The sequence below is a fragment of the Streptomyces sp. NBC_00212 genome (assembly GCF_045206365.1).
In the GTDB taxonomy this organism is placed as follows: Bacteria; Actinomycetota; Actinomycetes; order Streptomycetales; family Streptomycetaceae; genus Streptomyces.
Map to the genome: position 1 here is coordinate 4,878,099 of NZ_CP108115.1, position 110,613 is coordinate 4,988,711.

The window sequence follows — 110,613 nt, forward strand, 5'->3', positions numbered from 1 at the left end:
CTTCGCCTGGCCGAGTGCCAAGTCCGCCGTCATGGGGCCGCAGCAGCTGGCCGGCGTCCTGTCGATCGTGGCCCGGGCCTCCGCCGAGGCCAAGGGGCAGCCGTACGACGACGACGCGGACGCCGCGCTGCGCGCCATGGTGGAGCAGCAGATCGAAGCCGAGTCGCTGCCGATGTTCCTGTCCGGGCGGCTGTACGACGACGGGGTCATCGACCCCCGCGACACCCGCACCGTCCTCGGAATCTGCCTTTCGGCGATCCACACCGCCCCCGTCGAAGGCGCCCGCGGCGGCTTCGGCATCTTCCGGATGTGAGGGCCATGATCGAGTCCGTACTTGTCGCCAACCGGGGCGAGATCGCCTGCCGGGTCTTCCGCACCTGCCGTGACCTGGGCATTTCCACGGTCGCGGTGTTTTCGGACGCCGACGCGGGCGCCCTGCACGTACGAGAGGCGGACAGCTCCGTACGGCTGCCGGGGGCCACACCCGCCGAGACGTACCTGCGCGGCGACCTCATCGTGAAGGCCGCCCTCGCCGCGGGCGCCGACGCCGTGCACCCCGGCTACGGCTTCCTCTCCGAGAACGCCGACTTCGCGCGGGCCGTCACCGGCGCCGGGCTCACCTGGATCGGCCCGCCCCCCGAGGCCATCGAGGCCATGGCCGCCAAGACTCGCGCCAAGGAACTCATGGGTCTGCCACCCCTCGACCTCGCCGATGTCACCGAGGACGACCTCCCTCTCCTCATCAAGGCCTCGGCCGGTGGCGGCGGACGCGGAATGAGGATCGTTCGGCAACTGACAGATATTGACCATCAGTTGATGTCGGCCCAAACCGAGGCCCTCACCGCCTTCGGTGACGGCACCGTCTTCGTCGAGCCCTACATCGAGGGCGGACGCCACGTCGAAGTCCAGGTCCTCGCCGACGCCCACGGCACCGTCTGGGTGCTCGGCACCCGTGACTGCTCCCTCCAGCGCCGTCACCAGAAGGTCATCGAGGAAGCCCCCGCGCCCGGCCTGAGCCCCGAGCTGACCGACGAGCTCCACACCCTCGCCGTACGCGCCGCGAAGGCCACCGACTACCGGGGCGCCGGCACCGTCGAGTTCCTGGTCGCCGACGCCAAGGCCCACTTCCTGGAGATGAACACCCGCCTCCAGGTCGAACACCCCGTCACCGAGGCCGTGTTCGGCGTCGACCTGGTCGCCCTCCAGGTCCGCATCGCCGAAGGCGAAGCCCTCCCGCCGACCCCGCCCGCCCCTCAGGGCCACGCCATCGAAGCCCGCCTCTACGCGGAGGACCCGGCCGCCGGCTGGGCTCCGCAGACCGGAACCATCCATCAACTGGCCCTCGATGGCGTCCGGTTGGACTCTGGCTACGCCGCCGGTGACACCATCGGCGTCCACTACGACCCCATGCTCGCCAAGGCCGTCGCCCACGCCCCCACCCGCGCCGAAGCCGCCCGCAAGCTGGCCCGCGCCCTCGAACGCGCCCGCATCCACGGCCCTGCCACCAACCGTGACCTGCTCGTACGCTCCCTGCGCCACCCCGAGTTCGCGGACGGGCCGACCGGAGCCGGCTTCCGCCTCGACACCGGCTTCTACGACCGCAACCTCCCCGAACTCACCACTCCCACCCCCGGCGCCCACCTCGCCGCCCTCGCCGCCGCCCTGGCGGACGCGGCCTCCCGGGCGGGCCGGTTCGGCGGCGGCTGGCGTAACGTACCGTCGCAACCGCAGGTCAAACGGTACGGCGAGCACGAGGTCCGCTACCGGTTCACCCGCCACGGCCTCGAAGCCGACGGCTGCCCCGAGGTGCGCCTCGACGCCGCCGAGCCCGGTCGTGTCAGGCTCGAAATCGGCGGTGTGGTACGCGAGTTCACCGTCGCGCGATACGGCGGTGACACCGTCTACGTCGACACGGCGTCCGGCTCGCACACCTTCACCGCCCACCCCCGCTTCACCGACCCCAGCGACCTCGTCGCGCCCGGCTCGCTGCTCGCCCCCATGCCGGGTGTCGTCGTGCGGGTCGCCGACGGCGTCGAGGAGGGCTGTCGCGTCGCCGCCGGACAGCCGCTGCTCTGGCTGGAGGCCATGAAGATGGAGCACCGCATCAGCGCTCCCGTCGCCGGCACGCTCACCGCGCTCCACGCCGTCCCCGGCCGCCAGGTCGAGGTCGGCGCCCTGCTCGCCGTAGTCGCCCCGTAGCCCGTCCCCCAGTCGTTCCGTGATCGCTCAGGAGGCTGAACCAGCATGACCGGAGTCATCGAGAGCCAGGAGAACAAGGATCTGCGCGCCGCCGTCGCCGCACTGGGGGCCCGGCACGGACGCGGGTTCGACCGCGCGGCCCTGTGGTCGGAGGCCGCCAAGCTCGGCTACCTCGGCGTGAACCTGCCCGAGCAGTACGGCGGCGGAGGCGGCGGGATGGCCGAACTGTCCATCGTCCTGGAGGAGTTGGGGTCGGCCGGCTGTCCGCTCCTGATGATGGTGGTCTCGCCCGCCATCTGCGGCACCGTCATCGCCCGCTTCGGTACGGACGCCCAGCAGCGGCAGTGGCTGCCGGGCCTCGCCGACGGCTCGCTCACCATGGCCTTCGGCATCACCGAGCCCGACGCCGGATCCAACTCGCACCGCATCACCACCACCGCCCGCCGGGACGGCGACGGCTGGATCCTGACCGGCCGCAAGGTCTTCATCTCCGGCGTCGACATAGCGGACGCGACCCTCATCGTCGGCCGCACCGAAGACGCTCGAACCGGCAGCCTCAAGCCCTGCCTGTTCATCGTCCCGCGCGACACTCCCGGCTTCCAGCGCTCACAGATCGACATGGAACTCCAGGCCGCGGAGAAGCAGTTCGAGCTGGTCCTCGACGACGTACGGCTGCCCGCCGAATCCCTCGTCGGCGACGAGGACGCCGGCCTGCTCCAGCTGTTCGCCGGGCTCAACCCCGAGCGGATCATGACGGCCGCGTTCGCGATCGGCATGGGCCGCTACGCGCTCGCGAAAGCTGTCGACTACGCGGGGACCCGGCAGGTGTGGAAGCTCCCCATCGGCGGCCACCAGGCCATCGCCCACCCCCTCGCCCAGGCCCACATCGAGCTCGAACTGGCCCGCCTGATGATGCAGAAGGCCGCCGCGCTGTACGACGCGGGCGACGACATCGGGGCGGGCGAGGCCGCCAACATGGCCAAGTACGCGGCCGCCGAGGCCTGCGTCAAGGCCGTCGACCAGGCCGTCCACACCCTCGGCGGCAACGGCCTGACCCGCGAGTACGGGCTCGCTTCGCTGATCACGGCGGCGAGGGTGGCCCGGATCGCGCCGGTCAGCCGCGAGATGATCCTCAACTACGTGTCCCACCAGTCGCTGGGGCTGCCCAAGTCGTACTAGGCGCTCCGCCGAGGTGCGGGGGTATCCACCGCGGGCCCGGTGGGGGCCGGTCGCGCCCACGCGGCGGAGCCGCACAATGTCACGGCCCCGCGCCCCTGTCCGCACGTACTTCTGCTCTGACGTACCAGGAGGCCCCGCATGGACTCCCCCCGTATCTTCCGCAGCGAATACGCCGACGTGCCCCTCGTCGACGAGCCCATCCACGAGGCGGTTCTCGCCCGATCCACCACGACCCACCCCGACGCCGTCGCCCTCATCGACGGCGCCGACCCCAGCGGAACCACCAACATCACCTACGGTCAACTCGACGTATGGCACCGCAGGTTGGCGGCATCGCTGGCCGCGTCCGGCTTGCGCAAGGGTGACGTGGTCGCCCTGCACAGCCCCAATTCAATCCTCTACCCCGTCGTGTTCTACGGGGCGAGCCGGGTCGGGGCGGCCGTCACCACGGTGCATCCGCTGAGCACCGCCGAGGAGTTCGCCAAGCAGCTCGCGGACTCCTGCGCGCGCTGGATCGTCACCGTGTCCCCGCTCCTGGAGACCGCCCGCCGGGCCGCCGAACTCGTGGGCAGCATCAAGGAGATCCTCGTCTGCGACCGGGCCGAGGGCCACCGCTCGATCGTCCACGACCTCCTGATGGGCGACGACGCGCCGGAGCCCGCCGTCGCCATCGACCCCGCCGAGGACATCGCCGTACTGCCGTACTCGTCCGGCACCACAGGCGTCCCCAAAGGCGTCATGCTCACCCATCGCAACATCGCCACCAACCTGGCCCAACTGCACCCGCTGGTCCCGCTGGTGCCGGGCGAGCGCATCCTCGCCGTGCTGCCCTTCTTCCACATCTACGGCATGACCGCCCTCATGAACGCGCCCCTGCGGTCCGGCGCGACCGTGGTGGTGCTGCCGCGTTTCGACCTCGACCAGTTCCTCGGCGCGATCGAGAAACACCGCATCACCAGCCTGTACGTGGCCCCGCCGATCGTGCTCGCGCTGGCGAAACACCCCGCGGTCGCCCAGTACGACCTCTCCTCGCTGGAGTACATCGTCAGCGCGGCCGCCCCGCTCGACTCCCGTCTGGCGGCGGCCTGTTCGGCCCGGCTCAAGCTGCCGCCGGTGCGCCAGGCGTACGGCATGACCGAGCTGTCGCCCGGCAGCCACATGGCCCCGCTGGCCACCGCGGCCCCTTCCCCGAGCTCTGCATCGCGTTCGGGCGGGGGCGACCCCGGCCCGGGCGCGGTCGGCAAGCTGCTGCCGTCCACCGAGATGCGCATCCTGCGCCTGGACGACCCGGCCCGCGACGCCGAACCCGGCGAGGAGGGTGAGGTCGCGATCCGCGGCCCGCAGGTCATGAAGGGCTACCTCGGCCGCCCCGAAGCCACCGCCGACATGATCGACGCGGACGGCTGGCTGCACACCGGCGACGTCGGCCGCGTCGACGACAACGGCTGGCTGTACGTCGTCGACCGGGTCAAGGAGCTCATCAAGTACAAGGGCTTCCAGGTCGCCCCCGCCGACCTGGAGGCCCTCCTGCTCACCCACCCCGCGATCGCGGACGCCGCCGTCATCGGCGTGTACGACGCCGACGGCAACGAGGTGCCCAAGGCCTTCGTCGTACGCCAGCCGGGAGCGCCGGACCTCGGCGCGGACGAGCTGATGGCGTACGTCGCCGAACGCGTCGCCCCGTACAAGAAGATCCGCCGCGTGGAGTTCGTCGAGAGCGTGCCCCGCGCCGCGTCCGGCAAGATCCTGCGGCGCGAGCTGCGCCAACGAGAGAAGGACCAGACGTGACGTACCTCCAGGCCGCCCACGACCGGGGCATCACCACCCTCGCCCTCGACTCGCCCGCCAACCGCAACGCGCTGTCGGCGGCCCTCGTGGCCGAGCTCGGCGAGGCGCTCGCGCGGTGCGCCGAGGACGCGGACGTACGGGCCGTGCTGCTCACCCACACCGGCGGCACGTTCTGCGCGGGCGCCGACCTGAAGGCCCCGCCGGACCCGGCGGCCTTCGTGGGCCTGATGCGTACGGTGGTGGAACTCCCCAAACCGGTCGTGGCGCGGGTCACCGGCCACGTCCGCGCGGGCGGCCTCGGCCTGCTCGCGGCCTGCGACATCGCGGTCGCGGGCCCCGGGTCCTCGTACGCGTTCACCGAGGCGCGGCTCGGCCTCGCGCCGGCCGTGATCTCCATGCCGGTGCTTCCCCGCATGGACCCGCGCGCGGCGAGCCGCTACTACCTGACGGGCGAGCGGTTCGACGCGGCGGAGGCGGCCCGCACCGGGCTCGTCACGCTCGCCGCCGACGACGTCGACGCGGCCGTCGCACCGGTCCTCGACGGGCTGCGCCGGTCCTCGCCGCAGGGCCTGGCCGCGTCGAAGGCTCTGGTCACGGCTACCGTGTCGGAGACCTTCGACCGCTGGTCCAAGGAACTGACCGCCCGCTCGGCGTCCCTCTTCGCCTCCGCCGAGGCGCGGGAGGGAGTGACAGCCTTCCTCGAACGACGGGACCCCGCATGGGTGTTGTGACCCCACCGAAGACGACGCCACCGAAGACCCCGAAGCAGGACCGCAGCCGGGCCACCCGGCAGCGCCTCCTGGAGGCCGCCGTGGCGTGCCTGGCCGAGCACGGCTGGGCGGGCTCGACCGTGTCGGTGGTCGCCGAGCGCGCCGGGGTCTCACGGGGCGCCGCCCAGCACCACTTCCCGACCCGCGAGGACCTGTTCACGGCGGCCGTCGAGTACGTCGCCGAACAGCGCTCGTCCGCGTTGCGGGCCCTTGACCGCACGGACCGGCGGGAGGTCGTGGCCGCGCTGGTCGGCCTCTACACGGGCCCGCTGTTCCGGGCCGCGCTGCACCTGTGGGTCGCCGCGGCCAACGAGCCCCAGCTGCACGCCCGGGTCACCGAGCTGGAGGCGAAGGTGGGCCGCGAGTCGCACCGCATCGCGGTGGAACTGCTCGCCGCGGACGAGTCCGCACCGGGCGTACGGGAGACGGTGCAGGGCTTCCTCGACATGGCCCGGGGGCTGGGCCTGGCCAACCTGCTCACCGACGACGCGGCCCGCCGGGAGCGGGTCGTGGCCCAGTGGGCGGTGCTCCTCGACGAGGCGCTGCGCTGAGGCGGCGGGCCCTGGCACACGGAACGGCCGGGCCCGGGTGACCCGGGCCCGGCCGTCGACCAGGCTGCTCAGCCCTTGCCGTTGCCGGACAGGACCGGGATCTCGTCCAGGATGTGCGAGAGCGGCTCGTCGCCCTTGACCTGCGTCGAGTTCTCGGTGCACTGCTGGTTCTGCGGCGCGGAGAGGACCGGCACGTCCTGCAGAGCGGAGACCGGCACGACGCCGACGACGGACGCGGCGTTGGCCTTGACCGGAACACCGGCACAGAGCTTGTTGAGGGAGCCCTGAACCAGGGTCATCTGGGGAGCCATGTCACCGTCGGTCTTCGAGTTGCCGAAGGCCTGCTGAGCACCGTTGCCGCTGAGCGTCTTCGTGCCGTTGTGGTCGCCGACGGCCATGGCCTGCGGCGCGGCCATCATCGCGACACCGGACACGGCTGCGGCGACGGCTGCGGCCGACCACACCTTCTGCATGTCTGCTCCTGTTGGTCTGATTCCACTGACAGGGATCCGTGAAGAGAAACGGTAAGAATCTCTTTCGGTTGTGCTCTGTCCCCCAAACAGAGCATTGTGGAATTCGAATCCGGTCGGCCGTGGTAATACGCAGTCACCACGACCGAGGGTGAGGAATCATGACTGAGACGCAGGATGCCTGGCGCCGGCAGACTTTCATCCCGATCACCCGTCGTCAATTCGAGAGCGAGGCGGCGGCCGAACCCATGTACGCGGCTCTGGTGCGTTCCTGGGTCGCCGAAGGGCGTACGGTTCCAGGTCGTCCCGACTGGGAATGGAATCAGCTCGTCAACGGGTTCTGCTGGCCTTCTTGAGCACGGCCTTCCCGCATTGCTCGCCCGGTGCCGGGCACGGAAAAAGACCGGACCCCCCGAATTCGCGGGTGCTCCGGCCGTGGAAAGCAGGATGCCGGACCACCGAAGGGATTGGCAGTGGTCCGGCTGTCCTGGGGAAACCCGGGCTCAGTGCCGTTCAGCCCTTGCTGTTGCCGGAGAGGACCGGGATCTGGTCCAGGATGTGCGAGAGCGGCTCGTCGCCCTTGGCCTGCGTCGAGTTCTCCGTGCACTGCTGGTTCTGCGGCGCGGAGAGGACGGGCACGTCCTGGAGTGCGGAGACCGGCACGACGCCGACGATCGAGGCGAGGTTGGCCTTGGCCGGCAGGGCGATGCAAGGCTTGTTGAACGAGCCCTGGATCAGGCCGATCTGCGGGCTCATGTTGCCGTACGTGGAGGAGTTCCCGTACGCCTGCACCGCTTCGTTGCCGCCGACCGTGGTGGTGCCGCCGTGGTCTCCTACAGCCATGGCCGGGGCGGCCAGCATGGCGGACGCGCCGACAAGCGAAACGGTGGCAGCGGACGCGGCCACAACCTTCTTGATCACGGTGGTCCCTTTCTGGTGGATGCCCCATACAGAGCCACCTGCCCAACTGGACCCCTACGGTTTGGTTTCTGCCCTTCACCCTTTCAGCCGTACGAAAATGAGATCGACGGGATTGCGCTCCCTTTACGGGTTGGGATTATATGGAGATCCGATTCGACATAAGCAACCGTGCCCTCCTGGCGGTTTTGTTCGGTATCCTTCGGGCTTCTTGAGAATCGTTCGGGTGACGCGCCGGAACCAAACCAGTACGGCGAAGTTGACCCCGAAGTAGTACGGCGCAGTAGATATGAGCGCGGTACTGCACGTGCTCTCCGTCAAGAAAAGGGAAGTCCATGCTCAAGAAGGTTATGGCCGCGTCCGCTGCCACCGTTTCGCTCGTCGGTGCCTCCGCGATGCTGGCCGCCCCCGCCATGGCCGTCGGCGACCATGGCGGCACCACCACGGTCAGCGGGAACGACGCGAAGCAGGCCTTCGGCAACTCGAAGACCGACGGCGACATGAGCCCCCAGCTGTCGCTGGTCCAGGGCTCGCTGAACAAGCCCTGCCTCGGTGTTCCGGTCAAGGCCAACCTCGCCTCGATCGTCGGCGTCGTGCCGGTCTCCGCACTCCAGGACGTGCCCGTCCTCTCCGCGCCGCAGAACCAGCAGTGCACCGAGAACTCGACGCAGGCCAAGGGCGACGAGCCGCTCTCGCACATCCTCGACCAGATCCCGGTTCTCTCCGGCAACGGCAGGGGCAACAACTGAGGCTCGTACGTAGCCGTTCGGGCCGTCGCGGTTCTCTCCGGACCGCGACGGCCCGAGTTCTTTTGTGCGCCAAATACCTTTCCGGTAAAGCGCCGAAGCGCGGAAGGCACTCCGTCCTGCCATTTGGGTGAGGAACTCGGGAGCGCTCTTCCCCTTCGGTTTCCTTTACCGCGATCGATCGTTACCCAGTCGTCAGCGGCTCCTTGGGCGAAAGCTCTGGCAACGCGCCGTGAGCAACGACTGGTTGCGCGACTTCTTGACTGAGGGAAGGAAAACCACGTGAACTACATGAAGGCCGCGACGGCTATCGCCGGTCTGGCCATCGCCGCAGGTGGTGCCGCCGCTCCGGCGTTCGCCGACGCCGCTGCGGACGGTGCCGCCGTCGGCAGCCCGGGTGTTCTGTCGGGCAACCTGGTCCAGGTCCCGGTCCACGTGCCGGTCAACCTGTGCGGCAACACCGTCAACGTCATCGCGCTGCTGAACCCGGCGTTCGGCAACGACTGCATCAACAAGTGATGTAGCGCCAGGACTCTCCACTCTGATTTTGGGGCGTGCCCACCGCACGCCCCAAAGTCGGTTTCCCCCACCTTTTCCCCGCGACACGGAAGACAGCCCATTGCGTCAGGTCATCAGCAAGACCCTGTTCACTGCCGTGGCAGCCACGAGCGTTCTTTCGATGGGCGGAAGCTACGCCCAGGCCGCCGGCACCGATGCCGAGACCATGGGCTCGCCGGGCCTGCTGTCGGGGAACTCGATCTCGGCGCCGGCCGATGTCCCGGTCCAGGCGTGCGGGAACACCGCGAACCCGGCCGGAGCGCTCAACCCGACCTTCGGCAACCACTGCACGACGGCCTCGCCGGGCGCCGAGGAGCGGGCCGACCACGCGGGTGAGAACGCGGGTCGTTACGGCTCCGAGGACGCGGACCGGGCGTCGTACGAGCGCTCGTTCAAGAAGGTGTTCGAGAAGGCGTTCACGAAGGCGCACCTGCCCCAGCCCCACCACGAGGAGCGCACGGAGGCGCCCGGGCCGGAGCGCCATGGGGCCGCCGCAAGTCAGGCGCGGTCCGTGACGAGCGGCTCCCCGGGCGCCCTGGCGGGCAACTCGCTGGCGGCGCCGCTCCACCTGCCGGTGCAGTTGTGCGGGAACACGGTGGACGTCGTGGGCCTGCTCAACCCGGCGATGGGCAACAGCTGCCGGACCGGGTCGGGCGAGGCCCCGCACGAGCCTCAGCCGCATCACGCCCCGCAGGCGCATCACGCACCGCCTCTGCACCATGTGCCGCCCGTTCACCATGCACCTCCGGTCCACCACGCGCCGCCAATCCATCACGCACCGCCTCTGCACCATGTGCCGCCGGTCCACCACGCGCCCCCCGCGCACCACGCGCCGCCGGTCCACGAGGCCCCGCCCGTGCATCACGCGCCTCCGGCCCACCACGCGCCGCCCGCGCACCACGCACCCCCCGTGCACGAAGCGCCGCCGATCCACCAGGCGCCCCCCGTCCACGAGGCCCCGCCCGCCCACCACGCCCCGCCGGGGCGCCACTGCCCGCCCCTGCATCACGCGCCGCCGGTCCACGAGGCCCCGCCCGTGCGCCACGCTCCCCCGGTCCACCATGTGCCGCCCATGCGCCATGTGCCGCCGGTCCACGAGGCTCCGCCCGCGCGGCACACACCCCCCGCCCACCACACCCCGCCCGCGCGACACGCCCACACCGTGGTGTCCACCGCACCCCGGGTCTTCGCTCCCCCGGCCGCGGCCCATCTCGCCGACACCGGGGCCGGGCCGGGGCTGCTCGCGGCAGCCGGCGGGGCCGCCGCGCTCATGCTCGGCGGAGGCGTGCTCTACCGGCGCGGCAGGGCGATGGCCGGCGTCTGACGGGTCCGCCGGGACCCCCACCCGCGGCAAGTGACGGCCGAGGGCTCGGGGTGGGGGTCAGGTTCGGCACCCGCCGCAACTCCCTTATAAACCAGGCCAGTTGGACATACGTGTTCGTGCAGCGAAGGGCTCGGCTCCTCCTCGGGGGCCGGGCCCTTCGACGTGCCGTCCGCCGCCCGGCAGTGTTCTGAGGGGGCCTCAGAACGCCCAATTCCCCCGTACCCCCGTTCGGGGGGCTTACGGCGTGGGCTGCTTATCTTCCCTATCGGCGCAATAAGAATATTTTCCAACCGGGAATCCGGGGAGGTCCTCAGTACCAAGGGAGCGCACATGCGTCAGCGACGTCATCGAGCGGCCACCTTCACCACAAGCGTTCTGGCGGCGGGCGCCCTCTTCAGTCTGGCACTGGCGCCCGGTGCCCATGGCAGCCAACCCGGAGTCCATCGACCCGGAGCGGGCAACGACCCTCCCCCCGCCCACCCCTCCGTCGCGAATTTCGGCGCCTTTCTGGATTCCGGCGCCCTCGGCGTGAAGCGCATCGCGGAGCTGGAGAAATGGCTCGGCGGCGCCGACATCCGGGTCGGTCATACCTATCTGCCCGGGGAAAGCTGGTTCGACATCGAGGGCAGGGCGGGGTTCCTCGACGACTGGGCCGCTTGGCGCCGCGAGCGCGCGGACCGCACCCTTGTCCTCAACGTCCCGATGCAGGCCCTCAACGAGATGGAAATCCCCGACGGCCGCGTGCGCAAGCTGCTCGCCCACGGAGCCGACGGGGACTACGACGACCACTTCAAGAAGCTGGCCGAGCGGCTGGTCGAGCTCAAGATCCCGGACACGGTCATCGTGCTCGGCTGGGAGATGAACGGCACCACGTACACCCATCGTTGCGGGCCCGACCCGGCCGCCTGGAAGAAATACTGGAAGAACGCGGTCACCGCCATGCGTTCCGTGCCGGGCCAGAAATTCCGGTTCGATTTCGCGCCGAGCCGAGGGCGCGACGCGGTGCCGTGGACCGACTGCTATCCGGGCGACGACGTCGTCGACATCATCGGAATGGATTCCTACGACCAGCCCCCGGGCCAGGATTTCGACAAGCAGGTCAAAGAGCCGTACGGGCTGCAGCAGCACGTGGATTTCGCCGCCGCGCACAAGAAGCCCATTTCCTATCCGGAATGGGGGCTCTTCCGCAACGGCGACAATCCCGAATACATGCGCCGCATGCTGGCCTGGATGGACGCGCACCAGCCGGTCTACAACACCATCACCGACTACTGCCCGCACGGCGTGTGGGAGTGCACCGACAACCCCCTCGCCTCGGAGGTCTACCGCTCGCTCCTGTTCGGCCGCAAGGAACCCACCCCGCAGCCGACGGCGCCGGCGACCCCGGCCGTCCCGGTGAGCCCCAAGCCGTCGACGGCGCCCAGTCCCCAGCCGGCCGCGCCGCCCGCCACGCCGACGCCGCCCGCCAACTGCTCGCCGCTCGACCTCAACCCGTGGGTCGAGTACTGGATCGGAGGCAAGCTCTGCCTCCGCCTCGACTGGTACTCACGCCGGTCCTGAGGGCTCCGTGGCGGGGCGGCGCCGGCCGTCCCGCCACTGCCGCAGGGCCCGCAGCGCGGCGCCCGCCCGGCGTCGCAGCCGCGCGTGCAGCGTGCTGGCCCACAGCAGTGGCAGGGTGCGCCGCCGGGCCAGCAGGAAGCGCTGATTGACCCGGACCTCCGGCCGCCAGTGCTGTTTGTACGGCTCGTTGCCGCGCAGCATGCTCAGCGCGGCCCGGCCGCTGCCGTCGATGCGCTGCGCGCAGGCCCGCAGCAGCATCGTGGCCACGTCCACCTTGCGGCCGCGCAGGCCGGGGTGCGCCCCGTACAGGTAGCCGCCCGCGAGGGCCGGGGAGAGCAGGGTCAGATCGGCCGCGACCACCTCGCCGTCCAGGCGGAACTCGGTGACCACCGCGTCGCCCTGCCGGGTCATCTCGCCCACCGCGCGCGCCAGATGCTCCTCGAACCGGGGCCGCAGGTGCTCGCGCGTCACCCCGCGGCCCTGCCACTGGAGCCCGTGCAGTTCGAGCAGCGTACGCAGCGCTCCGGGCACTTCCTCGGGAGGTACGTCGCGCTGCTCGATGCCCAGCGCGTCGATCTTGCGGAGCTTGGCGCGGGCCCGCTGGGCCCGGTTCGACGGGAGCCGCGAGAGGAGCGCGTCCATGCCCTCCGCGGGCAGCTCCAGACAGCGGGAGTCGCTCAGCTGGCGCCGCGCGGAAGGCCAGTTGGCGTGCAGCCGCTCGGCGCCGCCGCCCGGACGCACCTCGCCGAGGTCGATCAGGGCGCCGCGCGCCGAAGCCATCAGCGCCCCGGTGAGGGCGCCCGCCGCCTCCTCGGCGCAGGCGTCGTCCAGGAGTACGTCCGTGAAGTCGGAGATGGTGCCGCCCAGCGGAACGAGGGCCGGCAGCGGGCGCAGCACCCGCATCAGAGGAGCCGCGCCGACCAACTCGCCGTCCCGGTAGGCGAGATGGACCCGCAGCCGCCCCGGCGCCCCGTACGAGAGCCACCACGAATGCAGCCACGCGTGGCTCTGGAACGGGGTCGCGGTGCTGCAACTCCGGTGCAGGCGATGCCAGTTGGGGGCGAGGTCCGCGAAGCGGAGGTTGTCCGTGCACACCTCCACGCGGAGCCCGGCCACTAGCCGACCTCCTGCGGTACGGACGCCGCCCCGGCCGGGGCCGGCACCGCGGCGGCGAGCTCGGGCCCGGATTCGGGGCGGCGGCGCGGCCGGGCCAGCAGGGTGAGGCCGCCGAGGAGGCCGCCCGCGCAGCCGCCCACCAGCGTCGTAAGGGAGGCCGACGGGGACGAGGGGGCCAGGGGCTCGGCCGCGCGCGAGAACTGCACCACCTTCACCCCGGTGGCGGCCTGGGTGTGGGTGCCGTTCACGGTGAGGGCCCGGGCCACCGCGTTGGCCATGCCCGCGGCGTCCCCGGCCCGGGCCGAGGTGGCGGTGATCGCGATCATCGGCGCGTCGGGCGAGGTCGCCGTCTGCACGCCGGCGCGCAGGGTGTTCGCGCTCACCCCGGCCCACACCTGGGCGTCGCCGATGACCGCGACCTGGGTCGCGACCCGGCCGTACGCCTGCGCGAAGCCGAGTGCGACCGACGGGTCGGCCTTCTCGGCGGGGGTGACCACGACATAGCTGGTCGCGGTGTACTCCGGGGTCTTCACCACGCCGTACGCGCCGCCCGCCGTCGCGCCGAGCAGCGCGCACACGGGCAGCGGCCACCAGCGCGGCAGGTGCCGGGAGCGCAGCGGGCGGCCGGTGCTGTGACGCTGCCGCAGGCCGGAGAATTTGCTCATCTGGACTCTTCTTTCTCCGAGTTGTTCGTCGAGAGGTGCGTCGAGAGGTGCGTCGAGACGTGGGTCGAGACGTTCGTCGGGATGTGCACGCGGATGCCGGCCCTTTCGTACGCCGGGTGCGGCAGTGGCGCGCGGGCCGCGGCCGCCTCGTACACCTGGACCAGTTGGACCGAGGTCGTGGTCACGCAGTAGCGGCGCACCGCGTCGGGGACGGGCAGCCGGGTGCGGCCCGAGCGCTGGAACTCGTCCAGTACGTCGGTGAACGCGGCGGCCGTGCGGCCGGTGCGCAGCGCGCCGGGTGCGGATCCGGCGGGCAGGTCGTCGATCGCCGGGCAGGTCACGTACGCCACCGGGAGCCCGGCCGCCAGGCCCTCCACGACGGCCAGGCCGAAGGCCTCCTCGGCGGAGGGGGAGGCCAGGCAGTCCACCGCGGAGAGGAGGCCCGCGAGGCTGGGGCGGTGGCCCGCCGGGGACGTGCCGTCCTGGACGCACTCGCCCGCGAAGACGACCCGGGCGGCCACGCCGAGCCGTTCGGCGCGGGCCCGCAGCGGCTGTTCCTGTGCGCCGCCGCCCGCGAGCACCAGCCAGGCGTCCGGGAGGGCGGCGAGCGCGTCGACGAGGACGTGGAATCGCTTGCCCGCGGCCAGCCTGCCGACCGCCCCGATCACGAACGCCCTTGCGGGCAGGCCGAGTTGGCGGCGTACGGAGATGCGGGCGCGGGTGCTGAAGGCGAACTGGGCGGCGTCGATGCCGTTCGGGACCACCTGGATGCGGCGCTCGGGCACGCCCCAGCGGGTCAGGCGGTGCGCGATGGTGGGGGAGACCGCGACGGTCGTGGTGCCGAGCCGTTCGCTCGCCAGGTAGAGGCCGCGTACGGCGGGGCCGAGCCGGCGGCCCTCGATGCGGGCCTCGCCCAGGGAGTGCTCGGTGGCGACGACGGTGCGCACCCCGGCGAGCCTCGCCGCGAGGCGGCCGTACAGGCAGGCCCGGTACAGGTGGGTGTGGACGACGTCGTAGTGGCCGCGCCGGATGAGCTTGGTGAGCCGGGGGACCGCCGAGAGGTCGCGGTTGCCCGTCATGTCCAGGTTCCGCACCCGGCCGCCCTCGCGGACGATCGCGCGGGCCACGGCGCCGGGGTTGGTGAGCGTGACCACGTCGGCCTGGTAGGGCAACTGCCGCAGCAGCAGCCTGAGTTGCTGCTCGGCGCCGCCGATGCCGAGGCCGGTGATGACGTGCAGGACCTTCACGAGCCCTCCGGGAGGTCGGCGGGCTCGTGCCGGCGCCAGCGGTGCAGGCTGCGTTTGAGGTGCAGCCGCCAGCTGGTGTCGCGCTCGCCGACGTGGACGCGCGGCAGGGCGTAGCGGCCGGTCAGCGGGCCCGGGTCGATGGCGCAGGCGTACTGGTAGCCGGCCGAGCGGACCGCGTCGACGGCGCGCAGGTCGACGGCGCCGTACGGGTAGCAGAAGCCCGCCACGTCGTGCCCGGTCAGGTCGAGGAGGAGCTGCCTGCTCTCGTGCACCTCGCGGCGCAGGGTGTCCTCGTCGGCGTGGGTCAGGTCGACGTGGCGCAGGCCGTGGGATGCGACCTCCATGCCCCAGGTGGCGGCCTGCTGGATGCCGCGCTCGTCGAGGAGCGGCTTGCGCGGGCCCAGCGGGTCCCACTCGTTGGTGCAGCCGAGCAGGCCCGGCAGCACGAACACCGTCGCCGTGCAGTCGTAGCGGCGCAGGAGCGCGATGGCCTCGGCCGTGAAGTCGGCGTACCCGTCGTCGAAGGTGAGGCCGACCAGGCCCTGGACGGTGCCGGCCGCGCGGGCCCGGATGAGTTCGGCCACGCTCACCCCCTTGAGGCCGCGTCTTCGCAGCCAGCGCAGTTGGCGTTCGAAGCGGCGTGGGGAGACGGTGATGCGGTACGGGTCGTCCGTGGTGTGGGTCACCGAGTGGTACATGGCCACCCACAGCGGTGCGGCGGGGCGGGGTCGCGAACCAGTCAGTGGACCCCACGGGTCGCCGACTGCCGTGTCAACGGGCATGCCAGAGCTTTCGTGTGACGGGACGGAACAGCAGACAGAACTCCCGGACCCGCAGCAGCCGGGCCACGACGGCGAACACGACGACGGCCGAAGTGGCCCCGACGGTCAGCGCCAGTACGGGATTTGGTGTTTCGTACGCCCCCCACCAGCAGACGGCGGTCGCGCCGCCCGCGGCCACGACGAGCCGGGCGAGCTGCCCGCCCACCCAGCGCACGGACAGCGCCGTGCGGCGCCGCCCGCTGCCCCACAGGAGCATGAGCGCGGTCAGTGTGATGCCGAGCGCGTTGGCGCCGGCGATGCCGGGCGCGCCCCACACCGGTACGGCGAGGGCCCCCGCCACGGCGGTCGCGGCGAGCCCGGAGAGCATGGCGCAGGCCGGGAACCACAGGGGCCGGGCCTCGGAGAAGTAGGAGCGGGCGAGCACCCCGACGAGGGTCTGGCCGAGCAGTCCGAGCGCGTACATGCGCATCACGTCGGCGGTCGCCTCGGTGTCGTGGACGGTGAACGCGCCGCGCTGGAACAGGACTTGGATGATCTGCGGGGCACACGCCACCACCACCGAGGCGCCGAGCAGCACGATGGTGCCCGCCACGATCAGGTCGCTCTCCACGCGGCGCCGGGCCCGCTCGGTGTCGCCCGCGGCGAGGGCCCGGGCGATGACAGGGAAGGTGACCGTGCACAGCATCAGGGAGAGCACCATCGGCATCTGCGCCACCTTCTGGGCGTAGTTCAGATGCGAGATGGCTCCGGCGGGCAGCGGCGCGGCCAGGAACCGCTCGATGAGGACCTGTGTCTGGCGGCTGAGCGCGAACACCACGATGGGGGCGACCAGGGCGAGCCGCAGTGCCTGCGCCGTGCCCCGGGTGGGCCGGCGCGCGGCGGGCAGGGCGACGACGGGCTCCCGGTCCCGCCAGCTGTGCCACAGCGCGGGCAGCTGGACGAGGATCATGAGGACGCCGCCGAGCGCGACCCCGGCCGCCGCGGCCCGCACGCCCCACGCCCTGCCGAGCAGCAGGAGCAGGGCGATGATGCCCACGTTGTACGCCACGTAGATCGACGCGGGTGCCAGGAAGCGGCCGTGCCCGCGCAGGGCGGCGCTGCAGTATCCGGTGAGTCCGAAGGTGAGCACGCAGGTCGCGGTCAGCCGGGTGCAGTCGACGGCCAGGTCCGCGCGGGGCAGGCCGGGTGCGAGCACCGCGACCACGGCGGGGGCCGCGGCGATCAGTACCGCGCCGCCCGCGGCCAGTACGAGCATCAGCCGGGGCAGGGTGGCCGCCACCAGGGCGCGGACCGGGTCGGGGCCGGTGTGCCGGGCTCGTTTGACCAGCGCGAGGCTGAACGCGGGTACGAGGACGAAGGCCAGGCCGTCCTCGATCAGCAGCGTCGCGGCGACCTCCGGGACCGTCCAGGCGACCAGGAAGGCGTCGGTGTCGGTGTCGGCGCCGAAGAAGTGCGCGAAGGCCTGGTCGCGCAGCAGGCCGAGGAGGGCTCCGGCGACCGTGAGGCCGGCGGTGAGGAACGCGGCCCGCGCCAACAGCCGCCCGGACGAGCCGAGTTCGGGTGCGGCCGCGGGCGCGAGCGGAGGAACGATCTTCGTCACGGGCGGGCCGCCCGCTGTGCGGCGAGTGCCCACCAGGCGGCGAGGCCGAGCACGAGCGCGGTCACCGCGGTGGAGGGCCCGCCGATGTCACCGTAGAAGAAGTCGACGAGCAGCCAGATCAGGAGGCCGTTGGCGATCAGGGCGCAGTCCATCGGGGCGCCCTGCCCGCGCGCGAGGCGCAGTCTGCGGACGCCGGCGACCAGGAGGGCGGCCCAGCCGCCGACGACGGTGACCGCGCCGAGCAGGCCCTGCTCGCTCAGGACGAGGAGGTACATGTTGTGAGGGGAGAGCAGGGGCTGGCGCTTGAAGGCGGCGCCCGCGCCCGCGGTGTCGCTGCCGGAGGACAGGGCGAGCGAGGAGTTCCCGTCGCGATGGGCCGGGAAGCCCTTCAACCCGACGCCGGTGATGGGTGTTTGACGCCACATCAGTTCCGCTGCCGCCCACATGGTGTACCGGTCGGTCACGGACTGGTCGGGGGCGCTCTCGACCTGGGTGATGCTGGCGAGCCGCTCCTGGAGCAGTTGGGTGCCGGACCCGCTGGCACCGACCAGGACGACGGTGGCCGCCGCGATCACCGCGAGGACGGCCAGCGCCCGGCGCACCCCGGAGAGCAGCAGCAGCGCGCAGGCCGCGACGGCCGTCGCGATCCAGGCGCCCCGGCTGAACGACACGGCGAGCGGAAGCAGCAGGAGCGCCGCGCAGGCGAGGGCGGCCCGGCGCCGGCCACGGCTCGCGCCGGGGTTGGGGTCTCCCCTGCTCGAACGCAGTTGAGAGCTTGGGGAAGGGTCGAGGGCGAGACCGACCGAGCAGAGCAGCCCGCAGGACACCACGGTGGCCATGCCCATGATGTCCGAGGCGCCGAAGGTGCCGACCGCCCGGATGTCCTCGCCCATGTAGGAGGCGCCGGTGGAGGTCGCGTACTGCACGACGCCGACGCCGCCCTCGAACAGGGCGAGCGCCACCACGGCCGCCGCGGCGAGCCGGAAGTCGTCGCCGTCGCGCAGCAGGAGCAGCACGGCGAGCGGCACGAGTACGAAGATCTGGAGGTAGCGGCCGAGCCCGGCGACCGCGGTGCCGGGATCCGCGGCGCCCATCGCGGCCACGCAGATCCCGGCCACGGGAAGCCCCATGACGAGAGCGGCCGTACGGGTCAGCGGCCGGACGCCCTCGCGCAGGACCCGGACGAGCGCCCACACCACGAGCACCCCGCAGGCCGCGTCGGCGGCGGTCGCCGAGCCCTCGCCGCCCAGCGGGGGAGTGGCGAGCAGCGCGATCACGGCGAGCAGCGGCAGCAGGTGCAGGGCCCGGCGCAGCGGGGCCGGGACAGGCATCGGCGGCGCGGCCGCGAAGGCGTGCACGCTCAGCTCCCCGTGGGGCGGACGAGGCAGACCGCGGTGCGCAGCAGGATGCACAGGTCCTGCCACAGCGACCAGTGGTCGATGTAGTAGTTGTCGTAGCGGGCCCGGTCCTCGATCGAGGTGTCGCCGCGCAGCCCCTGCACCTGGGCGAGCCCGGTCAGGCCGACGGGCATCCGGTGCCGGGCCGCGTAGCCGGGGTGCGCCTGGCTGAACTGGGCCACGAAATAGGGGCGTTCGGGCCGGGGGCCGACGAGGCTTATGTCGCCCCGGATCACGTTCCACAGCTGGGGCAGCTCGTCCAGGGACGTGCGCCGCATGAAGTTCCCGGCCCGGCTCATCCGCTGGTCGTCGGCGATGGTCCAGCGGGTGGCGGCCTCGTGCGCGGTGTCGGGGCGCAGCGTACGGAACTTGAGGAGGGTGAACGCCCGCCCGCGCATCCCGATCCGCTCCTGCCGGAACAGCACCCCGGGCCCGTCGCTGCGGCGAAGGACCAGCGCGCACACCGCGAGGACGGGGGCCGCGACGATGAGTGCGGGCACGGTGACGGCCAGGTCGAGGAGCCGCTTGAAGAACAGGCCCGGCGCGGTGGCGGGGGCGGTGGTCAGCGGGCGGCAGGGGAAGGCGGCCAGCTCGTCCGACTGCTGGCGGGGTACGAGGTGGCCGGGCGCGCGCGTGTCCAGCTGCCACAGCGTGCAGCCCATGGCCTCAAGCAGCGCCGGTGGGACGGAAGTTGAGGATTCGTGGGTGAACAGGCAGTCCTGCACCCCGTTCTGGATGACGGCCCGCTGGACGTCCTCCAGGCTGCGAAGGACCGGCACGGGCCCGGCCTCCACGGCACTCTCGGACGGCGGCACGACCACCCCGACCGGCCGGATGCCGCCGCTCGACTGGCGCACCAGCGCGGCCGTGACGCGCACGGCGGTGGCCGCCGGGCCCACCACCAGGGTGGGCCGGGGCCTGCGCATGGCCCGCCGGCGCCGCAGCCACAGCGCGGCGCCGCGCCCCGCGCAGCTCACCAGCGTCTGGACGGCGCAGCCCGCCGCGACCGCGGACACCGTGAGCGGCGCGGCGGACGGCTCGTGGACCAGCGCGCTCTGATGGGCGAGCACGGTCGAAAGGGCGCACCAGCCGATCAGGGCGCGGAAGAACAGCGCGGGCACGTCGGCGAGCACGCCCCGTGCCATCGTCGGCCGGTAGAGCCCGGCCCGGGCGTTGAGTGCGAGCGCCGTGGCCACGAGCAGCCCGGCGGGCCCGGGCGGCAGCCCGGAGTACGGCAGCACGAGCATGCCGAGCAGCCCGGCCGCGCAGTCCACCGTGAACAGGGCGGACACGAACGCCCGTCCCGCGCGCGGCCGCCCGGTGGGCAGGGCGAAGTGGTCCGGCGCCCCGCGGGGCGTGACCACCGAAACGGTTCCCGATGACATCCCGGCGCCGTGGGGCGGCTTTCCGGCGGACGGGACGATGCTTTCCGCGGTCACTGGCTGATGCGTTCCCTGTGCTCGGAGCGCTGCAGGGCGGCCACATCGCGGTACACCTCCGCGATGCATCGGGCCGTCTGCCGCACGTCATGGGTGGTGGATACGTGCTCGTGCCCCTGGCGGGCGAGGACGGTGCGCAGCGCCGGGTTGGTCAGCAGATGCGTGATCGCGCGCGCCAACTCGGCCGGTTCGTCCGGGGTTACGAGACAGAGCGGGGCATGGCCGGGCGCGAGGCTCTCGGCCGAGCCCCCGACGTCGGTGACCACCACCGCCCGGCCGCACGCCATCGCCTCCAGCGGGGCGAGCGCCATCCCTTCCCAGCGCGAGGGCAGCACGACCAGATCGGCCGCCCGGTACCAGGCGGCGGTGTCGGACACCGACCCGACGAAGGACACCGAGCGGGGCGCGGCCGCGCGCAGCGCCGCGAGGCCCGGCCCGTCGCCGACCAGCACCAGATGCGCGCCGGGCACCGAGGCGCGGACGTCCGGCCAGGCACGGAGCAGTACGTCCTGGCCCTTCTGCCGGCACAGCCGCCCGACACAGACGACCAGGGGCGCGTCGTGGGTGGACGGCACGTCGTCGGGCGCGCGGTAGTGGTCGAGGTCGACGCCGTTGGGGATCACCGAGCAGGGTGCGAGGACGCCGGCCCGCAGCCCCGTGGCCCGCTCGCCCTCGCTGACGCACACGACGCGCGAGGTCCAGCGCACGGCGGCGCGCTCCCAACCCCGGGAAAGGCGAGCGACGATCCCGCCGACCGCCTCGAACGACCAGGCGTGCGGCTGGAAGACGGTGGGCACCCTGCCGCGCACCGCGAGCCGCGCGGCCACCCCGGCCTTCGCGCTGTGCGCGTGGATGACGTCGGGGCGTACGCGCCGGATCAGGCGGGCCGCCCGCACCGTCTCGCCGAGCAGCGCGGGGCCCGGCGAGCGGGTGGCCCGCCAGGGGTGCACCCGGGCACCCAGGCGGGTCAGTTCGGCGCTCAGCGGGCCCTCCTCCGGGCATGCCACGGTGACCCGGAATCCGTCGCGCAGCTGGTCCCGCACCAAGTCCGTGACGACTCGGGCCACGCCCCCCTCGACGGGCTGGACCAGGTGCAGGACGCTCAGGCCCCCCGCGGACCCCGGCCCTCCGGGTCCGCCGGGGGTGTTCGCTCTCGTCGGCATGCGCGGTCACTCCGGTCTGGCGCTCGAAATGAAAGCTGAACAAAAAGATGCTGCGGGGCTCGCCTCGCAGCGGCCCGCCATGTGAATTCCGCATAACCGGTGCTCCGGCTGCCGAAGTTCCCCGCGCTTTGACAGGCCGGGGGCGGCGGGGAGCACTGTAACCGTATTTACAACCTGGTTCCGTCATGAATGCGTGCGCCGGAGTGTCTCCTTCGGGCGATCGTGCGTATCCAGTTGACGACCCCGTCGTTGTATCGGTGGCCTCATCTCCACCCGAAAGGAAAAAGCGATGAATCGAATTGCCAAGTCCGCCGTGTCGGCGGGCGCCGGCGCCGCGATCGTGCTGCTCGGAGCCGGTATGGCGGCGGCCACGGGACAGGGCGGCGGGGCGCACGCCGAAGGCGTGGCCGAGCGTTCGCCGGGCGTCCTGTCGGGCAACCTGGTCCAGGTCCCGGTCCACGTGCCGGTCAATCTCTGTGGCAACACGGTGAGCGTGATCGGTCTGCTGAACCCGGCGTTCGGCAACCCCTGCGTCAACAAGTAAGCCGCAGGGGTGACGCCCTCGGACCGTGGAGGCGGCCCGTGTTCACGGTCCGGACCCGCCCTTTGGCCGATTTTGCGGCCCCGGAAACCCGGGTTCACCCGTTAGGGGCAAAACTGGGCGCCCGGGGCCGCGTTGGGGTCTAGGTCGAGTGACAACACCCGGTCAATATCATTCTCAATGAGGAGTGCTTCTCCATGTCGCGTACCGCGAAGGCTCTGGTCCTGTCCACCGCCGCCGCTGCTGCTGCCATCGCCGGTGGGGCCGGCGTCGCTTCCGCCGAGGCCGACGCGCACGGCGCGGCCACCCACTCCCCCGGCGTGGTGTCCGGCAACGCGGCGCAGGTCCCGGTCCACGTGCCGGTGAACGTCTGCGGCAACACCGTGAACGTGATCGGCCTGCTGAACCCGGCGTTCGGCAACACCTGCGTCAACAAGTAGTCCCGCGCCGAAGCCCCGGCCGCTCCCCCCCTTCCAAGGAGCCGCCGGGGCTTCGTGCTGCCCCGGATGGCGGTAAATCACCAAGAGGCTCCGAGAACGGAGTTGTACCAGCTAGGCGCGGTGCGGCGGAGATCTGACGATCAGACAGGACGACCACGCGGTTGCGGGGGCTGTGGGCCCCACGGACGGTGAGAAAAGTTCACACGCCTCACCGAAGGAGAACCGTTTCATGCGCGTACGAACACCGCGGAGACTGGTCGCTGTGGCCCTTTCGACCGCGATCGTCATCGGATCCGCCGAAACGGCGATGGCCGCCGACTTCCAGCCGCCGCGATCGGTCCGCGCCGACGTACCGGTACCGGGTGCCGACGCCCTGCTCGCTCAGATCAAGCAGCTGGGCCCCATCGGGCCGCTGCTCTCGACCGTGACCGACCTGCTGAACGGTGTGCTCGGCGGCGCGTCCCCGGCCGACGCCACCGCGCTGGCGAACAAGGCGACGGCCGCCCTCGACGCGGTCAAGGCGGCGGCCCCGGCGGCGCCCACCACCCCGGGGATTCCGTTGGGCGGACCGCAGAAGGCCGCGGCCCCGGTGGACATCAAGGACGACGCCATCGCCGCGGCCAAGAAGGCCATCGCCGACCTCATCGCCGCCGTCACCAAGGGCGACGTCGTGGCCATCCTGGCCGCGGCGACCGCGGTGCTCACCGGCCTCATCGGCGTCATCCTGGCCATCCTGCTCGGCGGCGGCCTGCCGCTGCCCGCCCTGCCGGGCCTGCCCCTGCCCCAGCTGCCGGTACCCCTGCCCGGCGCCTGAGCCGCACCCCCGCCGAGAGCGCCGGCCCGACATCGGGACCGGCGCTCTCGGCTGTCCGGAAGTCGGCAGAGTTGTGCTGCCCAACTGCCCTTATCTGCACCGCAATTCATGAAATCTCATTCGAGTATCTGCCGTTTTCCGCAATTGGCCGGCCGCCCATGAATCGATGCCCGAAGGGTTTCCCAATCGTCCGGGAGTCGTTACCCAAGACGAAGCAGGGCAATGCATTCAGGGACACACGCGGTGCCAGTGGTGGGCGGTGTGTGCGGCCAGTACGGCGATCCAACTCGCCGCGGAAGGATTGATGATGAAGTCGATGAAGGTTGTTGCGGCACTCGCCGGCTCCCTCGCGGTCGTGGGCGCGGCGGCGCCGGCCTTCGCGGCCGGTAACGTCACGCCACCGGCGGCGCCGGCCTTCAAGGCCGGTGACCTCACGCCCATGAGCCTGAACGGCGGCCTCGACGCGATCGCCCAGAACGTCGCCAACGCGAACCTGGCCGACGCGCAGCCCCTCCAGACCAACCTGATCGACCCCAAGTCGGCCGAGTCGCTGAGCCCCGCGGTGGTCGGCACCGCCAAGAGCATCAGGAAGACCAACGGGTCGACCAGCCCGGACCAGCTCATCGGCGGTCTTCCGGTCGGCTGATCGCCACATCCTGAACAGGTCTTTCCTGACAGTGAATTGATCGGATAAACGGCCCGTTCATGCGCTGTACGAGGGAAAGACAATAAACCCGGCGTGTTCGCTTCCGGTGACTTCTGGACGTCTGCCTACGCTGAGGCAACCGTCGAACGGAAGGTTTCACCATGAACTCTGTCAAGAAGACCGCTCTGGCTCTTGCTGCCGCGGGTCTCGCCACGGGCGCCGCTTCTGGTGCCGCCTTCGCCGACGCGGGCGCGCAGGGTGCGGCCGCGCACTCGCCCGGCGTCATCTCCGGCAACGTGGTGCAGATTCCCGTGCACGTGCCGATCGGCGTGTGCGGCAACACGGTCAACGTCATCGGCGCCCTGAACCCGGCGTTCGGCAACGCGTGCGCCAACACCGACTGAAACAGGGCTGGTTGGCGCGGCTCTCGTAGCGCATGGCGGGCGGCTCCGCGGAGTTGGGGATTCCGGAGCCGCTCCGCCGCGTCCGGGTGCGGAAGGGCGGTGCGGCCGCCCGGAGGGTCCTGCGACGGGACGGCGAGAACGTTTCATCCGGACGGGTGACGGCCGCGAGGGGTTGAGCCCGGAATGTCCTAGAGTCCCGGCATGACTTCCCCCGCCAGTGCCGTAGAGCCCTCCAGGGCAGTCCTGTTGGGCTCCCTCGTCGTCATCGCGTGGAGCGGCGCACACCCCGACGAGACCGGTGCTGTGCCGTTCCTCATGGCGTACTCGCTCGGTGACGGGACCGGGGGGCCCGAGGGTGCGGAGGCCGCGGCGCGGGCGCTGCTCGACGAACTGGGCATGGCGGCCGGCAGCGTGCTCGACAAGGACCGCGGGGCCGCGCTCCCGGTGACGCTCATCGTCCAAGGCGGCCAGGCCGTCCTGACCATGCCGTCGCTGACCGTCCAGTGCCCGGTGCCGCCCGAATGGCTCGTCGCGGCCGAGAAGCGGGGCACGGTCCAGTTCATGTTCGCCACCCGCTCGTGGCCGTGGGCGCGGCCCGGAATCGCCGTCAGCGACGAGCAGTTGAGGGCCTTCGCGGGCGACGAGGACACCATTTCCAGCGCCGGCCACTGCGTGCTCCCCGTCCGCCGCCTGCGCGGCTGACCCCCACCGCGGACGAGATACGGAGACGACAGCCATGCCCACCCCCGGGACGATCCCCCAACAGGCACCGGCCACCGACCCCTTGGGCCCCCCACCGTCGGGCGGCGCCCCCTTCGGAGCCGGCCGCGGCACGGCCTGGCTGATCGTGCTGACCGGCGCGGCCGGCCTGCTCGCCTCGTGGGTCATCACCCTCGACGAGTTCGAACTCCTCAGGAACCCGAACTTCGTTCCCGGGTGCAGCCTCAACCCGGTGATCTCCTGCGGCAACATCATGAAGAGCGCGCAGGCCTCCGTCTTCGGCTTCCCGAACCCCATGCTGGGCCTGGTCGCGTACGGGATCGTCGGCTGTGCCGGCATGAGCCTGCTCGGGGGCGGCCGCTTCGGGCGCTGGTACTGGCTGACGCTGAACGCGGGGGCGCTGGCCGGGGGCGGCTTCGTCAGCTGGCTCCAGTTCGAGTCGCTGTACCGGATCGACGCGCTGTGCCTGTGGTGCTGCCTGGCATGGGTCGCCACCATCGCCCTCTTCTGGCGGGTCACCGCCCTCAATGTGGTCAACCGGGCGCTGCCCGCGCCGGGTTGGGCCAGGCCCCTTTTCGCCGAGTTCGGCTGGGTCGTGCCCGTCCTGCACATCGGGGTCATCGGGATGCTGATCCTGACCCGCTGGTGGGACTTCTGGACCGGCTGAGAGCAGGAACGTTGGGCCGACCGCGTGAATCGCCCGCGCCCGCCGACACGCCACGCGTGCACGGGCGTTGACCCCACTGACCAGTCGCATGGTTGAAGCCTCCCCGGGCCGTGCACCCAGTACCGGCCCGGGGAGAGCCCGCCCGTCGCCGCGCCATGGGGCGGCGGCCGTTTCCTGTGACTCCGGGCCTCGTTGAACCCGGCATCGGACAAGGAGAGCGGACGCTTGGACGGGCCCCGGAACCACGAAGGTTTCCGGGGCCCACGCATGTGCCGGACGAGTCCGCGCGAGCGAGCACGAGGGAGACGCCCATGAACGACGCGACATACTTCTGGCACGCACACCGGACGGGCCGCACCCGCCCCAGGGGCCGAGCCCCCGAGCCCACCAGGCCCGGCACGCCCCCACCCCGCACCACCTGGCGCGTCGCCCGACGCGGCCTGCTGCGCGCCCTGTTCGCCTCGGCGACGGTCGCCTTCACCGCGGCCGCGCTCTCCCGTATCCCGGCCACCCCGGCCTACGGCGAGCCCGCCGGGGCGGCCGCGCCGCAGCCGGACGACGGGTTCACCTTCGACGAGATGTACGCGGGGCACCGCATCCAGGGCTGGCCCATCGAGGCCGACGGCACCGAGGTCACCGCGTTCGTGGACGGCCGGCAGCTCGACCTGATGCGCCGAGCCGACGGCAGCTACCTGAGCTCCGTGGACCACTACGAGTCGTACGCCACCGCGCGCGAAGCCGCCCGCGCCGCCGCGGCCGAGCTCGGCGCCGCCCGGCTCGCCTTCGTACCCGTGCACGGCCACGAGGAGGGAGACGACGGTGGTGTACACGCGTAAGAACCAGCGGAACCTGACGAGCGCCGAACGCAGGGCCTTCGTCAACGCCGTACTCGAACTCAAACGAACCGGCGTGTACGACCAGTTCGTGCGCACCCACATCGCGTTCTATGTCTCGGACGGGAGCGCCGGGCTGCGGGTCGCGCACATGGCGCCGTCGTTCCTGCCGTGGCACCGCCGGTTCCTGCTCGTCTTCGAGCAGGCCCTGCAGAGGGTCAACTCCCGTGTCACGCTGCCCTATTGGGACTGGACGCGGGACAATTCCCCCGCCTCGTCGCTCTGGTCCGACGACTTCATGGGCGGCAACGGGCGGCGCGGCGACTTCCAGGTCATGACCGGCCCCTTCGCGTACGTCCGCGGGCAGTGGGAGATCTCGGTCAACGTCACCGAAGGCCGTTTCCTGACCCGGGACATGGGCCGCCCCATGAATCCCATCCGGCTGCCGACCCCCGCCGACGTGGCCCGTGCCCTCGCCGATCCCGTCTACGACGTCGCGCCGTGGAACTCCACCAGCAGGACCGGGTTCCGCAACAAGATCGAGGGCTGGACGACGGGCTCGGGCGAGGCCCGGTTCCGCAACCACAACCAGGTGCACCGCTGGGTCAGCGGCATCATGGTCGGCGCGGCCGCCGTGAACGACCCCGTGTTCTGGCTCCACCACGCGTACATCGACAGCCTTTGGTCGCGCTGGCAGGCCGCCCACCCCAGGTCCGAGCGCTATCTCCCGGAGGCGCCGCCCCCCGAGGGGGACCCGCAGCACGGCCGGGTGGCTGCGCTCAGGGAGCTGATGCCGCCGTTCGACGTCGCGCCCTCGACGCTCCTGGACCACAGCGGGATCTACCGCTACGCCTGACACGGCGACGGCCTCCCGGGGGGAGAAATCCGGGAGGCCGCAGGTACCGCTGGAATTCGGGACCGGCCGGCCGTCGCGAGGACACCCGGCCGGAGGTGGGGGACTAGTCCCCGTAGCCGCCCTCGTGGTGGCTGTCCTCGTTGACGCAGGTGTTGCCGAACGCCGGGTTCAGCGCCCCGATGACGCTGACCGAGTTGCCGCAGAGGTTGACCGGGACGTGCACCGGGACCTGGAGCAGGTTGCCGGAGACGACTCCGGGGGAGTGGGCTGCGACCGCCTCGGCGCCGGCGTCGGCAGCGGCAATACCCGCACCGGCCAGCGCCACGGCGCCCGCTCCGGCGACGACAGCGGCCGTCTTCGCGATACGAGACATCAAAGTTCTCCTTGAATGGACACGCGACCGCAGACTCGCAGTCGTCATTTCACTTCAACGTGTCGATCGGTCATAGGTAACGGACACCCGCGTCCAAAACGGTTCTGCGCCGGTCACCGGCGGGGCGGGGCTACTTCTCGCACTTGCCGCGCGACGCCCGCCGGGTGAGCGCGACCGCCGCGGCCCCCGTGACGATCGCGCCCGCGCTCAGCGCACCGAGCAGGGAGGCCTTGGAGTCGGCGCCGGTGTGCGCGAGGTGCGGCGGGGCCGACGCGGACGGGCTCGGCGCCGGCGCCGTGGGCGTCTCCTCGGGCGGGGTGCTGCTCGGGTACGTCGGCGTGGGAGTCGACGTCCACGTGTCCGGGGGAGAGCTCGGCGGTCCGGTCGGCGGTGTACTGCCCGACGGGCTCGGCGTGGGCCAGGCCGTCGGGGACTGCGTGCCCCAGGTCGGCATGGCCGTCGGGGTCGGGGTGGGCGTGTGCTTCGGCGGGGTGCCGGTGGGGGCCGGCGACCACGGCATTTCCTGGCCGGAGCCGGACTCCTCGGTCCCGTCGGAGGCAGGGGGCTCCTCGCCCCACCTCCCGGCGAGGGCGGAGTGCGCGTAGTGCTGTCGGGGAGCGGCCTCGGGCCCGTTGCCCGGGCCGTGTCCCTTTCCCTTTCCCGCGCCGGAGTGCGGGTCGCACGCGTCGTGCGGCGGAACCGGGGCGGGGTGGTCCGCGGCGTACGCCGCATACCCAGTGCCCAGCGCGGAGACCAGCCCCGCGACGAGAGCGGCCCGCACTGCGGGACCCGTGAACTTGTACATGCCTGTGACCCTTCAACAGGAAATCCGGAGGGAGATCAGATGCTGATACGCATAATTGGGATCAGCGCCGATGCGGCCCCTGGACCACGCGAGCCGCGCAGGACAGACAACCCGTCCGGCGCAGCCAGCGCCCCCACACGGCGCAACCCGCCTCGTACGGGGATGCCGCCCGGTCACCTCGCGCGGTAGGCGCGCGCGGCCTTCGGATTGCTGCCGCACTCCCACACGCCGTGTGGGCAGTAGTCGGTCAGGGTCTGGTAGACGGGCCGGTAGGTGCGGAACCAGAAGGCCATCTTGCGGATGTAGTCCGCGTCGTCCCCGTTGCGGAAGAGCCCCCACTCGGGGTACGAGACCGGCTTGTGGTGCCGGGCGGCGAACTCCACCTGCGCCCGCAGCCCGTACGGCTCCTCGACCTGGCCGCGGAACGACATGCCCTCGGGCTGGTCGTAGGAGTCCATGCCGATGATGTCCACGTAGGCGTCGCCCGGATAGCAGTCGGGCCACGGCACGGCGTCCCGCCCCCGGCTCGGCGCGAAGTCGAACCGGAACCGCTGGCCCGGCGCCGTACGCATCGCCGTGACGATCCGGCGCCAGTACGCCTGCCACGCGGCGGGGTCGGGGCCGCACCGGTGGGTGTAGGTGACGCCGTTCATCTCCCAGCCCAACACCACGACGGTGTCGGGTAGTTGGAGGGAGACGAGCCGGTCGGCCAGCTGCTTGAAGTGGCCGTCGAAGGTGCCGCCGGCGCCCTGCCGGAGCAGCTCGCGCACCTGCTCGTCGGGCAGGCCGTACTCGCTGCGGTCCAGCATCGGCACGTTGAGGACGAAGACCCGGTCCGCGCGCAGGTGGCGCCAGCGGGCCCAGGGTGCGAGCAGCCCCGGCGGGCCCTCGATGTCGCGCCACGTACGGCCCGGCAGATAGGTGTGGCCCGCGAGCAGCAGACCCCGGCCGCGCCACTTCTCGACGGCCGCGAGCCGGCCGATGCCGGTCGCGTCCGACCCCGTGAAGACGCCCGCCGCGGTGCTGGACCCGGGAGGCAGCGGGCCCTGCCGGTGGCTCTCGGACGCCAGCGGAACCAGCGCCGAGAACAGCAGGACCAGCGCGCACAGCGCGGCCTTCCACGAGGGCGGGGCGCTCCGGGGCGACAGGGCCATCGGGGCGGCCTTCCGGCGGGTCCGGGTCTCAGTTGGCTCCGGCCGTGCCGCCTCCGCGCTGGAGGGCCCCGCTCATCATGGACATGCCGTTGGTGAGGGCCTCGGCGACCCTGCCCTGCCCGCCGAGCACCTTGGGCTGGCCGAACTCGGAGGCGCTGCCGTGTCCCGCGCTCGCGTCGGCGGCGTGTCCCGTGCTCGCGTCGGCGGCGGCGATGCCGGGCGCGGCCAGGAGCAGGAGCGATGCCGCGGCGGTGGCGGCCTTCAGACGGTGGTGAGTGTTCATGCCCGGTACAACGCCGCTTGCACGAAGAGGGCACGCGTACCGGGGCAGGCCCGGGTATTCAGGGCTTGGTCACATCAAATGCGAAATGCTGCTTGCGTACGCGATGGTCGAAATTGGACGTGCCGAGCTCGGGTTCGCCGAGCGTGCGCAGGACCAGCGGCCGGGTCAGCAGTTCGCGCAGCACGGCCTTGATCTCAAGGCGGGCCAGATGCGCGCCGAGGCAGTAGTGCGGGCCGCCGCCCCCGTACCCCAGATGCGGATTGGGGTCGCGCGTGATGTCGAAGACGTCCGGATCGGTGAAGACGGACGCGTCGCGATTGGCGGACGCGTACAGCAGCATCACCTTGTCGCCGGGCAGGAAGGTGTGGCCCGACATCGCATAGCGGGTGGTGACGGTCCGGCGGAACTGGATGATGGGCGTCGAATGGCGCACGATCTCGTCGACGGCGCCGTCCGCGTACTTCTCGAAGTCGGAAAGCAGCAGGGCGAGTTGATCGGGATTGTTGGTCAGCAGGGCCAGCGCGTGGGCGATGGCGTTTCGGGTCGTCTCGACCCCGGCGACCAGCAACAGCGAGAAGAACGAACCGAGTTGACGGTACGTCAGACGTTGTCCGTCCATGTCGGCGCGCACCAGCGCCGAGATGAGGTCGCCGGTCGGGCGCCGCCGCCGCTCGCGGCCGAGCCGGGCCACCGTGAGCTCCATCCGGGCCAGCGCCCGCAGCCCCTTGCCGGGACTCAGCAGGCGGGCGCCGAGGCTGCGCCGTACGCCGGCGTGCTCGGAGGCCCGGTCGATCTGGCGGGCGATGCGCTGTCGGCAGACGTCGGGCACGCCGAGCATCGCGCAGATGACCTCGAACGACATCCGGGAGGCCACCGCCGAGACGAACTCGTCCGGCCGCTCGGCGACCATGTCGTCGACGATGCGTACGGCGAGATCGCGGATGCTGACCTCGGTCTCGGCGAGCAGGCGCGGGGTGAACGCCTGCTGGACGATGCGCCGCAGCCGGGTGTGGTCGGCCCCGTCGAGGTTGACCATCGAATCGCCGAACACCGCCCGCACCCAGCGGGCCGGCTCGGGCGAGGTGACCCCCGGCGCGCTCGCGAAGACCCGCGGCAGGCGGCTCGCCTTGAGCACGTCGGCGTGCCGGACCAGCGCGTAGAAGCCCTGTTCGGGGCGGTGCCGGGTGGCCCGGCGCTCGGTGAAGAACGCCGGGCGCGGCTCGGCGCGCAACTCCGCGAAGCGCGCCAGGCGTTGCGCGGGCGGCAGCTTCCAGAACGCCGGGTCGGCGAGATCGTCGGTGGGGGCCGGGAGGGTCCGGGGGTGGGTCACGCTCGCACCGTCCTGGCCGCCACACGGCCGTCGCGCAACGGGAGTCGGGGGTCGATCGGAGTTCAGCTCACCAGCGCGTGACCGGCGCGCACCGCGTCGTTGGCGGCCGTCACCGCTTCGGTGCCGGCCCTCACACCGGTCTTCAGGGCGGCCACCTTCCGCCCCAGCCTGTCCCCGACGGCGCTTTCGGCGGCGGGCTTGACCTGCGCGCCCGCGGCGGTCGTGGTCCTGGCCGCGCCGCTCAGGGTGCCGCCCAGGTCGAGGGCGTGGGCGGCGGGGGACATGGCGGCGGCGAGCGCGGTTCCGGCTGCGGCGGCGGCAAGGCATCGACGTACGTTCATGTCGGCTACAACGCCCGAGCCGGGCCAAGGGCACGCCCCGTCAATACGAGCACCCCGTATTGACTTCGCGTTGCTGCAAGCAGGGGAACTTTGCAGTGATCAAGGCGTCGGGATCGTTCTTGCAGGGCGAACACGGCAGCGTAGGCCAGGGAAGGAAAAAGAACATCCATGGGAACCTCCTCACGTGCGGGACTGGCGAGCGTCATGGCATGCATGGCGACCGCGGCGGCGGTGACGCCGGCCGCGGCGATCGCATCGGCCCCGACCGTTCCGATCGGCCCTCCCCTTTACGTTCTGAACAACGTCCTTCCGTTCGAAGCCCCCACTCTGAGCACGGGCATGCCGCTCCCCATCCCCGGGGCGCCGAACGGCCCGCGCTACGTGAAGGGCAAGCTCCTGCCGACGAACATGGTCCCGGCCATCCCGGTCGACAGCGCGCTGCCCAGCACGCACGTCAGCACGCCGCTGCCCAACCCGCTGACCTCCGGCAACATCGGCACCCCCGAGCTGGTCAGCCCCGGCTCCGAGCTGCGCGCCGCCACCCCCGGCGCGGACCTCGGCGCCCCCATCAACCGGCCTGAGCCCGGGCATCTGCCCGTCCTCCTCATGCCCTCGGCCGGCGTGAGCGCGCCCGACATCCAGGGCGACCCCGACGCCACCGCGCTCTTCTAGCGCACCGCCAAGTCTGCCTCTACGCCCAGGAGTTGGCCCATGTCCCGTCCGTCCAGGAACGTCCTCGCCGCGGCGCCGCTCGGCAGGGCGGTCGCGGCCCTGCTCGCCGTCGCCGCCGCGGCTCTCCTGTCCGGGGGCGCTTCGGCCGCGCCCGGCCGGCCCGACCCGCACGGTGTGAGCGCGGGCCAGGGCGCGCTGCCGCCGTGGCCCGCGCCCGCGGACGCCTCGGCCGCGGTCGCCGCGGCGGGCCTGGAGATGCTGTCCGCCGAGGGCACGGTGCAGCACACCCACACCCACCTGGACGTCCTCGTGGAGGGTGAGCACGTCACCGTCCCCGCCTCGATCGGCATCGACGAGCCGCGCGGCCGCATCAGCCCCGTGCACACCCACGACACCAGCGGCGTGATCCACGTCGAGTCGCCGCGACGGGCGGTCTTCACGCTCGGCCAGTTCATGGCCGAATGGCGGGTGCCGCTCTCCGCGGACCGCATCGGAGGCCTCCACGCCGGCGGGGGACGCCACTTGACGGCGTACGTCAACGGCCGCAAGGCCGCCGGGAATCCCGCGGCGATCGTGCTGCGCGCCCACGACGAGATCGCCCTCGTCTTCGCCCGGGGCAACGACACCAGGCCCGTACCCAAGACCTACGACTGGCCGCAGGGCCTTTAGGGCATCAGCCCGGGTGTCACCGCGAGGTGGCCCGTCGGTCCGGCAGAACGTTTCTCCGCGTGGGTCGTTGGACCGCGCGGAACAGGATCCGTGTCGCGGCGCGGACAGTGCGCCAGCAGCTCCTGCCCGGGGTTCTACTCCCCCCGGACAGGAGCTGCTGCCTTGCGTGGCCCGGTTGTTCGGGCAGGTAGGCGTTTCGGGTGAGTGCCGGGGGCGGCCGTGTCCGGTGCCGGTGCTCCCCGTTGTGCAGGCGTGATCTCAACACGACGAATCGCCACAGTCCTTGCCGTCGCCGCCGGTGCCGCGGGCCTTGCCGCGTCCACGGCGAGCGCCGCGGGCCCCCTCGACCACCTCGTCAAGCCGGTCAGCCCGGCCGGTGTGCTCGACGCCGTCGCCACCAGCGACATCCCCGCCGAGTACCGGGCCCAGTTCCCCACCACCAAGCAGCAGCTGGCCGGGCTCAGCCGCCTCAACGACCTGAGCAAGGCGAAGCAGCTGACCGACCAGGCGGCCCCGGTGACCAACCTCGTGCCCGCGGTGGAATGACGTACGCCCGCGGACGGGACGAGACACGGGCGCGCGCCCGGAACACAGGGTTCCGGGCGCGCGCCCGTGCCGTTCCGACCGAGGCCCCGGTCAGAGGATGTCGATCAGGTTGTGCTCGCCCCCGTGGTGGTGCCACCAGAAACCGTCGTCATCGTCGTGGTCGTGGGCGGCTGCGCGAGGAGCGGCCTGTGGGGCCGCCTGCGCGGAGGCGGCGGCGGGGACGATGACGGCGGCGGAAAGCGCGACCACAACGGCGGCGCGTCGTATGAGGCTCACGATGAACTCCACATGTCGGCGGACAAACCTGACATTTTCGACGCTAGCTCGAACGTGGCGCACTGTCGCGCTGTGTGGCCTAACGACTACTCCACGCGTGGGGGCCGCTCCCTGCCCCGCGCCTCAGTGCGAGATGTCCGTGATGTCTGCGTATCCCTCGATCGTGCGCGGATCCCGTGAACCCGGGCCCATATAGCGGGCCGACGGCCGCACCAGACGGCCCGTCCGCTTCTGCTCCAGGATGTGCGCCGACCAGCCCGCCGTCCGGGCGCAGGTGAACATCGACGTGAACATGTGCGCCGGGACCTCCGCGAAGTCCAGGACGATCGCCGCCCAGAACTCCACGTTCGTCGCCAGGACGCGGTCGGGCCGCCGCGCGTGCAGCTCGTCCAGAGCCGCCTTCTCCAGGGCCTCCGCCACCTCGAAGCGCGGGGCGCCCAGCTCCTTCGCGGTGCGGCGCAGCACCCGGGCGCGCGGGTCCTCGGCGCGGTAGACGCGGTGGCCGAAGCCCATCAGGCGCTCCCCGTTGTCGAGCGCCTGCTTCACGTACGCCGTCGCGTCCCCGGTCCGCTCGATCTCCTCGATCATGCCGAGCACCCGCGAGGGGGCGCCGCCGTGCAGCGGTCCCGACATCGCGCCGACCGCGCCGGACAGCGCGGCCGCGACGTCCGCTCCGGTCGAGGCGATGACGCGGGCGGTGAACGTCGAGGCGTTCATGCCGTGCTCGGCGGCGCTCGTCCAGTACGCGTCCACCGCCTTGACGTGCTTGGGGTCCGGCTCGCCGCGCCAGCGGATCATGAACCGCTCGACGACGGACTCCGCCTTGTCGATCTCCCGCTGCGGCACCATCGGCCTGCCCTGCCCGCGCGCCGACTGGGCGACGTACGACAGCGCCATGACGGCGGCCCGGGCCAGATTGTCGCGGGCGGTGCGCTCGTCGATGTCGAGCAGCGGTTTGAGGCCCCACACGGGCGCCAGCATGGCCAGCGCCGACTGGACGTCCACCCGGATGTCCCCGGAGTGGACGGGGATCGGGAACGGCTCGGCGGGCGGCAGGCCGGGGTTGAACGCCCCGTCGACCAGGAGTCCCCACACGTTCCCGAACGAGACGTGCCCGACCAGGTCCTCGATGTCGACGCCCCGGTAGCGAAGGGCGCCGCCCTCCTTGTCCGGCTCGGCGATCTCCGTCTCGAACGCGACGACTCCCTCAAGTCCGGGTACGAAGTCGGACATCAGGCGGCTCCTCATGATGTGTGCGTCGGGCTGCGGGCGGGCCGTGCCGCCCCGGGTCCCTCGGTCATGCCCCGTACGGCGGTCAGGAATCCCGCCGGAGGCTTCACGCGTGTATGGAGGCCACAGTGGCCCAGCCGAGAGTTTGGCGGGTCCCGCCGATGCGGGGAAGCGTGACATCCGGCACACTGCCCCAATTCGGCGGCAGGGGGTTAACGCCCCGCCGCCGCGGGCACACTGGACCCCCGCCGGGCCCAGGGCGGCGGTGCGGCAGGATGGGGCACGTGACCGACCTGGACCCCGCAGCGATGCGCGAGCAGTACCGCACCACCCTCCTCGCCGAGGGCGATCTGGCCGCCACGCCCATGGGGCAGTTCGCACGCTGGTTCAAGGAGGCCGTGGCCGGCGGGCTGCACGAGCCCAACGCGATGGTCGTCGCCACCGCCACCCCCGACGGCCGCCCCTCCACCCGCACGGTGCTCCTGAAGTCCTACGACGAGCACGGCTTCGTCTTCTTCACCAACTACGCCTCGCGCAAGGCCGGCGAACTCACCGCGAACCCGTACGCCTCGCTGCTCTTCCCCTGGCACCAGCTGGCCCGTCAGGTCATCGTCAACGGCACCGCGTCCCGCGTCCCGCGCGCCGAGACCGAGCGCTACTTCCGCAGCCGTCCGCACGGCTCGCAGCTCGGCGCCTGGGCCAGCGCCCAGTCCACGGTGATCGCCTCCCGGTCCGAACTCACCGCTTGCTACGGGGAGTTGGCGACCCGCTACCCCGAGGGCAGCGAGGTCCCGGTCCCCGAACACTGGGGCGGCTTCCGGGTCGCCCCGCAGACGGTGGAGTTCTGGCAGGGCCACGAGAACCGCCTGCACGACCGGCTCCGGTACGTCGCGGACGGCGCCGCCTGGCGCGTGGAGCGCCTCGCGCCCTGAGGCCGGGCGGGCGGTTCCGCCCCCGGGCATGCAGAAACCCGCGGGCTCGGGTTCCTCCGGAGAGGAGCCGGCCGGACGTACCGGCGAGCCCGCGGGTCGGTGACTGCTTGGGAATTCGGCCGACGGCATGTCGGCACCGCACTAAGAGTGCGACTGGCGGGCCGTCAGCCCGCAGTCACCTCACGCGTCCGGTTTGCATACATCTGTCAAACCACCTCCCTTCTCGTGTGCACCACACATTAGGAGGCCCCCCGGCGGCCCTCAACCGAATTAATTCCGGGCCCCGCCCGCCCCTGGGCGCTGCGCTCCACGCGGAACCCGTCGCCCTCGGTGCCGGCCGTCGCGGCCCGGTCCGGCGGCCGGTAACTGCCGTAGCGGGCAGGGGATTTCGGCGAACCAGGTGTGGGCTGCGTCACGTTCGAGTTGAATGATCCGACGTGCGTACGTCTGCGCGTCAGCCGTGTGATGCGGCGACCACGTCCTGCAGGGGGTGCCAGGGTGAGTGCTTCCCGGAGTGAGACCGCCAGTGCTCCGGTTCCGGACGGATCCGGTGCCGGGCCCGCGAGCACGGCCGTGCCGGAACCCGGCGGGGACCTCCTCGCCGCGCTGCTCGACGGGATGGACGCGGCGCTGTGCGCGTTCGACGCGGACGGCGTGGTCACCCACTGGAACCGCGAGGCCGAGCGGATCCTCGGCTGGCCGGCCGATGAGGCCGTCGGACGGCGGGGGTTCGCGGGCTGGGCGGTGCGGCCCGCCGACGCCGACGAGGTGCAGGGGCGGCTGATGGCGGTCATGGACGCGCCGGGCCGCCAGGTCCATGAGTTCGCCCTCCTCAAGAAGGACGGCGGCCGCGTCCTGGTCCGTACGCAGTCGGCGGGTGTGCGGGGCGCCGACGGGACCCCGGCCGGGGTGTACTGCGCGTTCAGCGAGGTGCACGCGCAGATCGACCTGGAGCGGTCCATCGCGCTCAGCGAGGCCCTCTTCGAGGACGGGTCCTGGGGCGTCGTCCTGGTCGACGTCGACCTGCGCCCCACCGTCGTCAACACCTACGCCGCCCGCGCCCTCGGCACCGCACGCGCGACCCTGCTCGGCCGCCCCCTGGGCGAGCTGATCGTCCAGGGCGTCGAGGACCTGGAGGGCGCGCTCCAGCACGTGCTGTCCGAGGGCGCGCCGGCCAGCCCCGCCGAGGTGTGGGTGACGCTGCGCACCGCGGAGGGCGAGCGGCGGCGCTGCTGGCGCAGCGGGTTCCTCAGGCTGTCCTCGCCGCTCGCGGAGGAACCGGTTCCGCTCGGGGTCGGCTGGCTCTTCCAGGACGTCACCGACGCCAGGCTCGCCGAACAGGACGCGGACCGGCTCCGCTTCCGCTCCAACCAGCTCCACCGCGCCTCGCGGACCGCCGCCGAGTGCGAGGACCCGATGGAGGCGGCGACCACCCACCTGGACTACGCGCTGGCCGGTTTCGCCGACCACGCCCTGGTGGACCTGGCTGTGGGCGAGCGGCTCGTGCGGGCCGCGGCGACCCCGGCCGGCGCGCCGGGCCCGGCCGCGCCGGTGGCGGGCGGCGGCATCCCGGTCCGCTATCCGGCGGGCCACCCCGCGTTGCAGGCGGTGGACCGGATCGGCTCCGTACGGGCCAGCGCGGGCGGGGCGGGCGAGGCCTGGGCGGCGGAGCGCCAGTGGCCGCCGGACGCGGCACACGCCCTGTGCGCGGTGCTGCGCAGCCGCGGCCGCACCCTGGGCGTGCTGACCTTCCTGCGCGGCCCGTCCCGCCCGGCCTTCGAGCGCCCGGACGCGGCCTACGCGGAGAGCGTGGCGGTCCGGGTCGCGGCGGCGGTGGACCTGGCGCGGGTGCTGGGCGGCTGACCTGGCCCGGGGTCGCCCCGAACGGGTCAGTGCCGGAAGAAGATCCGGTCCCCGTACTCCGACATGACCCGCCCGTTCCACTCGTGGCCGCCGTCGACGTTCCCCGAACGCAGCAGCGGCGGCTCGATGCCGCGGGCGACCAGGGACTCGGCGGCCGCGGCCATCGTGGCCTGCATCAGGGCGCTGGTCACCACGGTGGACGCGGGCGCGAAGGGCGCCTCGATGCCCTCGTGGGTCAGCTCGGCGTCGCCCACCGCGATCTTGCTGTCGAGCACGATGTCGCAGTGGTCGCGCAGGAACGTCCCCGAGACGTGCCGTGACCTGGTGCCTTCCGCGTACGCCACCGACGTGACCCCGATGACCTTGAGCCCGAGCGCCCGCGCGTTCATCGCCATCTCCACGGGCAGCGCGTTGCGCCCGGACAGCGAGATGATCACGAGGACGTCGCCGGATTTGGCGGGGCTGGAGTCGAGCACCGCGCCCGCGAGGCCGTCGACGCGCTCCAGGGCGGAGCCGAGGGTGGCGGGCATGACGTCGACGCCGACCACGCCGGGCACCGCGAGCAGGTTCATCAGGGCGAACCCGCCGGCCCGGTAGACCACGTCCTGGGCGGCGAGGGAGGAGTGCCCGGCGCCGAAGGCGAAGAGCCGGCCGCCCGCCTCGACGGTGTCGGCGATCAGGGAGCCGGCGGCCGCGATGTTCAGCGACTCCTCGTCCCGCACCCGCCCCAGGAGCCCGATCGCGGCGTCGAAGAACTGACCGGCCAGCTTGCTCTCGCTCATCGCCGAGGACCCTTTCCGGGGTGGGGTAACGACCGTGCGCCGATCACGGTGCGGTCTGGACCTTTCCCCTGTCAATACGGTGTCCACGGGCAGCGGGTCAAGATGGCGGGCGGTCGCTGCGGCACGGTTGTCAGTGCGATGCGTCAGAATTGGTTCAGGGCCAGCGGTACGACGTTTTTATGTCACAGCATCGAGGGGCACGTATGTCCGGACTGATCGACACCACGGAGATGTATCTCCGCACCATCCTCGAGCTCGAGGAGGAGGGTGTGGTCCCCATGCGCGCCCGCATCGCCGAGCGCCTGGACCAGAGCGGCCCGACGGTGAGCCAGACGGTGGCGCGCATGGAGCGCGACGGCCTGGTGCAGGTCGCGGGCGACCGCCACCTGGAGCTGACCGACGAGGGGCGCAAGCTGGCGACGCGCGTCATGCGCAAGCACCGGCTCGCCGAGTGCCTGCTCGTCGACGTGATCGGCCTGGAGTGGGAGCAGGTCCACGCGGAGGCGTGCCGCTGGGAGCACGTGATGAGCGAGGCGGTCGAGCGCCGCGTACTGGAGCTCCTGCGGCACCCGACGGAGTCTCCGTACGGAAACCCGATCCCGGGCCTGGAGGAGCTGGGCGAGAAGGCCGAGGCCGACGCGTTCCTGGAGGACGGCATCATCAGCCTGGGCGAGCTCGACCCGGGCCCCGAGGGCAAGACGGTGATCGTGCGCCGGATCGGCGAGCCGATCCAGACCGACGCCCAGCTGATGTACACGCTGCGACGGGCGGGCGTGCAGCCCGGCGCCGTGGTGAGCGTGACGCAGTCGCCCGGCGGGGTCCTGGTGGGCAGCAGCGGCGAGGCCGCCGAGCTCGGCGCGGACGTCGCCTCGCACGTCTTCGTCGCCAAGCGCTGAGCGAGCGCGCGCGAGCCGGACGCATGGCGCGCGCGAGCCGGCCGTATGCGGAAGCGGCGGTGACGGAACGTCATCGCCCTTTCCCCGGGCGCCCGTTGGGGCCACTTCGTGAAGGCTGCGGGAAGCTTGCGGGGAAGGCCGGTTTCCGGGTGGAATGGCAGCGGCCGGGCGGATCGCGTGCGAGGCTGTGCCTTGAGGCATATGACCGCAGAGGCGTGCGGCAGGGGAGGGGGCGGCATGGTGCCGTTCGAACCACCTTCGGCACCCCGGCCTGCCTGGGCGTCCGTGCCGGTCCACCTGCTTCGGGAAGACCAGGGCCCCGGCGCCTCGCGGCGCCGGGGCCTGTCCTCCCCGGTGTCGACCCGGAGCCCCGAGCTCCCAGGGTCGACCCCCGCAGACCGTCTTCCCCGAGCGGCCCGCCTCCCGGAGAAGATCTCCCCTCGGCACGTTCCGTCAATCCTTGAGTGTGGTCACTCGAACGAGGGGTGTTGCGCGAGAGACGCGAGTTTTCGAATAGAGGTTCGATACTCTGCGGGGAACTGACCACTCGGGGGCTGAAGGGGGTGCCAGGGCACATGGTGCGGCGCATCGATGTGACGGGGGCCGGCGGGGTTCGCCTCGCCGCCTGGGAGTTCGCGGAGCAGCCCAAGGCCCGCGCGGAGACCGAGCGCGCTCCCGGGGTCTTACTGCTCCACGGGCTGATGGGCCGCGCCTCGCACTGGGCCTCCACGGCCCGCTGGCTCGCCGAGAAACACCGGGCGGTCGCCATCGACCAGCGCGGCCACGGCCGCAGCGACAAGCCCGCCGAAGGCCCCTTCACCCGCGAGGTCTACGTGGCCGACGCCGAGGCGGCCGTCGAACAGCTGGGCCTCGCCCCCGTCACCCTGATCGGCCACTCCATGGGCGCCCTCACCGCCTGGCAGCTCGCCGCCAAGCGCCCCGACCTGGTCCGCGCCCTGGTCATCTGCGACATGCGGGCCTCGGCGCTCGGCGCGGCCTCGCAGCGCGAGTGGGAGGACTGGTTCAAGTCCTGGCCGGTGCCCTTCGCCACGCTCGCCGACGTACGCAAGTGGTTCGGCGAGGACGATCCGTGGGTCGAGCGGCCCAGCCCCGCCCGGGGCGAGTTCTTCGCCGAGGTCATGGCCGAGCGGGCCGACGGCTGGCGCCCGGTGTTCTCCCGCCGCCAGATGCTGACCTCCCGCGAGACCTGGGTGTACGACGCCCACTGGGAGGAGCTCGCCCAGGTCGACTGCCCCGCGCTCGTGGTGCGGGGCCTGGACGGGGAGCTGGGCCGGGCCGAGGCGCAGGAGATGGTCCGGGTCCTGCCGCGCGGCCAGTACGCCGAGGTGGCCGATGCCGGCCACCTCGTCCACTACGACCAGCCCGAGGGCTGGCGCACCGCGATCGAGCCGTTCCTCGACGGGGTGCTCACCCCGTAACCCCGCCCCGCCCCGCGCCCACGCGGCGGAGCCGCACCCATGTCACAGGCCTTAGCCCGTGCTGACCGCCGACAGGATCTCCGGCAGCCGGTCCGCCGTGCGCGGCGCCGCCACCTTCAGGCCCGCCCAGGCGATCAGTGCCCCGTACGCCGCGCCCAACGGCAGCAGCAGCCACAGGGAGCCGTGGTTGCCGGAGACGTGCAGCCAGATCGCGAGGGCGATCATCGGGGCGCAGAGCAGCGCGCCCACCACCATCCCGCCGAGGATCGACAGGGCCGCGATGCCGCCCTGCCCCGGTGCCACGTTCTTGCGGCTGTCCTGCGGGATCGAGTACGCCAGCGTCGCCGACGCCACCGAGCCCGTCGCCAGCATCGCGCCGAGCAGCGAGAGAGCGAGCCCGATGACCTCGGGCAGCTTCGCCCAGCCGCCGAGCAGCCCGGCCGTCACGGCGGCCACGAGCAGCGTGTACGGAAGCGTCACGAGCAGCAGCGCGAACGCCCGTGCGCGCAGCTCCAGATAGGCGTCCCGGGTCGAGGAGATGGTCTGGAGCACCATCCAGAACGCCGAGGTGTCCTGCCCGAACTGGTTGTACATCTGCACACCGAGCATGCCGGTGGCGAAGCAGGCGAAGTAGACGGTCCCGCTGCCCTGGAGGGCGTTGAAGACCGGCACGATCAGGCCGATCGCGAGCGAGGTGATCCACGCCGCCTTGGTCTTGGGGTCCCGCCAGGCGTAGCGCAGCGTACGCAGCATCACGGTGCCGGTGCGGCCCTCGGGGAGCAGCGAGGTGAGGCCCTTGCCGCCGGACTCCTTGCGGGAGGCGTCCGAGGCGGCGAGCGTCGAGCCGTCCGGCGTGGTCATCAGCTTCACCAGCGAGCGCTGCCAGGCGTACAGGAGAACCCCCAACGCGCCCACGGAGATGAGGAGTTGGAGTGCCGCGCGGCCGTACGCGCCCTCGCCCGCCGAGTCGATCGCGCCGATCGCGGAGGCCGGCGGCAGCCAGCGCACCACGTCGGCGACCGGGTCGAGCGCGGAGAGCCCGCCGGTCCTGCCGAGCCGCTGCGCGCCGAAGTTCACGAACTGGACGCCGACCGCGATGACCAGGCCGCTCAGCACCGCGAGGTCGCGGCCCTTGCGCGAGGTGAGCAGCCGCGTGTTGGCGGCGGCGACCGCGCGGGCCAGCGCCACGCACACGAGCAGCGCGAGCGGAACCGCGAGGACCGCGACCACGGCCGCGCCCGCCCCGTGCGCCACGGCGATCGCCGAACCGAGGATCAGGCAGAGCGTGAACAGCGGCCCGATGCCGACCAGGGAAGCGGCGAGCAGCGCGCCGACCAGCGGCTGCGGCCGCAGCGGCAGCATGACCAGCCGGGTCGGGTCCAGGGTCTCGTCGCCGCTCGGGAAGAACAGCGGCATCACGGTCCAGCCGATGGCCAGCAGAGCCACGCCGAGCACGCCCACGGTGGCCGCGTGCGCGTTGCCGCGCAGCGCGATCAGGCCGAGCAGTTGCAGCGCCGCGAAGAGCAGGGCGAGGACCGCGGAGGTGATGTAGGCGGCCCGGCGGCCGCCGGACTGTCGCAGTCCGTTCTTGAGCAGCGACAGCTTGAGGCGTACGAAGACGGGGGTCAGGGCGGCGGCGTTTTGAGAGGACACGGTCATCGGGTACCGCCGCCGAGCCAGTCGAGGGAGTCCCCGGTGTCGCGGCCGTTCGCGCCGACGAGTTCGAGGAAGGCGTTCTGCAGCGAGGAGGCGTCGCCGCGCACCTCGGCCAGGGTGCCCTGGGCGCGGATGCGGCCCGCGGCCATCACGGCGACCCAGTCGCACAGCGACTCGACGAGCTCCATGACGTGGCTGGAGAAGACGACGGTGGCGCCGGAGGCGGTGTAGCGCTCCAGGACGCCGCGGATGGTCTGGGCGGACACCGGGTCGACGCCCTCGAACGGCTCGTCCAGGAACAGGACTTCGGGATTGTGCAGCAGGGCGGCCGCGAGCCCGATCTTCTTGCGCATGCCGGTCGAGTAGTCGACGACGAGCTTGTGCTGGGCGCCCGCGAGGTCCAGCACGTCCAGGAGCTGGGCGGCCCGCTTGTCGACCTCGGCGCCGGGCAGTCCGCGCAGCCGGCCCGAGTAGCCGAGGAGCTCGCGTCCCGAGAGCCGCTCGAACAGGCGCAGGCCCTCCGGCAGTACGCCGATGCGGGACTTCACGGCGACCGGGTCGCGCCACACGTCGTGCCCGCCGACCTCGACCGTGCCCTGGTCGGGCCTGAGCAGCCCGGTCACCATGGACAGGGTGGTGGTCTTGCCCGCGCCGTTCGGGCCGACCAGACCGATGAACTTGCCCGCGGGCAGCTCCAGATCGATCCCCGCGACGGCGATCTGCTCACCGAAGCGCTTCCACAGCCCTTGAACGCGGACGGCGGGCGGCGCCGTACGCGCTCCGCCCGCCGTGTCCGCCGTTTCCTCGAATGCCTGGTCCGGCATGGTGGTGCCTTTCGTCCCCGTGATGGTGCCTACCTGGACACCATAGGAGCCGGATGCACCGGTTGCGCTAGGGCGTATCCGGCGAGCCTGGTCGACCGCTGGGTGGGGTGACTTCAGGTACCGGTGAGCGAGGGCCCGGTGCGTGCAGCTGCAAGGCGGAGGAAGGCGGCGACGCGGAGCGTCGGCAACTGACGACAACGCCGCAGATGTGCGTGCCAGCCCCTCGCGTCCCAGACGAGGCCCGCCGGATACGCCCTAGGGGCGGCGGGCCCTTGCGTCGGCGGCTTCGCGGCCGCAGGCGTAGGCGAGGGGGCTGATCAGTTCCTCGGCGTCCGGCAGCCAGCGGTTGGCGGGGGTGGGGCGGCGTGCCCACTGCACCGCGCCCGAGCCGCCGATGCGGGTCGGCGGCGCCGCCACGTAGTCGCCCTCGCCGCGGGTGACGAGGTCGACCGAGGCGGGCGTCCACCCCAACTTCCGTACGAGATCCGGGACTTTGGCGCCCGCGCCCGGCAGGACGAAGAACAGCATCCGGCGGTCCGGGGTGCAGGTGACCGGGCCGAGCGTGAGCTCCATCCGCTCCATGCGGGCAAGCGCGAGGAACCCGGCCGACTCCGGTACGTCGATGGCGTCGAAGGTGCGCCCGGTGGGAAGCAGGATCGAGGACCGGGGTTGCTTGGACCACAGGCGGCGGGCCGCGACCGCACTGCCGGTGGCCTGCGTCGCCCAGTCCGGCCGGGCCGGGTGCGCGCCCGGTTTCGGGCACGCCGGGTCACCGCACGAGCAGCGCTCGACGCCCTCGTCGGCCTCCAGGGAGGTGCCGGGGAAGACGTCCCAGTGCCGCTCCTCCGCGTACCGTACGGCGCTGTCCAGGAGCTGTTCGCCGCGCTGCTTGGGGATCTGTGCGGATTCCGTATCCGTGCCCGTGCCTGTGATGGTTTCTTCCACGACGGGCTCAACTCCGGCCGCCACCGAGGGTTACGGGCTCGGCGAGCGTGGGATCAGCGGGATCGGTCCTGCATATGGGGCGCATGGGTGCATGGACGGGGGCGCGCGTGGGGCTGCGTGTCGGCGCCAGGGTAGCCATATGCGGGGGAAGCACACGGGAATTCTGCCAATGACGCCATATTCCCGATTCCCCTCGTTTCTCTGCATATTCGCAGGGCAGTGATCACTGTGCTGATCACTGCCGCTCCAGGGGGTTCACATGGCAGCCAGGCCGCTCGTCGCCCGCCAGCCCAATGAACGGCTGCAGGCACTCATCCAGGAAGCCGGATGTTCCAACGCCGGCCTCGCCCGCCGCGTGAACATGGTCGGCGCGGAGCGGGGTCTCGACCTGCGCTACGACAAGACGTCCGTGGCGCGCTGGCTGCGCGGACAGCAGCCGAGGGGGCGGGCGCCGGGGATCATCGCGGAGGCGCTCGGCCGCAAGCTGGGCCGTACGGTCACGATCGACGAGATCGGCATGGCCAACGGCAAGAACCTCGCGTCGGGGGTGGGGCTCCAGTTCTCGCCCACCGTCCTCGGCGCGATCGAGCAGGTCTGCGAGCTGTGGCGCAGCGACGTGGGGCGCCGCGACTTCCTGTCCGGCTCCACCGTCGCGGCCTCGGCGCTGGTCGAGCCGAGCCGGGACTGGCTGATCACCGGGGCCGACGCGCAGGTCGCGCGCAGCGCGGGGCAGCGGGTCGGCGCCGCCGACGTCGAGGCCGTCAAGGCGATGACGGACGCGCTGGTGCAGCTGGACCACCGGTTCGGGGCCGGCCATGTGCGGCCCGTCGTCGTGCACTACCTCAACAGCGTCGTGTCCGGGCTGCTCGCCGGGTCCTACCGGGAGTCCGTGGGGCGGCAGTTGTTCGCGGCGGTGGCCCGGCTCACCGAACTCGCCGGGTACATGGCCGTCGACACCGGCCAGCCGGGCCTCGCCCAGCGCTACTACATCCAGGCGCTGCGCCTCGCCCAGGCGGCCGACGACCGGGGTTACGGCGGATATGTCCTGGCCGCGTCCATGAGCCACCTCGCCGCCCAGCTCGGCAATCCGCGCGAGATCGCCCAACTGGCGCGGGCCGCGCAGGAGGGTGCGAGGGGCCGGGTCACGCCGCGCGCCGAGGCCATGTTCTACGCCGCCGAGGCGCGCGGGCACGCGCTGCTCGGCGACGCCCGGACCTGCCAGGCGGTGGCGGGCCGGGCGCTCACCGCGCTGGACGCGGCGGACCCCGAATCCGGCGACGACCCGAGCTGGATCGCGCACTTCGACCAGGCCTACCTGGCGGACGAACTCGCCCACTGCCACCGGGACTTGGGCCAGTCGGAGGCCGCCGCGCGGCGGGCCGAGGAGTCGCTGGCCGGGCACCCCGAGTCGCGGGCCAGGCGGCGCGCCATCGGGCTCATCCTGCTGGCCAGCGCGCAGGTCCAGCAGCGCGAGGTCGAGGAGGCGTGCGCGACGGGGACGCGGGCGGTGGAGCTCCTGTCCACGCTGCGTTCCAACCGGGGCGCGGACTACCTGGAGGACCTCCAGCTGCGCCTGGAGCCGTTCGGGGACGAGCCCGCGGTGCGGGAGTTCGGGGAGCGCCTGGAGGTCCAGGCGGCCTGAGCGGGGTGCGGGTCCGGAGATCCGGCGGGCCTGAGTGGGCGGGGTTGAGGGAGGGCTTGGCAAGGGCGTGGGGGGACCCGGTAGCGTGAACCGACGATTCCGTAGGTCCACGTACAGGAGTTCCGGTGACGCAGAGCCGACAGGGTGACGAGCCGCAGCTTCCGGCTGTGCGGCCCGCGCACGAGGGTGTCGTGCTGCCCGCCGACGGAAGCGGCCCCCGCGCCGGGGAGCCGCTGCCGGCGCCTCCTGGAGCCCAGCCCTGGGGTCAGCCCTGGGGCCCGCAGGGCCAGGCCTCCCAGCCGCCTCCCGTCGCGCCCCCGCAGGGACCGGCGACCTTCGGGCAGCCCCTGCCGCCCGAGAACGGCGGCGGGGACGCGGAGGCGACCCAGTACATAGCGCACATGCCGGGCAACCCGGGCAGCTCCGGCGGTGAGGCCACGCAGTTCCTCGCGCCGGTGCCGGCCGGGAACGGCGATGCGGAAGCCACGCAGTACATAGCCCCCGTGCCGGGGAACTCCGGCAGTGAGGCGACGCAGTACCTCGCCCCCGTGCCGGGGAACTCCGGCAGTGAGGCGACGCAGTACCTCGCCCCCGTGCCGGGCAATCCGGGCAACTCCGGCAGTGAGGCGACGCAGTACATCGCGCCCGTGCCGGGCAATCCGGGCGGCTCCGGTGGTGAGGCGACGCAGTACCTCGCCCCGGTGGCGGGCGGGCCCGGCGCGCTGCCGCCCGAGCACGCCGGTGAGCCGAACCACTTCCTCGGGGCCCAGGCTCCGGGCGCCGACCCGACCCAGGTCCTGCCGCCGGTGCCGCCGGCCCCGCAGGACGCCCCGTACGGGATACGTCCTGGGGCGCCGGGCGACCGGCAGCCCCCCGCCGAGTTCGACAGCCTCTTCCGGGCCGACGGCCCGCCCCAACAGGGCGACGGGTCCGCGCAGTTGCCCCGCTTCCAGCCCTCCGTACCGCTGAACCGGCCGCAGCAGCAGGCGCCCTACCAGCCGCCGCAGGCCCCGGCCCCGCAGTTCCAGCAGCAGCCGCAGTTCGCCGCCCAGCCCCCGTACCAGGAGCCCGCGGGCCAGCAGTCCGGGTACGAGCCGGAGGCGCCCCGGCGCAAGGCGCCCGTCGGCGTCATCGCCGCCGTCGTCGTCGGCTGCGCGGCCATCGGGCTCGGCGCGGGCGCGCTCCTGAGCGGCGGGGACGACAAGAAGGACGACAAGCAGCCCGCGGCCGTCAGTTCGCCCGCCACCGGCGACGGCGGCGGCGCCAAGCCCGGTGACGACCCCGCCAAGGCGCAGGCCGAGGCGCTCGACAAGCTGCTCGCCGACAGTGGCAGCAGCCGGGACGCGGTGATCGGCGCGGTCGCCGACATCCGCAAGTGCGACAAGCTCGACCAGGCGTCAGCCTCGCTGCGTTCCGCCGCGAAGCAGCGCGGCGACCTGGTGACGCGGCTCGGCCAGCTCTCCGTCGACAAGCTGCCCAACCACGACCAGCTCTCCGCCGCGCTCACCAAGGCCTGGCAGTCCTCGGCGGCCGCGGACAACTCCTACGCGGCGTGGTCGGACGCGATCGCCGGGGACAAGGGGAAGAGCTGCAAGGGCGGGCACGCGAAGCGGACGAAGGACGCCGGGCAGGGGGACAAGGCTTCCGGGGAGGCGACCAAGTCCAAGCAGGAGGCTGCTGGGCTGTGGAACGCGATAGCCACCAAGTGGAACCTGACCAAGCGGGGGGCTACCCAGCTCTAGGCAGGTGGATGGTCAGCCGTTCGCCGCCGAGTTCTCCAGGGTTGAACTCACGTCCGTGAAGCCCCCCTTCAGGGAAACCAGGCGGCCGTCCTTCACCACCTGGAACGTCACCTGGCGGTTCACGATGCGCGGGAAGTCCGGGGCCGCCAGCATGTCTTCGAAGCGCCAGCGCAGGTCGGGGGTGAGGCCGCCGGTGTTCACGCTGACGCCCTTGTTGAGCGCGCGCACCACGTCCACCGCGCGGACCGAGTCCTGGCCGAGGGACTCGACGATCTTCTTCAGGACCGTGTACGCGATCCAGGTGGTCTGCACCCCCGCGTCCGCCGCGTCGATCGCGTCGTCCCCGAAGGCCTGTTCGCGGATGACCTTCTTCATCGGGTCCCAGCGCGGATCGTCGGCCTCCGGGTACCAGCCGGTCACGTACGCGCCCTCGAAGGGGCCGTCCTTGCCGCCGGTGCGGTCGACGAGCGGCTGGCCGAGCGAGCCGATGACCGAGGCGACGCGCACCTTCTGGTCGTCGCTCTCCACCCGCCGGAAGGAGTCGAAGAAGGTTTCCGTGCGGTCGCCGAGCACGGCCGTCACGCAGCCCTTCTTCGCCTTCTGCTCGGCCGCCTTCTTGCCGATCCGTCCCACGAGCGCCGGATCGGCCCCGGCCTGCGCGAGCGCGCGCTGGGCCTCGGCGGTGTAGTCGCTGGCGTCCTCGGTCGTACGGATGTCGGTGACGGGCTTGCGGTGCGCGGCGAGCAGTCCGGCGTTCAGCAGGGTCGGCAGGACGTCGCCGGAGATGGTGTCGGGGCGTACCAGGGAGACCTGTTCGCAGTCCGGGGCGAGCTGTTGGCCGCTGCCCGCGATGAGGGCGGCCTGGCCGCCGTTGACGGGGTAGGACAGCGCGCTGGTGAACTCCTGGTCGGATATGCCGTATCCGCCGAGATAGGGGATGCCGGCCACCTCAAGGGAGGGCATGAAGGCGCTGCCGTACTGGCTGTAGGAGCCGACGACCGCGACCGCGTTCTCCTTCACCGCGCGGCGTGCGCAGTCCGAGGCGCCGGTCGCCGTGTTGTGCTCGTTGCAGGTGAGGACGTTCAGCTCGTGCCCGTCGATGCCGCCGTTGGCGTTGACCCAGCGGGCGAACGCCTTGGCCATGGCGGGCATGCCGGGGGTGTTGGTGGCGGAGGTGCCGTCGGGCGCCCAGGTCATGACGGTGATGGGCTCCCTGGAGCCCCCCGCGACTCCAGGGAGTACACCGCAGCCGGTCAGCAGACCGGCGCCCACCGCCGAACACGCGGCGAACACGGTGGCCGTCGTGCTGATCGAACTGATCGAGCGGCGGGGCCTGGTCGAGCCCCGAGGACGCTGCCATCCGTAACCGGTCATGTGCCCACACACTTCCGCCCCACGGGTAACGGGAAAGTGAGCATGCTTCAACGCAGGGTGACGTACAGGTGAATTGCGGGGGCCGGTCGGGCGAGGGTTGTGGGGAACGTACGATCGAAAATGTGCAGCAAGGTTCAGCAAGCCCTTCCCGTCGCGGCCGTCGCTCCTCCACCATGGGCGGCATGCCGTTGAATGACATGCCGTGGTGGCGCTGGCGTACGAACGTACGGTCCGCGCTGCACATGCTCTCCGACCCCGTCTTCCACGAGGAGACCTGGCTGGCCGGGCGCGAAGGGTTCGGGGACGTCACCGACGCCGTGTACCGCCTGGTCGAGGACACCTGGCTGGACAACTGGTCCGCCGAGAAGTACGTCGGCACGATCTTCCGGGACTCGGGCGAGGCGGCCCTCGTCGACGTCGCCGTCCTGCGGGTGCTGCGCATCATGCACCAGGTCGGCGCCGACGCACCCGTCTCCGCCTACCTCGCCCACCACGCCTGGCCCGAGGCGGTGCGGGCGGCGCGTGAGGCGCACGTGCGGCTCGCGCAGAGCGACGGCGAGGACCCCGACGCGCCGCCGCGCTCCCTCGAAGTACTGAGGATCCTGACCCGCTCGGCCTGAGGTCCGGATCCTGGTCCGGGAGCCGCCGGGGTGCCCGGTTGTGGCATCCTGCCTGGATGACTGACCAGTACGTCCTCACGCTCTCCTGTCCGGACAAACAGGGCATCGTGCATGCCGTGTCGAGCTATCTGTTCATCACCGGATGCAACATCGAGGACAGTCAGCAGTTCGGGGACCGCGACACGGGTCTCTTCTTCATGCGCGTCCACTTCTCGGCCGAGGCCCCGGTGACCGTCGACAAGCTGCGCGCCAGCTTCGCGGCCGTCGGCGACTCCTTCCAGATGGACTGGCAGATCCACCGCCCCGAGGAGCGGATGCGGATCATCCTCATGGTGTCGAAGTTCGGGCACTGCCTGAACGACCTGCTGTTCCGCTCCCAGTCCGGCGCGCTGCCGGTGGAGATCGCGACGGTCGTCTCCAACCACACCGACTTCGCCGAGCTCGTCGCCTCCTACGACGTGCCCTTCCACCACATCCCGGTCACCAAGGACACCAAGGCCGCGGCCGAGGCGCAGCTGGTGGAGCTGGTGCGTGAGGAGCGGGTCGAGCTGGTCGTGCTCGCCCGGTACATGCAGGTGCTCTCCGACGATCTGTGCAAGCAGCTCAGCGGGCGGATCATCAACATCCACCACTCGTTCCTGCCGAGCTTCAAGGGTGCCAAGCCCTACCACCAGGCGCACGCGCGCGGTGTGAAGCTGATCGGCGCGACCGCCCACTACGTGACGGCCGACCTCGACGAGGGGCCGATCATCGAGCAGGAGGTGGAGCGCGTCGGGCACGAGGTCACTCCGGCCCAGCTCGTCGCGATCGGCCGGGACGTCGAATGCCAGGCGCTTGCGCGGGCGGTCAAGTGGCACGCCGAGCACCGCATCCTGCTCAACGGCCGCCGCACGGTCGTCTTCGCGTAAGCCGCGCCCGAGCAGCCCCTGAGGGCTCAGAGCCGGCTCAGTGACGCGGCCGCGAACAGGACGTCCCTGATGGCCTCGCGGTCGCCGAGCTGGCCCACCGCCGCGTCCTCGGGCGGCACATGGCCCGCGGCCAGCTTGCAGAACTCCACGCCGTCCAGGGCTACATGGGCCACCTCGTGCTCGGGCGAGGCGACGGCCGCCGGCGAGTCGAGCGGGATGTGCCAGTCGCCGCCGCCCACCCCTTCGATCTCCAGGCGCAGCGAACGGCCCGGCGAGCCCGCCGTGACGAGCCCCCGCGCGGGCGCCGCGAGGCCCGCCCGGCGGCGGCCGGCCAGCGTGGTGGGCAGGACCCGGGCCGCCAAGTCGATCATGCGGTGCAGATGGGCCCCGGACGGCGGGTCGTACGGATAGTCCACGGCCTCCGCGATGTCACCGGCGTGGATCCAGCACTCGAAGGCCCGGTCGAGCATCGCGTCCTGCAACGGCAGCGCGAACTCCCCGTAGGGGACGGCCAGTTCGGCCACGCCCCGGCCCGCGAACGACACCGTGCGGATCAGCGTGTGGGACTGCTCGCGCCAGGGCTCGCGGACCGTGCGGGTCAGCGGGTACTGCCCGGCCCGCCACAGGGCCTCGGTGCGCGCGGTCGGCCCGGCCGCGGCGGCCTCGGGGTCCAGCGGCACCGGCTCGTCGAGCCCGAGCGCGGTCGCGACGAGCGCGTCGACGGCCATCAGGTGTCCGATGACCCCCGCGACCGTCGTCCGGCGAGTGGCCCGCCGCTCCTGCTCGAACCACTTCAGCCGCACCGGAGCGTGCCATTCGGCGTCCCCGAAGTCGTTGAGCAGCGCGTCGAGCCGGGCGGTCTCCGCGTCGTACGGGGCCGCCCACGCGGGCACCGGAATGCGGGCCGGGCGCCGGCCGAGGCAGTTCTCCAGGACGCGGGAGCGCAGCATCGGGTCCAGGTCGAGGCTGCGCTCGGTGTGCAGCAGCCCCACCGCGTCGCGCAGCCGCAGCGCCTCGTCGGCGCAGGGCGCGCACTCGGTGAGGTGCGCCTCGACGGCGTCAGTCTCCTCGGCGGAGCACGCGGCAAGGGCCCAGGCACCGAGCAGCGACTTCAGGACGGTGTGCGAGGGCGGGTCGGCGGTGGGGGCTTCGTGCACCGTGGCTTCCGGCTCGGGGACGGCTTGCGGCTCCGGCTCCGGTACGGAGTGCGGTGCCGCGTCCATCGAAGCCTGCGGATCCGGCTCCGGCGGGGTGAAACGGTTACCCTCGCGTGGCCCGGGCACGAACGTGCCGGATCCGCCACGCTCGCCGCCCGTCAGGTCGTCGCCCGCCGCCCGTGGTGACGGTATGCGCGGCGTGTTCTCGTCGTCGGGCGTGGGCTCGCCCTGCTCCATGGGCCCCGTCACAGCGCCCGTCCGTATCCGGGCGGTGCGGCTCCTTCCGGCGGCCGGGTGTTGGCCGAGGAGAGCAGTTGCAGGCCGAGCCGCAGGCGCCGGCGCGCCTCGTCCTCGGTGATGCTGAGGTCGGCGGCGGCCTGCCGGTAGTCGCGGCGCTGGAAGTAGGCCAGCTCCAGGGCGGCGCGCAGCGGGGCGGGCATCGAGGTGACGATGTAGTCGGCGCGGGCCGCGGCCGAGGCCCGCCGCACCTTCTGCTCCAGCTCCTCGGTCGAGCACCCGCCGTTCTCCGCGTACGTGGACGCCTCGGACTGGCGCAGGCGCTGCACGGCCTGGCGCTGGGTGAGCTTGGCGACCCAGGAGCGCATCGAGCCCAGCTTGGGGTCGTAGGCGTCCGGGTTCTCCCACACGTAGCCGAAGACCTCGCGGGTGATCTGGTCGGCCGCGTCCTCGTCGCTGAGCACGCGGTGGGCGAGGCTGTGCACGAGCGAGGCGAAGCGGTCGTACAGCTCGCCGAGCGCCGCCGCCTCGCCGCGCGCGAGGCGCTGCTGCATCCGGCGGTCCCACCGAGGTGGTGCGTCCTTCGGCATAGGCTCCCCAACCCTGTCGTTCCCCGCGTGTGCCCCTGTGCGCCCGTCCCTGTGTCCTTACGAATGTAATGCGACGGGCTGACAATGCACGGAGGTTTGCGTCAATTACGCCCCCGCGAAGGTGCCCGGTGGTAATGGCGTGTTTCGCGGGAGCCGGTCGGGGCAGCCGCGCAAGGAGGGGGCACGGCAGCACAGAGAGGGGCCGGCGGCGTGGCGCTGAGAGTGGACGAGGCCGAGCAGGGCACGTGGACGGTGCTGCGGGTGAGCGGCGAGCTGGACCTGGTCACCGCGCCCAGACTGCGCCGGCAGGTGCACGAGGCGGTCGCCGAGGGCCGCCGCGATGTGGTCCTGGACCTGTCCGGCGTGCAGTTCTGCGATTCGAGCGGCGTGGGCGTGCTGATAGCGGCCCGCCGCCTGATGCGCTCCTGCCAGGGCCGGCTGCGCCTGATCCTGCCCGCGCGCGGCGCCCTGGACGGCAGCCATGTGAACAAGGTGCTCGCCGCGCTCGGGGTGCGCCGCCTGTTCGAGGTGTACGGGGACGTGGGTTCGGCCGCCGACGACTTGGCGGAGCCGCTCTCCGCGTAAAGCCGAGCCGCTCCCCGCGTAAAGAAGTCCCCCTGAAGACACCCCCTGCGGTACTCCTCCGCGTAACCCTCTCGCCCAGCCGCCGTGAGTCGTACGCTCCGGACATGGACAGTATGAACAGTCCCGAGAGTGCGGAGTACGAGCGCAGGGTGGCCGCCCGTTTCGCCTCCTTCGACCAGGACGGCAACGGCTGGATCGATCGCGAGGACTTCTCGACGGCGGCGGCGGCGCTGCTCTCCGAGTTCGACACGACGGCCCGCTGCGACAAGGGGCAGGCGCTGTACGGCGGTGCCGAGGCGCTGTGGCAGGGCCTGGCCGGGATCGCGGACGTGGACGGCGACCAGCGGGTGACCCGGCAGGAGTTCGTGGGCGGCGCCCTCAAACGGCTGCGGGACCGCACGACCGGGTTCACCGAGATCGCCCGGCCGTTCCTGCACGCCGCGTTCGCGGTGGCCGACACGGCCGGCGTCGGCACGGTGGCCGTGCCCGACGCCGAGCGCGCGCTGCGGGCCCTCGGCGTCTCGCCCGGGGTCGCGGCGGACGTGGCCGTGACCCTGGACGAGGACGCCGACGGCCGCATCACCGAACCGGACGCGGTGACCGCGTTCACGGCCTACTTCACGACGATGCCGTAGCGGGACGCCCGTCGGGGCTCAGTGCCAGTTCCAGTCGATCAGTGTGCGCAGGGTGTCCGAGTGGAAGTCGGGGAAGTCCATCGGGACGACGCCCAGGTGGGTCTGCCGGCTCAGGCGAGCGGCGAGATAGCTCTGTACGCCGGGCATGATCGCGTCCGCGTTGACCTTGGGCCAGCCACCGCCCGCGTAGCTCGTGAAGTTGATGTAGAGCTGCGCGGAGTTCTGGTCGTTGTAGGCGTTGTCGAACTGCTGGGTCACCTTGGCGGTCTTCTTCGACGGCCAGGACAGGCCCTGGTAGACGTCCTGGAGCTTGATGTACTGGTTGGACAGGAAGTCGTTGTCGCCGCCCGGCCATTGCAGCACCGGCCAGTCGTTGTCGAACTGGGCGAGCAGCACGATCTTCCCGCGCGCCTCGCCGAGCGTGGGCACCCGGTCGGTGATCAGGAACCGGGACCGCCAGCCCTTCTGGTCGAGGTACACGTTGAGGACGTTCTTGAAGTTGGCGCCGACGTCGTTGTTCGTACCGTCCTCCTTCTTGAGCCGCATGAGGAGGACTTCGCCGGGGTGGCTGTCGAGGAAGGCCGCGCTCTGGGTGAGCACGTCGCCGAACGTCATGCCCTGGTAGAAGGCGGCGTGGTAGATCCCGAAGGCGTCGTTCAGATGGCCTTCGAGCCCGTTGGCCCGGATGTCGAAGAAGCGGATGCCCTCCTGCAACTGCTGGGTGAGACCCCAGTTCTGGGTGTGCGACCACTCGGTGCCGTTGCTCGGGTTCGTGCAGCAGGAGTCGTGCGTTCCCGGGATCGTCATGCGCAGCAGGGACCGGCTGTCGGGCAGCGCCGCCATCCAGTTGGCGGGGTCCGCGCTCGCACGCGGCCGTACGGCGGCGTGGGCGGTGGCCGGGACGAGCGTGGTCGCGGAGACGGCGGCGGCGCCGAGTATGAGGTGTCTGCGGGTGAGTTCCATGCGGTCCGTCCTCGTGGGGGAGTGGCAGGGCGCAGAGCTCATGCCCCGCCGAAGCGCTCCCGCAACTTGTATTTCAGTACCTTCCGCAGTGTCTCGTTCCTCGGCAGAGCCTCCACCACCTCAAGCCGCTCGGGCAGCTTGTGCACCGAGAGCCCCTGTGAGCGCAGGTAGGAGGTGACCTGAGGAAGCGTCAACTCGCCTGCCCCGGGCGGCTGTTCGACGACGGCGCACACCAGCTCGCCCCTCTCGGCATCCGGCAGTCCGACCACGGCGGCATCGCCCACCGCCGGGTGCGTGTGCAGCAGATCCTCGATCTCCTTCGCGGAGATGTTCTCGCCCTTGCGGATGATGATGTCCTTGATGCGGCCGGTCAGGACGAGGTGTCCGGAGGTCCGCACATGACCCACGTCGCCGGTGATGAGGAAGCCGTCGGCGTCGAAGACGGTCTTCGACTGGGCCGGGTCGAGATAGCCCCGGCACACCGCCTCGCCGCGCAGCCGCACTTCGCCGTCGACGCCGGGCGGCACCGGCCTGCCGGCCTCGTCGGTGATGCGGATCTCCATGCCGGGCGGGGGGCAGCCCTCGGTGGTGGCCAGGTTCTCGGCGGTGTCGTCCGGGGCGCCCATCGTGATCATCGGGACTTCGGTCATGCCGTACCCGTGGGTGAGCTGCACGCCCATCTCCCGTACGACCGCGTGATAGACCTCGGGCGGCTTCGGCGCGCCGCCGCCCGCGAGCAGCCGGAGCGTCGGGATGACCTTCTCGCCGGGCTGCTTGCGCTGCTCGGCCAGGAACATCGAGTAGAAGGCGGTCGAGCCGCCGGCCACCGTGACGCCGTGGCGGCGGTACTCCTCCAGCGCGTCCGGCAGCGCGAAGTGCTCGAACATCACGGCGGGGAAGCCGTAGAGCAGCAGCATCACCGTGTAGTCGGGCCCGGCTATGTGGGCGAACGGGAAGGCCATCGAGCCCACGTCGGCCGCCGACAGGCGCAGCGCGTGCGCGAGGCAGGAGCCGCCCGCGATCAGCGAACGGTCGGTGTGCAGCACGCCCTTGGGGTCGGAGGTGGTGCCGGAGGTCCAGTAGATCCAGCGTACGGAGGTGCCGTCGCCCGGCGGGGGCGGCAGCAACTCCGGGTCACCGTCAGGCAGTTCGCCGTACGCCTCGAAGATTCCCCGGGCGTCGAGCCGTCGGGCCATCGCGGTGTGGTCGAATCCGCGCCACACCCCCGGCACCGCGAAGAACTCCGCCTTCGACTCGCGCAGCGCGAAGCCCACCTCGCGGTCCCGGTAGAACGGGATCACCGGGGACTGGACCGCGCCGAGCCGGGCAAGGGCGAACGACAGGACCGCCGTCTCGATCCGGGTCGGGAGCTGCCAGGCGACCACGCTTCCGGGCCGTACGCCCATGCCGTACAGGCCCGCCGCCACCCGTTCGCAGCGTTCGCGCAGGGCGCCGAAGGTGAGGGCGCGCTCCCCCTGGAGGAGGACCGGGCGGTCCGGGGTGAGCTCGGCGCGGCGTTCGATCAGCTCCCACAGCGTGCGTGCGGAACCCAGGGTGTGTGCGGTGTCGGTCATGCGGGGCCTCCGAGCTGACGGTCAATCAAGCTGACGGTCTGTCAGATTTGGCGAGAGCGTAGGCCTCCGCTCCTTGCTGGTCCAGAGGCGGGAGGGCTAGCCTGAAATCTGATGGGCAATCAGATATGCGGAGGGGACCTCATGACCGAACTGCCGCGGATCGTCAGCGTCGACGACCATGTGATCGAACCGGCCCATCTCTTCGACGTCTGGCTGCCCGCCAGGTACCGCGACCGAGGACCCCAGCCGCTGACCGCCGGAATCGGTGAACTGGCGTACGTGGCGGGCAAGTACCAGATCACGATGGACCCGGACGGGCCGCCGACCGACTGGTGGATCTACGAGGACCTGAAGGTCCCGTACAAACGCAACATCGCCGCCGTCGGCTTCGACCGCGACGACATGACCCTCGAAGGCATCACCCGGGCCGAGATGCGGCGCGGCTGCTGGGACCCCAAGGCGCGCCTGGCGGACATGGACCTCAACCACGTCGAGGCCTCGCTCTGCTTCCCGACCTTCCCGCGGTTCTGCGGCCAGACCTTCGCCGAGGCCCAGGACAAGGAAGTGGCCCTCGCCTGTGTCCGCGCCTACAACGACTGGATGGTCGAGGAGTGGTGCGGCGACAGCGGGGGCCGGCTCGTCCCGCTCTGCATCATCCCGCTGTGGGACATCGACCTCGCCGTCGCCGAGATCCGGCGCAACGCCGCGCGCGGGGTGCGCGCGGTGACGTTCTCCGAGATCCCCACGCACCTCGGCCTGCCGTCCATCCACTCCGGCTACTGGGACCCGTTCTTCGCCGTCTGCCAGGAGACCGGCACGGTGGTCAACATGCACATCGGCAGCAGCTCGCAGATGCCCGCCGCCTCCCCCGACGCCCCGCCCGCCGTGCAGGCCTCGCTGAGCTTCAACAACGCGATGGCGTCGATGATGGACTTCCTGTTCAGCGGGGTGCTCGTGAAGTTCCCGAGCCTCAAACTCGCCTACAGCGAAGGGCAGATGGGCTGGATCCCGTACGCCCTGGAACGCGCGGACGACGTGTGGGAGGAGCACCGGGCCTGGGGCGGGGTGCGCGATCTGATCCCCGAGCCGCCGTCCACGTACTACTACCGGCAGATCTTCTGCTGCTTCTTCCGCGACAAGCACGGGGTGGCGTCCCTGGACGTGGTCGGCCGCGACAATGCGACCTTCGAGACGGACTACCCGCACGTCGACTCGACCTTCCCGCACACCAAGGAGGTCGCCCTCGACCACGTGAAGGGCCTCGACGACGAGACCGTCTACAAGCTGATGCGCGGCAACGCGATCCGCATGCTGGGCCTCGATCTCGACCGCGACCGGGCCCGCTGATGGACCTGACGTACACCGACGAGGAGGAGGCCTTCCGGGCCGGGCTGCGCGAATGGCTGACGGTCTCGCTGTCCAAACTCCCACCGAAACCAGACCCGTTGGACTGGCCGGCGCGCCGGGCGTACGACACCACCTGGCAGCGGATGCTGTACGACGCCGGGTACGCGGGCCTGCACTGGTCCGAGGCGGCCGGGGGCCGGGGCGCCACGCCCACGCAGCACCTCATCTACCTGGAGGAGACCGAGAAGGCGGGCGCGCCCTACGTCGGCGCGAACTTCGTCGGGCTGCTGCACGCGGGCCCCACCATCGCCGCCGAGGGCACCCCCGAGCAGCGGGCGCGCTGGCTGCCGCCGGTGCTGCGCGGCGACGAGATCTGGTGCCAGGGCTTCAGCGAACCGGACGCGGGCTCCGACCTCGCGGCGCTGCGCACCCGCGCGGTCCGCGACGGCGACGACTACGTGGTGACCGGCTCGAAGATCTGGACCTCGCACGCCGAAGTGGCGGACTGGTGCGAGCTGCTGGTGCGCACCGAGCCCATCAGCGCGGCGGTGCCCAAGCACCGGGGCATCACCTGGCTGGCTCTGCCGATGGACGCGCCCGGGGTCACGGTCCGCCCGTTGCGCACGCTCGCCGGTTCGGCCGAGTTCGCCGAGGTATTTCTCGACGAGGTGCGGGTGCCGGTCGCCAACCGGGTGGGCGCGGAGAACGACGGCTGGCGGGTCACGATGGTGACCCTGTCCTTCGAGCGCGGCACCGCCTTCGTGGGGGAAGTGGTGGCCTGCCGCAGGACGCTCGCCCGACTCGCGGCGGTGGCGAAGGAGAACGGAAGCTGGGACGACCCGGCGCTCAGGCGCCAACTCGGGCTGCTCAACGCGCAGTTCACGGCCCTGTGGCGGCTGACCCAGTGGAACGTGAGCGAGTCGCAGCGCGTCGGCGGCGTCCCCGGCATCGGCGGCTCGGTCTTCAAACTGCGCTACTCGCACGCCCGCCAGGAGCTGTACGACACCGCCGCCCGGGTCCTTGGCCCGGACTCGCTGGACCTCGACCACGAGTGGACCCTGGACCGCCTGTCGTCGCTCTCGTACACCATCGCCGCCGGTACGTCGCAGATCCAGCGGAACATCGTCGCCGAGCGCATCCTCGGCCTGCCCAAGGGGCGCTGATGGACTTCCAACTCACCGACGAGCAGCGGGCGTTGAAGGCGGGCATGCGCGAGCTGCTCGCGGCGCGGTTCGACCGGGAGGCGCTGCGGGCGGCGGTGGACCGGCCCAGCCTCGACCGGTCGCTGTGGCGCGCGTTGGGAGACGCCGGGTTCTTCGCCCTGCGGCTGCCCGAACGCGAGGGCGGGGTGGGGCTCGGGCTGCCCGAGGCGGTGCTCGTGTTCGAGGAGGCGGGCCGGGCACTGCTGCCGGGCCCGCTGGTGGCGACCCACCTGGCGGCCGGGACCGTGGAAGGCGCGGCGACCGGCGAGGCGGTGGTGACCCGGGTCGACGGCGCTCTGGTCGCCTGGCTGGACGAAGCCGATCACGTACAGGGAGACGCCGGCGAGGCGACCCCCATCCGCTCGCTCGACCCGCTGACGCCGCTGCACCGCACGCACGGGACCCGTACGGCCACCGTGGTCGAGGCCGTCCTCCTGAGCGCGGCCGAGCAACTCGGCAGCGCGGGCCACAGCACCGACCTCGCGGTCCAACACGCGCGAGGGCGCGAACAGTTCGGACAGCCGGTGGGTGCCTTCCAGGCCGTGAAGCACCTGTGCGCGGACATGCTCGTACGGACCGAGGTGGCGCGGGCGGCGGTCTACGCGGCGGCCGTGACCGAGGACCCGTACGAGATCGCCGGGGCCAAGCTGCTCGCGGACGAGGCGGCCGTGCGGGGGGCGCGGGACTGTCTCCAGGTGCACGGCGGGATGGGGTTCACCTGGGAGGCCGATGTGCATCTGCACCTCAAGCGGGCCTGGGTGCGGGCGGGGCAGTGGCAGTCGGCGGAGCAGGCGGCCGAGACGCTCGCCGCGGCGCTGTAGGCCGGGCCGAGCGGATGGCCCGTGCACGGTGAACGGTCACGATGCGTTGACGGTCGGCGGCCCGGCGGGCTCGCCACGAGCCGGAGTCGGGGGCGCTCTCCGGTACTCTCCGTGGGATGCGAGTGGTGGTGTGGCGCGGCTCTCCCGGTGTTGCCAGTGCGGCGGCTCCGGGCCCGGGACCGCACGCCGCCCGCACCGCCCGGAGGCGTCGTACGCGCCTCCGTTCGGTTTCCCTCAAAGTGAGCCGCACAGTATGCACTACGCATACTCCTTCGCGCTGGAATATGCCCGAAGCGCTTGTTGCGGTGACTGTACGTCAACCATGCTGTCTCCCATGGGAATCACGTTCCGTGACCCCGATGGTGGTCCCTGTGAGGCGCGAGGCGATGTGTCCGCCGGTTCGGATGGTGTGAACGGTGCAGGTGCTTCAGGTGCAGTTGGAGGTCGGGCCGGATCCCGCCGAGGTGGGCCGGGCCCGGAAGTGGGCGCGCTCGCGGTTGGCGGGATGCGGCATAGGGCTCGATGAGCCGTGTGCCGAGACCTTGATCCTGTTGATCTCGGAGCTCGTCACCAACGCCGTGGTGCACACGGGCTGTCCGGCGGTGCTGCGGATGCTGCTCGGCCCCCCCGAGGGCGGCACCGTCCGGGTCGAAGTGGCCGACACCAGCTGTTGTCCGCCCAAGCCGCGCCATGCGCAGGGCGACGACACCAACGGGCGCGGCCTCGAACTCGTCGACGGCCTCGCCGACCGCTGGGGCTGGCGGGCCGAGGGCGTGGGCAAGTCGATCTGGTGCGAGGTGGACCGCGACGCGCCCGAGGCGCTGTCGGCACCGGAGCGTTCGGGGCACTCGGGGCTCAAGGAGCGTTCGGGGCGCACGGACGGCGCGTACGGCGGCGGGGCGTACGAACCCCCGTGCGCTGTCACAAATACGGCATAACTCGCGAATCCTTCAGTGGGTGTTGACGCGTGGTGTCGGCCTGATCACTCTGGGATGAGCGATTCGTCGCGAGGGGACGCCGAGGACTCTGCACGGCCTCGGCGAGTGCGGGTCGTGGCACGGCGTCAGCTCCATCAGGGCGAGGCTCCTCTCAGGGCACACGAGGAGCGGAGCCGGTACGCCGATGCCGGGGTGGCGGCGACGGTGCCGCGCTCGGGGCGCGCACGCGGCGCCGCCACCCGTGGATCCACCCGCGGAGCTAGAGGACCGCTATCGGCGCGACGGGGGTTCCGGTCGCCCCGACGAAGGGTTCCGGCATGGCGCTCAGCAGGAACGCGTACCGGGACGTCTCGGCGCAAGCGGTCGACAGGGCCTCCAGATTCCAGTTCTGGCCCTGGAGCATGCCCATCTCGACGAGATCCAGGGCGTGTACGGGCAGCCACAGGTCCTCGATCTCGGGCGGGAAGATCTCGAAGGTGAGGGTGTCGTTGGCGACGGCGGCGACGTCCCGCGCGTGGAACCACTCGGGCGTACGGACGGAGAGCCCCGGCGAGGGGTACCCGTAGCCGTGCTTGTCCCCGGCCAGGTACACCTGCATCTGCCCGGTGCGTACGAGGACGATGTCCCCGGCGTGCACGGTGACCCCCGCGAACTCCTCGGCCTCGGCCAGGTCTTCGGGGGTGACCGCGTGGCCGCCTTCGAGCCGGTCCAGGCCCTTGGCCCGGGCCACGTCGAGCAGGACCCCGCGCGAGACGATGTGGCCGGGCTTGTCGATGCCGCTGAACTCGGCGCCGCCGTGCGGGGTGATGGTGGCGGCGGGCCGGCCGTTGTAGATCTTCCCCGAGTGCGAGACGTGGGTCAGGGCGTCCCAGTGGGTGGCGGCCTGGAGCCCGAAGGTCACCGCGTCGTCGCTGCACGCGACGGTGCCGGGGCCGAAGATCTCCTGGTTGATCTGGACCATGGTGTGCAGCGGATTGACCCGCCCGGGGATGACGCCGGTCTGGACGCCGTCCTGCCGGAGGGGGAGGGCGAGGGGGATGCGGCGGCCGGACCGGATGGTCGCGGCGGCCTGTCGTGCCACTTCGTCGGTGATGTGATTGAGCGTCCCGATTTCGTCGTCAGGCCCCCAACGGCCCCAGTTGTTCACGCGTTTGGCGATTTCGTGGAACTCGGGCGGCAGTGACATACGCGTCCCTCCCGGGGGCTTGTGGTGGAGCATCTGACGGGTCATAGAATCTAACGGTCCGTCAGAAACCGCGGGAAGGGGCCGGACGTGGGGAACTTCTTGGCAGGCAAGGTCATCGCAGTGACGGGGGCGGGCCGGGGCATCGGCCGCGCCGTCGCGCTGGCGGCGGCCGCCGAGGGAGCCAGGGTCGTCGTCAACGACTACGGCGTCTCGATCGAGGGCGCCGAGCCCAGCAGCGAGATCGCCGACGCGGTGGTCAAGGAGATCGTCGCGGCGGGCGGCGAGGCGGTGGCCGTCGCCGACGACATCTCGACGATGGCGGGCGGCCAGCGCATCGTGGACACGGCGCTCGCCCAGTACGGGCGGATCGACGGAGTGGTGTGCGTCGCGGGCATCCTGCGCGAACGCATGCTCTTCAACATGTCCGAGGAGGAGTGGGACCCGGTGGTCGCCACGCACTTGAAGGGCACGTTCACGGTGTTCCGGGCGGCGTCGGCGGTCATGCGCAAGCAGGGCTCGGGCACGCTGATCGGCTTCACCAGCGGGAACCACCAGGGGAGTGTGGCGCAGGCGAACTACAGCGCGGCGAAGGGGGGGATCATTTCGCTGGTACGGAGCGCCGCGCTCGGCCTGCACAAATACGGGGTAACTGCCAATGCGGTGGCGCCTGTTGCCCGAACCCGGATGTCGGCGAACGTCCCCATGGAGCTGAAGGAGATCGGCTCGCCGGAGGATGTGGCGGCGCTCGTGGTGTACCTGCTGTCCTCGCGGGCGCGGGAGGAGGGGATCACCGGCCAGGTGTACACGATCGCGGGCCCCAAGATCGCGGTCTGGGCCCAGCCGCGGGAGCTTCGCGCGGGGTACGCGGAGGAGGCCTGGACCCCGGAACGGATCGCGGATTTCCTGCCGGGGACGGTGGGGGTGGATCCCATGCCGATGCTGGCGCAGCTGGAGGCGATGGCTCGGGCGGCGGCGGGTTCGGAGCGGCCGAATGGGTAGTGCGTCTGCTCCGCCTCAGACCCCGGGATGCCCCATCCCGCCGCTTCCCGAAACCCGCCGGGGGTGAGATGTCTGGGTGCGGCCCGGTGGTCGTGTCCTGGGGCTCTGCCCCAGACCCCGTTCGCGCCTGAAGGGCGCTCGTCCTCAAACTCCCCCAAGGCCTTAAGGGCCAGGGGGGACCCCCATGACGGGCTGAAGATGCCGGTGCTGGCCAGGATCGATGCTGTTAGGGGCGCGGGGCTGTGACATTGTGCGGCTCCGCCGCGTGGGCGCGACCAGCCACGCACCGTCCGCAGCCGAATAACGGGCGTATCCAGCCCCTCCGGCGTTTGAGGAGCGGGGGTCCGGGGGCGGAGCCCCCGGTGTCGGCCGCCGGGACGCGGGCAACCAACCCGCCCTCGGAGACCCCGCGGCGGAGCCGCGGGGGAACTCTCTCTGGCACAGGAGGCGCCATGGACTTCCGCTTCAGCCCCCAGGACGACGCGTTCCGCCAGGACGCAAGAACCTGGCTGACATCCCACTTGGCTCGCCAACCACCTGACTGGGAACGGGAGTTGGGGCAGGGCGGATGGATCGGCATCGGCTGGCCGGGCGCGGCGTACGGCAACCGGACCGCCACCCTCACCCAGCAGGTCGTCTGGGCAGAGGAGTACGCCCGGGCGCAGGCCCCCGCCCGCACCGGCCACATCGGCGAAAACCTCCTCGCCCCCACCCTCATCGCCCACGGCAGCCCCGAACAGAAGAACCGCTTCCTGCCGCCCATCGCCCGCGGCGAGGAACTGTGGTGCCAGGGCTACAGCGAACCCGGCGCCGGCTCCGACCTGGCCGCGATCCGCACTGCCGCCCACCGCCATGGCGACGGCACGTACCGCATCACCGGCCAGAAGATCTGGACCTCGCTGGCCCGCGAGGCCGACTGGTGCTTCGTGCTGGCCCGCACCGGGGAGGGCTCGCGGCGCCACCACGGCCTCTCGTTCCTCCTAGTACCGATGGACCAGCCGGGCAGGATCGAGGTCCGGCCGATCCGGCAGATGACGGGGACTAGCGAGTTCAATGAGGTGTTCTTCGACGGGGCCGAGGCCCGCGCCGAGCACCTCGTGGGCGGCGAGGGCAACGGCTGGCAGGTGGCCATGAGCCTGCTCGCACTGGAACGCGGTGTATCTACTTTGGCCCAACAGGTGGGGTTCGTAGGTGAGTTGGAGCGTGTTACCGGCCTGGCGATTTCCAGCGGCGCAGTAGCAGACCCCGCCCTCCGCGAGCAACTCGTCAAGCAGTGGGCCGAGCTGAAGGTCATGCGGTGGAACGCACTCCGCACGCTGGGAGGCTCAGGGGACGCCGGGGCGCCCAGCGTGGCCAAGCTGCTCTGGGGCGGGTGGCACCGGCGGCTCGGGGAGCTCGCGATGGCGGTGCGGGGGGCGGCAGGCACCGTAGGGCCGGCCGACTGGGACGAGTCGAGCCCGTACGCACTCGACCCGCTCCAGCACCTGTTCCTGTTCACCAGGGCCGACACGATCTACGGCGGCTCGGACGAGATTCAGCGCACCATCATCGCCGAGCGCGTGCTCGGCCTGCCGAAGGAGGTCCGTGTTCCGTGAGAGGTGTCGTTTTCGACGGGAAGCAGAGCCAGGTCGTCGACGATCTGGAGATACGGGACCCGGGGCCGGGGGAGGTCCTTGTGGCCGTCGCGGCGGCCGGTCTTTGCCACTCGGACCTGTCCGTCATCGACGGGACGATCCCGTTCCCGGTGCCGGTGGTGCTCGGCCATGAGGGCGCGGGCGTGGTGGAGGCGGTGGGCGCGGGGGTCGGCCATGTGGCGCCCGGTGACCACGTCGCGCTGTCCACGCTCGCCAACTGCGGGGCGTGCGCGGAGTGCGACCGGGGTCGGCCGACGATGTGCCGCAAGGCGATCGGCATGCCGGGCCGCCCGTTCTCGCGGGACGGAGCCCCGCTGTACCAGTTCGCCTCGAACTCGGCGTTCGCGGAACGCACCCTGGTCAAGGCCGTACAGGCGGTGAAGATCCCCGAGGACGTGCCGCTGGCGTCGGCGGCGCTGATCGGCTGCGGGGTGCTGACGGGCGTGGGCGCGGTGCTCAACCGGGCCAGGGTGGACATCGGCGAGACGGTCGTGGTCATCGGCACGGGCGGGATCGGCCTCAACGTCATCCAGGGCGCGCGCATCGCGGGCGCCTCGGTGATCGTCGCCGTCGACAACAACCCGGCGAAGGAGGCGCTGGCCCGCCAGTTCGGGGCGACGCACTTCCTGCCCTCGGCGGAGGGCGTCCGCGAGATCCTGCCGTCCGGCGCCGACCACGCCTTCGAGTGCGTGGGCCACCCCGGCCTGGTCCGCGCGGCCGTCGACCTCCTGGACCGCCACGGCCAGGCGATCCTCCTCGGCATGACCGCCCCCACGGTGGAGGCGTCCTTCCTGCCGGCCGCCCTGTTCCTGGACAAGTCCATCCTGGGCTGCCGCTACGGCAGCTCCCGCCCCCAGCGCGACATCCCCCGCTACGCCGACCTGTACCGCAAGGGAGCCCTGCTCCTCGACGAACTGGTCACCAGGACGTACCCCGTCGAGGACTTCGAGAAGGCAGCGGACGACCTGCACCATGGGCGGGTGGCCCGGGGGGTGCTGACCTTCTAGCCGAGGCCGAGAACAGCCGGCCGCGATCTCAGCCCGCCGCCCCCGCCCGGAACGTACGCCGGTAGACCGTCGGGGGGACGCCCAGGGCCGCCTGGAGGTGCTGGCGCAGGGACGTCGCTGTGCCGAAGCCTGCCGCGCGGGCTGTCGCGTCCACCGACAGGTCGGTGGATTCCAGGAGGTGGCGGGCGTGTTCCACGCGTTGTTGGGTGAGCCACTGGCCGGGGCTCAGGCCCACCTCCTCGCGGAACCGGCGGGTGAAGGTGCGGACCGACATCGCCTCCCGTTCGGCCAGGTCGCGCAGCTGGATCGGCTCGTGCAGGCGGCCGAGCGCCCAGGCCCGCGCGGCCGTCGTCGTCGCCAACTGGGGCTCAGGGACCGGGCGTTGGATGAATTGGGACTGGCCGCCCGGGCGGTGCGGGGGTACGACCGTGCGCCGGGCCACGTCGTTGGCGACCGCCGAGCCGTGGTCGCGCCGCACGATGTGCAGGCACAGGTCGATCCCGGCGGCCACGCCCGCCGAGGTCAGCACGTCGCCGTCGTCGATGAACAGGACCTCCGGGTCCACGTCCACGGCGGGGAAGGTCTGCTGGAAGTGCGCGGCGGAGGCCCAGTGCGTGGCGGCCGGGCGCCCGTCGAGATAGCCGGCGGCCGCCAGGACGTAGCCGCCGGTGCAGATCGACACCATGCGCGTGCCGGGGCGTACGAGGGAGAGGGCGGCGGCCAGTTCGGGGGTGAGCACGCCCTCCTCGAAGACCGGGCCGAGCTCGTACGAGGCCGGGATCACGACCGTGTCGGCGGTGGCCAGCGCCTCAGGGCCGTTCTCGACCAGGATCGAGAAGTCCGCGTCGGTACGGACCGGGCCCGGCGGGCGGATCGAGCAGGTCACCACCTCGTAGAGCGGCCCGCGCGCCGGGTCCGCGGCGCGGCCGAAGATCCGCTGCGGGATGCCGAGTTCGAAGGGGAGCAGACCGTCGAGGGCCAGGACGACGACGCGGTGGGGTGGTGCGTGGGCGGCCTCGTTCATGCGTCCTCCTCGATGGCGGGGTGATGGGTTGCGCCGTTGCCTGACAGGCCTGCGGCCTTGTGACGGACAAGTCTCCGATCGGTCGGGACATTCCCCCACCCCGCCCCTTCCCGAGACCCTCCGGGGGGTTGAGATGGGCTGAGGTTCGTTACCGGGGGCGCTGCCCCCGGACCCCCGCTCCTCAAACGCCGGAGGGGCTGAGTGTGGTCCGCTTTCGACTGCGGGTCGTCTGTGGCTGGTCGCGCCCACGCGGCGGAGCCGCACAATGTCACAGCCCCGCGCCCCTAACAGGACTGGTGCCGCCCAGTACTGGCATTTTCAGCCCGTCATGGGGGTCCCCCCTGGCCCTTAAGGCCTTGGGGGAGTTTGAGGACGAGCGCCCTTCAGGCGCGAACGGGGTCTGGGGCGGAGCCCCCAGGAAACCTGGCTTCACCCCTTTCCAACCCCCGGAGGGTCTCGGGAAGGGGCGGGGTGGGGAATGAATCAGGCCCGCCCCCGAACCGCCCCATGGCCCGATCCCTGCGAACAGTGACCTTCCAGCCACTCGTACGAGAAGACTCGTACAGCCAGGCTGACTGACGTGACCCAGACAACCGACAGCCCCCAAGTCGCGCCCGCCCCCCGGCGGAAGGCCGAGCCCAGGATTCACCGCGCCTGGTTCGTGGCGGCCGTCGCCTTCGTCACGATCATCGGGGCGGCGGCCTTCCGCTCGCTGCCCGGACTGCTCATCGACCCGCTGCACAGCGAGTTCCACTGGTCGCGCGGCACGATCGGCGCCGCGGTCTCCGTGAACCTCGCGCTCTACGGCCTGACCGCGCCCTTCGCCGCCGCCCTGATGGACCGCTTCGGCATCCGTAAGGTCGTCGCCGTCGCGCTGACCGTGATCGCGGTCGGTTCAGGGCTCACCGTCTTCATGCACCATGCCTGGCAACTCGTCCTGTACTGGGGGCTGTTGGTCGGCCTGGGCAGCGGATCGATGGCGCTCGCGTTCGCGGCGACCGTCACCAACCGCTGGTTCACCGAGCGCCGCGGCCTGGTCACCGGCATCCTGACCGCGGCCTCCGCCTCCGGCCAGCTGATCTTCCTGCCGCTGCTCTCCTGGATGGTCGAGGCCCACGGCTGGCGCCCGGCCGCCATCACCGTGACCCTGGCCGCGCTCGCCGTCGTCCCCTTCGTGTGGCTGCTGCTCCGCGACCACCCGGCGGACGTCGGCCTCGCGCCGTACGGGGCGACTACGTATGTGCCCAAGCCCGCCCCCGTCACGGGAGCTGCCCGCCGCACCCTCACCGTCCTCGTCAAGGCCGCCCGCACCGGACCGTTCTGGCTGCTCGCGGGCACCTTCGCGATCTGCGGCGCCTCCACCAACGGCCTGGTCCAGACGCACTTCGTACCGGCCGCCCACGACCACGGCATGCCCGTCACAGCCGCTGCCGGACTGCTCGCCGTCATCGGCGTCTTCGACGTCGCGGGCACGATCTTCTCCGGCTGGCTCACCGACCGCTTCGAGTCGCGCCGCCTGCTGGCCACGTACTACGCCCTGCGCGGCATCTCGCTGCTCTTCCTGCCGATGCTGCTCGCGCCCACCGTCCACCCTCCGATGATCTTCTTCATCGTCTTCTACGGGCTCGACTGGGTAGCCACCGTGCCGCCCACCATCGCCCTGTGCCGCCAGCACTACGGCGAGGACAGCGCGATCGTCTTCGGCTGGGTGCTCGCATCGCACCAGGTCGGCGCGGCCGTCGTCGCCTTCCTCGGCGGGGTGGCCCGCGATGTCTTCGGCAGCTACGACGTCGTCTGGTACGCCTCGGGCGCGCTGTGCGCGGCCGCCGCGCTGATGGCCCTGGTCATCCGCCGCAGGGACCCCGCCGGGGAACCGCTCGCGGTGTGATCCCCTCTTCCTGTACGGGACGGATGTCTCCGGGGATGTCTCCGGGGACGTTTCCGTACGGGGAGCCGTGTGTTCCTCGACGGGGGAAACCGAGGGGGAACGCCATGAGACCGAGCGACATGCGAGGCGCCGTGCTGGCCGCGGCCCTGCTGTGCGCCGCCGTGACCGCCTGCGGAACGGCCCGCCCGGGCGACCCGGCGGCCGTCGCCCCGGCCAAGCCGGCCGCCATCTCGGCGAATCCCTGCGGGGACGAGACGACGGAGACGACGGACACGACCGAGCCGACCGAAGAGGGGCCTTCCACCGGTGCCGGTCCGGCGACGGAGGACGAGGCGGGGACGCCGGGTCCGCCCACGGACGAAGACGCCGGCAGACCTGGCCCACCGACCGACCAGGACACCGGAAACCCCGGCCCGCCCACGGACGGCGACGACAACGCGGGCACCCCGGGCCCGCCCACCGACGCCGACCCCGGCACCGCGAAGCCCTGCCTCCCCGCCGGCTGGTTCGACATGACGCGGGACTTCATCGACTACTACTCCAAGCACCTCACCAAGGCCGACGACGGGATGTGGCCGTCGGTGGTGGCGGTCCGCATCCGCAAGCAGGGCGCGGCCGAGGAGGCCGTGGTCACGGTCAACTTCGCACCCCCGCCGGGCACCAGCGACTGGGAGGGCCGCAGGGTGGCCGAGGTCTTCGCGAACTGGCGCCACGCGGCGTACGACGACACGGGCAGGCTGCGCGTGGAGACCCGCAGCGGGGGTCTCATCACCCCGGCATCCTGGTGAGCCAGTACGTACGCGTTAGGTATGGGCGCGAGGCCGGGCTCAGTCGCTGAAGCGGCCGAACCGGCCCCCGTGGAAGAGGAGCGGGTCGGCGCCGTCCGTGGTGCCCAACGCCTCGACGCGGCCGACCACGATGAGGTGGTCCCCGCCGGTGTGCACGTTCTGGATGCGGCAGTCGATCCACGCCGGTGCGCCGTCGAGCCGGGGCGAGCCGGTCGCGGGCGCCGCGTCGAAGGCGACCCCGGCGAACTTGTCGGCCCCGCTGACCGCGAACCCCCGGCAGAGCACGGACTGTTCCGCTCCAAGGACGTTCACGCAGAACACCCCGGCCCGGGCGATGCGCGGCCAGGTCGTCGACGTGCGGGCCACCATGAAGGCGACCAGCGGCGGGTCGAGCGAGAGCGAGGCGAAGGACTGGCAGGCGAACCCGGTGGGCCCGGCCGCGTCCTCGGCGGTGATGACGGTGACCCCGCTCGCGAACTGGCCGAGGACGCGCCGGAACTCACCCGGGTCGACCGGCGCCCGTTCGTCGTCCCGTACGGCCCGAAGGTCCGGCCGGGGCAGGAACTCGACGGGCTCGGCGGCCGTGGCGGCGCCGACGGACCTGAGGTATCGGACGACGGTGGCCGCCATCCCTGCGTGTCCCATCACATCAGTCATTGAACCTGACGGTGCGTCAGATTGGAAGCCTCGCGAGTGCTGAAATGACCTGGCTGAAACGGCTTACAGGCCCCGGTACTTGGGGGTGCGGCGCTCTACGAAGCTTGCCACTCCCTCGTTCGCGTCCCGGGTCGTCATGTTGATCTCCTGGGCCCAGGCCTCGGCGGCGAGGGCGGAGGTGCGGTCGGCGTCCAGGGAGGCGTTCACCAGGTGCTTGGTGAGGGCGAGCGCGCGGGTCGGCCCGGCGGCGAGGCGCTCGGCCCACTCCTTGGCGATGGCGGCGAGTTCGGCGTCCGCGACCACGCGGTTGACCAGCCCCATGCGCTCGGCGTCGGCCGCCCGCAGCGCGTCCCCGAAGAACATCAGCTCCTTCGCGCGCTGCGGCCCCACCAGGCGCGGCAACAGGTAGGCGCCGCCTCCGTCCGGCACCAGGCCCCGGCGTACGAACACCTCGATGAACTTGGCCGATTCGGCGGCCAGGACCAGGTCGCAGGCCAGCGCGAGATGGGCGCCGAGGCCGGCGGCGGTGCCGTTGACGGCCGCGATCACGGGCTTCTCGCAGTCGAGTACGGCGGTGATCAGGCGTTGGGCACCCTGACGGATGGTGCGGGCGACGTCGCCGGGGACCCGCTCGCCGCCGGTAGCGGTTCCGGTTGCCGGAGCCCCGCGAAGGTCGGCTCCCGCGCAGAATCCCTTACCGGTCGCGGTGATCACGACGGCTCGTACGGCCGGGTCGGCGGAGGCCGCGCCGAGCAGCGAGATGACCCGTTCGCGCTGGTCCCAGGTGACGGCGTTCATGGCGTCGGGCCGGTTGAGCGTGATCCACGAGACGCCGTTGTCAGTGGCGTGGAGTACCAATGAGTGCAGGGGATCCGGCTGGGCCGCGGGGTCAGTCGGGGCAGTCGGGTCTGCCGGGTCCGGCGAGTGCATGCGGGCTCCAGAACGGGGGTGGGGAAGTGGTGAGTGGGTGGGACGGCTCAGGCGCGGTCTCAGCGGCAGATGGCGAGCGCGTCGAGGGCGACCGCGCCCTGGCCGCGCGGGAGCACCATGATCGGATTGATGTCCAACTCGGAGAGTTCGTCGCCGAGTTCGAGAGCCATCCGCTGAACGCGCAGGACGACTTCGACGAGCGCGTCCACGTCCAGCGGGGGCCCGCCCCGTACGCCTTCGAGGAGCGCCCGCCCCCGGAGCTCGCCGAGCATGTCCCGCGCCTGCTCCTCGCCGAACGGCGGGACGCGGACGGCCGAGTCGCCGAGCACCTCCACCAGCACGCCGCCGAGCCCGACGGTCACGGTGGGTCCGAACAGCGAGTCGTGCGTGACGCCGACGACCATCTCGACGCCGCGCTCGACCATCTGGCAGACCAGGATGCCGTCGAGGTCGACACCTTCGTACCGGGCGATGTCGGTGAGTTCGCGATAGGCGTCCCGGATCTGGCTGGCCGAGGTCAACCCGACCTTGACCAGGCCGAGTTCGGTCTTGTGGGCGAGCCGCGCGCCGGAGGCCTTCATGACGACGGGGTAGCCGACGAGCCCCGCCGCGCGCACGGCGGCCGCCGCGCTGGTCACGAGCTGCTCGCGCGGCACCCGGATCCCGTACGCCCGCAGAAGCTGCTTCGCCGCGTGCTCGCTGAGCTGCTGGCCCGGGCGCATCAGGGCTTGCGCCTTGCGGAACGAGGGGGAGGGCACGCGGGGCGCCTCGTCGAAGGGGGAGCGGTAGCCGGTGGTGAACCGGTGGTGCGAGAGGTACGCGCGTACGGCGCCGATGCAGTTGGCGAAGGTACGGAAGGTGGCGACCCGGTCCGAGCCGAGCAGCGTCTCGCGGTAGGCGGCCTCGGTGCCGAGCGGCGAGCCCCACACCACGCACACCAGCTTGTCCGTCTGTTCCGCCGCGTCCACCAGGTCCTGCGCCAGCTTGTCGCTCATGGGCGGGAAGGGCCCGGTGATCGGACAGATCAGCACCCCGACGGAAGGGTCGGCGAGGATCGCGTCAATGATCTTCCGACCGCGCCAGTCGCCGACGGGGTGGCCGCCGTTGTCGACGGGGTTGGCGACGTTGAGGTAGCCGGGTATCCACTCATGGAGCTGGTCCTGCTTGGCGGGGGAGAGGGTCGGGAGGTGGAGCCCGGCGGCGGTGGCGAGGTCGGAGAAGTGCGCCCCCGTGCCGCCGGAGATCGAATAGACGACGACGCCGTCGGCGAGGGGCTTGCGCGCTCTGGCCAACAGGGCGGCTGTGTCCTGGAGTTGGTCCAGGCCGTCGACGCGGATGACGCCGTACTGGCGCATGGCGGCGTCCACGACGTCGTCCGCGCCGGTCAGCTTGCCGGTGTGTGAGGCGGCCATGCGCGCGCCGGCCTCGGTGCGGCCGACCTTGACGGCGACCACGGGCACACCGGCGCGCGCGGCGCGGTCGGCGGCGAGCAGGAAGGACCGCCCGTCTTTCAGTCCCTCGACGTAACAGGCGATGGCTCCGACCTCGGGCCGTTCGGCGAAGTAGGAGATGAAGTCGGAGGTTTCGAGGTCGGCCTCGTTGCCGGTGGGCGCCCAGTGGGAGAGCCGTACGCCGAGCTCCTGGAGGGTGAACACGGGCCGCCCCTGGTGCCCGGACTGAGTGATGAGCGCGATGGCGGGCCCGTCGAGATCGTCCCGGAATCGCTCGAAGGCGTTGAGGTTGGTGTTGGGGCCGAGGAGTCGCAGCCCGGAGCGCTTGACGGCGGCCGCGAGCCGTTCCTGGGCGGCGGCGCCCTGCTCGCCGGTCTCGGCGAAGCCGGAGGCGAAGGCGACGGCGAACTTGACCTTGGCCTCGGCGAGTTCCTCGATGACGGGCAGCGGGTCGCCGACCAGGAGCACGGCCAGGTCGACCTGTTCCGGCAGGTCGGACACGGAGGGGACGCAGGGCAGCCCGAAGACGGTGTCCCGGGTGGGGTGGACGGGGTGGAGCCGGGCGCCGACCCGCTGGGCCCAGTCGATCAGCTGGCGGGTGATGCCGGTGTTGGGGCGGCCCTCGGCGTCGGAGGCGCCGACGACGGCGACGGACTCGGGCCGGAAGAACCGGTCGAGATCCGGCACGTCGGCGTGCAGGGGGCGGCCGCTGACGTCCAGGTCGCCCTCGCCGGCGGCTCTGCCGTGGACGGCGCCGGGGGCGGGCTGCTCGCCGCAGGCGACCACCCGTGCGCGGAAGTCGGTCGTGAGGGTGCCGTGAGTCGATCCAAGCATCGTTCCGCCCGCTCCTGGTCGATGGCGAACATGGCTGAGCCGTGCCGGTGGTAACTGACGCATAGTCAGATTACAGACCTGACGGTCAGTCAGGAACCGGTGTGCGGGCAAAGCCTCAACCCTGCGGGGCGCGCGGGGTCTGGCCCGCCCCGGCCCCGCCCGGGCCCGACCGTGCGCTGGGCCTGCCCCGAACCCCGGGGATTCCAAACCCTGTTGGGTGGTTTTCGGCCGGGGTGGGGGCGGGTCCGGGGGTCGCCTGAGGCGGGCTGATTCCCCACCCCGCCCCTTCCCTAGACCCGCCGGGGGTTGGGAAGGGGGAAGCCGAGTTTCCTGGGGCTCCGCCCCCGGACCCCGGGAGCCCCACCCCGCCCCTTCCCGAAACCCTCCGGGGGTTGTCGTTTGGCTGTGGCCCGGTGGTCGTCCCCTGGGGCTCCGCCCCAGACCCCGTTCGCGCCTTAAGGCGCTCGTCCTCAAACGCCGGACGGGCTGAAATGCTCCGGTGCGGGCCAGCACCGATCCTGTTAGGGGCGCGGGGAACTGCGCGAGCAACCACCCACGGTCCGCGGTCGAAGGCGGGTTTAGGGGCGCGGGGCTGTGGCATTGTGCGGCTCCGCCGCGTGGGCGCGAGCAACCACCCACGGTCCGAGGCTGAAGACGGTTTTAGGGGCGCGGGGAACTGCACGACCAGCCACGCACGGCCCGCAGTCGAAAGCCGCCCACCCATTCAGCCCCTCCGGCGTTTGAGGAGCGGGGGTCCGGGGGCGGAGCCCCCGGAAGGGGTGCAGGGGGCGAAGCCCCCGCAAGGGGTCTGGGGCGCAGCCCCAGGGCTCAGCTGTTCCAACCCCCGTCACGGGTGGGTGGGTGGGTGGGTGGGCCGGTGTGCTTCGGGGTTTGGGGCGGAGCCCCAAGGGGGTCAGCCTGCCAGGGTTCGGGCGATGCGGCGGGCGTCCAGGGACAGCTCTCGCAGCATCCCGCTGATCGGGTTCGTGAACCCCGTGAAGTACAGCCCGGAAGACCCCGGCACCGTATGTGCCCCGTGCGCAAGCGGACGCCCCCGCGAGTCGAGGACCCCGAGGTGTCCGACGATGCCCGAGAGCCCCCGCCGGTACCCCGTGGCGCAGATCACCGCCTCCGGCGAGACGCGGGAACCGTCCGCCAGGACGACCTTGCCTCCCTCGAAGGATTCGACCGCCCCCACCGGCTCGACCCGCCCGCCCCGCACCGCGTCGATCAGCCCCACGTCCTGCACCGGGATCGCCCCCTCCCGCACCCGCGAGTACAGCCCCCCGGCCGGCCGGGGCAGCCCGTACGCGGAGAGGTCCGGCACGGAGAGCCGTTCGGTCACCGACGCCGCCCGGTCCACCAGGCGTACCGGAAGCCGGCGCACCAGGATGCCGGTCGCCTGCGCGGGCCACCCCGCCGTGGACCGGCGCAGGATGTGCGGCGCGGTCCGCACCGCGAGCCGCACCCGCCCGGCCCCGCCGTCGGCGAGGTCGGCCGCGATCTCGGCCCCGGTGTTGCCGGCCCCGACGACGAGGACGTCCCGGCCGGCGTAGGGCGCCGGGTTGCGGTACTGGCTCGCGTGCACGAGTTCACCCGTGTACGTCTCGGCCCCGGGCCACTCGGGAACGTACGGCGTGTGGTTGTACCCCGTGGCCACCACCACGGCCGACGTCGAAAGCCGCCGCCCGCCGGTCGCGTACAGCACCCACCCCTCGCCCCCGGGCCCCCGCTCGATCCGCTCGACCTCGACCCCGGTGACGATCTCCAGCTCGTGGAAGTCCGCGTACTTCTCCAGGTAGTGCACCACGTCGTCGCGCGACACCCACCGCCCGAACCGGCGCGGAATCCGCAGCCCGGGCAGCGAGGACAGGCGCCGCGTGGTGTGCAGGTGGAGCCGGTCGTAGTGGCGCCGCCAGGAGGCGGCCACGGCGTCGGACTTCTCCAGTACGACGACCCGGACGCCCCGCCCGCGCAGCGCGGCGGCGACGGCGAGCCCGCCGGGCCCGGCGCCGATCACGTAGACGGGGTTCGCGGGGTTGGTGGTGTCGGCCATGAACGCTGAGCGTAACGGCGCGAACACTTGATGGGTCTCGGTCAAGACCGGAATCGGTTGCGATCTGATCACGCACGCACACGCCCCGCACATACCTGCCCCGCATGCGTGCGCCTTCGGGTCGCGCCCACCCCTTGCGCGCACGCCTCGCATCCGCTGAACTGACGTACCGTCAGAAACTAAGCCCTGCTGGAGAAAGGGGCCCGCGTGGACTCGATCTGGCTCGGCGGCGCCGAATGGCTGGCCGTCCTGCGCATCGGCCTCGGGCTGTGGTGGCTGGAGAGCTGGCGGCACAAGGACAAGAAGGGCTGGTTCGAGCGCGGCACCGGCATCGCCTGGGCGGCCGACGTCGCCGCCAAGCACAAGTGGAACGCCGTCCGCAGCGGCTTCGACGTCGTGGTCAAGCCTCGGCCCAAGACCATGGCGTACGTCGTCGTCTATGCCGAACTCGCCCTGGGGCTCGGCCTGGTGGCCGGGTTCCTGACGCCGGTCGCCCTCGTGGCCGGGCTCCTCCTCAACCTCCTCTACCTGGTCCTGATGATCCACGACTGGGCCGAGCAGGGCCAGAACGCGATGATGGCGCTCATCTCGCTCGTCGCCCTCGGCGCCATGTCGTGGCAGACCTGGTCCCTGGACGACGTGATGGGACTGTTCCAATGAGCGTTGCTACCCCGGAAGTTGACCCCTTCACCCGCCCGTACTGGGACGCGGCCGCCGAGGGCCGGCTCCTCATCCGGCACTGCTCGGCCTGCGACCGCCCGCACCACTACCCGCGCGAGTTCTGCCCGTACTGCTGGAGCGAGGACGTGACCTGGCGGCCGGCGAGCGGCCGGGCCACGCTCTACACCTGGTCCGTCGTGCACCGCAACGACCTGCCGCCGTTCGGCGACCGCGTCCCGTACGTCGCCGCCGTCGTCGACCTGGCCGAGGGCCCCCGGATGATGACCGAGGTCGTCGGCTGCCCGGAGGCGGAGCTGCGGATCGGGATGGAGCTGTACGTGACGTTCCGGGCCGGGGCCGAGGACGGCGTGACGGTGCCGGTGTTCGGCCCCAACCCGGGCTGACTGCAAGGAAGTTACTTCTTCAGCGGCTTGCGCGTCGGGTTGTACAGCCCCTTCGGCAGGAAGGTCGACGTGGGCACGTTCTGGGCCACGCAGTACTCGTCGAGCCGCTGGCGCTGCCCGGCGCCCTTCCCCTCCTTCGGGGGAGGGGTCTCCCGCGTCAGGTACGGGATGTAGACGAAGTCCCCCCGGGTCTGGGCGCCGGTCAGCGCCTTCCCGTAGTACTCGTACCCGCCACCGGTCGCGGCGGGCAGGAAGTCGTGGTACTTCCCCGCCCTGACGTCGGCGGCCGCGAGCTTGAAGAAGCTGTACCCCGTGATGTGCGCCCGGTTCAGCTGCTGGTCCGCGGCCAGTTCGTCCACGGTCATCCCGTTGTCGACCTCGGTCCACTTCGCCGGGTCGAAGTCGGCGACCCTCAGGTTCTTGGTGAGGGCGAGGATGCCCTTGAGGGTCTTGACGGTCTCGTCGTTCTCGATGCCGGGCTTCTTGAGGCGGTCGCCCAGGTCGGTGAGCTCGTTGAACTTCTTGTCCTTGAGCGGGGAGAAGTACTTGCCGTCGGTGTCGATGTCGTCGCCGTTCGCCGACGGCTCCGCCCGGATGGACGTGTTGGGGCCGACGAACTGATTGCCCGCCTGCCACTCGAAGAAGGAGTGGCGGATGTCCAGGAACGAGATGCCGCACTCGGTGTCGGTGTTCGGATTGGCCTTGTCGGCGAGCCGCTTGCGCAGGGCCCTGCGGTATTCGGGGGTGTTCTCGTTCTCCGGCACCGCCACCTTGAGGTTGGCCAGCATCTCCTTGCTGAGCTCGTCGGGAACCGAGGAGGTGAGCACCTCCAGCTTCTCGGCGTCGCTCAGCCGGTTGAGGGCGCCCGTCAGCGTGGAGTGGGCCACGATGTGGTGCGCGGTCGTCGTCCACCCGTCGTGGTCGGCGGCCTTGGCGTACGGGTTGTCCCCGCGCCGCTGGACGGCCGGCACCGCCGGCGCCGGAGCCGCCACGGACCGCTGCGCGGCCACGGGACCGTCCACCACGGACCGCTGGGCGGCCACCGCCGCTTCCGGTGCGGGCCCCGACATCGCCCGCGTCGCGTTGGCCTCGGCTTCCTTCTCGAAGCGGTCGGAGGGGTCGGAGACCTTCAGGCCGGAGCCGTTGTCGGTGCCCGCGACCGGGCCTTGGCGCTGCTGGATGACGTGGGTCAGCTCGTGGGCCAGGGTGTGCTTGTCGGCTCCGCCGTCGCCGATGACGACGTGGCTGCCCGAGGTGTACGCGCGGGCGCCGACCTCCGCCGCCGAGGCCTTGGCGGCGCCGTCGTTGTGGATGCGTACGTCCGAGAAGTCCGCGCCGAGCCGGGACTCCATGTCCGTACGGGTCGCGCTGTCGAGGGGCCGGCCGCCGGACCGCAGCACGTCGTGCACGGCGGAGCGCTGCACCTGCGGCTCCTCGGCCTGCTGGTGCCCGCACCCGGCACTGTGCTGATGCCGCTCCCGCGCACCGTCGTGCCCGGCCTCGCGCAGCAGCTGCACGACGGCGGCGTTGCCCGCGCTGCTCTGAAGGGCCAGGAGCGTGGACGACGGCGCCCCGGCGCCGCCGACCGGTCCGGTGGCCGAGGGGGTACGGCCCGGGGCGCGGCCGCTCTTTTCCTCGGACGCCGGTCGTCGGCCGTTGCCTTCAGCGCGCATGGATCCTCTTCCGCAGGTTCAGCAGGGTTCAGCAGGTTCCGGAGGCAGAACACAACTCTCCTCCTGCCTATCGGGTTTGGGGCTGGGGCGACAGGGGCGGGAGGGCTGTGCGAGAGGGCAGCATCGGAGGTCCGGTCGGCACCGCGCGTATGCCCGCCCGGACACGTGGCCGCCGAAATTCCCGGCCTGCCCGGGCGGCCCGGGGGTTGAATGGCGACATGGATCACCAGCTCATACCCGCCGACCTGCGCGGCCACGGCCTGCGCCTGCGCACCTGGCGCGCCGACGACGTCCAGACCCTGCTGCGCGGGGTGCGGGACCCCGAGTACCTGCGCTGGAACACCCACAACACCCCCGTCGAGGACAAGGCGGCGGCGGCCGAACTGCTGCGGCTGCGGGCGCTGGGATGGGCGCGGGGCGAGTTCGCCACGTACTGCGTCACGGACGAGGCCGACGGGGCGGTGCTCGGCCACGTGGGTCTCAACTCGGTCCAGTGGCCCATGCGTTGTGGCCGGGTCGGCTACTGGACGCTCCCCGAGGCGAGGGGCCGGGGCGTGGCGGGCCACGCCCTGGACCTGCTCACCCGCTGGGCCTTCGAACAGGTCGGCCTGCACCGCATCGAGCTGGGCCACGCGGTGGGGCACGAGGCGTCGTGCCGCGTGGCGGAGCGGGGCGGGTACGCGGCGGAGGGGACGCTGCGGGGGGCCATGTTCGAGGCCCAGCGCCGGGATGCGTTCCGTGACCTGCACCTTCATGCGCGGCTTGCGACGGACTGAGAGCGCTTGCGGAATGCCGGTGCGGCACCGCGCCCCGTTTAAGGGGCGCGGGGAACTGCGCGACCAGCCACTGACAGCCCGCAGTCGAATACCCGCACTTCACGCGGGGCACTCATTCGGCGAAACCCGGCACCACCAAACCGGACTCATAGGCAATCACCACCGCATGGGTCCGGTTCTGCGCTCCCAGCTTCGCCAGTACGTTCCCGACGTGCGTCTTCACCGTCTCCAGGCTCACCGTGAGCGCCCTCGCGATCTCCGGGTTGGACAGGCCCGTGGCCATCGACCGCAGGACCTCCTCCTCGCGGTCCGTCAGGGCGGCCCTCGGCAGCGCCTCGGCGGAGTCGAGGGGGCGGGCCGCGACCATGCGGCGCAGGGCCGTCGGGAAGAGGATCGCCTCGCCCGCCGCCACGACCCGCACCGCCTCCGCGATCTGCGGGACCGGGCGCCGCTTGAGCACGAACCCGCTGGCCCCCGCGCTGAGCGCGGCCGTGACGTAGCCGTCGTTCTCGAAGGTGGTGATCACCACGACCCTCGGCGGCTCGGCCGACTCCGCCGACTCCGCCGATACGGTCAACTCCGTTGATTCCGCGAGGAGTTGGCGGGTCGCCTCGATGCCGTTGCGCCGTGGCATCCGTACGTCCATCAGGACCACGTCCGGCCGCAGCAGCCGGGCCTGTTCGACCGCCTCGACGCCGTCGGCGGCCTCCCCGACCACCGTGATCCCCGGCTGCGCCCCGAGCAGCAGGCGCAGACCGCTGCGGGTCACCGCGTCGTCGTCCGCGATCAGGAGGGTGACGTCGCCGTTCCCGCCGGGGCCGGCCGTGGCGGCCTCGCCCGGGCCGGAACCCGTCATGCCGACGTCCGTGCCGGCATGGTCGGCGCCGGTCATGCCGACGCCCGTACCGGCAGCCGGACCGCCAGCCGCCAGCGCTGCGGGCCGTCCGGGCCGGCCTCGATCTCGCCGTGCAGCAGCCGTACGCGCTCGGTCAGGCCGGGCAGCCCGTGCCCGGACGTCGGGAAGCCGCCCGCGCCCGGGCCCGTCCGGTTGACCACACGGAGCTCAAGCACGTCCCGCGCGGCTGCCACCCGGACCTCGATCGGGCCGCCCGCGCCGTGCCGCAGCGCGTTCGTCAGGCCCTCCTGCACGATCCGGTACGCCGCGCGCGACAGCGTGCCCCGCACCCGCGCCAGGTCGCCCGACAGCTCCGGCTCCACCACCGCGCCCGCATGCCGCAGCCGGTCGAGCAGTTCGGGCAGGTCGGCCAGGGTGCGGGCCGGCGCCGCCTCCGTCTTCTCCTCGCGCAGGACGCCCAGGACGTAGTCCAGGTCCTCAAGCGCGGCCCGCGCCGACTCCTCGATGCCGCGCAGGGCGCCGCGCGCCGCCACCGGGTCGGCCGCGAGCAGCTCGCCCGCCACCGCGGCCTGGATCGTCGTCGCGGTCAGCGTGTGTCCGATGGAGTCGTGCAACTCGTGGGCGAGGCGGTTGCGTTCGGCGAGCCGCCGTTCCCGCTCGGCGGCCAGCGCGAGCCGCTCGGCGGACGAGGGGCCGAGCAGCCGGGGCGCCAGCCACCGCAGGGCGTACGTCACCGCCGCGCACACGGCCGCTCCGAGCAGTGCGCAGCCGAGCGCCATCGCCCAGCTCGACCAGCCGCCCTGCGCCCGCACCGTCCAGCCGGACAGACTCAGCCCCGCCTCGGCATCGAGCCAGCCTCCCGGGAGGGTGAGGGCGGCGACGAACAGCACGCCGCTCACCAGCGCCGCCGTCCACCCCAGTGCCACGTGCAGCAGGAGCCAGAGGGGAGTCCGCCAGCGGTCGGCAGCGGGCTCGACGCCGGGTCGGCGTACGGGCGCGGGATCCGGCAGCGGCACCCGCAGCAGCCGGCGGGCGGCCGGGACCAGCGCCCGCCGCGTGGTGCGGGCGAGCCCGACCGCGCCGATCAGCGCGGCCCAGACGAGCAGGCCCAGACCCATCCGCACGCCATACGGAGCGGACCGCAACGCCAGCGTCGGCAGCATCGCGAAAGGCAGCAGCGGCAGGCTCGCCAAGGCGCCGCAAGAGGCGAACAGCGCGCCCGCGTATGTGGAGCCGCGCAGCAGCGGCCGGATTCCCCTGAACATGATCCGGCCAGTATGACCGGGCCCCCGACCTGCGGACTCCCTCGATCGGGGGAGGGGATTCTCCCGCCTTTCCGCGATGCGCGGCCGCGGCCCCCGAAGCCAGGATCGAGCCCTGAGCACGTGACGGGAGGACGGTTGATGAACACGCCAGAAGCCGCGCAGGGGTTGGGGCGGCCAGGGACAGCGGCGCCGCCGGACAGGAACGGTCTCGCGATGACCGCCGCGGTCCTCGGGGCCATCGGCCTGAGCACGTCGGTCCTCGTCATCGGCGGCCCGCTCGGCGTCATCGGCCTGGTCCTGGGCGTCGTCGCCCTGGTCACGACCGGGCGGACCGGCACCGGCCGGGGCAAGGCCGTCGCCGCCGTGGTGACGTCGGCCCTCGCGATCGTGGTGTCCGTCCTGGTCGCCGTCCTCATGGTCTGGTACGCGAACCACACACAGGCCTGCTACCGGCCCGACAGCTTCCACCAGTACACGCAGTGCGTCCGAGAGCAGCTGGCCGACGGCAAGTGAACCCCCAATTCCCCTTATTGACCCCAGGAGTTGACCGTGCGTGAGCAGGCTTGGCGGAGGTTCGGCCGAGGCAGGGCGGTGACGGTCGCGGCCGCGCTGGCCGTCGGCGCCATGACGACGGGAGCCCCGCCCGAGGCATCCGCGGCCGCCCGGCCGGACTCCGTACAGCAGGGCCTCGACGCGCTGGTGCGGGCCGACGGCCTGCCCGCCGCGCTGGCCGGCGTGAAGGACCGCGAGGGGCACACCCGTAACTACACGGCCGGTGTCGCCGACGTGACGACCAGGGCGAAGGTGCCGGTGGACGGCCAGGTCAGGATCGGCAGCAACACCAAGACGTTCACGGCGGTGGTCGTGCTGCAACACGGCGCGGGCTACGGCCTGGGCCTGATGAGCCGGCCGCTGTCGTGCGGGGGCGTGTACTGGGGCCACGGCGGCGACATCCCGGGTTACGAGACCCGGGGCGGGGCCACCGACTACGGCCGTGCGGTCAGCGTCGAGGTGACCGAGATTCCGCCGGACGCGGAGGTCGCCGGGCGCGTGGAGAAGGTCGTGGACGCGGCGTTGTGCCGCCGTTGACCGGCCCGCCGCCCGGTCGCGGCCCGAGGCCATGACCGGGCTTCGGCACCGGCTCTTACGGCCGGCTTCGGCACCGGCTCTTATGGCCAGAGGAGCTCGCGGGTCCAGCCGGTCGCCTCGCGGCGGTACCGCAGCCGCACGTGCCGCCGCCGGGCGTCGCCCTGGAAGAACTCGACCTCGGTGGGCTCCAGTACGTACCGGGTCCAGGTGGGTACCGGCGTCAGCTGATCGGCCTCCGCCCGCCGCCAAGCGGTTTCGGACGCGTCCTCCAACTCCCGGTATTCATCGAGTACTTCACTCATCCGGCCGACCAGCGCCGCGGCCAGCGCCCCGGTCGAGCGGGCGTGCAGATCGGCCTGCGAGGCGGCCTGTCCGGCCGGGGTGACGGTGCCGCGCACCCGGACCTGGCGGCCCACCGCGGGCCAGTAGAAGCCGAGGGCCGCGACGGGGCGGGCGGCGAGCTGGCGCCCCTTCGCGCTGGTGGAGTGCGAGGCGAAGTGCCAGCCGTCGTCGTCGGCGTCGTGCAGCATGAGGGTGCGGATGTCGGGCCGCCCCGCCTCGTCGACCGTGGCGAGCGTCATGGTGTGCGGCTCGGCCTGCCCCGCCCCGGCGGCGTGCATCAGCCACTCCTGGAACAGGGGGAGGGGGGTGGCGGGCGCGCCGGCCGGGTCGAAGGGGGGAAGCTCTACGTCCCAGACGCGGAGGGTGTGCAGAAACTCGCGGAATTCCATGCGGGCCATTGTCCGGGCCCCGGGCCCGCCGGTCCCGGAACCTCCCGGATCACCCCGCCAGTCACCGGCTCGCCGAACCTTCGGCCGCCTTGCCCGCCTTGCCCGCCCGCGCGGCGAGCCAGTCCTCGCGCGTCAGCTCGTACTCGACCTCGCCGAGCTCGGTGCCCGGGATAGGGTCCTCGAACTCCTCGAAGTACGTGCGTACGTAGCTGAGTCCCGCCCGCTCCATGACGCTGCGGGAGCGGTCGTTGACGTACATGGTGTTCGCGGTGATGCGGGACAGGCCCAGGTCGCCGAACCCCTTCTCGATCAGCGCGAGGGCACCCTCGATGGCGTACCCCTTGCCCCAGGCGGACCGCCGCAGCCGGTAGCCGAGGTCGCCCGGGCTGTCGCCCATGGGACGCAGGCAGTGCCAGCCGATGAACTCGCCCGTGTCGCGCAGATGCGTCGCCCAGAAGCCGCCCATGGGGTACGCCTGCACCATCCGCTCGAAGGACCCGGCGCGGACCTCGGCGCGGGTCTGGGGGCGGCCGCCGGTGAGGTACCGCATGACCTCGGGGTCGCTGTCGAGCTCGACCACCAGGTCCAGGTCGGTCTCGGTGTCGTCGAATGCGCGCAGCCCGAGGCGGGGCGTGGTGAGGAAGTAGTCCATGGGGACGATCGTGCGGGGCAGGGGTGGGGGCTCGCCACTCAATTCCGGGTACGGGGGGGCGCACCCCCGGGCGAAGCCCCCACCCCGCCCCTTCCCGAGACTCTCCGAGGAATGTCGTTCGGCTGCGGACCGTGGCTGGCTGGTCGCGCAGTTCCCCGCGCCCCTAGCAGGGTTGGTGCTGGCCCGCACCAGGGCATTTCAGCCCGTCGTGGGGGTCCCCCCTGGCCCTTAAGGCCTTGGGGGAGTTTGAGGACGAGCGCCCTCAAGGCGCGAACGGGGTCTGGGGCGGAGCCCCAGGGGTCCTTCAACCCCCGGAGGGTCTCGGGAAGGGGCGGGGTGGGGGCTTCCCGGGGTCCGGGGCGGAGCCCCGGCCATCCTGCCTGGCCCGGGCGGAGCCCCGGCCCGCTCAGCCCCGACCCAGCACAATCGTCCCCGACGAGCAGAACCATCCCCCCGTCCCCGACACCACCCCCACCTCCGGCAACCGCCCCCCGGGTTTCCGGACCTGGCCCGCACCCCCCTCGCCCCGCAACTGCCGCACCGCCTCCACCAGGAGGAACAGCCCCCGCATCCCCGGATGGCACGCCGAAAGGCCACCCCCGTCGGTGTTCACCGGCAGTTCCCCGTCCCGAAGCAGCCGTCCCTTCGACACGAACGCCCCGCCCTCCCCTTTCGCGCAGAAGCCGAGGTCCTCCAGCGTCACCAGCGTCATGTACGTGAACGCGTCGTAGATCTCGGCCACGTCGACGTCCGCCGGGCGCACCCCCGCCCGTTCGAAGGCGAGCCGGCCCGAGGCCGCCGCCGGGGAGACCGTGAAGTCCTCCCACTCCGACATCGTCGTGTGTGAGACCGACATGCCCGAACCCAGCACCCACACCGGCGACTTGGCCGCGTCCGGTACGTACTCCTCCGCCGCGAGCAGCACCGCGCAGCCGCCGTCGGAGCGGATGCAGCAGTGGAGCTTGGTGAAGGGGTCGGCGATCATCGGGCCGGACAAAACGTCGTCCACCGTGATCGGGTCGCGGAACATCGCGTCGGGGTTGGTGGCCGCGTTCGCCCGCGCCTGCACCGCGACCTCCGCCAACTGCTCGACGGTGGTGCCGAATTGATGCATGTGGCGGCGCGCGGCCATCGCGTACTTGGAGATCAGCGTATGGCCGTACGGGACCTCGAACTGCAGCGGGCCCCGGGCGCCGAAGGAGAGGTTCGAGGTGCGGCGGCCCGCCTTGATGTCGGCGCGCGCGGTCGAGCCGTACACCAGGAGTACGGCATTGGCGTGGCCGGCGGCGATCGCGTCCGCGGCGTGCGCGGCCATGACCTCCCAGGTGGCGCCTCCGACGGCCGTCGAGTCGACCCAGGTGGGCCGGAGCCCGAGATACTCGGCGACCTCCACCGGCGCGAGCGTGCCGAGCCCGGCCGAGCCGAACCCGTCGACGACCGAGCGGTCGAGCCCCGAGTCGGCGAGAGCGCGCCGGGCGGCCTGGGCGTGCAGGGCGTAGGGGGTGGCGTCGTCCACGCGGCCGGTGTCGGAGAGTGCGACGCCTACGACGGCGACCTTGCGGCGCGGGGTGGTTGAGGGCGAAGGCATGAATCTGACGGTACATCAGATGCACTGCTCCAGGCTGGGGTTCGGGGTTCGGCGGGCTGCGCTGGGGCTCCGCCCCAGACCCCGTTCGCGCCTGAAGGGCGCTCGTCCTCAAACTCCCCCAAAGCCTTAAGGGCCAGGGAGGACCCCCATGACGGGCTAAAGGTGCCGGTGCTGGCCAGGGCCAACCCTGCTGGGGGCGCGGGGCTGCGGCATTGTGCGGCTCCGCCGCGTGGGCGCGCCCAGCCACAGCCGGCCCGCAGGCGAAGGCGGCCCCACCCCGCGCCGACCCGCCCGGGTCGATCCACCCGCCCCCACCCCTGTGCATCTCCGCCCCCCGCCCATAACATGACGGCCCGTCAGATCAGAGGCCTCGCCTCTGGGGGAGGAGCTCGACGATGGACGCCGCCTTCACCGCGGAGCAGGACGAGATCCGCCGCACCCTGCACGAACTGCTCGCCAAGCACTGCGGCCCACAGGACGTGAAGAGCGCCGTGCGCACCCCGGTCGGGCACGACGCCGCGCTCTGGGGGCGGCTCGCCGCCGAGCTCGGGCTTCCGGGGCTCGCGCTGCCCGAGGAGTACGGGGGAGTCGGCTGCACCACCGCCGAACTCGCCCTCGCCTGCGAGGAGATTGGCCGTGCCCTGCTGCCGTCCCCGCTCCTCGCCACCGCCGTACTCGCCGCTCCGCTCGTCGCGGCCCTCGGCACCGACGCGCAGAAGTCCGCCCTGCTCCCGCTCATCGCCCGTGGTGAGCGCACCGCCACCCTCGCCGTGCCCGGCACCAGCCTCGCCCTCGCGCTCGGGCTCACCGGCGCGAACGCGGACGGCGAGTGGGCCGGGGGCGGCCGGGCCGGCGGCGTCCAGGCCAAGCGGGCGCCGGACGGGGCCTGGCGGCTGTACGGGGAAGCCGGGCAGGTGCTCGACGGGCACAGCGCGCAGCTTCTGCTCGTCGCCGCGCACACCGGCGGCTTCGCCCGCAGCCGCACCCTTCTTTTCGTCGTGAACGGTGACGCGGAGGGGCTGCGCCGCACCCGGCAGACCACTCTCGACGAGACCCGCTCGCAAGCCCGGATCCAACTCCGGGACGTGGAGGGCGAGTTGCTCGGCGATGGCGATGGCGACGGCGGCGACTTCATCGGCATTCACGAGGCTCTTGCCGCCACCGGGCGTACCGCTGCCGCCTGTCTCGCGGCCGAGGCCGTCGGGGCCGCCGCCGAGGCGCTGGAGCGGACCGTGGCGTACGTCAAGGAGCGCGAGCAGTTCGGGCGGGCCATCGGGTCCTTCCAGGCGGTCAAGCACCGGCTCGCCGACCTGTACGTCCAGGTGCAGGCGGCCAGGTCGGCGGCGTACTACGCGGCCTGGGACCCCGGCGCGGGCGCCCTCGCGCTCGCCCAGGGTCTGGACGCGCTGCGCTCCGCCGCCTCGGAGGCCGTCCAGCTGCACGGCGGCATCGGCTTCACCTGGGAGCACGAGGCGCACCTGTATTTCAAGCGGGCCGCCGCCGACGAGCTGCTCTTCGGGCCCGTGCACCGCCTGCGCGGCCACGCCGCCGACCAGGCCGGACTGTTCGGCCCCGCCGCGGCCGAGGTCCCGGCGTGAGCCCCGCCCCCACCAGGACCGCACCCGGGGTGCGGCTCATGCAGAGGGTGTCCTCGACCCGCGCCTTCGCGAGGATCGCCCCGCACTTCATCCCCGCGATGGACCGCGCCGTACACCGCCTGACGCGCGGCAGGGTCATCCTCAGCGCGCGGATGCTGCCCGGCGTCGTCCTGACCGCGCGCGGCGCCAAGTCGGGGCTCCCGCGCACCACTCCGCTGGCCTGCATGCCGGAGGAGGGCGGTGACTCCTGGGTGCTGATCGGGTCCAACTTCGGGCGCCCGGGGCATCCCGTGTGGACCGGCAACCTGCTCGCCCATCCGGACGCGGAGATCAGCTGGAAGGGCCGGGACATCGCGGTGCGGGCCCGGCTGCTGCAAGGGGAGGAGCGGGCCGCGGCCTGGCGTGCGGCCCTCGACTTCTGGCCGCCGTACGCCACTTACCAGTCCCGGATCGAGCGAGAGATCCGCCTCTTCCGTCTGGAGCGCCGGGACTGACGGGGCCGGCAGACGGGAACGCCGACGGCGGTCGCCCCGCGAAGGGGTGAACCGCCGTCGGCGCGACAGGACTTGGGGTATCTGCCGACGTGCGTACGGCTACTTGGTCGGCTTCTTGCCCGTGATGCCCAGGTGGACCAACAAGGCGAGATTGGGCTTGAGTTCGGCCTGCTTGACGCCCCAGGTCTGGAAGCCCTTCTGGTGCGAGGCCACCGACGCCAGCATCGCGACGAGGGAGCCCGCCATCGCGGCGGGGCTCACGTCCTTGTCGACCTTGCCCTTGGACTGGAGCTCGGTGACCGCGTCCGTAAGGGAGTTGGTGACCGAGTTCAGGATCTTCATGCGGATCTTGTAGAAGCGTTTGTCGCCCTCGGCGGCGCCCAGGTCGACGACCCGCAGGATCGCGTCGTTCTTGCGCCAGAAGTCGAGGAAGCCCTCGACGAGCTCCTCGGCCGTCTGCCAGCCGGCCCGCCCGACCCAGGAGCGGCCCTCGACCAGGGCGGTCAACCCGGCGCCCTCCTTGGCCATTTCCTCCGCGATCTCCAGGACGGCGCCCTCGACGTCGGGGAAGTACTGGTAGAAGGTCGCGGGTGAAGTGCCCGCCTTCCGGGCCACGTCGATGACTTTTACGTCCCGGTACGGCGAGGAGCTGAGCATCTCACTGAGGCAGTCGAGCAGCTTCTGCCGTGTCGCCTGGCCGCGTCGGCCGGCCACGCGGCCGTCGACGGTGCGTACTTGTCCTGTCATGCCGTCAGCTTACCGAGGGGTGATCGGAGCGCGATTCGGCCGAGTGCAAATGGGGGCCCGGGGGCGGTACATCCCGATCGGCGCGGGGATCCGGTCGCCCCGGGTGACCGTCCTCGGGGGCGGTCGGCGGGCCGTGGGCCGGTCCGCGTCGATCACCGTTCGTCCACCGTTCGTCGACTTTCAGCCGCCGGTCCTCTTGACGACTCCAGCCCGTCCGGCCACCCGAATGGTGTTATCAACACCCTGTGGACAACTTTGGTGGACAAGCCGTGCGGGACTTGGCCCACCGCCCCGCCGCACAGGGAAATCTGGCCATATGTTCGAATTGCGCGACCGCATCGGACGTGATGGGTCGTTAGTTTGACCCCGATACGGCCCCACGACGGGGGCACCTCAGGAAGGAATCAGGTGCATGCGCGGATATCCGGAAGGCGCGCCGTGCTGGGCCGACGCCTCGCTGTCCGATCTGGCGGCCGGCAAGCGGTTCTACGGGGAGCTCTTCGGGTGGACCTTCGACGAGGACACCGACGCCAGGGCCGACGGGAAGCACGGCGGCTACACCAACGCCTTCAAGGGCGGGAAGCGCGTCGCGGCCCTCCAGCCCAAGCGGGACGGCCGCATGCCGACCTCCTGGACCGTCTACCTCGCCACCCCCGACGCCCGCGCGCTCGCCGCCCGCATCCGCGAGGCCGGCGGTCAGCTGATCACCGAGCCGATTCCGGTCCCGCCGCACGGCACGATGGCCGTCGCCGCCGACCCGGGCGGCGCCGTCTTCGGCCTGTGGCAGGGCGAGCGGCACACCGGCTTCGAGCTGACCCGCGAGCCCGGATCGTTCTGCTGGACCGAGGTGTACACCCGCGACAAGGACCAGGCCGACGCGTTCTACGAGTCCGTCTTCGGCTACGAGGGCGGCGACCCGGGCAGCCCCGACGAGATCGGCGCCGACTTCCGCACCTGGTCGCTGCCCGGCGCCGAGCCGGGCCCGGACAACGCGATCGGCGGCCGCAGCCTGATGTCCGACGCCTTCCCCGCCGCCCTGCCCGACCACTTCCTCGTCTACTTCAGCGTCGAGGACTGCGACGCGGTGGCCGCCGCATGCACCCGTCTGGGCGGCCGCGTCACCGCCGAGCCGTTCGACATTCCGTACGGGCGGATGGCCGTCCTCAACGACAACCAGGGCGCCGCCTTCGCCGTTCTGCAGGGTTCAGGCACGTAAGGGCCCGTGTCCCGCAGCGCGCGCGGCGACGTCCGGGCTGTCCCGGATCGGGGGAGACATCCCGGTCTCGACCCGGGTTGGCCACCGGCCACCTCCGGCAGGGAGAATCGGGGTGCCGCGTGAGACGCTGCACGGGGCCGAATTCATGCACGGCCCGTACGGGGAGGTGGCAGGCAAGTGGAGCAGCTGACGCAGCACGACCCGAGGCGGATCGGCCCCTTCGAGGTGCTGGGACGGCTCGGTGCCGGCGGCATGGGGCTGGTCTATCTGGCGCGCTCGGCCTCCGGCCGCCGCGTGGCCATCAAAACGGTGCGCACCGAGCTCGCCGAGGACCAGCTCTTCCGGGTCCGCTTCACCCGTGAGGTGGAGGCGGCCCGCGCGGTCAGCGGCTTCTACACCGCCGCCGTCGTCGACGCCGACCCGCGCGCCCCCGTGCCGTGGCTGGCCACCGCCTATGTGCCGGCGCCCTCCCTCGAAGAAATAGTGAATGAGTGCGGGCCGCTCCCGGCCCAGGCGGTGCGCTGGCTCGCGGCCGGCATCGCGGAGGCCCTGCAGTCCATCCACGGCGCGGGCCTGGTCCACCGCGACCTGAAGCCGTCGAACGTCCTGGTCGTCGAGGACGGGCCGCGCGTGATCGACTTCGGTATCGCGTCCGGGGTCTCCAACACCCGCCTGACCATGACGAACGTGGCGGTGGGCACCCCCGCCTACATGTCGCCCGAGCAGGCCAAGGACTCGCGCAGCGTCACCGGCGCCTCCGACGTCTTCTCGCTCGGCTCGACCCTCGTGTTCGCCGCGACCGGACACGCGCCCTTCCACGGCGCGAACCCCGTCGAGACCGTGTTCATGCTGCTGCGCGAGGGCCCGGACGTCACCGGCCTGCCGGACGAGCTGCGCCCGCTCATCGAGTCCTGCATGCAGATGGAGCACCCGAACCGGCCGTCCCCCGAGGACCTCCAGGCCCAGCTCGCGCCGCACCTCTTCGCCTCCGGCTCGGACGACAGCGGCACGGCGTCGGCCTGGCTGCCGCCCCGCTCGGTCGCGATGATCGAGCAGCGCAGGGGCGGCGGCCGCATGCAGGTCGCCAAGGCCGCCGACCCGTCGCCGAGCTCCGTCCTGCACTCCGGCAGGCAGGCCCCGCCCCGCCCGGCGGACCCCCCGTACCCGGGCCGGCACGGCGGCTCCGCCGTCACCTACCCGCCCGTCCACGCCGACGATCCGGTCCACCTGCCCGGCGCCAAGGTGCCGATCGGTCCGGGCCCGAGGGCCTCCGACGCATCGCGCGTCGCCGTCGACGCCGGGCCCGCCACCGGCTGGGTGCGCAGGCCCGGCGCCAACGGCGCGCAGGCCTCCCCCGTGCCTCCGCCGACCCATCCCCCCGAGACCCCCGGACGCTGGCGCCCCTGGCGTTTTCGCATGTCGAACGATGTGTGGGGCACCCCGGCCGTCGCGGGTGACCTGCTGTACGTGACCTCCTTCGAGGTGCACGCCCTGGACGTGGGCACCGGCCGCCGCCAGTTCAAGACACGCGACGTCGCCTGGGCGATGGCCGTCGAGGCCGGCCGCATCCACGCCTCCGACGGGCCCACCCTGTACGCACTGGACGCGGCCGACGGCGGCGAGCTGTGGCGCCTCCCGGCGGACGCCTGGGTGTACTCCCTGAAGGCCGACCGCGGCACCGTCGTCACCGGCACCCGCGGCGGCGGCGTACAGGCCTGGGAGGCCGCGAACGGCGAGAAGCTGTGGGAGACGGCCGGCGCCCAGACCGACTTCGAGACCCCCGAGGCCGGGCCCACCATCCACGACGGCACGGTGTACGTCTGGCAGGACGCCCGGCTGCGCGCCCTGGACGCCCGCACCGGCGTCGAGCGCTGGTCCTACCCGGTCGGCGACGCGGCCTCCTGCGGCGGCGTCCCGGTCCGGGTCGCGCCCGCACAGGACGGCTACGTCTACGTCTCGGCGGGCACCCGCGTCCTGGCGATCGACGTCGCCTCCGGCCACGTCCGCTGGCACTTCGAGGCCCCGGCGGTCTTCCTGTGCCCGCCGACGTTCGCGCCGGGTCCCGCGGTGGCCGGGGGAGGCGTGTACCTCGCCGACTACCTCGGCACCGTGTACGCCCTGGACGCCTCCACGGGCAAGGACCGCTGGCGCATCGCCACCGAGTCCCGCCAGTCCGTCGAGCCGGTCCTGGTCGCCGACGGCAACGTCCACGTGGGCAGCGGCAACGCGCTGTACACCCTGGACGCGGTCACCTCGACCCCCAAGTGGCGCTTCGCGGCGGGCGGCGAGGTCGTGGGCACGCCCGTGGTCGCCGACGGCCGCATCCACTTCGGCTCGGCCGACCACTGCCTGTACACGCTGGACGCGGCGGGGGGCCAGCTTCGCTGGAAGCTGGCCACGGGCGGGGAGATCACCGGATCGCCCGTCGTACGCGGCGGGGTCGTCTACGCGTGCAGCAAGGACCGGTGCGTGTACGCGCTTGATGCGGTGAAGGGGACTGCGACTTCTGGATCCCGCTAGGCGCCGGGGTGGCTCTTCTTTTGTCTGCGGACCCGTCGTGGCTGGTCGTTCCCCCAAGTTCTCGACTCCTCCCCCAAGGCCTTAAGGGCCAGGGGGACCCCCATGAACAGGGGGGACCCCCATCGCGGCGGAGCCGCACAATGTCACTGCCCCGCGCCCCTGAGGGGGTTCCCGTACCGCGCTCGAAAGGTTCATCCCTGTATGTCAGTTGAGCGCCTTTCCTCCGCCACGGTTGTTGGTCGACTTCGCGCCGCCGGGTGTGTATTCGCCGAGGACGAGGCCGAGTTGATACTCGGCGCTGCCAAGGATTCGGCCGAAGTCGCCGCGATGGTGGAGCGCAGGGTCTCAGGGCTGCCGCTCGAACACGTCGTGGGGTGGGCCGAGTTCCATGGGCTCAAGGTGGCCGTCGATCCCGGGGTCTTCGTGCCGCGCCGGCGTACGGAATTCCTGGTGCAGCAGGCGCTCGCGGCGGCTGACACGGCACGCCCGCTCGTGATCGTGGACCTCTGCTGCGGGTCGGGGGCGCTCGGGGCCGCGCTCGCGTCGGCGCTGCCGGGGGCCGAGTTGCACGTCGCCGACATCGAGCCCGCGGCCGTGGCCTGCGCCCGGCGCAACGTGGCCGCGCTGGGCGGCCGTGTCTACGAGGGCGATCTCTTCGCGCCGCTCCCGCCCGGGCTGCGCGGCCGCATCGACATCCTGACCGCGAACGTTCCGTACGTACCCACGGACGAGGTCGGCCTGCTGCCCCCGGAGGCCCGCGACCACGAGCCGCTGGTCGCCCTGGACGGCGGCTCGGACGGGCTCGACATCATGCGCCGCGTCGCCCTCGCCGCCCCCGAGTGGCTCGCCCCGGGCGGCACGCTGCTCGTCGAGACCAGCGAACGGCAGGTGCCGGGCGCGCTGGCCGCGATGTCCGCCGGGCGACTGCGGGCCCGGCTGGTCACCTCGGAGGAGCTGTACGCGAACGTGGTGACCGGAGTGAGAGTCCCCGCCTGACCCCTCAGGCGCGGGGAGGGCCTTCCGGGGGGCCGTAGGGAGGCTGCGCGTGCGGGGGCGGCTCAACGGGAGGCTGCTGCTGGTCATGCCGGGGCTCGTACGGAGCTTCATACGGCGCCTCATACGGGGCCTCGTACGGCCGCTCATACGGCGTGTCCAGCGTGGGTACGGGCACCTCGGAGCGGGGCCCCGGCTCCGGCTCGGCCCGGCGGCGGCCCGACATCAGGCCCGCTGCGAGCAGCAGCGCCAGCCCGCCGCCCAGCGCCATCGCGACGCCCTGCCCGAGCCCGTTGCCGGACGAGTCGACCGTCAGGTTCCCCGCCGCCTGACCCTGCCGCACCATCCACAGGACCGCGAAGCCGAGCGTGATCAGCCCGGCGACCGCGACCAGGACGCGGGAGCGCAGCACCAGGCCGACCAGCGTCACCAGCGCCGCGAAGGCGAAGGGGAGCAGGATCGAGCCGGCCACCTCGGCCTTGGTGGCGGAGATGCCCGAGAACAGGTCGTCGATGCGGTAGGTGCTGCCGTGACGGCCGTCGTACCAGGCACGGAAGGGGCTCCAGACGGCGGCCGTCGCTCCGGCGAGAGCGAGGATCGAGCCGAGGACGTTGCGGACCATCGGCGGCCCTCCTTCGAGACGGCTCTCGCTGCCGACGCTACGCCCGCCGCGCCCGCCCCGCTACCCGACGCGGCCCCGCGCCGCTGGGGTGGGCGGGCTTGCGTGCGCAGTTCCCCGCGCCCCTAACAGCATCGATCCTGGCCAGCACCGGCATCTTCAGCCCGTCATGGGGGTCCCCCCTGGCCCTTAAGGCCTTGGGGGAGTTTGAGGACGAGCGCCCTTAAGGCGCGAACGGGGTCTGGGGCGGAGCCCCAGGAAAACCGGCTTCCCCCTTCCCAACCCCCGGCGGGTTTCGGGAAGGGGTGGGGTGGGGGCTCCCGAAGCCGCGCCCCGCGGACCGCCGAACTCCGCACCGGACAGCAACGCGTGACCGCCCCAAAGGGTTGGCCAACCGCTGTTAAAGTGTCGGCCGGTCTTCGGAGGGGGGCGACGGTGGTACGTCGCGGGATGAAATGCGTGGCCATGGCGGCAGGCCTGGGGCTCGCGCTGACGGGGTTCTCCAGCCACGGCAGCCACGGCAAGAGCCACAGCTCCGGCGGCGGCTGCTCCAACTCCCACAAGAACAACGGGAGTTCGGACAGCGGTAGCAGCAGTAGCGACAGTACGAGCAGCAGTAGTGGCGGCAGCGGCTACAACGGCAACCGCTACGACAGCAACAACACCACCGGCAGCACGAGCGGCGGCTCGACGTCGAGCCGCAATCGCACGGCCACCGCCACCACGTACGTCACCACCTGCGCCTCGGCCGCGAAGGGCGAGACCAGCTCCACCATCAAGGTCAGCACCGGCTCGGGCAGCTCCGGAAGCCACAGTTACCAGGTGCGGGTCATGTTCTACGACAAGGCCGGCGCCGTCATCGACCGGGGCTCCACCTCGGTGTCCCTGGGCCCCAACGCGACAAGCACCGTCAAGGTGGCCATGAGCAAGCCCGCCCTGCTCAGCCAGGTGGACCTCTGTGGCTCCGAGGCGACGGCCGGGTAGGTCGACCGGCCTACCGGATCCGGAACTCCTTCGACCGCCGCGCGGTGAACAGCTCCGCCTGCCGTTCGGGCGGCAGGTTGCCGAGTGCCACGAAGCCCGGGGCGCGTGCGTGGGCCTGGCCGAGGGTGGGCTCCTTGGCGGCCCAGAGCGACCGCACCGTCCCCTGCACCGCCTCCGTCGGGAACCCCGCGATCGTCTCCGCGCACCCCACCGCCGCAGTCAACTCTCCACCAGGCGCGGCCAGTTCGCTCACGAACCCGATCTCGTGGGCCCGGCGCGCCGACATCCGCTCGGCCGTCCCCATCAGTGCGAGCCGGGCCGCCTCGCCGTGCGGCATGCGCAGCGCCAGGTACATCGACTCGTACGCGCTGACCATCCCGTACGTCGTGTGCGGGTCGAAGAACGTCGCGTCCTCGGCGGCGATCACGAACTCCGCCTCCCCGAGCAGGTAGAACGCCCCGCCGCAGGCCATCCCGCGCACGGCGGCGATCACCGGCTTCCACAGGTCGTTCGCCTTCGGTCCGATCGCGATCAGCGGATCGTCGGTGGAGTACGGGGACGAGGGCTGCGGCACCTCGGCCGAGCGGTCGATGCCGGTGCAGAAGGCCCGCTCCCCGGCCCCGGTCAGCACGACCGCCCGTACCGTGTCGTCGAACCTCAACTCCCGCCAAGCAAGGGACAGTTGAGCTGCCGTATCCAGGTCTACGGCGTTCAGGCGCTCGGGGCGGTTCAGGGTGACGACCGCGACGCCGGTCTCCTTGTCGCGTTCCACCAGGACACTCATGCGCGCTCCAGGAGCCAGCGCGGCACGGTCATCCCGTCGACCTCGGTGAACGCGACCTGCACGCGCGCCCCGATCCTCAGCCGCGCCGGGTCGACCGAGTCGAGCGCCGCGTCCGGCTCGGCGACCACGTTGCCGACGAGCCGGATCAGCGGATCCTCGGCGAGCTCGACGATCACCGCGTTGTACGGGGCCTGCGCCGCGTAGTCGGGGAGCAGCGGGGGATGCGGGAAGACGTACGACCAGATGCGGCCGCGGCCCGAGACCCGGCGCCACTCGCTGTCGAAGGACTGGCAGTGCGGGCAGCAGGGCCGGGGCGGGAAGCGGAGCCGGCCGCAGTCGGGGGCGGCGCAGGCCTGGACGCGGAGTTCGCCCTGGGCCGCGTACTCCCAGAAGGGGGCGCCGTCGTCGTCCACAACAGGGGAAAGCATCTCTCAACTCCTCAGCAGGATGGCGGAGGTGGGGACTCCCTCGCCCGCGGTGACCAGGCAGGTGGCGGCGTCCGGGACCTGGGCGGTGCTGTGGCCGCGCAGCTGTTTGACGCCCTCGTTGATGAGGTTGAACCCGTGCACGTAGGCCTCGCTCAGGCCGCCGCCCCCGGTGTTGATGGGCAGCCGTCCGCCGATCTCCAGGGCGCCGCCCTCGGTGAACGCGGCCCCTTCGCCGCGCCCGCAGAAGCCGTAGCCCTCCAGGGAGAGCGGGATGAGCGGGGTGAAGGCGTCGTAGATCTGGGCCACGTCGACGTCGTCGGGGCCGAAGTCGGCCTGTTTCCAAAGGTGTCGGGCGGCTGTCCAGGCGGGGCCGGTCAGCGGGTCGTCGTTCCAGTAGTTGACCATGCCGTGGTGCTGGGCGGGCAGGCCCTGGGCGGCGGAGTGCACGTACACGGGCTTCTGCCGGCAGTCGCGGGCCCGCTCGGCGGAGACGATGACGCAGGCCAACGCACCGTCTGTCTCAAGGCAGTTGTCGAAGAGGCAGAGCGGCTCGCTGATCCAGCGCGAGGTCATGTACATCTCCCGGGTCAGCGGGCGCTCGTACATGATCGCGGCCGGGTTCTGGTTGGCGCGGTTGCGGCAGGCGAGGGCGACGTTGAAGAGGTGGTCGCGGGTGGCGCCGTGCTCGTGGAGATAGCGGCGGGCCAGCATGCCGATCTCGTCGGCCGGGCGAAGCAGCCCGAAGGGCCGGGTCCACTGGGCCGGGGTGGGAAGCTGAACTGCCGTATTTTTCCAGGGCCTTGGCCCGCTGCCGCGCTTCCGTGACCGCCAGGCAACGCCGACACTCGCCTGCCCGGTGGCGATCGCGGCGGCGAGGTGCCCGACGGTCGCGCAGGAGCCGCCACCCCCGTAGCCGATCTTGCTGAAGAAGGTCACGTCGCCCGCGCCGATGGACTTGGCGACCTCGACCTCGTCGGTCTCCTCCATCGTGTACGAGGCGAACGCGTCCACCTCGGCGGGGCTGATGCCCGCGTCGTCGAGCGCGGCGACGATCGCCCGGCACGCCAACTCCTTCTCGGACTCGGGCAGTTGCTTGGCGAAGGGCGTCTGCCCGATCCCGACTATGGCTGTCGCGTCCTTCAGGGTGGCCATGGCCCCACCTCCACGAGCGTCACCAGTACTGACAGCGGAGGAGGCTACAGCTAATCTGACGGTTAGTCAGCTACTGGGTCGGAGGGGCTTTCGATGGGGCTTTCGGTGGGCGGGGAGACGCGCGGGGACCTGGAGTGGGGCACGATCGCGAAGCTGGTACGCGGCGCGGCCGTCCGGTACGGCGAGCGCGAGGCCGTCGTCGAGGGCCGCAGCCGCATCTCGTACGCGGAGCTCGGCGAGCGGGTCGAGCGCGCGGCGGCCGCGTGCATGGCGGCCGGCGTCGAGCCCGGCGACCGGGTGGCGGTCTGGGCGCCCAACACCGCGGACTGGATCGTCTCGGCACTCGGCGCGGTGACGGCGGGCGCGGTGCTCGTGCCGCTGAACACGCGCTTCAAGGGCGCGGAGGCGGCGTACGTCCTCGAAAGCAGCCGCGCGAAGCTGCTGTTCGTGACCGGCACGTTCCTGGGCACCTCGTACGTCGCCTCGCTGCGCCGCGCGACCGCCGAGGGCTCCGGCCCCGGCCCGCTGCCCTCGCTCCCGCACCTGGAGCAGGTGGTGGTCCTCTCGGACGACGCACCCGAAAACTTCCGCACGTGGAAGGACTTCCTGGCGGGCGGGGAGGGGGTGTCGGGCGCGGAGGTGGCGGCCCGGTCGGACGCCATCGAGCCGGAGAGCCCCTCAGACATCATCTACACCTCGGGCACCACGGGCCGCCCCAAGGGCGCGGTGATCACCCACGCCCAGACCCTGCGCGGCTATGCGATCTGGTCGGATCTCGCGGGCCTGCGCGAGGGCGACCGGTACTTGATCGTGAACCCGTTCTTCCACACGTTCGGCTACAAGGCGGGCATCATCGCGTGCCTGATGCGGGGCGCGACGATGGTGCCGCAGCCGGTGTTCAACATCGACACCGCGCTCGCCAACATCGCCGCCGAACACATCTCGGTCCTGCCGGGCCCGCCCACCCTGCACCAGTCGCTCCTGGACCACCCGGCCCGCGACCAGCACGACCTGAGCGCGCTGCGCCTGGTGGTGACGGGGGCGGCGGTGGTCCCGCTGCGCCTGGTCGAACGGCTGCGGGCCGAGCTGGGCGTGGGCACAGTACTGACCGCGTACGGCCTGTCCGAGGCGAGCGGCATCGTCACGATGTGCCGCCGCGGCGACCCGGCGGAGGCCATCGCCTCGACCTCGGGCCGCGCGATACCCGGCACGGAGGTGAGGGTGTGTGCCGATCCGGGAGACCCGGGCGAGGTCCTGGTACGCGGCTTCAACGTGATGCGGGGCTACTACGAGGACGAGCCGGAGACGGCGCGGACGATCGACGCGGACGGCTGGCTGCGCACGGGCGACGTCGGCGTCCTGGACGAGTCGGGCAACCTCCGCATCACGGACCGGATCAAGGACATGTTCATCGTCGGCGGCTTCAACGCCTACCCGGCGGAGATCGAGCAACTCCTCGGCCTGCACCCGGAGGTGGCCGACGTGGCGGTGATCGGCATCCCGGACACGCGCCTGGGCGAAGTGGGCAAGGCATACGTGGTCCGCCGCCCCGGCTCCCCCCTGACGGCGGACGACCTGATCGCGTGGTCCCGCCGCGAGATGGCGAACTACAAGGTGCCGAGGGAGGTGGAGTTCGTGGCCGAACTCCCGCGTAACGCGAGCGGGAAGGTGGTTAAGGGGGAGTTGCGGGGCCGCCCTCGTGCTGGTGGCCCCCGGCTCAGCCCTTGATCTCGCTGACGAAGGCGGCCCAGCTGGCGGCCCGGAAGAGCAGGACGGGGCCTTCCTGCACCTTCGAGTCACGTACGGGGACGAGACCGGGGAGGCCGTCGGCGACTTCGATGCAATTTCCGCCGTCGCTGTTGCTGTGGGTGCTCTTGCGCCAGCGCACGGCATTCAAGTCAGACTTGTTGCTTGCCATTTCGGTAGTCCTCAGCCGCGTCCTCGATTATGGCGAGGGACGTCGCCGGCGGCATTGCGGCGGCCCTGAGCCGATCGTATGCCTTGCGGTACTGCTTTACGACGGCCGGATCGTCGATGGTGTCGCCGCTGTACGGCGACTCCGTGTAGACCAGCGGCGGGGCATCGGGGAAGTCGAGGACAGTGACGGTGCCAGCCATCAGGGGATACGCCCTGGAGTTCCACGGAAGGATCTGTGGAGTGATCCGGTGTCGATGCGCCAACGCCGCAATGCGGTCGAGTTGTTCGGCCATCGCTAGCGACGGCAGGATCGGCTGACGCAGCAAAGACTCATGCAGGATCACCCAGTACTCAGGCTTCATGTGGTCGGCGTCGAAAAGCTCGGCCCGGGCGAGGCGTGCGTACACCTTCGCATCTGTCTTGTCCGGTGGTTCCAAGGGCTCCCCGGCCTGGATCACGGCACGGGCGTACGCCTCGGTCTGGAGGAGACCGGGAATGACGGTGGGACCCCACTCCTCGATGCACTCGGCGTGCTTCTCCGCCTCCAGGATCCGCTCGAAGTATGAGGCGTGGCTCGCCCGCTTGGCCTTGCGTACGTCCTCGCAGCGGCGTGCGAAGAACCCGTCGGTCTTTAGCACTCGGTCCACGTGCTCGGCCAGCTCTCGCGGCATGCGGCGCTCGCCCCGCTCGACTTCGCTGAGGTGGCTCAAGCCGTAGAAGCTCCCCTCAACCAACTGCTGGAGCGTGAGCCCAGCAGCCTCCCGCTTCCAGCGCAGCTCCTTGCCGTAGAAGCAGGGCACGCTCTCCGAGCCGTCGATGTCCTTGCGTCGCACCATGGTCTGCCCACCCATTCCACAACATCCGTGCGGGGCTTCACAGTTCGCGCACGGGAACCCAAACCCCTTTTACGGTAGGGCACTTCGCGCCAGGGTGTGACTGGATCGTCACAGAACGCACGCATGCACACACAGGAAGGCGCTGCCCGATATGAGCCCCCACCAGGACCACCCCGTGTCCCACCGCCCGGACGCCGATGACATGACCCGCTGCGTGCAGGAGCTGCGCCGCGCGCTGGCGGCCCACGGCATCATCCTGCCCTCGCTCCGCGTGGACCTGCCGAGCTTCGTGAGCCGGTACCCCAGTCCGTCGGGCCTGGTAGCGCTCGGCAACTGCAACACGGACACGGCGCTGAGGCTGGCCGAGGCGCTGCGGGCGGCGGAGGTGAAGGCCGAGTTCATGGAGGGCGCTCGGGTCGGCCTGGAGGAGTACGGCGAACTGATCGACGAGGTCGGCGGGGAGGGGAGTGCGTGATCCTGGGCAGGGTGACCCGGAGCGGTGTGGGCGTTTGTTCCGGCGTTCCTCGGGCAGCGCCAGCCGGCAGGTGATCATGGCTTGTTAGCCTGTCCTGGCGGCTACGTGCGGTCGAACCAGCACGACGCGGTTATGAGACGCGGTTATGAGGGGACTGCCAGAACTTCCTTCGTGCCGTTCGGCCGGAAGCCGGGGGAGGGGCACGGTAATGGGACGTCTCAGGGATGCCTGGGGCCGGTTCCGGGATCGCCGTATGGGCACCAAGTACCCGGACATCGGGGTCACTTCGCTTCCCGCCTGGCAGGTCAAGGCCGCGTTGCTCGCGCTGAACGGAACCGGTGTGCCGTTCCATGTGCGCGATGCCTTTGGGGGCGAGAAGGCCGATCTGGTGGCGGAGTGGAAGATCGTGCTGCCCGGGGAGAGCGACTTTGCCAACGGAGCGCCGGTGGAGCGGTCCATGAAGTCCCGGATGCGTCTGGCCGTCGCCGATCGCGAGGTGCATGTCGTCGATCAGGTGCGAGAGGTGGGGCTGGTGGGGGATCCGCCCCGGCCGGGTCTGTCACGCCGGTGGAGTCGCGGACCACATGTCGCGCGGCAGTGGACGTACGAGAAGGGCCCGGACGGCCGTCGGCACAAGGTGGTCCTGTTCGACTCGCGAGACATGCGCGATCCCCTGCTGAACACAGTCCTGAAAGCGGGCTGGACATGGCGTGGAGTGCGGAAGCTCTGACCAGCCGTGGGCAACCGGCAGGGTGGCCGGCATCGGGACGAACGGCGCAGGTGGCGTCGGTGGGGCGCGACTCGGCCTTGTCCGCCACCCGTACTCCCAGCGCCATTTACTCAGAGGTGAGCGACTCCCCTGGCGTGGCGTAAATGGGGGTACGAGGGAGCGGGCAGGGAGCTAGCGTTAGTCCACTCTGGATCGCATCGTGAGGTGGCTATGGAGCAGCCCGTCAGCACAACGTCCATGAAGCCAAGACGCACTTTTCCCGCATCCTGGAACGGGTCGCGACCGGGGAGGAAGTCGTGATCAGCAAGGCGGGGGAACCGGTGGCCAAGGTGCTTCCCCAGCGCCCCAAGGTGCGGCGGACCGGCCGGGGCTCGCTCCGGGGACAGATCCACATTCCGGATGACTTCGACGAGCTGCCCGCCGACATCGGCGACGCGTTGGGGATGCGCTGATGCGCCTTCTGCTGGATATGCACGTGGTGCTCTGGTTGGACGACTCCCCGGAACTGTCCGGTGAGATCAAGGATCTCCTCGGCACTGAGCCTGGCGTGTAGGTCAGCGCAGTGTCGCCGTGGGAGATCGCCATCAAGCAGTCGCTCGGGAAACTCGACGGCTCGCAGGACCTGGCGGAGCGAGTACGCGACAGCCAGTCCACCAGCCTGCCCATCACCGCGGGGCACGGCGTGCGTGCGGGTCGCCTCCCGGCGTACCACCGGGATCCGTTCGAGCGTCGCGGTGGCGCGGGAGCACGGCCATCGATGCGGGTCCGCCCCCCAGCGGGCCCGCATCGATGGCCGTGCTCCCGCGCCCCGGCCGCGGCGGCTCCCCTCCCGTGCCGCCGCGGCCGTCCCCCGCTCAGGTGGGCTACTGGGCCTTCGGCTTGAAGGGCTCAGAGGTGGCGTGCTGGTCGAGCGTGGTGATCGCCGGCTCGTCCGTGGCGTGCTGGTCGAGGGCGACCGGGGTTCCGGTGGCGTGCTGGTCGAGTGTGGCGATGGCGGGCTCGTCCGTGGCGTGCTGGTCCTGCGGCGTGACGAGCGGCTCGTTCTTCTTCACGTCGCTCATGTTTCTCATCTCCCGTTGGTAAAGCTGCCTGATGGACGGCGAAACCGTCCGGCCACTCCCCCGAGGGTGGCCGGACGGACTTGCCAGGGCCGACAGATTAATGTCCGGCCTTCCAGTCGGCTCTCGCGCCCCCCGACGCGCCGGGCCGACAAGAAAGAGAGTGCCGGGTGCCGATAAACGTTCAATGAACGCGCTGACCAGGGGCGTTATGCAGCCGCCAGCGGGCTGAGCAGGGCACGGACCTGGGCGGCCTCGGGCGAGCCCAGCTCCTCGAAGATGACCAGCGCGTCGCGCCAGCAGACCTGCGCCCGGCCCGCGTGACCGATGCCGGCCAGGGCCTGACCGAGCACGGTCAGTACGTTGCCGCGCCGCCACTCGCCGCCGATGCCGCGCAGCACCGTCAGCGCCATCTCGGCGTTGGCCGCCGCCTGCGCGGGCCGCCTGCCCGCGAGGTCGACCTCCGCGAGGCGGAACAGCGTCATGCCCTCCCACAGGCGCTGCCTGCTGTCCCGGAACACCCCGAGCGCCTCGTCGAGCCGGTCCGCCGCGCCGCGCAGCTGGCCGCTCTTGGTGAGCGCGAGGCCCAGCGCGTAACGGGCGTTGGCGCCGCGCAGTTCGTGGCCCATCGCGTCGTAGATGTCGAGGCCCTCCTGCGCCAGGGTGACCGCGCTCGCGGTGCGGCCCATGGCCAGGTGGATGCGGGACAGGTTGCACAGGGCGCTAGCCTCGCCGGGCCGGTTGTCGTCGGCGCGGAACGCCTCGATGGCGCGGGTCAGATGGGTCTCGCCGTCGGTGTGCCGGTTCTGGTAGAGCGCGATGATGCCGCGCGCGTTGGAGGCCCAGCACAGCGGCAGCGGGTCCGCGGTGGGGCCGGCGAGCCGCATGGCCTCCTGGGCCTCGCGGTCGGCGGGCTCGAACCGGCCCGCGAGCTGGTGCACATTGGCCAGCGTCATCACCGCGCGGCCCTCGGCCTGGGTGTCGCCCCAGGTGCGGGCGGCCTCGCGGACGGCCTCGGCGGTCGCCTCGTACTGCTTGGAGTTGGCGCCGGACTCGCCGAGGTCCAGGGCCGCGTACAGGAGGTCGACGGCGCGGCGCAGGGTGCGCGGCCCCGACAGCTGGCGTACGCAGGCGAGCAGCGGGTCGGCCTCGGTGTACAGCCAGTCCTGGGCGATGTGGCGGTCGTCGAAGACGAGGCCCCGGTGCGTGGTGGGCTCCAGGTGGTCCACGAGGCGGTCGCCCGGCCGCTCCAGGGCGTACACCCCGGACGCCGTCGCCAGGTAGAAGTCGAGCAGGCGCGACATCGCCAACTCGCGCTCCACGGGCGGCAGATCGTCGCGCTCGGCGCAGGAACGCGCGTAGAGCCGCACGAGGTCGTGATAGCGGTAGCGGCCCGGCGCGGCGGACTCCACCAGGGACGTGTCGACCAGGGACTCCAGCAGGTCCTCGGTCTCCTGCTCGGGGAGGTCGAGGACGGCGGCCGCCGCGGCAAGCGAGATGTCGGGCCCGTCCGGCAGGCCGAGCAGGCGGAAGGCGCGGGACTGGGCGGGCTCCAGCTGGCCGTAGCCGAGCTCGAAGGTGGCCTTGACCGCGAGGTCGCCCGCCTGGAGCTCGTCCAGGCGGCGGCGCTCGTCGGCGAGCTTCGCGGCGAGCACGGACACCGTCCAGGTGCGTCGCGAGGCGAGCCGGGAGGCCGCGATGCGGATGGCGAGCGGCAGGAAGCCGCAGGCGGCGACCACGTCCAGGGCCGCCTCGCGCTCGGCGGACACCCGCTCCACGCCGACGATCCGGGTGAACAGCTGGAGCGCCTCGTCGGGGGACATCACGTCCAGGTCGACGAGGTGCGCGCCGACCAGGTCGACCATGCGGATGCGGCTGGTGACGAGCGCCGCGCAGCCCGCGGTGCCCGGAAGGAGCGGCCGGATCTGGGCCGCGTCGCGGGCGTTGTCGAGCAGCACCAGGACCCGGCGGCCGTCCAGCGTGGAGCGGAACAGGGCCGCGCGTTCCTCCATCGAGTCGGGGATCGCCGAGTCCGGGGTGCCGAGCGCGCGCAGGAACGCGCCGAGGACGGTGTCCGGCTCGGCGGAGTGCTGCCCCGCGCCCTGGAGGTCGACGTACAGCTGGCCGTCGGGGAAGTACGGGCGGGCGGTGTGCGCGACGTGCACGGCGAGCGTGGTCTTGCCGACGCCCCCGATGCCGGCCAGGGCGGAGACCGCCATGACCGTGGTCTCGGCGCTGGCGAGCCGCGAGGTGAGTTCGCGCACGAAGGAGGCGCGACCGGTGAAGTCCGGTACGGAGGCCGGGAGTTGGGCCGGACGCACGGGTGCCGGTACGGAGACGGGTGCGTCGGCGGGCGGCCGGGCCAGGTCCTCGTCGGCCTGGAGGATGCGGTGCTGGAGGCGGGCGAGCTCGGGCCGCGGGTCGACGCCGAGCTCGTCGGCGAGCAGCCGCCGGGTGTCCGCGTACACGGCGAGCGCCTCGGCCTGGCGGCCGCTGCGGTACAGGGCCAGCATGAGCAGCTCGCGCAGCCGCTCGCGCAGCGGGTGGGCGGCGGTCAGCGCGGTCAGCTCGGAGACGGCCTCGGCGTGGCAGCCCGCCTCCAGGTCCATGTCGAGCCGGGCCTCGGTGAGTTGGAGGCGCCATTCGGCGAGCCGGGTGCGCTGGTTCTCGGCGTACGGGCCCGGCACGTTGGCCAGCGGTTCGCCGGCCCAGTGCGCGAGCGCCTCGTTCAGGAGGTCGCGGGCGCGGGACTTCTCGCCGCCGGCCCGGGCCTTCTCGGCGGCGGTCGCCAGCTCCTGCGCCTGGGTGAGGTCGAGGGTGGCGGCGCCGGCCCGGATCGCGTAGCCGCCGGACTCGCTGACCAGGACGCCCGGGTCGAGCACCTTGCGCAGCCGGGAGGCGTACGTGCGGAGCGCGGCCAGGGCCTGGGAGGGCGACTCCTCGCCCCAGATGGCGTCGATGAGTTCGGCGGCGGTGGCGGTGCGGCCGTCGCGCAGGAGCAGGGCGGCGAGCAGGGCGCGCTGCTGCGGGGAGCCGGACGGCAGGGGCTGTTCGCCCCGCCAGGCCCGCACCGGTCCGAGTACGCCGAAGCGGAGCCCGGCGCCGGATGCCTCCGGGCCGTGCTCGGCCGCCGCTTGGACGAGGTGCCCCGTCGCGCGCTGCGGCGGCGGTTCCGGAGCGCGCTGCTCCGGTACGCGCGGCCCGCCGTCACGGTCCATAGCTGCCCCCTGTACCCCCGTACTCCTGGATTGCTCCCCGCCAGTCTGCCCTGTCCGGAGGGGTTGCGTCAGCAGCAGGTGACGCTCTGCACAAGGCTTCGACACATGCCCTGCACACTCATCGCAAGCGCTGGTGGGGTGGATGAGTGTCCCGGGCGGTGCGCGATGCGTGCGCGAGTAGCTGACGGATCGTCAGATCAGGTCTACCGTAAACGACATGGAGACCTTCCCGAAGATCATCTCGGTGGACGACCACACGGTGGAGCCCCCCAACGTCTGGCGGGACCGCCTCCCGTCCAGATACCGGGACATCGGCCCGCGCATCGTCAGGGCCCCCTTGAAGGAAATGACGTTCCTGGGCGGCAAGTTCGCGCCGGTCATGGGCGCGAAGGGGGACGACGGGCCGATCGGCGACTGGTGGGTGTACGAGGACCTGCACCGCCCGCTGACCCGCCTGGACACGGCGGTGGGCTACGACAGGGACGAGATAAAGCTGGAGGTCATCACGTACGAGCAGATGCGCCCCGGCTCGTACGACGTAGCCGCCCGCCTGTCCGACATGGACGTGAACCACGTCCAATCGGCCCTCTGCTTCCCGACCTTCCCCCGCTTCTGCGGCCAGACCTTCACCGAGGCGAAGGACCGCGAACTCGGCCTGCTCTCGGTGCGGGCGTACAACGACTGGATGGTGGAGGAGTGGTGCGGCCCCCGGGCGCGGGGCCGCCTCATCCCGCTCACCCTGATCCCGCTGTGGGACGCGGAGCTGGCCGCCGCCGAGGTCCGCCGCAACGCCGCGCGCGGGGTGCGCGCGGTGGCCTTCTCCGAGATACCCCCGCACTTGGGCCTGCCCTCGATCCACACGGATGACTGGGACCCGTTCCTCGCCGCGTGCGACGAGACCGGCACGGTGATCGCCATGCACATCGGCTCCTCCAGCCGCATGCCCTCCACATCCCCGGACGCCCCGCCCGCCGTCGGCTCGACCATCACCTTCGCCAACTGCTGCTTCTCGATGGTCGACTGGCTGATGAGCGGCAAGTTCGAACGCTTCCCCAACCTCAAGATCATGTACGCGGAGGGCCAGATCGGCTGGATCCCGTACATCCTGGAACGCGCGGACGTGGTCTGGGAGGAGAACCGCGGCTGGGGCGGAGTGGCGGACAAGGTCCACCGCCCCCCGTCCGAACTCTTCGCGGACCACGTGTACGGCTGCTTCTTCGACGACGCGTTCGGCCTGAAGAACCTGGACTCGGTGGGCGTCGGGAACGTCCTGTACGAGACGGACTACCCCCACTCGGACTCGACGTGGCCCAAGTCGAGGGAGGTCGGGGAGGCGCAGATGGGGCACTTGGCGGGGGATGCGGTGGAGCGGATTGTGCGGGGCAATGCGATTGGGTTGTTGGGGTTGAACGCGGAGGGGCTCTGGGCGGGGTAGCCCGCGCCGCCAAGTCGCATTAACAGGGCGGTAGTTGGGCTTGGCCGGGCTCATGGGCAGCGGCGTTGCCGAGCCCCCTCATGGCGAGCAGCGCGCCCAGCGCGCAGCCCGCCAGGAGGCCCACCCCGTGGTTGTTGCTCAGGGTGCACAGGAGCAGCCCCGCGACCGGGATCAGGAGGGGGAGGAGGCGGGCTGTCATGGGGGCGGGGCGCAGGAGGTGCGTGGTCGCCAGGGCGCCCAGCAGGCCGCACAGGGCGACCGAGTCGCCGCCTCCCGTCGGGCTCAAGCCCGCCATGCTCACCGCCTGGGCCGTCACCCCGCTCGCCAGGAAGACCAGCGGCATCCACACCGGGCCGAGCCGGCGCTGGGCGACCGGGGCGATGACCACGATCGCCGCCAGGTTGAAGGCCAGTTGGACCCAGCCGGAGGTCTGCACCAGGAGTGCGGTCACCGCTCGCCACCACGGTGCGCCGGGCTCGCGCTGGAGGTGGTCCATGACAGAGGGGGCTGCCGTCTGCACGACCGCCATCGCGGCCATCAGGGCCACCATCGCCGCCGCGACCCACGGCACCGGGCGCCGCCACAGGATGCGCAGCAGTTCGGCGGGGCTCACGCGGCGCCCGCCCGCCTCGGCCTGGATGAGCTTGGTGCCGGGCACCACGACGGCCGCCGCGCAGCCGTAGAGGATCACCGTGTGGAGGGTCATGGGCTCATCGTGACGCAGGTGTTCGGGAGTGCGGCAGGGTGGTCCGTCGCCGGGTGGCGGTGACATTTGTCCCGCCCGCCGCCACCATCAACAGCATGGCGCTGACCCTTGCTGAAGCAGAGAAGATCCTGGCCGACAACTTCGCACCCTGGGTGCTCGATCTCGGGCTGACCGTGGAAGAAACCGGCGAACTCCATGCCGTACTGCGGCTGCCCTGGAGCGACGCGCTCGCGCGGGACGGGGGCGGGATCAGCGGGCAGGCCCTGATGGCCGCCGCCGACACCGCCACCGTCATCGCGGTGGCTTCCGCGCGCGGGGCGTACGGGCCCATGACGACCGTCCAGCAGTCCACCACCTTCCAGCGCCCGGTGACCGGCGCCGACGTACTCGTCGACGCCCGCGTCACCAAGCTCGGGCGCCGGATGGCCTTCGCCGAGATCACCCTGACCGCCGAGGGCACCGAGGAGCCGGCCGCCCGGGCGTCCACGGTGTACGCGCTGCTGGGCTGAGGCCGGTCGGCCGCCTCGTGCTCGGCCGTCCGGCCCCGCCCCCGACTTGGCCGTCCGAGGCGCAACTCGACTGTCCCAGGCGATGGTTGCACTTGACCAACGCATTGCCAGTGCTATATCAGTCGTCGACCGTGCGGCGTCGAAATTGGTGGCCGGGATCGATGGCCAAGTGATCGTTTCGCATGTTACGTTCAGTCGTGCCTGGCACCGAAAGGCCGGGCGCCGGGCTGTCGTACTCCTCCTTGACCAAAGGGGACTCGGCAGCCAGGTAATCGGGGGAATGAAGTCCGGGGGGACCTTTCGGTTTCCACGCCTGTTTGGGTTGCCCTTCTGGGCTTCCTCCCCCTTGCGACGACGCAAGGGAAGAATCGAATGAACCGCAACTCTCTGCGGATGGCTGCTGTTTCCGCCATCGCCGCCGTCACCCTCGGTGGGGCCGCCGGCCTGGCCCAGGCCTCCGAAGCCCGGGTGGCCGCACCTCAGGCGGTTTCCGTCACGCAGCAGGCCGAGGCTCAGCAGGCGGCGCACGCCCTCCTGTCGAGCCCGCTGGCGGCCCACCTTTCGCCGGCCGAGCAGACCGAGATGAAGCAGATCGCCAACGGCGAGTTCACGGCTGCCAGCAAGTGGAGCGCCATCCGGGCCGCGTTCAGCAAGGTCGGCGGCTTCGCCAAGGCCATCGCCGGCAAGTACAGCGACTTCAAGAAGTGGTACGACGGCCTGTCCTGGTGGGTAAAGGCCCCGCTCGCGGCCGTCAGCCCGGGCCTGACGATTCTCGACATCTACAACGCCCTGCACTGATGACAGCCGGGGGATCGGCCTGTTGACGATCCCCCGGTGAGTCGAATCCGGGGTTCGCCACAACTCCCCGGAGTGTTCAGCACGCGGTGTCGGCCGGGTCCGTCCGGACGGACCCGGCCGACACCCGCCCTACGCGGAGACGGAGCGTCCCGGATGAACGACACCAAGTCCCCCCGCGCTGCCACGACGGCCACGTGGGCCCTGCCCCTGCTTGCCCTGGCGCCGCTGGCGGCCATCGGAATCCTCGCGGATCGAACGTCCACCCTGTGGAATTCCATTTCCTGGGTACTTTGGGCCCTGTCCGTCATTTTGGTGGCGGTCGAGTGGACAGCGGTACTCCGCAGTGGAACGCGCCGATCTGCACAATGGGGCATGTGCATTCTTGTCCACGCCGTACTGGCCTGGCAGTTGATTGCCCTTTTGATGCAATGGTGAAGGCAATTGAGGAATGCGGTGCGGGATCAGCAGTCGTGGAGATCTGCGCTGCGCGGCCTGGAACAGGTAATCGCGATCTCGACGCGGTAATCGGGGGAAGAAGCTCGCGGGCGGCCTTTCGGTTTCCACGCCTGTTCAGGTCGCCCGTGAAGACTTCCTCCCCCTTGCGATAACACAAGAGAACCCTACCCGAACCCAGGCGCTGCGTGCGGCGGCTGTCCGGGTCCTCTCGGACCGTTGGACAGGCCGGTCGACTGACTGGCCAGATGAAGGAATGGCGCAGTGAAGAAGGGCGACCCGCTCGTAGAGGCGCATGGCCTCGGCCGGTCTTATGGCTCGAAAAGGATCCTGGACGGTGTCTCGCTCGTCCTGCGTGCCGGCGAGGTGACCGGTTTTGTCGGCGCCAATGGTGCGGGCAAGACCACGGCGATCCATTTGATGCTGGGCCTGTTGAGGGGCGAGGGACACACCCTCTTCCTCGGCCGCCCGCTGCACTCCTTCGGCGCCCCCGGAACCGTGGTGGGGGCGGTCCTGGGAGGTGTGGCCGGACACCCCCGGCACCGTCTGCGAGCGCATCTGCGCATGGTGGCGGCCGGATCCGCGGTGCCGGACCGGCGCGTTGACGAACTCCTGGAGACCGTCGGGCTGACGGGCGCCGCTCAGCTGCGGCTCTCCCAGCTGTCGCTGGGCATGGCGCAGCGCGCGGGCATCGCGCAGGCGCTCCTGGGCGATCCGCCCGTGCTGGTGCTCGACGAGCCCGCGAACGGGCTCGATCCCCATTCGCTGCGTTGGCTGCGCGAGTTCCTGCGGGCTCAGGCGGCACTGGGGCGAGCCGTGCTGGTCTCCAGCCATCTGCTGGGCGAGATGGAGCAGTTGGCCGACCGGGTGGTGGTGCTGACCCGCGGTCGGGTCGTGGCACAGGCATCGATGGCGGAAGTGATGGAGCGTGTGGCCGACCGCCGCACGGTGACCGTGGAAGCCCCCAACCTGCCCGCCCTGGAACGCCTGTTGGCGGAGCAGGGCGGTCGACTGATGCCGACCGGCGGACACGGTGCGATCGTCACGGGCCTGGACCGGGTGCGCATCGGCACGCTCGCACTGGAGGCCGGGGTGCCCCTGTACTGGCTGCACGAGGAACGGCCCTCGCTGGAGGACTTCTACCTGGCCATCGCCGAAGAGGAATTCACGATCTCATGACAGCTCCCGTGATGACGGACCCGAGGGACCCGAGGGACCCGACGGGCCTGCCGACCCTGCCGGCCCCGGTGGCCGTGGGGTCTGCCGAGGCGTTCCGCCGGGCCTGCCGGTACGAATGGCGCCACCTGAGCGCGTTGCGCTCGACCTGGATCCTGCTCGGCGTGGTCGCGGCCCTGAGCCTGCTGACGGGCGTCACGGTCCTGCTCGACGTCGATACCCAGCACACGGTCAGTTCTGTGGCGGTGGCAGACGCGATCGCGTGGTCCCCGCTGGCGACGCAGGTCCCCACCCTGTGCTTCTTCGTGCTCGTACTGGCCACCGGGCCGGTCTCGACCGATCTGGTGAAGGGCGTCGCGCGGACCACCTGGCTGGCCGTGAACGGGCGCGGCACCGCCTACGCGGCGAAGTGCGCGGTCGGCTGCGTCACCGGATCCGCCGTGGCCGCCGCGAGCGCGCTGCTGGGGTCGCTCTCCTGCGCGGTGGCCTTGGCGGTGGCCGGGGCCCCTCAGCCCGCCTGGAGTGAAGTACTGGCCCCGGCCGTGAGGTTCATCGGCTGGATGGGGTGCTGGGCGGTGCTCTGCATGGGCGTGGCCGTGGTGCTGCGCAACCGGACCGTCGCGGTCCTGCTCCTCGTCCTGTGGCCGCTGCTCGGTGAGCGGCTCGCGGGCATGCTGTTGCGGTATCTGCCCGGCCTCGGCGGAGTGAGCGACTGGCTGCCGTTCGCGGCGGGCCGGGCCATGCTGACCGACGTCTCGGCGTACGCGGCCGACGACCGGCCCTTTGCACAGGCGCTGGTCGGTTCCCATCTGGCCACGCCGGTAGCGGCGGGGGTGTTCTGCCTGTGCACGGCGGCCGTCGCGGCGGCCGGCTTG

At 71.9% G+C, this 110,613-nt stretch carries 111 protein-coding genes and 2 pseudogenes (2 of these 113 running past the window's edge); 64 read left to right on the forward strand and 49 right to left on the reverse strand.

The window, feature by feature from the left end; all coding sequences use genetic code 11:
- From OHA17_RS22420 to OHA17_RS22445, 6 genes are all read left to right on the forward strand, one after another.
- Positions 1–313: the 3' portion of an acyl-CoA carboxylase subunit beta gene (locus OHA17_RS22420; RefSeq protein ID WP_406508079.1), read on the forward strand. 1,289 nt of this gene lie to the left of the window's left edge; the window shows 313 of its 1,602 coding nt (coding positions 1,290–1,602); its start codon lies beyond the left edge, outside the window; it ends in the stop codon at positions 311–313.
- A gap of 5 nt (positions 314–318) precedes the next feature.
- Positions 319–2,199, forward strand: coding sequence for an acetyl/propionyl/methylcrotonyl-CoA carboxylase subunit alpha (locus tag OHA17_RS22425; protein WP_406508080.1), 1,881 nt, complete (start codon positions 319–321; stop codon positions 2,197–2,199).
- Positions 2,200–2,244: 45 nt separating this feature from the next.
- On the forward strand, positions 2,245–3,378 hold the full coding sequence (locus OHA17_RS22430; RefSeq protein ID WP_406508081.1) for an acyl-CoA dehydrogenase family protein: 1,134 nt from the start codon (positions 2,245–2,247) through the stop codon (positions 3,376–3,378).
- A gap of 138 nt (positions 3,379–3,516) precedes the next feature.
- Entirely contained in the window at positions 3,517–5,166 is a 1,650-nt protein-coding gene (locus tag OHA17_RS22435) for a 4-coumarate--CoA ligase family protein (RefSeq protein ID WP_406508082.1), read from the forward strand.
- Positions 5,163–5,897 carry an enoyl-CoA hydratase family protein gene (locus OHA17_RS22440; RefSeq protein ID WP_406508083.1) on the forward strand — a complete coding sequence of 245 codons (735 nt, stop codon included), beginning with the start codon at positions 5,163–5,165 and terminating at the stop codon, positions 5,895–5,897. Before OHA17_RS22435 ends, OHA17_RS22440 begins: the two co-directional genes overlap by 4 nt.
- The gene (locus OHA17_RS22445; RefSeq protein WP_398878507.1) at positions 5,885–6,487 is read left to right on the forward strand and encodes a TetR/AcrR family transcriptional regulator; all 603 of its coding nucleotides are present in this window, start codon (positions 5,885–5,887) and stop codon (positions 6,485–6,487) included. The genes OHA17_RS22440 and OHA17_RS22445 overlap by 13 nt, the downstream gene beginning before the upstream one ends.
- A 68-nt stretch (positions 6,488–6,555) precedes the next feature.
- On the opposite strand, the gene OHA17_RS22450 is transcribed toward OHA17_RS22445, so the two are convergent.
- Positions 6,556–6,960 carry a rodlin gene (locus OHA17_RS22450; protein ID WP_406508084.1) on the reverse strand — a complete coding sequence of 135 codons (405 nt, stop codon included), beginning with the start codon at positions 6,958–6,960 and terminating at the stop codon, positions 6,556–6,558.
- Between the two features lie 158 nt (positions 6,961–7,118).
- On the opposite strand from OHA17_RS22450, the gene OHA17_RS22455 reads away from it, so the two are divergent.
- Entirely contained in the window at positions 7,119–7,313 is a 195-nt protein-coding gene (locus OHA17_RS22455; RefSeq protein WP_159047904.1) for a hypothetical protein, read from the forward strand.
- 157 nt (positions 7,314–7,470) lie between these two features.
- Here the strand turns inward: OHA17_RS22455 and OHA17_RS22460 are convergent, their stop codons facing one another.
- A complete protein-coding gene (locus tag OHA17_RS22460) occupies positions 7,471–7,878 on the reverse strand; it encodes a rodlin (RefSeq protein WP_406508085.1) in 408 nt (135 codons plus the stop codon).
- A 332-nt stretch (positions 7,879–8,210) separates the two neighbouring features.
- Between OHA17_RS22460 and OHA17_RS22465 the strand changes: the two genes are divergently transcribed.
- The 4 genes from OHA17_RS22465 (at position 8,211) to OHA17_RS22480 (ending at position 12,063) form a co-directional block, all read left to right on the forward strand.
- Positions 8,211–8,624 carry a rodlin gene (locus OHA17_RS22465; protein WP_406508086.1) on the forward strand — a complete coding sequence of 138 codons (414 nt, stop codon included), beginning with the start codon at positions 8,211–8,213 and terminating at the stop codon, positions 8,622–8,624.
- A 288-nt stretch (positions 8,625–8,912) separates the two neighbouring features.
- Positions 8,913–9,140 (forward strand): chaplin, encoded by a 228-nt coding sequence (locus OHA17_RS22470; RefSeq protein WP_053728257.1) that lies wholly within the window; start codon positions 8,913–8,915, stop codon positions 9,138–9,140.
- 160 nt (positions 9,141–9,300) lie between these two features.
- Positions 9,301–10,503 (forward strand): chaplin family protein, encoded by a 1,203-nt coding sequence (locus OHA17_RS22475; RefSeq protein ID WP_406508087.1) that lies wholly within the window; start codon positions 9,301–9,303, stop codon positions 10,501–10,503.
- A gap of 330 nt (positions 10,504–10,833) precedes the next feature.
- Positions 10,834–12,063 (forward strand): glycoside hydrolase family 26 protein, encoded by a 1,230-nt coding sequence (locus tag OHA17_RS22480; protein ID WP_406508088.1) that lies wholly within the window; start codon positions 10,834–10,836, stop codon positions 12,061–12,063.
- Here OHA17_RS22480 and OHA17_RS22485 read toward each other — a convergent pair.
- The 8 genes from OHA17_RS22485 to OHA17_RS22520 all read right to left on the reverse strand — a co-directional run bounded on the left by OHA17_RS22485 (position 12,049) and on the right by OHA17_RS22520 (position 21,472).
- The gene (locus OHA17_RS22485; protein ID WP_406508089.1) at positions 12,049–13,179 is read right to left on the reverse strand and encodes a GNAT family N-acetyltransferase; all 1,131 of its coding nucleotides are present in this window, start codon (positions 13,177–13,179) and stop codon (positions 12,049–12,051) included. The genes OHA17_RS22480 and OHA17_RS22485 overlap by 15 nt on opposite strands.
- Positions 13,179–13,844, reverse strand: coding sequence for a lipopolysaccharide biosynthesis protein (locus tag OHA17_RS22490; protein ID WP_406508090.1), 666 nt, complete (start codon positions 13,842–13,844; stop codon positions 13,179–13,181). The genes OHA17_RS22485 and OHA17_RS22490 overlap by 1 nt, the downstream gene beginning before the upstream one ends.
- Positions 13,841–15,091: a glycosyltransferase gene (locus tag OHA17_RS22495; protein ID WP_406508091.1), complete on the reverse strand. Its 1,251-nt coding sequence runs from the start codon at positions 15,089–15,091 to the stop codon at positions 13,841–13,843. Before OHA17_RS22495 ends, OHA17_RS22490 begins: the two co-directional genes overlap by 4 nt.
- Entirely contained in the window at positions 15,088–15,873 is a 786-nt protein-coding gene (locus OHA17_RS22500) for a polysaccharide deacetylase family protein (RefSeq protein ID WP_078966637.1), read from the reverse strand. The genes OHA17_RS22495 and OHA17_RS22500 overlap by 4 nt, the downstream gene beginning before the upstream one ends.
- On the reverse strand, positions 15,863–17,473 hold the full coding sequence (gene murJ, locus OHA17_RS22505) for a murein biosynthesis integral membrane protein MurJ (protein ID WP_406508092.1): 1,611 nt from the start codon (positions 17,471–17,473) through the stop codon (positions 15,863–15,865). Before murJ ends, OHA17_RS22500 begins: the two co-directional genes overlap by 11 nt.
- Positions 17,470–18,804 carry an O-antigen ligase family protein gene (locus OHA17_RS22510; RefSeq protein ID WP_406510783.1) on the reverse strand — a complete coding sequence of 445 codons (1,335 nt, stop codon included), beginning with the start codon at positions 18,802–18,804 and terminating at the stop codon, positions 17,470–17,472. The genes murJ and OHA17_RS22510 overlap by 4 nt, the downstream gene beginning before the upstream one ends.
- A gap of 29 nt (positions 18,805–18,833) precedes the next feature.
- Positions 18,834–20,234, reverse strand: coding sequence for a sugar transferase (locus OHA17_RS22515; RefSeq protein ID WP_406508093.1), 1,401 nt, complete (start codon positions 20,232–20,234; stop codon positions 18,834–18,836).
- 71 nt (positions 20,235–20,305) lie between these two features.
- Positions 20,306–21,472 carry a glycosyltransferase gene (locus OHA17_RS22520; protein ID WP_406508094.1) on the reverse strand — a complete coding sequence of 389 codons (1,167 nt, stop codon included), beginning with the start codon at positions 21,470–21,472 and terminating at the stop codon, positions 20,306–20,308.
- Positions 21,473–21,761: 289 nt separating this feature from the next.
- On the opposite strand from OHA17_RS22520, the gene OHA17_RS22525 reads away from it, so the two are divergent.
- The 9 genes from OHA17_RS22525 to OHA17_RS22565 all read left to right on the forward strand — a co-directional run bounded on the left by OHA17_RS22525 (position 21,762) and on the right by OHA17_RS22565 (position 27,393).
- The gene (locus tag OHA17_RS22525; RefSeq protein ID WP_406508095.1) at positions 21,762–22,016 is read left to right on the forward strand and encodes a chaplin; all 255 of its coding nucleotides are present in this window, start codon (positions 21,762–21,764) and stop codon (positions 22,014–22,016) included.
- Between the two features lie 194 nt (positions 22,017–22,210).
- A complete protein-coding gene (locus OHA17_RS22530) occupies positions 22,211–22,453 on the forward strand; it encodes a chaplin (RefSeq protein WP_406508096.1) in 243 nt (80 codons plus the stop codon).
- Between the two features lie 262 nt (positions 22,454–22,715).
- Positions 22,716–23,267 (forward strand): hypothetical protein, encoded by a 552-nt coding sequence (locus OHA17_RS22535; RefSeq protein ID WP_406508097.1) that lies wholly within the window; start codon positions 22,716–22,718, stop codon positions 23,265–23,267.
- 316 nt (positions 23,268–23,583) lie between these two features.
- The gene (locus OHA17_RS22540; protein ID WP_159047906.1) at positions 23,584–23,913 is read left to right on the forward strand and encodes a hypothetical protein; all 330 of its coding nucleotides are present in this window, start codon (positions 23,584–23,586) and stop codon (positions 23,911–23,913) included.
- A 161-nt stretch (positions 23,914–24,074) separates the two neighbouring features.
- On the forward strand, positions 24,075–24,317 hold the full coding sequence (locus OHA17_RS22545) for a chaplin (RefSeq protein WP_398878473.1): 243 nt from the start codon (positions 24,075–24,077) through the stop codon (positions 24,315–24,317).
- A gap of 201 nt (positions 24,318–24,518) precedes the next feature.
- Positions 24,519–25,019, forward strand: coding sequence for a DUF5949 family protein (locus OHA17_RS22550; RefSeq protein WP_406508098.1), 501 nt, complete (start codon positions 24,519–24,521; stop codon positions 25,017–25,019).
- 34 nt (positions 25,020–25,053) lie between these two features.
- Entirely contained in the window at positions 25,054–25,704 is a 651-nt protein-coding gene (locus tag OHA17_RS22555) for a vitamin K epoxide reductase family protein (RefSeq protein WP_406508099.1), read from the forward strand.
- A gap of 311 nt (positions 25,705–26,015) precedes the next feature.
- Complete coding sequence (locus OHA17_RS22560; RefSeq protein ID WP_406508100.1) at positions 26,016–26,540, forward strand: tyrosinase family oxidase copper chaperone; 525 nt, start codon at positions 26,016–26,018, stop codon at positions 26,538–26,540.
- Entirely contained in the window at positions 26,524–27,393 is an 870-nt protein-coding gene (locus OHA17_RS22565; RefSeq protein WP_406508101.1) for a tyrosinase family protein, read from the forward strand. Before OHA17_RS22560 ends, OHA17_RS22565 begins: the two co-directional genes overlap by 17 nt.
- 103 nt (positions 27,394–27,496) lie before the next feature.
- Here the strand turns inward: OHA17_RS22565 and OHA17_RS22570 are convergent, their stop codons facing one another.
- The 6 genes from OHA17_RS22570 to OHA17_RS22595 form a co-directional block, all read right to left on the reverse strand.
- The gene (locus OHA17_RS22570; protein ID WP_053728213.1) at positions 27,497–27,766 is read right to left on the reverse strand and encodes a chaplin; all 270 of its coding nucleotides are present in this window, start codon (positions 27,764–27,766) and stop codon (positions 27,497–27,499) included.
- A 130-nt stretch (positions 27,767–27,896) separates the two neighbouring features.
- Positions 27,897–28,571 carry a hypothetical protein gene (locus tag OHA17_RS22575; protein ID WP_406508102.1) on the reverse strand — a complete coding sequence of 225 codons (675 nt, stop codon included), beginning with the start codon at positions 28,569–28,571 and terminating at the stop codon, positions 27,897–27,899.
- Between the two features lie 173 nt (positions 28,572–28,744).
- Positions 28,745–29,725: a glycoside hydrolase family 26 protein gene (locus OHA17_RS22580; protein ID WP_406508103.1), complete on the reverse strand. Its 981-nt coding sequence runs from the start codon at positions 29,723–29,725 to the stop codon at positions 28,745–28,747.
- 28 nt (positions 29,726–29,753) lie between these two features.
- Complete coding sequence (locus tag OHA17_RS22585; protein WP_406508104.1) at positions 29,754–30,008, reverse strand: hypothetical protein; 255 nt, start codon at positions 30,006–30,008, stop codon at positions 29,754–29,756.
- A gap of 58 nt (positions 30,009–30,066) precedes the next feature.
- On the reverse strand, positions 30,067–31,338 hold the full coding sequence (locus tag OHA17_RS22590; protein ID WP_406508105.1) for a cytochrome P450: 1,272 nt from the start codon (positions 31,336–31,338) through the stop codon (positions 30,067–30,069).
- A gap of 62 nt (positions 31,339–31,400) precedes the next feature.
- Positions 31,401–31,679 (reverse strand): hypothetical protein, encoded by a 279-nt coding sequence (locus tag OHA17_RS22595; RefSeq protein ID WP_406508106.1) that lies wholly within the window; start codon positions 31,677–31,679, stop codon positions 31,401–31,403.
- A gap of 213 nt (positions 31,680–31,892) precedes the next feature.
- On the opposite strand from OHA17_RS22595, the gene OHA17_RS22600 reads away from it, so the two are divergent.
- From OHA17_RS22600 to OHA17_RS22610, 3 genes are all read left to right on the forward strand, one after another.
- Positions 31,893–32,351, forward strand: a complete 459-nt coding sequence (locus OHA17_RS22600; protein WP_406508107.1) for a hypothetical protein — start codon at positions 31,893–31,895, stop codon at positions 32,349–32,351.
- A 39-nt stretch (positions 32,352–32,390) separates the two neighbouring features.
- Entirely contained in the window at positions 32,391–33,020 is a 630-nt protein-coding gene (locus tag OHA17_RS22605) for a hypothetical protein (protein ID WP_053728220.1), read from the forward strand.
- A gap of 252 nt (positions 33,021–33,272) precedes the next feature.
- Complete coding sequence (locus OHA17_RS22610) at positions 33,273–33,566, forward strand: hypothetical protein (protein ID WP_406508108.1); 294 nt, start codon at positions 33,273–33,275, stop codon at positions 33,564–33,566.
- Between the two features lie 90 nt (positions 33,567–33,656).
- Here the strand turns inward: OHA17_RS22610 and OHA17_RS22615 are convergent, their stop codons facing one another.
- Together OHA17_RS22615 and OHA17_RS22620 are read right to left on the reverse strand one after the other, a co-directional pair.
- The gene (locus tag OHA17_RS22615) at positions 33,657–33,842 is read right to left on the reverse strand and encodes a hypothetical protein (protein WP_406508109.1); all 186 of its coding nucleotides are present in this window, start codon (positions 33,840–33,842) and stop codon (positions 33,657–33,659) included.
- Positions 33,843–33,965: 123 nt separating this feature from the next.
- Complete coding sequence (locus OHA17_RS22620; protein ID WP_406508110.1) at positions 33,966–35,075, reverse strand: citrate synthase 2; 1,110 nt, start codon at positions 35,073–35,075, stop codon at positions 33,966–33,968.
- 272 nt (positions 35,076–35,347) lie between these two features.
- Here OHA17_RS22620 and pdxH point away from each other — a divergent pair, with 272 nt between their 5' ends.
- Positions 35,348–36,004 carry a pyridoxamine 5'-phosphate oxidase gene (pdxH, locus tag OHA17_RS22625; protein WP_406508111.1) on the forward strand — a complete coding sequence of 219 codons (657 nt, stop codon included), beginning with the start codon at positions 35,348–35,350 and terminating at the stop codon, positions 36,002–36,004.
- Positions 36,005–36,502: 498 nt separating this feature from the next.
- Positions 36,503–37,867 carry a PAS domain-containing protein gene (locus OHA17_RS22630; RefSeq protein WP_406508112.1) on the forward strand — a complete coding sequence of 455 codons (1,365 nt, stop codon included), beginning with the start codon at positions 36,503–36,505 and terminating at the stop codon, positions 37,865–37,867.
- Between the two features lie 26 nt (positions 37,868–37,893).
- Here OHA17_RS22630 and OHA17_RS22635 read toward each other — a convergent pair whose 3' ends face one another.
- On the reverse strand, positions 37,894–38,649 hold the full coding sequence (locus OHA17_RS22635; protein WP_398882230.1) for an SIS domain-containing protein: 756 nt from the start codon (positions 38,647–38,649) through the stop codon (positions 37,894–37,896).
- A gap of 203 nt (positions 38,650–38,852) precedes the next feature.
- On the opposite strand from OHA17_RS22635, the gene OHA17_RS22640 reads away from it, so the two are divergent.
- Both OHA17_RS22640 and OHA17_RS22645 read left to right on the forward strand, forming a co-directional pair.
- Positions 38,853–39,545 (forward strand): metal-dependent transcriptional regulator, encoded by a 693-nt coding sequence (locus OHA17_RS22640; RefSeq protein WP_053728228.1) that lies wholly within the window; start codon positions 38,853–38,855, stop codon positions 39,543–39,545.
- A gap of 575 nt (positions 39,546–40,120) precedes the next feature.
- Entirely contained in the window at positions 40,121–40,984 is an 864-nt protein-coding gene (locus OHA17_RS22645) for an alpha/beta fold hydrolase (RefSeq protein WP_053728229.1), read from the forward strand.
- Positions 40,985–41,035: 51 nt separating this feature from the next.
- On the opposite strand, the gene OHA17_RS22650 is transcribed toward OHA17_RS22645, so the two are convergent.
- The 3 genes from OHA17_RS22650 to OHA17_RS22660 all read right to left on the reverse strand — a co-directional run bounded on the left by OHA17_RS22650 (position 41,036) and on the right by OHA17_RS22660 (position 44,409).
- Positions 41,036–42,643 (reverse strand): transporter, encoded by a 1,608-nt coding sequence (locus tag OHA17_RS22650; protein WP_406508113.1) that lies wholly within the window; start codon positions 42,641–42,643, stop codon positions 41,036–41,038.
- Positions 42,640–43,464, reverse strand: a complete 825-nt coding sequence (locus OHA17_RS22655; RefSeq protein WP_053728231.1) for an ABC transporter ATP-binding protein — start codon at positions 43,462–43,464, stop codon at positions 42,640–42,642. The genes OHA17_RS22650 and OHA17_RS22655 overlap by 4 nt, the downstream gene beginning before the upstream one ends.
- Positions 43,465–43,719: 255 nt before the next feature.
- The gene (locus OHA17_RS22660; RefSeq protein WP_406508114.1) at positions 43,720–44,409 is read right to left on the reverse strand and encodes a bifunctional DNA primase/polymerase; all 690 of its coding nucleotides are present in this window, start codon (positions 44,407–44,409) and stop codon (positions 43,720–43,722) included.
- Between the two features lie 259 nt (positions 44,410–44,668).
- On the opposite strand from OHA17_RS22660, the gene OHA17_RS22665 reads away from it, so the two are divergent.
- On the forward strand, positions 44,669–46,051 hold the full coding sequence (locus tag OHA17_RS22665; protein WP_398882224.1) for a transcriptional regulator: 1,383 nt from the start codon (positions 44,669–44,671) through the stop codon (positions 46,049–46,051).
- Positions 46,052–46,176: 125 nt separating this feature from the next.
- Positions 46,177–47,793 (forward strand): hypothetical protein, encoded by a 1,617-nt coding sequence (locus OHA17_RS22670; RefSeq protein ID WP_406508115.1) that lies wholly within the window; start codon positions 46,177–46,179, stop codon positions 47,791–47,793.
- Positions 47,794–47,805: 12 nt separating this feature from the next.
- On the opposite strand, the gene OHA17_RS22675 is transcribed toward OHA17_RS22670, so the two are convergent.
- A complete protein-coding gene (locus OHA17_RS22675; RefSeq protein WP_406508116.1) occupies positions 47,806–49,167 on the reverse strand; it encodes an ABC transporter substrate-binding protein in 1,362 nt (453 codons plus the stop codon).
- A 173-nt stretch (positions 49,168–49,340) separates the two neighbouring features.
- Here OHA17_RS22675 and OHA17_RS22680 point away from each other — a divergent pair, with 173 nt between their 5' ends.
- Positions 49,341–49,787: an SCO4402 family protein gene (locus OHA17_RS22680; RefSeq protein WP_189961894.1), complete on the forward strand. Its 447-nt coding sequence runs from the start codon at positions 49,341–49,343 to the stop codon at positions 49,785–49,787.
- Between the two features lie 56 nt (positions 49,788–49,843).
- Positions 49,844–50,695 carry a formyltetrahydrofolate deformylase gene (gene purU, locus OHA17_RS22685; RefSeq protein WP_406508117.1) on the forward strand — a complete coding sequence of 284 codons (852 nt, stop codon included), beginning with the start codon at positions 49,844–49,846 and terminating at the stop codon, positions 50,693–50,695.
- Positions 50,696–50,721: 26 nt separating this feature from the next.
- On the opposite strand, the gene OHA17_RS22690 is transcribed toward purU, so the two are convergent.
- Both OHA17_RS22690 and OHA17_RS22695 read right to left on the reverse strand, forming a co-directional pair.
- Positions 50,722–52,089, reverse strand: coding sequence for a zf-HC2 domain-containing protein (locus OHA17_RS22690; protein WP_406510784.1), 1,368 nt, complete (start codon positions 52,087–52,089; stop codon positions 50,722–50,724).
- 8 nt (positions 52,090–52,097) lie between these two features.
- Positions 52,098–52,679 (reverse strand): sigma-70 family RNA polymerase sigma factor, encoded by a 582-nt coding sequence (locus OHA17_RS22695; protein WP_053728239.1) that lies wholly within the window; start codon positions 52,677–52,679, stop codon positions 52,098–52,100.
- Between the two features lie 210 nt (positions 52,680–52,889).
- Here OHA17_RS22695 and OHA17_RS22700 point away from each other — a divergent pair, with 210 nt between their 5' ends.
- Complete coding sequence (locus OHA17_RS22700; protein ID WP_398882217.1) at positions 52,890–53,264, forward strand: STAS domain-containing protein; 375 nt, start codon at positions 52,890–52,892, stop codon at positions 53,262–53,264.
- A gap of 104 nt (positions 53,265–53,368) precedes the next feature.
- On the forward strand, positions 53,369–53,899 hold the full coding sequence (locus tag OHA17_RS22705; RefSeq protein ID WP_398882215.1) for an EF-hand domain-containing protein: 531 nt from the start codon (positions 53,369–53,371) through the stop codon (positions 53,897–53,899).
- Between the two features lie 18 nt (positions 53,900–53,917).
- On the opposite strand, the gene OHA17_RS22710 is transcribed toward OHA17_RS22705, so the two are convergent.
- The gene (locus tag OHA17_RS22710) at positions 53,918–54,862 is read right to left on the reverse strand and encodes a phosphatidylinositol-specific phospholipase C (RefSeq protein WP_406508118.1); all 945 of its coding nucleotides are present in this window, start codon (positions 54,860–54,862) and stop codon (positions 53,918–53,920) included.
- A gap of 38 nt (positions 54,863–54,900) precedes the next feature.
- The gene (locus OHA17_RS22715) at positions 54,901–56,436 is read right to left on the reverse strand and encodes a class I adenylate-forming enzyme family protein (protein WP_406508119.1); all 1,536 of its coding nucleotides are present in this window, start codon (positions 56,434–56,436) and stop codon (positions 54,901–54,903) included.
- A 141-nt stretch (positions 56,437–56,577) separates the two neighbouring features.
- Here OHA17_RS22715 and OHA17_RS22720 point away from each other — a divergent pair, with 141 nt between their 5' ends.
- From OHA17_RS22720 to OHA17_RS22735, 4 genes are all read left to right on the forward strand, one after another.
- A complete protein-coding gene (locus OHA17_RS22720; RefSeq protein ID WP_406508120.1) occupies positions 56,578–57,783 on the forward strand; it encodes an amidohydrolase family protein in 1,206 nt (401 codons plus the stop codon).
- Complete coding sequence (locus OHA17_RS22725; protein WP_406508121.1) at positions 57,783–58,946, forward strand: acyl-CoA dehydrogenase; 1,164 nt, start codon at positions 57,783–57,785, stop codon at positions 58,944–58,946. The genes OHA17_RS22720 and OHA17_RS22725 overlap by 1 nt, the downstream gene beginning before the upstream one ends.
- On the forward strand, positions 58,946–59,806 hold the full coding sequence (locus OHA17_RS22730) for an acyl-CoA dehydrogenase family protein (RefSeq protein WP_406508122.1): 861 nt from the start codon (positions 58,946–58,948) through the stop codon (positions 59,804–59,806). Before OHA17_RS22725 ends, OHA17_RS22730 begins: the two co-directional genes overlap by 1 nt.
- Positions 59,807–60,222: 416 nt before the next feature.
- Positions 60,223–60,744 carry an ATP-binding protein gene (locus OHA17_RS22735; protein ID WP_406508123.1) on the forward strand — a complete coding sequence of 174 codons (522 nt, stop codon included), beginning with the start codon at positions 60,223–60,225 and terminating at the stop codon, positions 60,742–60,744.
- Positions 60,745–61,003: 259 nt separating this feature from the next.
- Here OHA17_RS22735 and OHA17_RS22740 read toward each other — a convergent pair whose 3' ends face one another.
- The gene (locus OHA17_RS22740) at positions 61,004–61,930 is read right to left on the reverse strand and encodes a cyclase family protein (RefSeq protein ID WP_406508124.1); all 927 of its coding nucleotides are present in this window, start codon (positions 61,928–61,930) and stop codon (positions 61,004–61,006) included.
- Positions 61,931–62,017: 87 nt separating this feature from the next.
- On the opposite strand from OHA17_RS22740, the gene OHA17_RS22745 reads away from it, so the two are divergent.
- The 3 genes from OHA17_RS22745 to OHA17_RS22755 all read left to right on the forward strand — a co-directional run bounded on the left by OHA17_RS22745 (position 62,018) and on the right by OHA17_RS22755 (position 65,570).
- Entirely contained in the window at positions 62,018–62,929 is a 912-nt protein-coding gene (locus tag OHA17_RS22745) for an SDR family NAD(P)-dependent oxidoreductase (RefSeq protein ID WP_406508125.1), read from the forward strand.
- Positions 62,930–63,381: 452 nt separating this feature from the next.
- Positions 63,382–64,524 (forward strand): acyl-CoA dehydrogenase family protein, encoded by a 1,143-nt coding sequence (locus tag OHA17_RS22750; RefSeq protein ID WP_406508126.1) that lies wholly within the window; start codon positions 63,382–63,384, stop codon positions 64,522–64,524.
- Complete coding sequence (locus OHA17_RS22755; RefSeq protein WP_406508127.1) at positions 64,521–65,570, forward strand: Zn-dependent alcohol dehydrogenase; 1,050 nt, start codon at positions 64,521–64,523, stop codon at positions 65,568–65,570. The genes OHA17_RS22750 and OHA17_RS22755 overlap by 4 nt, the downstream gene beginning before the upstream one ends.
- A 28-nt stretch (positions 65,571–65,598) precedes the next feature.
- Here OHA17_RS22755 and OHA17_RS22760 read toward each other — a convergent pair whose 3' ends face one another.
- The gene (locus OHA17_RS22760) at positions 65,599–66,594 is read right to left on the reverse strand and encodes a GlxA family transcriptional regulator (RefSeq protein WP_406508128.1); all 996 of its coding nucleotides are present in this window, start codon (positions 66,592–66,594) and stop codon (positions 65,599–65,601) included.
- Between the two features lie 580 nt (positions 66,595–67,174).
- Here OHA17_RS22760 and OHA17_RS22765 point away from each other — a divergent pair.
- A complete protein-coding gene (locus tag OHA17_RS22765) occupies positions 67,175–68,482 on the forward strand; it encodes an MFS transporter (RefSeq protein WP_406508129.1) in 1,308 nt (435 codons plus the stop codon).
- Between the two features lie 104 nt (positions 68,483–68,586).
- A complete protein-coding gene (locus OHA17_RS22770) occupies positions 68,587–69,270 on the forward strand; it encodes a hypothetical protein (RefSeq protein WP_406508130.1) in 684 nt (227 codons plus the stop codon).
- Positions 69,271–69,309: 39 nt separating this feature from the next.
- Here the strand turns inward: OHA17_RS22770 and OHA17_RS22775 are convergent, their stop codons facing one another.
- The 4 genes from OHA17_RS22775 to OHA17_RS22790 all read right to left on the reverse strand — a co-directional run bounded on the left by OHA17_RS22775 (position 69,310) and on the right by OHA17_RS22790 (position 75,198).
- Positions 69,310–69,900: a flavin reductase family protein gene (locus OHA17_RS22775; protein WP_406510785.1), complete on the reverse strand. Its 591-nt coding sequence runs from the start codon at positions 69,898–69,900 to the stop codon at positions 69,310–69,312.
- Between the two features lie 90 nt (positions 69,901–69,990).
- The gene (locus tag OHA17_RS22780) at positions 69,991–70,857 is read right to left on the reverse strand and encodes an enoyl-CoA hydratase/isomerase family protein (protein WP_406508131.1); all 867 of its coding nucleotides are present in this window, start codon (positions 70,855–70,857) and stop codon (positions 69,991–69,993) included.
- 59 nt (positions 70,858–70,916) lie between these two features.
- Positions 70,917–73,142, reverse strand: coding sequence for an acetate--CoA ligase family protein (locus tag OHA17_RS22785; protein WP_406508132.1), 2,226 nt, complete (start codon positions 73,140–73,142; stop codon positions 70,917–70,919).
- Between the two features lie 913 nt (positions 73,143–74,055).
- Positions 74,056–75,198 carry a flavin-containing monooxygenase gene (locus OHA17_RS22790; RefSeq protein ID WP_406508133.1) on the reverse strand — a complete coding sequence of 381 codons (1,143 nt, stop codon included), beginning with the start codon at positions 75,196–75,198 and terminating at the stop codon, positions 74,056–74,058.
- Positions 75,199–75,405: 207 nt separating this feature from the next.
- On the opposite strand from OHA17_RS22790, the gene OHA17_RS22795 reads away from it, so the two are divergent.
- Together OHA17_RS22795 and OHA17_RS22800 are read left to right on the forward strand one after the other, a co-directional pair.
- Complete coding sequence (locus OHA17_RS22795) at positions 75,406–75,858, forward strand: DoxX family protein (RefSeq protein WP_406508134.1); 453 nt, start codon at positions 75,406–75,408, stop codon at positions 75,856–75,858.
- The gene (locus OHA17_RS22800) at positions 75,855–76,262 is read left to right on the forward strand and encodes a Zn-ribbon domain-containing OB-fold protein (RefSeq protein WP_406508135.1); all 408 of its coding nucleotides are present in this window, start codon (positions 75,855–75,857) and stop codon (positions 76,260–76,262) included. The genes OHA17_RS22795 and OHA17_RS22800 overlap by 4 nt, the downstream gene beginning before the upstream one ends.
- A gap of 11 nt (positions 76,263–76,273) precedes the next feature.
- Here the strand turns inward: OHA17_RS22800 and OHA17_RS22805 are convergent, their stop codons facing one another.
- Positions 76,274–77,935, reverse strand: coding sequence for a DUF4157 domain-containing protein (locus tag OHA17_RS22805; protein ID WP_406508136.1), 1,662 nt, complete (start codon positions 77,933–77,935; stop codon positions 76,274–76,276).
- A gap of 218 nt (positions 77,936–78,153) precedes the next feature.
- Between OHA17_RS22805 and OHA17_RS22810 the strand changes: the two genes are divergently transcribed.
- A complete protein-coding gene (locus tag OHA17_RS22810; RefSeq protein ID WP_406508137.1) occupies positions 78,154–78,711 on the forward strand; it encodes a GNAT family N-acetyltransferase in 558 nt (185 codons plus the stop codon).
- A 112-nt stretch (positions 78,712–78,823) separates the two neighbouring features.
- On the opposite strand, the gene OHA17_RS22815 is transcribed toward OHA17_RS22810, so the two are convergent.
- A complete protein-coding gene (locus OHA17_RS22815) occupies positions 78,824–79,567 on the reverse strand; it encodes a response regulator (protein ID WP_406510786.1) in 744 nt (247 codons plus the stop codon).
- 32 nt (positions 79,568–79,599) lie between these two features.
- Positions 79,600–80,832 (reverse strand): histidine kinase, encoded by a 1,233-nt coding sequence (locus OHA17_RS22820; RefSeq protein ID WP_406508138.1) that lies wholly within the window; start codon positions 80,830–80,832, stop codon positions 79,600–79,602.
- 213 nt (positions 80,833–81,045) lie between these two features.
- Here OHA17_RS22820 and OHA17_RS22825 point away from each other — a divergent pair, with 213 nt between their 5' ends.
- Together OHA17_RS22825 and OHA17_RS22830 are read left to right on the forward strand one after the other, a co-directional pair.
- Entirely contained in the window at positions 81,046–81,345 is a 300-nt protein-coding gene (locus tag OHA17_RS22825; protein WP_406508139.1) for a DUF4190 domain-containing protein, read from the forward strand.
- Positions 81,346–81,456: 111 nt separating this feature from the next.
- The gene (locus OHA17_RS22830; protein WP_406510787.1) at positions 81,457–81,921 is read left to right on the forward strand and encodes a serine hydrolase; all 465 of its coding nucleotides are present in this window, start codon (positions 81,457–81,459) and stop codon (positions 81,919–81,921) included.
- 80 nt (positions 81,922–82,001) lie between these two features.
- Here OHA17_RS22830 and OHA17_RS22835 read toward each other — a convergent pair whose 3' ends face one another.
- The 3 genes from OHA17_RS22835 to OHA17_RS22845 form a co-directional block, all read right to left on the reverse strand.
- Positions 82,002–82,652, reverse strand: coding sequence for a pyridoxal 5'-phosphate synthase (locus tag OHA17_RS22835; protein WP_406508140.1), 651 nt, complete (start codon positions 82,650–82,652; stop codon positions 82,002–82,004).
- Positions 82,653–82,713: 61 nt separating this feature from the next.
- Positions 82,714–83,304 (reverse strand): GNAT family N-acetyltransferase, encoded by a 591-nt coding sequence (locus tag OHA17_RS22840; protein ID WP_406508141.1) that lies wholly within the window; start codon positions 83,302–83,304, stop codon positions 82,714–82,716.
- A gap of 406 nt (positions 83,305–83,710) precedes the next feature.
- On the reverse strand, positions 83,711–84,892 hold the full coding sequence (locus OHA17_RS22845) for a thiolase C-terminal domain-containing protein (protein ID WP_406508142.1): 1,182 nt from the start codon (positions 84,890–84,892) through the stop codon (positions 83,711–83,713).
- 395 nt (positions 84,893–85,287) lie between these two features.
- On the opposite strand from OHA17_RS22845, the gene OHA17_RS22850 reads away from it, so the two are divergent.
- Positions 85,288–86,490 (forward strand): acyl-CoA dehydrogenase family protein, encoded by a 1,203-nt coding sequence (locus OHA17_RS22850; protein WP_406508143.1) that lies wholly within the window; start codon positions 85,288–85,290, stop codon positions 86,488–86,490.
- 38 nt (positions 86,491–86,528) lie between these two features.
- Positions 86,529–86,984: a nitroreductase/quinone reductase family protein gene (locus OHA17_RS22855; protein WP_406510788.1), complete on the forward strand. Its 456-nt coding sequence runs from the start codon at positions 86,529–86,531 to the stop codon at positions 86,982–86,984.
- Positions 86,985–87,083: 99 nt separating this feature from the next.
- On the opposite strand, the gene OHA17_RS22860 is transcribed toward OHA17_RS22855, so the two are convergent.
- The gene (locus tag OHA17_RS22860) at positions 87,084–87,731 is read right to left on the reverse strand and encodes a TetR family transcriptional regulator (RefSeq protein ID WP_386037238.1); all 648 of its coding nucleotides are present in this window, start codon (positions 87,729–87,731) and stop codon (positions 87,084–87,086) included.
- A gap of 412 nt (positions 87,732–88,143) precedes the next feature.
- Between OHA17_RS22860 and OHA17_RS22865 the strand changes: the two genes are divergently transcribed.
- The 3 genes from OHA17_RS22865 (at position 88,144) to OHA17_RS22875 (ending at position 92,463) form a co-directional block, all read left to right on the forward strand.
- A complete protein-coding gene (locus tag OHA17_RS22865; protein ID WP_406508144.1) occupies positions 88,144–88,947 on the forward strand; it encodes a VOC family protein in 804 nt (267 codons plus the stop codon).
- Between the two features lie 177 nt (positions 88,948–89,124).
- Positions 89,125–91,467 carry a PQQ-binding-like beta-propeller repeat protein gene (locus tag OHA17_RS22870; RefSeq protein ID WP_398876113.1) on the forward strand — a complete coding sequence of 781 codons (2,343 nt, stop codon included), beginning with the start codon at positions 89,125–89,127 and terminating at the stop codon, positions 91,465–91,467.
- Between the two features lie 201 nt (positions 91,468–91,668).
- A complete protein-coding gene (locus OHA17_RS22875; protein ID WP_406508145.1) occupies positions 91,669–92,463 on the forward strand; it encodes a putative protein N(5)-glutamine methyltransferase in 795 nt (264 codons plus the stop codon).
- 4 nt (positions 92,464–92,467) lie between these two features.
- On the opposite strand, the gene OHA17_RS22880 is transcribed toward OHA17_RS22875, so the two are convergent.
- Complete coding sequence (locus OHA17_RS22880) at positions 92,468–93,082, reverse strand: hypothetical protein (protein ID WP_406508146.1); 615 nt, start codon at positions 93,080–93,082, stop codon at positions 92,468–92,470.
- 462 nt (positions 93,083–93,544) lie between these two features.
- Between OHA17_RS22880 and OHA17_RS22885 the strand changes: the two genes are divergently transcribed.
- A complete protein-coding gene (locus tag OHA17_RS22885) occupies positions 93,545–94,063 on the forward strand; it encodes a hypothetical protein (protein WP_406508148.1) in 519 nt (172 codons plus the stop codon).
- Positions 94,064–94,073: 10 nt separating this feature from the next.
- Here OHA17_RS22885 and OHA17_RS22890 read toward each other — a convergent pair whose 3' ends face one another.
- From OHA17_RS22890 to OHA17_RS22900, 3 genes are read right to left on the reverse strand one after another with little or no spacing between them, the layout of a single operon-like run.
- Positions 94,074–94,847 carry an enoyl-CoA hydratase/isomerase family protein gene (locus OHA17_RS22890; RefSeq protein ID WP_406508149.1) on the reverse strand — a complete coding sequence of 258 codons (774 nt, stop codon included), beginning with the start codon at positions 94,845–94,847 and terminating at the stop codon, positions 94,074–94,076.
- A complete protein-coding gene (locus OHA17_RS22895; protein ID WP_406508150.1) occupies positions 94,844–95,275 on the reverse strand; it encodes a Zn-ribbon domain-containing OB-fold protein in 432 nt (143 codons plus the stop codon). Before OHA17_RS22895 ends, OHA17_RS22890 begins: the two co-directional genes overlap by 4 nt.
- Positions 95,276–95,278: 3 nt before the next feature.
- Positions 95,279–96,427, reverse strand: a complete 1,149-nt coding sequence (locus tag OHA17_RS22900) for a lipid-transfer protein (RefSeq protein WP_053731165.1) — start codon at positions 96,425–96,427, stop codon at positions 95,279–95,281.
- A 93-nt stretch (positions 96,428–96,520) separates the two neighbouring features.
- Between OHA17_RS22900 and OHA17_RS22905 the strand changes: the two genes are divergently transcribed.
- Complete coding sequence (locus OHA17_RS22905; protein ID WP_406508151.1) at positions 96,521–98,155, forward strand: FadD3 family acyl-CoA ligase; 1,635 nt, start codon at positions 96,521–96,523, stop codon at positions 98,153–98,155.
- On the opposite strand, the gene OHA17_RS22910 is transcribed toward OHA17_RS22905, so the two are convergent.
- Positions 98,145–98,345, reverse strand: coding sequence for a DUF397 domain-containing protein (locus OHA17_RS22910; RefSeq protein WP_406508152.1), 201 nt, complete (start codon positions 98,343–98,345; stop codon positions 98,145–98,147). The genes OHA17_RS22905 and OHA17_RS22910 overlap by 11 nt on opposite strands.
- Complete coding sequence (locus tag OHA17_RS22915) at positions 98,326–99,180, reverse strand: Scr1 family TA system antitoxin-like transcriptional regulator (protein ID WP_406508153.1); 855 nt, start codon at positions 99,178–99,180, stop codon at positions 98,326–98,328. The genes OHA17_RS22910 and OHA17_RS22915 overlap by 20 nt, the downstream gene beginning before the upstream one ends.
- 151 nt (positions 99,181–99,331) lie before the next feature.
- On the opposite strand from OHA17_RS22915, the gene OHA17_RS22920 reads away from it, so the two are divergent.
- From OHA17_RS22920 to OHA17_RS22935, 4 genes and pseudogenes are all read left to right on the forward strand, one after another.
- A complete protein-coding gene (locus OHA17_RS22920) occupies positions 99,332–99,655 on the forward strand; it encodes a hypothetical protein (RefSeq protein ID WP_406508154.1) in 324 nt (107 codons plus the stop codon).
- Between the two features lie 253 nt (positions 99,656–99,908).
- Positions 99,909–100,385 carry a hypothetical protein gene (locus OHA17_RS22925; RefSeq protein WP_406508155.1) on the forward strand — a complete coding sequence of 159 codons (477 nt, stop codon included), beginning with the start codon at positions 99,909–99,911 and terminating at the stop codon, positions 100,383–100,385.
- Between the two features lie 215 nt (positions 100,386–100,600).
- Positions 100,601–100,837, forward strand: a pseudogene (locus tag OHA17_RS22930) (type II toxin-antitoxin system Phd/YefM family antitoxin); the annotation flags it as partial.
- A pseudogene (locus OHA17_RS22935) lies at positions 100,837–101,115 on the forward strand (type II toxin-antitoxin system VapC family toxin); the annotation flags it as partial. The pseudogenes OHA17_RS22930 and OHA17_RS22935, both read left to right, overlap by 1 nt.
- 133 nt (positions 101,116–101,248) lie before the next feature.
- Here the strand turns inward: OHA17_RS22935 and OHA17_RS22940 are convergent.
- Together OHA17_RS22940 and OHA17_RS22945 are read right to left on the reverse strand one after the other, a co-directional pair.
- The gene (locus OHA17_RS22940; RefSeq protein WP_053731169.1) at positions 101,249–101,446 is read right to left on the reverse strand and encodes a hypothetical protein; all 198 of its coding nucleotides are present in this window, start codon (positions 101,444–101,446) and stop codon (positions 101,249–101,251) included.
- A gap of 206 nt (positions 101,447–101,652) precedes the next feature.
- On the reverse strand, positions 101,653–104,661 hold the full coding sequence (locus tag OHA17_RS22945) for a BTAD domain-containing putative transcriptional regulator (RefSeq protein WP_406508156.1): 3,009 nt from the start codon (positions 104,659–104,661) through the stop codon (positions 101,653–101,655).
- A gap of 217 nt (positions 104,662–104,878) precedes the next feature.
- Here OHA17_RS22945 and OHA17_RS22950 point away from each other — a divergent pair, with 217 nt between their 5' ends.
- Positions 104,879–106,096: an amidohydrolase family protein gene (locus OHA17_RS22950; protein WP_406508157.1), complete on the forward strand. Its 1,218-nt coding sequence runs from the start codon at positions 104,879–104,881 to the stop codon at positions 106,094–106,096.
- 19 nt (positions 106,097–106,115) lie between these two features.
- Here the strand turns inward: OHA17_RS22950 and OHA17_RS22955 are convergent, their stop codons facing one another.
- Positions 106,116–106,802 carry a rhomboid family intramembrane serine protease gene (locus OHA17_RS22955; protein ID WP_406508158.1) on the reverse strand — a complete coding sequence of 229 codons (687 nt, stop codon included), beginning with the start codon at positions 106,800–106,802 and terminating at the stop codon, positions 106,116–106,118.
- Positions 106,803–106,897: 95 nt separating this feature from the next.
- On the opposite strand from OHA17_RS22955, the gene OHA17_RS22960 reads away from it, so the two are divergent.
- From OHA17_RS22960 to OHA17_RS22980, 5 genes are all read left to right on the forward strand, one after another.
- A complete protein-coding gene (locus tag OHA17_RS22960) occupies positions 106,898–107,311 on the forward strand; it encodes a PaaI family thioesterase (RefSeq protein ID WP_406508159.1) in 414 nt (137 codons plus the stop codon).
- A gap of 372 nt (positions 107,312–107,683) precedes the next feature.
- Complete coding sequence (locus tag OHA17_RS22965) at positions 107,684–108,109, forward strand: hypothetical protein (protein ID WP_398876096.1); 426 nt, start codon at positions 107,684–107,686, stop codon at positions 108,107–108,109.
- 153 nt (positions 108,110–108,262) lie between these two features.
- Positions 108,263–108,544, forward strand: a complete 282-nt coding sequence (locus OHA17_RS22970) for a hypothetical protein (RefSeq protein ID WP_406508160.1) — start codon at positions 108,263–108,265, stop codon at positions 108,542–108,544.
- A gap of 282 nt (positions 108,545–108,826) precedes the next feature.
- Positions 108,827–109,741 (forward strand): ABC transporter ATP-binding protein, encoded by a 915-nt coding sequence (locus OHA17_RS22975; RefSeq protein WP_406508161.1) that lies wholly within the window; start codon positions 108,827–108,829, stop codon positions 109,739–109,741.
- Positions 109,738–110,613, forward strand: partial view of a hypothetical protein gene (locus OHA17_RS22980; RefSeq protein ID WP_406508162.1) — the 5' portion only. The gene runs 36 nt beyond the window's last position; only the first 876 of its 912 coding nucleotides appear in the window; it begins with the start codon at positions 109,738–109,740; its stop codon lies beyond the right edge, outside the window. Before OHA17_RS22975 ends, OHA17_RS22980 begins: the two co-directional genes overlap by 4 nt.

Coding starts and splice junctions, on each gene's coding strand:
- OHA17_RS22530 (WP_406508096.1), top strand. CDS start 22,211: ATGTCGCGTACCGCGAAGGCTCTGGTCCTGTCCACCGCCGCCGCTGCT.
- OHA17_RS22490 (WP_406508090.1), bottom strand. CDS start 13,844: ATGAGCAAATTCTCCGGCCTGCGGCAGCGTCACAGCACCGGCCGCCCG.
- OHA17_RS22825 (WP_406508139.1), top strand. CDS start 81,046: ATGACCGCCGCGGTCCTCGGGGCCATCGGCCTGAGCACGTCGGTCCTC.
- OHA17_RS22890 (WP_406508149.1), bottom strand. CDS start 94,847: ATGAGTGTCCTGGTGGAACGCGACAAGGAGACCGGCGTCGCGGTCGTC.
- OHA17_RS22620 (WP_406508110.1), bottom strand. CDS start 35,075: ATGTCCGACTTCGTACCCGGACTTGAGGGAGTCGTCGCGTTCGAGACG.
- OHA17_RS22750 (WP_406508126.1), top strand. CDS start 63,382: ATGGACTTCCGCTTCAGCCCCCAGGACGACGCGTTCCGCCAGGACGCA.
- OHA17_RS22450 (WP_406508084.1), bottom strand. CDS start 6,960: ATGCAGAAGGTGTGGTCGGCCGCAGCCGTCGCCGCAGCCGTGTCCGGT.
- OHA17_RS22525 (WP_406508095.1), top strand. CDS start 21,762: ATGAATCGAATTGCCAAGTCCGCCGTGTCGGCGGGCGCCGGCGCCGCG.
- purU (WP_406508117.1), top strand. CDS start 49,844: ATGACTGACCAGTACGTCCTCACGCTCTCCTGTCCGGACAAACAGGGC.
- OHA17_RS22470 (WP_053728257.1), top strand. CDS start 8,913: ATGAAGGCCGCGACGGCTATCGCCGGTCTGGCCATCGCCGCAGGTGGT.
- OHA17_RS22715 (WP_406508119.1), bottom strand. CDS start 56,436: ATGACCGACACCGCACACACCCTGGGTTCCGCACGCACGCTGTGGGAG.
- OHA17_RS22500 (WP_078966637.1), bottom strand. CDS start 15,873: ATGCCCGTTGACACGGCAGTCGGCGACCCGTGGGGTCCACTGACTGGT.
- OHA17_RS22600 (WP_406508107.1), top strand. CDS start 31,893: ATGGCGACCGCGGCGGCGGTGACGCCGGCCGCGGCGATCGCATCGGCC.
- OHA17_RS22895 (WP_406508150.1), bottom strand. CDS start 95,275: ATGCTTTCCCCTGTTGTGGACGACGACGGCGCCCCCTTCTGGGAGTAC.
- OHA17_RS22740 (WP_406508124.1), bottom strand. CDS start 61,930: ATGTCACTGCCGCCCGAGTTCCACGAAATCGCCAAACGCGTGAACAAC.
- OHA17_RS22910 (WP_406508152.1), bottom strand. CDS start 98,345: ATGGCAAGCAACAAGTCTGACTTGAATGCCGTGCGCTGGCGCAAGAGC.
- OHA17_RS22605 (WP_053728220.1), top strand. CDS start 32,391: ATGTCCCGTCCGTCCAGGAACGTCCTCGCCGCGGCGCCGCTCGGCAGG.
- OHA17_RS22920 (WP_406508154.1), top strand. CDS start 99,332: ATGAGCCCCCACCAGGACCACCCCGTGTCCCACCGCCCGGACGCCGAT.
- OHA17_RS22555 (WP_406508099.1), top strand. CDS start 25,054: ATGCCCACCCCCGGGACGATCCCCCAACAGGCACCGGCCACCGACCCC.
- OHA17_RS22815 (WP_406510786.1), bottom strand. CDS start 79,567: ATGACGGGTTCCGGCCCGGGCGAGGCCGCCACGGCCGGCCCCGGCGGG.
- OHA17_RS22785 (WP_406508132.1), bottom strand. CDS start 73,142: ATGCTTGGATCGACTCACGGCACCCTCACGACCGACTTCCGCGCACGG.
- OHA17_RS22540 (WP_159047906.1), top strand. CDS start 23,584: ATGAAGGTTGTTGCGGCACTCGCCGGCTCCCTCGCGGTCGTGGGCGCG.
- OHA17_RS22655 (WP_053728231.1), bottom strand. CDS start 43,464: ATGCCGGACCAGGCATTCGAGGAAACGGCGGACACGGCGGGCGGAGCG.
- OHA17_RS22645 (WP_053728229.1), top strand. CDS start 40,121: ATGGTGCGGCGCATCGATGTGACGGGGGCCGGCGGGGTTCGCCTCGCC.
- OHA17_RS22905 (WP_406508151.1), top strand. CDS start 96,521: ATGGGGCTTTCGGTGGGCGGGGAGACGCGCGGGGACCTGGAGTGGGGC.
- OHA17_RS22570 (WP_053728213.1), bottom strand. CDS start 27,766: ATGTCTCGTATCGCGAAGACGGCCGCTGTCGTCGCCGGAGCGGGCGCC.
- OHA17_RS22855 (WP_406510788.1), top strand. CDS start 86,529: ATGCAGAGGGTGTCCTCGACCCGCGCCTTCGCGAGGATCGCCCCGCAC.
- OHA17_RS22475 (WP_406508087.1), top strand. CDS start 9,301: ATGGGCGGAAGCTACGCCCAGGCCGCCGGCACCGATGCCGAGACCATG.
- OHA17_RS22640 (WP_053728228.1), top strand. CDS start 38,853: ATGTCCGGACTGATCGACACCACGGAGATGTATCTCCGCACCATCCTC.
- OHA17_RS22760 (WP_406508128.1), bottom strand. CDS start 66,594: ATGAACGAGGCCGCCCACGCACCACCCCACCGCGTCGTCGTCCTGGCC.
- OHA17_RS22430 (WP_406508081.1), top strand. CDS start 2,245: ATGACCGGAGTCATCGAGAGCCAGGAGAACAAGGATCTGCGCGCCGCC.
- OHA17_RS22585 (WP_406508104.1), bottom strand. CDS start 30,008: ATGAACACTCACCACCGTCTGAAGGCCGCCACCGCCGCGGCATCGCTC.
- OHA17_RS22510 (WP_406510783.1), bottom strand. CDS start 18,804: ATGCCTGTCCCGGCCCCGCTGCGCCGGGCCCTGCACCTGCTGCCGCTG.
- OHA17_RS22965 (WP_398876096.1), top strand. CDS start 107,684: ATGAACCGCAACTCTCTGCGGATGGCTGCTGTTTCCGCCATCGCCGCC.
- OHA17_RS22720 (WP_406508120.1), top strand. CDS start 56,578: ATGACCGAACTGCCGCGGATCGTCAGCGTCGACGACCATGTGATCGAA.
- OHA17_RS22550 (WP_406508098.1), top strand. CDS start 24,519: ATGACTTCCCCCGCCAGTGCCGTAGAGCCCTCCAGGGCAGTCCTGTTG.
- OHA17_RS22675 (WP_406508116.1), bottom strand. CDS start 49,167: ATGACCGGTTACGGATGGCAGCGTCCTCGGGGCTCGACCAGGCCCCGC.
- OHA17_RS22445 (WP_398878507.1), top strand. CDS start 5,885: ATGGGTGTTGTGACCCCACCGAAGACGACGCCACCGAAGACCCCGAAG.
- OHA17_RS22845 (WP_406508142.1), bottom strand. CDS start 84,892: ATGCCTTCGCCCTCAACCACCCCGCGCCGCAAGGTCGCCGTCGTAGGC.
- OHA17_RS22810 (WP_406508137.1), top strand. CDS start 78,154: ATGGATCACCAGCTCATACCCGCCGACCTGCGCGGCCACGGCCTGCGC.
- OHA17_RS22780 (WP_406508131.1), bottom strand. CDS start 70,857: ATGCACTCGCCGGACCCGGCAGACCCGACTGCCCCGACTGACCCCGCG.
- OHA17_RS22705 (WP_398882215.1), top strand. CDS start 53,369: ATGGACAGTATGAACAGTCCCGAGAGTGCGGAGTACGAGCGCAGGGTG.
- OHA17_RS22595 (WP_406508106.1), bottom strand. CDS start 31,679: ATGAACGTACGTCGATGCCTTGCCGCCGCCGCAGCCGGAACCGCGCTC.
- OHA17_RS22575 (WP_406508102.1), bottom strand. CDS start 28,571: ATGTACAAGTTCACGGGTCCCGCAGTGCGGGCCGCTCTCGTCGCGGGG.
- OHA17_RS22805 (WP_406508136.1), bottom strand. CDS start 77,935: ATGCGCGCTGAAGGCAACGGCCGACGACCGGCGTCCGAGGAAAAGAGC.
- OHA17_RS22520 (WP_406508094.1), bottom strand. CDS start 21,472: ATGCCGACGAGAGCGAACACCCCCGGCGGACCCGGAGGGCCGGGGTCC.
- OHA17_RS22970 (WP_406508160.1), top strand. CDS start 108,263: ATGAACGACACCAAGTCCCCCCGCGCTGCCACGACGGCCACGTGGGCC.
- OHA17_RS22915 (WP_406508153.1), bottom strand. CDS start 99,180: ATGGTGCGACGCAAGGACATCGACGGCTCGGAGAGCGTGCCCTGCTTC.
- OHA17_RS22790 (WP_406508133.1), bottom strand. CDS start 75,198: ATGGCCGACACCACCAACCCCGCGAACCCCGTCTACGTGATCGGCGCC.
- OHA17_RS22945 (WP_406508156.1), bottom strand. CDS start 104,661: ATGGACCGTGACGGCGGGCCGCGCGTACCGGAGCAGCGCGCTCCGGAA.
- OHA17_RS22425 (WP_406508080.1), top strand. CDS start 319: ATGATCGAGTCCGTACTTGTCGCCAACCGGGGCGAGATCGCCTGCCGG.
- OHA17_RS22850 (WP_406508143.1), top strand. CDS start 85,288: ATGGACGCCGCCTTCACCGCGGAGCAGGACGAGATCCGCCGCACCCTG.
- OHA17_RS22580 (WP_406508103.1), bottom strand. CDS start 29,725: ATGGCCCTGTCGCCCCGGAGCGCCCCGCCCTCGTGGAAGGCCGCGCTG.
- OHA17_RS22665 (WP_398882224.1), top strand. CDS start 44,669: ATGGCAGCCAGGCCGCTCGTCGCCCGCCAGCCCAATGAACGGCTGCAG.
- OHA17_RS22545 (WP_398878473.1), top strand. CDS start 24,075: ATGAACTCTGTCAAGAAGACCGCTCTGGCTCTTGCTGCCGCGGGTCTC.
- OHA17_RS22695 (WP_053728239.1), bottom strand. CDS start 52,679: ATGCCGAAGGACGCACCACCTCGGTGGGACCGCCGGATGCAGCAGCGC.
- OHA17_RS22960 (WP_406508159.1), top strand. CDS start 106,898: ATGGCGCTGACCCTTGCTGAAGCAGAGAAGATCCTGGCCGACAACTTC.
- OHA17_RS22710 (WP_406508118.1), bottom strand. CDS start 54,862: ATGGAACTCACCCGCAGACACCTCATACTCGGCGCCGCCGCCGTCTCC.
- OHA17_RS22830 (WP_406510787.1), top strand. CDS start 81,457: ATGACGACGGGAGCCCCGCCCGAGGCATCCGCGGCCGCCCGGCCGGAC.
- OHA17_RS22480 (WP_406508088.1), top strand. CDS start 10,834: ATGCGTCAGCGACGTCATCGAGCGGCCACCTTCACCACAAGCGTTCTG.
- OHA17_RS22880 (WP_406508146.1), bottom strand. CDS start 93,082: ATGGTCCGCAACGTCCTCGGCTCGATCCTCGCTCTCGCCGGAGCGACG.
- OHA17_RS22860 (WP_386037238.1), bottom strand. CDS start 87,731: ATGACAGGACAAGTACGCACCGTCGACGGCCGCGTGGCCGGCCGACGC.
- OHA17_RS22725 (WP_406508121.1), top strand. CDS start 57,783: ATGGACCTGACGTACACCGACGAGGAGGAGGCCTTCCGGGCCGGGCTG.
- OHA17_RS22925 (WP_406508155.1), top strand. CDS start 99,909: ATGGGCACCAAGTACCCGGACATCGGGGTCACTTCGCTTCCCGCCTGG.
- OHA17_RS22800 (WP_406508135.1), top strand. CDS start 75,855: ATGAGCGTTGCTACCCCGGAAGTTGACCCCTTCACCCGCCCGTACTGG.
- OHA17_RS22835 (WP_406508140.1), bottom strand. CDS start 82,652: ATGGAATTCCGCGAGTTTCTGCACACCCTCCGCGTCTGGGACGTAGAG.
- OHA17_RS22455 (WP_159047904.1), top strand. CDS start 7,119: ATGACTGAGACGCAGGATGCCTGGCGCCGGCAGACTTTCATCCCGATC.
- OHA17_RS22820 (WP_406508138.1), bottom strand. CDS start 80,832: ATGTTCAGGGGAATCCGGCCGCTGCTGCGCGGCTCCACATACGCGGGC.
- OHA17_RS22865 (WP_406508144.1), top strand. CDS start 88,144: ATGCGCGGATATCCGGAAGGCGCGCCGTGCTGGGCCGACGCCTCGCTG.
- OHA17_RS22875 (WP_406508145.1), top strand. CDS start 91,669: ATGTCAGTTGAGCGCCTTTCCTCCGCCACGGTTGTTGGTCGACTTCGC.
- OHA17_RS22900 (WP_053731165.1), bottom strand. CDS start 96,427: ATGGCCACCCTGAAGGACGCGACAGCCATAGTCGGGATCGGGCAGACG.
- OHA17_RS22885 (WP_406508148.1), top strand. CDS start 93,545: ATGGCGGCAGGCCTGGGGCTCGCGCTGACGGGGTTCTCCAGCCACGGC.
- OHA17_RS22435 (WP_406508082.1), top strand. CDS start 3,517: ATGGACTCCCCCCGTATCTTCCGCAGCGAATACGCCGACGTGCCCCTC.
- OHA17_RS22465 (WP_406508086.1), top strand. CDS start 8,211: ATGCTCAAGAAGGTTATGGCCGCGTCCGCTGCCACCGTTTCGCTCGTC.
- OHA17_RS22690 (WP_406510784.1), bottom strand. CDS start 52,089: ATGGAGCAGGGCGAGCCCACGCCCGACGACGAGAACACGCCGCGCATA.
- OHA17_RS22650 (WP_406508113.1), bottom strand. CDS start 42,643: ATGACCGTGTCCTCTCAAAACGCCGCCGCCCTGACCCCCGTCTTCGTA.
- pdxH (WP_406508111.1), top strand. CDS start 35,348: ATGGGGCACGTGACCGACCTGGACCCCGCAGCGATGCGCGAGCAGTAC.
- OHA17_RS22940 (WP_053731169.1), bottom strand. CDS start 101,446: ATGAGCGACGTGAAGAAGAACGAGCCGCTCGTCACGCCGCAGGACCAG.
- OHA17_RS22840 (WP_406508141.1), bottom strand. CDS start 83,304: ATGGACTACTTCCTCACCACGCCCCGCCTCGGGCTGCGCGCATTCGAC.
- OHA17_RS22770 (WP_406508130.1), top strand. CDS start 68,587: ATGAGACCGAGCGACATGCGAGGCGCCGTGCTGGCCGCGGCCCTGCTG.
- OHA17_RS22775 (WP_406510785.1), bottom strand. CDS start 69,900: ATGGCGGCCACCGTCGTCCGATACCTCAGGTCCGTCGGCGCCGCCACG.
- OHA17_RS22635 (WP_398882230.1), bottom strand. CDS start 38,649: ATGAGCGAGAGCAAGCTGGCCGGTCAGTTCTTCGACGCCGCGATCGGG.
- OHA17_RS22730 (WP_406508122.1), top strand. CDS start 58,946: ATGGACTTCCAACTCACCGACGAGCAGCGGGCGTTGAAGGCGGGCATG.
- OHA17_RS22560 (WP_406508100.1), top strand. CDS start 26,016: ATGAACGACGCGACATACTTCTGGCACGCACACCGGACGGGCCGCACC.
- OHA17_RS22680 (WP_189961894.1), top strand. CDS start 49,341: ATGGGCGGCATGCCGTTGAATGACATGCCGTGGTGGCGCTGGCGTACG.
- OHA17_RS22955 (WP_406508158.1), bottom strand. CDS start 106,802: ATGACCCTCCACACGGTGATCCTCTACGGCTGCGCGGCGGCCGTCGTG.
- OHA17_RS22950 (WP_406508157.1), top strand. CDS start 104,879: ATGGAGACCTTCCCGAAGATCATCTCGGTGGACGACCACACGGTGGAG.